Origin of the sequence: Treponema phagedenis (assembly GCF_008153345.1) — a bacterium.
GTDB classification, from domain to species: domain Bacteria; phylum Spirochaetota; class Spirochaetia; order Treponematales; family Treponemataceae; genus Treponema; species Treponema phagedenis.
In genome coordinates, this window is record NZ_CP042818.1 from 2,505,001 (window position 1) to 2,620,343 (window position 115,343).

Sequence of the window (115,343 nt, forward strand, 5' to 3'; positions counted from 1 at the left end):
TTGCCCCAACACCTAGTGTACATCGTTTACTGTGTGGACTACCAGGGTATCTAATCCTGTTTGCTCCCCACACCTTCGCACCTCAGCGTCAATCATCGGCCAGAAACCCGCCTTCGCCACCGGTGTTCTTCCAAATATCTACAGATTCCACCCCTACACTTGGAATTCCGGTTTCCCCTCCGTGATTCAAGACTGGCAGTACCCAATGCAATTCTCAAGTTAAGCTTGAGTATTTCACATCAGGCTTACCAACCCGCCTGCGTGCCCTTTACGCCCAATAATTCCGAACAACGCTCGCCCCTTACGTGTTACCGCGGCTGCTGGCACGTAATTAGCCGGGGCTTATTCGCTCGACTACCGTCATCAAGGACGCATTCCCTCATCCTCTTATTCTTCATCGGCAAAAGAACTTTACAACCTTTCGGCCTTCTTCGTCCACGCGGCGTCGCTCCGTCAGACTTCCGTCCATTGCGGAATATTCTTAGCTGCTGCCTCCCGTAGGAGTTTGGGCCGTATCTCAGTCCCAATGTGTCCGTCCACCCTCTCAGGCCGGATACCCATCGTCGCCTTGGTAAGCCGTTACCTCACCAACAAGCATAATGGGACGCGGGCTCATCCTCAAGCAAGGCCGTAGCCTCCTTTCCTTATACGGCTTTATCCGTATAAGCGTATTCGGTATTACCTCCTATTTCTAGGAGCTATCCCCATCTTAAGGGCAGATCACCCACGCGTTACTCACCAGTCCGCCACTCTAGGGGAGAAGCAAGCTCCTCCCTTGCCGTTCGACTTGCATGCTTAAGACGCGCCGCCAGCGTTCGTTCTGAGCCAGGATCAAACTCTCCATTATTATATTTCAAACTCTCCTATTGCTAAGAGAGCCTGATTTTACCAATAATTAAAGAGTATCCTTAACCTTATTTTAAGGAACCCTGTAGCAAAAGCTTTCACTTTTACTACTCTTTATTTCATTCTTAATCGTAAAACGCTTCTCTTACCAAAGCTTTTGCCTTGGCTTATTCTTTTCTTTCCCTTCCCTCTATCTGTCAAATATCATTACTCGCCATCCGGATGTGTAATCGCAGTCAGCGAGAAGCGAATAAGACTATATCACAGCTCTCATTCTTTTGTCAAGAGTTCTTTCATTCTTTTTTTAAGTTTTTTTAAAAGATTTGAATTCTGTTCTCGTATGCTTTGTTAAGCTTGACAAGCTGTCGTTTGTTGTTGACAGCTTGATGAAGATACCAAAACCGTACACTTTTGTCAACTACCTAAATACACTTTTTTGCAGAAAAATAAAAAAGTTATACCGGCTGCTATACCGTTCTATAATTTACTTGCCAGTATACTAATTAGAGCATCGGCGGACGGCTTGTGGTTCAGTAGCCCTATGGTAAATTGCCCACCGCTCCTCAATTCCAAACGATGTTTTGCCTGAGCGTCTCAGCTAACAGGCAAAACTCGTTGGCGAAGTTACAGTGAATTTTCAAAACTTCGCCCTTGCTCAATTCCAACCGATGTGTTAAAGCATCAACACTGTTTTGTAAAACTGAAGCTTTAAAACTCGTTGGCAAAGCGGAGGCAAATTATTAACGCTTTGCCCTGTGGTAAGTTTACTCACCGTTGCGCCGTGTCGGGCTCTTTTTTATGATTTGTATTAGATACAGTAAAAGACATGTTTGCTGTTTCAAAAGAATACCACGAATTTATAAAAAAGAGTCTTGGTTATTTACGCGGTCCAAGGGCGATTAAGAATACTGCGAGTAAAATAAGGCATGCGCCCGAGATAGAGAGTATATCAAGTTTTTCATGTAATATGGCTACGCCGAGTAAAATACCGGTAATCGGTTCTATGGTGCTTAAGATCGAAGTGTTTTGAGCGCCGATTATTTTTATGCCGTATTGGAATAAATTAACGGCTCCCGCAGATACTAAAATCGAAAGCGTAAGCGCATAGCTCCAAGCGGGTATGCCGAACTCGAGACTGAGCTCTTTACGGATGCCGGAATATCCGAGCATGATGACCGCCGAAATTACACAAAGATAAAAGGTAAGTTTTATTGCATTCATTTTTCGCAAAGGGCTTTTATCAATGTAGATAACATAGACGGCAAAGGTTACCCCCGAAAGAAAGGCTATCAGTAAGCCGAAAAAACTTGCAATTTCTCCGCTTTTTCCGCACAGAAAGACTCCTGTCGTTGCCATAAGTACTGCAGCTATTTTGATAAGGCTTGCTTTTTCTTTAAAAAAAATAATGCATACTAAAACTACCAATGAGGGATAAATAAAGTGTACCGCCGTTGCAAGGCCGACAGAAATATAATCATACGAGATAAATAAAAGGAAAACAGATATGCAGTATCCTAATATTGATGCGGTGATAAGATGAAATAATTCTTTTGCACTAATTGCCAACGGGATTTTTTGTGTCCGCAGAACGATATAGAGAAAGGGTAAGACTAAAAAGAATCGCAAAAATATCAGCGTTGAAGCATTGCCGCCGTGGATATAAAATTTTTTTGCAAGGATCGGCATGCAGCCGAATATAAATGCCGAAAGCAGAATCGCAATAACGCCTTTTGCTTTTTGAGAAAGAAATTGTTTGTTCATAGAAATTATAAAGCCGCAAGAATTTCCGCAGCGTGATTTTTCGGGCTTACCTTCGGAAAGACGTGCGTTATTTTTCCCTCTTCATCGATAATATACGTTGAACGAACAACGCCGAAATATTTTTTGCCGAACATGGACTTTTCGCCCCATGCCTCATATTTTTGGATGACCTCTTTTTCGGGGTCTGCCAAAAGATAAAAAGGCAATGCATGTTTTGCCTTAAACTTTGCATGGGAGCTTTCGCTGTCAGGACTGATGCCGATAACAACCGCACCTTTATCCAAAATATCATCGTACACATCACGGAACGCGCAAGCCTCTGTTGTGCAACCCGAAGTGTTATCCCGCGGATAAAAATAAAGCACTATCTTTTTCCCTTTAAACTGCGAAAGCTTTACGCTTTCCTCATCTTCGTTTTTTAATGTAAAAGCCGGAGCTTTTTTTCCTACAGTGAGCATAGTACGAGCCCTCCCCTACAAGGCTTTTTATTTTTAAACTTTCAAGCCTGTGCCCAGTATAGCAAAAAGAGGAGAAAGCGCAAAGGGGGAGGCAAAAGCAAGACTTTTTAATAATACGAGTTTTAAAGCAAAGGCATTTACAAAGCTTTAAAACTCGCAGGTTTGTCTCTTTTTTTTAAAATTGTTTATGATTCGGACGGCAAAATTATGCCTAGCTGCTGCCGCCTTCATAGGGCAAACCAACCGATGCCGGTGCATAGTTTTTGCCGCTGAAAACCACGAGGGCGATGAGCGTTATCAGGTACGGCATGATATTAAACATATCCGACGGGAGTCGTTTGAGCAGTTCATAATCGTTTGCGATAATCGAAAAAGCAAGGGTTGAGCCGAAAAGAATTGCCGCACCGGTAATGCCGATCGGGCGCCATCTGCCGAATGAAACAACGGCAAGCGCAATAAAGCCGTGCCCGTTTACGGTCGTTGAATTAAACTGCGTATTGGTGGTAAGTACCAGACAGCCGCCTGCAATGCCTGCCAAAAACCCTGAGGTAAGTACCGCCATATACCGTATTCTTTGTACATTGATGCCGACCGAAGCTGCCGCCTGCGGGTTTTCTCCGCAGGAGCGAAGACGTAAGCCGAGCGGACGTTTATAAAGAATAAACCATGCCAAAAGAATAATAATGAGCGCAACATAGGCGGTCGGATATATTCCAGCAAAAGAAGGCATCATTCCGAGCATAAACTCCTTTGTTTGCTCTTGCTTAAAAATAATCTGCGAAATAAAGCGCGTAACACCGACTGCCAAAAGGTTAATGCCGGTGCCGGAAATTGTTTGATCCGCATTCAAAGAAACAGAGGCAAACGCATGAATAAGCGAAAAGATCATACCGAACACGCCTCCACAAAGGATGGCAAACCAGATTGAAAACCCTCCCAAAGGGACTTCGGTAAAAAAATGCACGGTTGCGGTAGCGAAGGCGCCGAATACCATCAAGCCTTCAAGGGCGATATTGACAACCCCCGACCGTTCGCAAATCATACCCGCCGTTGCGGTAATCAGAATGGGGGAGACAAGCATCAGTATTGTAGGAATTTTGTTTAAAAGACTAAGCATGCTGTATCTCCTTTTGAAGTTTCTTTTTTAAAGAATTGCGTACAATAATGCCAAAGCCTGCCCGAAGTGCGATAAAGACAACTACCAAGCCTTGAATAATATAGGTAATTTCTTTTGGAATTGAGTTTGATTCCATCAGCGGTTGCGCGGAAGAAAGCATGCCGAACAAAAGCCCTGCAAGGAGGGTTCCGCCCGCCCGATTGTTTCCTACTAAGGCAACAGCAATACCGGCAAAACCGTACCCGTCCATACTGGCAATTACTCTTCCGTAGCGGAAACTGCCGAGCGCCACAATAGCACCGGCAAGCCCCGCAAAAACTCCGGCAATAAACATCGAAAGCACAATACTTTTTACCACCGAAATACCCGATGCACGGGCTGCTTCTTTGTTAAAACCGGTTGCCCGCAACCCGAAGCCGACACTTGTTTTTTCCATAATAAACCAGTACACCAGTGTGGAAAGAATTACAAAAACTATACCGATGTTAAGCCGAGAGCCGCCGGTGAGTTTTTCAAGAAAGGCGGTTTTTAATAATACGCTGGCCGGAAAATTCGGTGTACGGTAGGTATTGGTGCCGGGAATAAGGCTGACCAATATTCGCGAGCTGTATAATGCAATATAGTTCAGCATAATCGTTGCAACAACCTCGGACACCTCGTATTTTGCTTTAAGCCAGCCGACAATCGCGCCCCAAAGCCCGCCGGCAAAGGCGGCAAACAAGAGGGCGGCAAGCCAGTGTAATACTGAAATTTGCGGAAAATAAAAAGCGATAAATTGCGCAACCGTAAGTCCGACAATGTATTGCCCTTCGCCTCCGATATTAAATAACCCTGCGCGGGCTGCAAAACCCATTGCAAATCCGCAGAGAATAAACGGCATTGACTGGCAAAGCCATTCTCCGATATAGCGTATATAAAATCTGCCGCGGTCAATATTATAGCCGGTAAGCACCTGCAAAATAGCCTTATACATGCCGGCGGGGTTTTTATCGATAATCAGAATCAGCACCGTCCCCACCAAAAAACCTAATGCCACAACAATCAAGGATAAGAGTGTGTCGGAGGCGACAATAATTTCTCCGAGTGATTTATTTTGTTTATTATGTTTCACTTTGTGCCCCTGCCATCATAACTCCTATTTGCTTTTCAGTTAGAGTTCCTTCGTCAAAAATACCTGCAATCTTCCCGTGAGAAATAATTGCAATCCTATCGCAGAGATTCATAATCTCATCCAATTCAAAAGAGATAAGCAAAATAGCCTTGCCGGCATCCCGTTCCGCAAGAATACGCTTTCTGATATATTCGATTGCCCCAACATCTAAACCCCGTGTCGGCTGGGCAATTAACAGAAAATCCGGAGACAAACTTATTTCGCGTGCGATAATAACCTTTTGCTGATTTCCTCCCGACAAACTTTTGCAAAGCGCTGTTCCGCGCTCCGTGCCAGTTCTGATATCATACTCATCAATAAGGTGCTCCGCATTATCCTTTATCTTTTTAAAATTGAGGGTGGAAAGGCGGGACGAATACTCGTTCTCATCGTAATTTTTGATGATCATGTTTTCCGCTACGGTGAAATTAAGTACCAGCCCGTGTTTTTGGCGGTCTTCGGGAATAAAACCCAAGCCTCGATGAACACGCTCAATAATGGAAAGTTTGGTAATATCTTCTCCGCGTAAGAAGATATTCCCCGAATCAACCGGCAATAATCCGGTGATGGCATAAATCAATTCCCGCTGCCCGTTGCCGTCAATACCCGCAAGCCCGACAATTTCGCCGGCGTGCACGGAAATAGAAACATCTTCTATATGATGGTGATTATCGGATCCGTGAACCGATAAATTCCGAGTTTCAAAAATAAGCTGCCGTTTGTTCAAAGGATTTTTATCGATGTGGAATTTTACCACTCGCCCGACCATCATCTCCGCCATTTGCTCTTCGGAAGTTTCGGCCACCTCAATCGTATTGATGTATTTTCCGCGCCGCAAAATAGTACAGCGATCAGCCACCGCTTTAATTTCCTGCAACTTATGCGTAATCAGGATAACAGTCTTTCCTTCCTGCTTCAGCTTTCTGATAATTTCCATAAGTTCATCAATTTCCTGCGGAGTCAGCACGGCGCTTGGCTCATCAAGAATCATGATATCCGCATGGCGATAAAGCGTTTTTAGTATTTCAACCCGTTGCTGCATTCCCACCGAGATATCCGAAATAAGCGCCCGCGGATCAACCTGCAAGCCGTATTGTTTGGAAAGCGCTTCAACCTCGGCCTCGGCCTTTTTGATATCAAGGGTGCCATAACGGGTAGTGGGCTCCATCCCGAGGATAATATTTTCGGTAACGGTATAGTTTGCAACCAGTTTAAAATGCTGGTGCACCATACCGATACCTAAGGCAGTTGCATCATTCGGATTTTTAATCCGCACCTCTTTTCCTTTGATTTTAATTGTTCCGGAATCGGCGGCGTATGCACCGAAAAGAATAGACATAAGAGTTGATTTACCCGCCCCGTTCTCACCTAACAAGGCGTGAATCTCGTTTTCTTTTACAATAAGCGAGACATTGTCATTCGCAACAACACCGGGAAATATTTTAGTAATTCCCAGCATTTCAATGGCATTGATAGCTGTATTCATAATTTACATAAAATATGGAAAAAGGCGGAAAGCAGAGTTTCCGCCTTCCGTTTTTACTGATCGTCTTTTGCAGATAAACCTGCAGGCACAACTTTTGCATCAAGTGCATCGGCATATCGTTTGTATACTTTTATTTTTCCGTCAATAATATCTTTTCTAACGGCATTCACTTTATCGATAATGCTTTTGCTTAATGCGCTGTTTTTGGTGGAATAGTCAACACCGTCTTTTGCCATGTCAAGCACAACAATTTCACCGGTGAAAGTTCCCGCTTCTACCGCACGAAGTGCATACTCGGTGGCGCTTTCAACTCGTTTGATCATGGAGGTCAGTACCGCCGATTGCCCTTCCGCATAAATACCGTCCTCATACTGGTCGGAATCTACACCGATAGCCCAAACATTTTTGCCCTGAATGCGATACTCTTTTGCCTGCGCAATAGTGCCGTTTCCGGTACCGCCCGCTGCGGAAAAGATTGCATACACGCCCGAATCATACCAGTTTTTTGCCTGTGTTTTTGCAAGCTCCGGTTTTCCCCAGTCGTTTGCATAATAGTCAAGAATCTGCGCATCGGGAAGAACCGAAAGCACGCCTTGCACAAACCCGATCTCAAAACGGGTAATAATTGTGCCCGCAATACCGCCGATAAAGCCGAATTTCGGATTTTTAATACCGTCTTCCTGTGCTTTCAGCGCAGCTGCAACACCGACAAGATACGAACCCTGCTCTTCCGCAAAGGTTGCCTGCATAAGATTCGGGCCGCTGAGCCAATCAACGTCAACAATTAAATAGTGCAAATCGGGATACAAAGCCGCAACTTCGGTCATACTGTCGGCAAAGGAAAAACCGGTTGCCGTAATCAAACTGTACCCTTCGTCGGAAACCTGCTTTAATGTCGGCAAATACATATCCTGTGTTTGACAGGTTACGACATCATAATACTTTCCCCGTTTTGACGTATTTTCCCACGTATCTCCGTAGAAATTTAAAATACCTCGCCATGCGGCGGCATTAAAAGATTTATCCGCAATACTGGTAACATCAGTTATCAGCCGGACAGTAACCGGAGTAGATTCCTTTACTTCTGTCGAGCCGGATTCTTTTCCTTCTTCAGTTTTGGTACAAGAACCAAAAAACACCATACAGAGAGCCGCACAAACGGCTACAATTAACAAACGCTTTTTCATACATAAGCCTCCTAAAATTACAAAACAGCGCCAAATTGCATCGTCCGCCAAAACTCTGTTCAAATAGTAAACAAAAACAGAGCCTAACAAACCGGTACTTTACGCTATTTGTGCTATTATAACATCTTTTTTATTGAAAAACAAGGGGAAAGCAAAAAATTACCAGTATTTTTGCAAATCAACGTATTCTACAGTAATAATTTTAGTTAATAATTGTTCTTTTAATAACTCAATGAGTTTTGACATCCGTATCAAAAACCAACCCGTCTGCTTGGAACCACAGGCGTCCGTGCCCGTTCTGATTATTGTTTTTACTCTCTCGATGTGGTTATTTTTTCATGTCTAAGCCTTGGGAGGAACTCGGAATGGTAACTTTTAAGGATTATGCCCCAGAGGCTGTGTCGAATTTTTATTTAGAATTTATCTTTGAAGTATATTCTGCTTGAAACAAATAAAAGGCGTGCTTTTGTTTGAAACAGGTAATACACTTAGGATAGGATTAAACGTTATGAAAAATCATACTGTTTTTAATCAAAAAAATTTACAAGGAGACTTAGTATGAAAAAAGCAAAAATTTTAATCGTATTTGCAATGTTTGCCGTCTTTTTGTTCTGCGTTGGAGGGTGTAAACAAATGTTGATAATAAAATACCGGATGATCAAATAAATAATGATGAGCAGCCAAATAATAGCGGGTATATAGATGATAACCGACCGAATCACAGTGATCCTGATTCCGGTAACAGCGAAATCTCTTCCTATTAATAAATTGCTGGCAAGCTTGGAAACGCTCGCAAATTTCAATGATGTTCCTGCAGAAATTGTGAAAATGCATGTACTGTTAGGTTCCGCAAATTTAAAAGCTGCAAAATCAAAGTTAAAAATTGTGGATAAAAATGAAGGAAAGCCTATTGCAAAAGGTACAACAAAAGATGCATTGGAAAAACGCTTTGTGTTGGAAGAAAGACATGACGAACAGTCAAACCTGTTACCTAATCTACCGAGTGACATGAATAATGAACAGATAGAGTGTTATGACAAGTTTATCACCGATCTTGAAACGGCTGCGGAGCTTACAGACGTACTGCCAATAGCCGTACAAACATCCGTGAAAGTTGTTGCAAAACAAATGGAAGGTATTCAAGGGAAAACAAAATATACAATTGTTGATAAAAAGCCCGGCGATTCAATTACAAAAGGCACAAAGAAAGAAGCATTACAGCAGCGGTTTATGATAGAAAAAGCTAAGAACTCGTCCAACCCCGTATTGCCCGTCCTACCGAATGCCATGAGTAATGAGCAAAAAATTTACTACGATACTTTTATCTTCAGTCTTGCAACAAGAGCCGCAATAACTATACTTCCCGCAGATACAGTGAAAAATATGACAAAAACGGCAGCGGAACACATGGAAAATATTTCCGGAACCGCAAAATATACAATCAAGGATAAAATGCCGAACATGCCTGTTCTACAAGGTACAAAAAAAGAAGCTTTAGAAAAACGTTTTGTCGCGGAGAAAGTAAAATAAACAATTCTTAAAAGAGTTGCGGGGAAACTCTCTCCACTCTTTTAACAGTAATTTTTTATAACAATTCTTTCACAGGACTTTTATTGGCTGATTATCCATTGTATATGAGAAGAGGTTTCTCAGCTCTTGTCGTGGGCAAGCTCTTACAGTCTCTTGACATTTGATGCGCTTTAATGCAAAATAACCGCATTCAATATGAGTGGCATATTTTACCGGGATCTGCTAATTTTCGTCCGGTATACATTAAAACAAGCAAATGGATATATGCCGATATGTATTAAAAATTCTGTTGAGGAGTTGCACTTGTCAGAGGAAATTCTTACCATAGAGGAAGTTGCTCGTTATTTACGGATTTCGGAGCGAACGGTGTATGAATGGGCACAAAAAGGGAAAATACCTTCGGGAAAAATCGGAACGGTTTGGCGGTTTAAAAAAGATGAAATTGAAAATTGGGTAAATGCCCGTTTATCAAATCAGCAAAGAAGAATTTCAACTGCAGATATAAAAATAGAAAACATTTTATCTCCCGATAGAGTGGTGTCGCTTGATTATTCAACCAAAAGAGATGTGCTGATAAAAATGAGCGATGTATTAGGCACCGCCCCGCAGATAAAAAACCGCAGTGAGCTTACCGATGAAATTATTAAGCGGGAAGAGCTTATGTCTACCGCAATCGGCTGCGGTATTGCAATTCCGCATGTACGGTTAACTTCGGTTACCGATTTAGTGATGGCGGTAGGCATTTCTCAAAAAGATATTATTGATTTTGAACCAATAGATTCCGAGCCTGTGCGCCTTATTTTTATGATTGCAGCCGCAACAAATCAGCACGCATATTATTTGCAAACCCTTTCTTTTTTTAGTACTAAACTTAAAAATGCAGAGCTGCGCAATAAACTTTTGGCGGCGGAAAGCCCGGAAATTGCATACAAGGTCTTAACCAAAAAGGCTTTGTAATTACTGTAATTATTACAAGCTTTTCTTTAGCTCTTTCTTGATTTTCCTCTTATCGCTCATAGTATCGCATAACGCGGCAGTGGAGATTATTGTATGACATATTTTTTTGAAACCTACGGTTGCCAAATGAACGTTGCAGAGTCTGCTTCCGTCGAACAGCTTTTATTAAAAAGAGGCTGGGAAAAGGCGGAAAAAGCGGATGTATGTGACCTTTTAATCATAAATACCTGCTCCGTCCGCATTACTGCTGAAACACGTGTGTTCGGCAGACTCGGGCTTTTTTCCGCTCTAAAGAAAAAAAGAGCTTTTTCCATTATTTTAATGGGTTGTATGGCGGAGCGCTTGCACGATAAAATCAAAAAAGATTTTCCACGTTTGGATTATGTGGTCGGTATGTTTGAGCGCAATCAGTTTACCGCTATTTTTAAAGAGATTGAGTCTAAGCTTAACAAAACCGATTATCATTCAGAATTTTCCGGTGAAGATTTTTTAGAAAAGCCGGTCTCAGGGTATCATTTTGCCGAATCTTCATATATAGAAGGAGCTTTTCAAAGTTTTATACCGATTATGAACGGCTGCAATAATTTTTGCACATACTGCATTGTGCCTTATGTGCGCGGCAGAGAGATTTCTCGTAGTCTTGAAGCGATTCTTGCTGAAGTTGAGGAGCTTTCAGAAAAAGGAGTGCGGGAAATTACCTTATTAGGGCAAAATGTGAATTCTTACCGCGGCAAAGATTCCGAAGGAAAGCTTATCACTTTCCCCGAACTTTTGCGGCGAGTTGCTCGAGTTTGCGAAAAAAAAGACAGTATCCGTTGGATTCGCTTTATGTCAAGCCATCCGAAGGACTTTTCCGATGAGTTAATTACCGTTATTGCCGAAGAGCCGCGCGTTTGTAAGTTGATACATTTACCGGTGCAGCATGGGTCAAACGCTGTTTTAAAGCGCATGAACCGAAGTTACACACGGGAGCATTATCTTTCATTGGTGGATAAACTGCGCACGAAAGTTCCCGATTCCGCATTAAGCACCGATATTCTCATCGGTTTTCCCGGCGAAAGTGAAGAAGATTTTGAACTTACCTTGGATTTAATGCGGCAGGTACAATTTGACTCCGCCTTTATGTATCATTATAACCCGCGAGAAGGTACCCGCGCCTATGATTTTCCCGATCGCATACCCGATGCGGTGCGCATCGCCCGTCTGCAACAGGTAATTGATTTGCAAATGAAAACCAGCGCGGAAAAAATGCGGAATCGAGTCAATCACATTCTCCCTGTGTTAGTAGAATCCCGTTCGCGTAATAATCCGGATGAGCTTTTCGGACATACCGAATTCGGCGAGATGGCGGTGCTTACCGGTGCAGATCCTGAAAATTCTATTGGACATTTTGTCAAAGTTCAGATACAATCTGTACAGGGAAAAACATTTAGAACGATACCTATTAAAAGCGAGGACTGATAATGCCCGGAAAATTACTATATTTTATTTTTATTGTATTGGCGGTAACCCTGTTTGCGGGGTTTAACATGGAAAACCGCTGTAATGTTTCTCTTATTTTTCATACCTTTGAAAACATTCCGATATTCATAACCGTCATGTTCTCTTTTTTGCTCGGCAGTATTATGACTCTCCCTTTTTTAATCAGACGCCGACCGAAAACCAAAGACGAAGTTTTACCCGGAGTAGAAACGGTTACTCTTAAAAAAGAGAAAAAGGGATGGTTCGGGCGAAATAAGGAAAAGCAACAGCAAGCGGATGTGTCAAATACATTAAACACACCAAGCGAGACTTGGACGGAAAATGCCGATATTTAAGTTATGAAACCGATCATTTTCTTTCTTTTTGCATTTTTTTTAAACGGTACAGTTTTTGCTCAATCGGGGTACTCGCCTGCGGTAAAAAAACTTATCAACTCGGGATTATCTTTAGCATCGGCGGAAAAAACAATTGCATATTTTTCTCAAGAAATTCCAAAACTTTCTGCAGTGCAAGACAGAAAATCAGGATTTCTTTTTTTTGCAAACTATTTACGTTTATACGGGAAAAATGAGGAAGCGCTTTTGCGATATAAAGAAGCCGCCTTTCTTTCCGAAGGGAAAGAAAGGATTAAGCATCTTCTTGACGCGGCTCAGTCCGCTATGGCATCGGATAAAACCGAAGAAGCGCATGAAATTTTACAGGAACTTTCCGATATTTGCACCGCAGGTTCCGCAGACCATAGCAAAGTTCTGCTGTATCAAGCGCTGTTGGACATTCAAACCGCAGCGAATGCAGAGGAATTTTCCGCCGCTTTGCAAAAGATACAAGCGTATGCATCAAAAAAAAGCTTTGCAGCATATCATAGTATTTTACTTTTTACGCTTTGGTGGATAAATGGGGATGCGGCGGTAAAAGAAAAGCTTGTCAAACAATTTCCGAAAAGTATGGAAGCGGCTGCTGTTTCAGGTTCTGTTGACATAAGTCCTTCCGTTTTTTGGTATTTGATGCCGCGAAATCCTGATATGATAAAAAAATTCCTAAGCGAGACCACAACATATACAGATTCGCAGTATACGCAGGCAAGAGCGATTGCCGAAAAATTCCGCGAAACTCCGGCTACAAAACAAGAAGAAGCCGCAATAAGCATTCCAAAAGGTTATCAGCTGGGCTTTTTTAAAGATAAGGCAAATGCGGAAAAGCTTCTTACGGAATTACAGAAAAAAGGATTTACCGCAAAAATACAAAAAGAGACAAGGGCAAGCGGCACCATCTATTATCAGCTATTTACCCCCGAAGATGCTAAAGGCTCAATCGGATTAAAACTAAAAGCGGCAGGATATGAAACCTTCCCTATTTTTTAAATTCCGAGTTCAGATGTAAAAGCAATTTTTCTGACCGATAAACAGTGTTCAAGACACCCGTTTTTTGACTCAAACTCTTTTAAAAAATGAATTTTTCTACACATAATCCGATTAAAAACAAAAGACTTTGAATCAATGAGATAATAAAAAGATTTTTTACCGCGGCGATGAAGCCTGTTTGTTTATTCGGATGAGCGCGAAAGGCCGCTGCGTTTTTTAAAATAAGCGGTAAAAATAAAACCGATGCCAACATTGTCAGCGGATAAATTTTTATCACCGCTCCCATGACAAAGGCAAAAAAAGAGCCGAGATACAAAAGCTTCAGCAAACCAAGCGCTTTCGGTTTTCCGATATAATACGGCAAGGTGTACCGCAAATTGATGATATCTTCTTGCAAATCGCCGATATTATTTGCAAGCATGAGGGCGGCAATAGCACAGATATTCGGAATGCAGGCAAAAAGAATGCGCGCAAGCTGCGCTGCGGAAAAGATTGCTGTTGTTTTTGTGCACACATAAACGGTTATAAGCGGAATGCAAAAACCCATTGTAAACCCCGAAAACACTTCGCCAAGCGGCGTGGAAGAAATCGGGAGCGGCCCCGCAGAATAGGTAATTCCCACCAAAAACGAAAACATGCCTAAATACAACAGCGGCAGACCCGTTTTTGCCACAAGGCATAAACCAATTCCCGCCGACAGTATAAAAAGCACAACAATCAATAGAAGAATATGCGTTGGCGAAAGATTTTCCCTGCCGATGATATTTGTTTTTGTTTTATAATCGTGTCCTTTTTGCGCCCGATGATAATCCATGTAATTATCAAGCGCATCTACCAGCATATTAAATAAAAACATTGCAAGATACAGTAAAAGCGCCGTCGGAATATCAAGCGCACCAAAATGATAAAAAGCAAAAAAAACTCCCAACAAAAAGGGAAAAAAACTTGCCGTCTTTGCTTTAATCTCAACCAATTCCAAAAAAACCGCTAATCGCATACCGCTGATTATAGCTTTTTTCCGCAGAGAACTCAATAAATCAAAACGGAAAATCTCCGCCTTCTCTTTGCTGGGGCTTTCACCTGTTTTACGCTCCGGTTTTACCGCCACGTGATGATGCTTTCTTTTGGCTCTCGTATTTTTTTGCGCGGTTCAAAATTATCGCCGGCCGCATAGCCGAATACGGTTATAATGCCGACATTCCACTCCTCTGCGGAATAATTCAGAATTGTAAGCACTTCATCATTGATAAAACCTTCAATCGCACAGGATTGTATGCCGCATGCGGTCGCAGCGGTCATCATATTCGCACAGCAAATATAGGTTTGTGCCCGTGACCACTCATCAAGCCTTCCCGCCGAGTGCAGATATCCATGATATCCCCGGTAATCGGCAAGGAAGGCGGCAAGCTCATCGGGAAACCGTTCCGCGCGCTGCCGAACAAAGGCACTTTCGGGGGCATAAGCTTTGGCGGCTTTACAAAGGCTGACAACAATGAGCGAAGAGGTAAAAACATTGTCCTGCGCAAAACAGGCTTCGCCGATTTTTTTACGCAAAAGCTCATCCGAATAAACGGCAACAAACTGCCAGCCCTCAAGCCCAAACGATGAAGGAGAAAGCCGCGCCGCCTCTAAAATAAAGTCAGCCTCATCCTTTGGTATTTTTTTACTCGAATCAAATTTTTTGCATGCATAGCGATTTTGAAAAACCGCAAGCAGAGTTTTTTTATCTATCAAAGCTACCCCCTTATTTTAAATTTAAATCACCCAATTTCCCTTTTGCAATATCGGGATTTCCGTGCCGTCTTTTTTCACCCCGATTACCGAAAGCTCCGGTCCGCCTACCATAAAGTCCACGTGAATAACCGAATTATTCATTCCAACCTCTTTTTTCCGCTCATCGGAAAGATTTGCCCCGTCTGCAATATTTTCACTATACGCATTTCCGATTGCAAAATGGCAGGAAGCATTCTCATCAAAAAGCGTATTCTTAAAAAGAATCTTGGTATTGCTTATCGGAGAGTTATCGCCAACTAAGGCAACCTCGCCCAGCCGGCGCGCCCCTTCGTCGGTATTCAGTAGATCCCGCAAAACATCCTTTCCCTGCGCCGCATCAAAATCAATAACTTTTCCGTCCTTAAACGTAAAATGAAACCCGTCAACAATTTGCCCGCGCACGGCAAGCGGCTTTGTTGACTTCAGTGTTCCGTTTACCTTATACGCATGCGGCATAGAAAACACTTCTTCGGTAGGAATATTCGGCGTAAACTCAACTCCGGAAAGCGTCTGAGCCGAGCCGCCCATCCAGCGATGCCCCTCGGTCAAATATACCTCAAGCTCAGTCCCGGGCGCCCGATACAAAAGTTTTTCAAAATTCATCTCGGTTAAAAATTTTTGATGCCGCTTTAATTGCTCGTTATGCTCTTGCCAAGCCTTTATCGGATCATCACAAGTTACCCGAGTTGCCTCAAATATCTTTTGCCAAAGCTTTTCAATCGCCGCTTCCTCGCCAAGCTCAGGAAAAACCGAAAGCGCCCATGCTGGCGAAGGATGCGCCGCAACAGTCCATTTTACATGATTTTCCATTGTGTACTTCATAACCGGCTTCATAGCGGTTGCATACACCAGCTGCCACTGCGAAACCTTCCGAGGATCAACTGTTTTAAGCAACTCGGGATTTGGGGCAATCAACGCAAGCCGATGATAATTCGCCTTATACGCTTCGCGCAAAAACTCAACCTTAAATTGCGGCAACTGCTTAAACGCCTCATCCGAAGCAAAATTATAACGGGCAAGCGTCATCTCATCATCCGAAAAATCATAGATAACATCCCGTGCCCCCAATTTATACGCCTGCCGCGTAACCTCGCGAACCATCCCAAGCGTATGCTCCGAAACCAACACCAAAAGATTATCACCTTTTTGAATATTGAGCCCTACCTTTAAAATAAGCTCAACATATTTTTCAATATTTGTTTTATCCATACCACAAGTATAGCAAACTTGAAAAGAAGAATAAAGCGGATAAGAAGCTTAACCACGACAAGAGGCAAGTGCCTCGATTTCACTGACTTGACACTATCGAACGCTTTGACTTAATCAGAGGCACCACAACCATTCGATTTTATTAAAAGAGTCCGACACGGCGCAACGGTGGGCAAACTTACCATAGGGCGAAGTTTTGAAAATTTACTCTAACTTCGCCAACGAGTTTTAAAGCTTCAATTTTACAGTTTTGTGTTGATGCTTTAAAACATCGTTTGGAATTGAGCAACGGTGGGTAAACTTACCATAGGGCAAAGCGTTAATAATTTGCCTTCGCTTTGCCAACGAGTTTTGCCTGTTTACAATAAACTATCAGGCAAAACATCGTTTAAATTTGTTCTGAGTTTTAACATCCTTGTCAAAACCAAACCCATCTGCATGGAACTACGGTATAATTTTGCCGTCCGTGGCAAAATTATACCTTGCGAGTTTTAAAGCTTTGTAAATAGTTTTGCTTTAAAACGTCGCTGCTGCGTGGAACCACGGGCGGTCCGTGCCCGTTCTGAGTTTTGCCGTCCGTCGCAAAAAAATAAACACTGGGGATGTTGAATTCTAATACTTCGATTAACATATATAGCGGTTAATTACAAAACGTTATAATAGTATACGCTGCGGTTTGAATTTTTTTGCTATAGTCCGGCTTGTTTTTAAAGAGCCGGCGTTGCATCGCTTTAAAAATGCGCAGAGGGTTTTCAATATTTTTTTGTACGTTGTTACCGTACTGAAACTTATAAGACAATTTTGTAAACCGTATGCAAGATTTTGTGCTGCATTATAAAATTAAAAACCGGAATAAGTTTTCCGATTTCTCTTTCCATAAAAAACATTTCTCCTTAATATATATTTTTATAAATATCACACTTTCATTACTTTTTATTTTTTTAATAAAACCTTCTCATATCACAATTTATATGCTTTGACAAAAGAATTTATTAAGGTACTCTTTTACTGCATAATTAAAAGCATTTTTCAAATGTCAAATTTCTGATACAAATTAATGATAAAAAACTTGCACCCTGAATAAAGCTATGATATATTATTAAAGAATACTTTAAGGAGCTTTCGCATGAATAATCACCAGGTCTTTGAAGGGAAAAAATCTATACGTTTTTCTCTTCGCAATAAACTCATCATCATCTTCGGATTGATGATTGTCATTTCATTGAGTGTGACAATTTACGTGTCCGTATATACCGCACGAAAAGCGGTTATTAAAAAAATTACCGATCATTTTATTGATAAAGCAGAAGATACCGTAAAAATAATTGACAATGGAATATCCACGTACTTAAACTTTTTGGAAGAGCTTGCCGCTATTCCGATTCTTGGTATGTCCGAATATTCTTATGATGAAAAAATGGAAGTCTTAAACAGTAAGGCTATTTTTCAAAGCAATATAAAGCAAGTGAACCTTTATGATTCCACCGGCATTCGCTATACTACTGACGGCAGAAAGGTTGATATTAGAGATCGACCATGGTTTTTATCCGCAATGCAGGGAAAACCGTTTGCGTCCGAACCGCTGCTTTCCCGCTCATATAATAAATATCTGGTGGTGTTCTCAACCCCTATTTATGATCGCAATCGCAAGATTGTCGGTGTTTTGAATACAACAGTTCTTGCAGAGTGGCTTGGAGAATTAATAGATGATGTAAAACTCAGCGACACTGGCGGTTGTTATATTATCGGAAACACCGGTACAAATCTTGCGGATAATAGAGACCCGATGTTAGTTGAAAATCAGGAAAATTCAATCGAGCTTGCAAAAACGGATTCTACACGCGCAAGCATTGCCGTTTTTGAAAAGCATGCACTTGAACAAACCGAGCCGGGGTATGGCTATTACAACTGGCACAACACCGACAAAATTGCAGCCTTTGCAAAACTGGAAACAACCGGTTGGACAGTAATTGTACATGATCATTTAGACAAGGCTATGACTGATGTTTACAGTCTGAGAAAGACATTAATTTTTATCGGTTTTGCTCTTGTATCTGTGTTTTTGATTATTGTATATCTTTTCTCTGTTCAGATAATAAAATCTCTTAGACAAACAGTTGCGGCATTGGAAAATATTGCCGAGCGGAATGGCGATTTAACCGTACGCTTGCCGATTAAAAATAACGATGAGATAACAGAACTTGCCGAAAACTTTAATAAGACAATAGAAAAAATCGGTGCGTCGATACAAAGCATCGGTATGAATACAAACGCAATGCAGGATACCGGTAAAAGGCTTGCAACCAATATGACTGAAACCGCGTCGGCAATAAATCAAATGAGTACAAATATTGGCGACATAAAAGAGCAGGCTTTAACACAGGCGGCAAGCGTAACTGAAACCGCTTCAACTATTGAAGAAATTATTCGAACAATCAAACAGCTTAACGGAAGTATTGAAAATCAGGCAACAAATGTTGCGGAATCTTCATCATCAATTGAACAGATGGTTGCGAATATTCTTTCAATAACAAAATTTATATCAACGGCTAATGAAACAATTGCCGAGTTAAACGGGGCGACTGCGGACGGAAAAGAAATAGTCGGGACGGCAGCAACTATTACACAAAAAATTACCGAAGAATCCGGCAGCCTTTTAGATGCAAGTAATGTTATCCAACATATTGCAAGCCAAACGAATTTACTTGCGATGAACGCCGCTATTGAAGCGGCCCATGCAGGAGATTCCGGAAAAGGATTTGCCGTTGTTGCAGATGAGATTAGAAAACTTGCAGAAGAATCGAGCAGCCAGGGAAGAGCAATTACCACAACATTAAAAACATTGAGCACGGAAATTGAAACGCTTGCAAATGCTGCGCGGACTACCGAAGGCAAGTTCAATATCATATTTGAATTATCCGCACGGGTACAGGATATTAGCAATAATCTTATTTCAAAAATGCAGGAACAGGAAGCAGGCAGCAATGAAATTCTAAAAGCAATACAGGATATCAATTTAATTACTGTTGAAGTAAAAAACGGATCAACGGAAATGCTTACCGGTGGTGAAACAGTTGCTCGAGAAATGCAAAAACTGGATAGCTTAACTCGATCCATCACTGCAAATATAAATGAAATGGCATCAGGAGCTGTACAAATCGATAAAGCCGTACAGGAAGTTAATGATATTACACAAAAAAATACGCAGAATATTGAAAACCTTGTAAATGAATTAAAAAAATTTAAAGTATAAGAATTTTTCTAACAGAATTGTTTAGAGGTTTTTCTTAGATCGTTTTGCGATTTTTTGTACGTTATCACAGTACAAAAATTTACAAAAGAATTATCGAGCATCATGCAAAAACTCACTAAGTTTTTGCACGATGCTCGATAAATTGCAACAAACCGGATACACAGAGCGTACGCATTAGATTTCGGTTTTAAACTCGTCGACTTAGTTTTATCACAAATGCAAAAAACTAAGTTATAGACTTCGCTGCCGCTGTGGCTCTTTTTGCGCTGTTTTAGGCACGCAAAAAAAATCTGGCTTCAAGTTAGTTTTAAAGCTTTATAAACTGCTCTTCACCGTAGATAAAAACAATGAGAAAAACAAACAATATACATGCGGCTACTTTCTTCATCACGTTATGTGTTCTCCCTTGCAGCAAAAGCGGCTTGCGCTTCGGCATGATTTTGTTCGGAGGCCTTCTTCCACCAATATGCGGCCTGAATGCCCCCTATTTTTTTAATCAACTTTTTTGCCCTTAAAGTAGTCAGCTTTGGCAAAAGGTTCAACAAATTTTTTTATCTTTTTCATCAGCTCGCCTTCCACCTCTTTTTCCCCTTCTTCAAAAAAAGGAATCGAAATGCCAAACCCCTTCATCTTGTAACTAGGACTTCCGCCAGTCATAATTTCCCCAAAGCCGTAGGATTTCATCATACGTTTAAATTTTCCGTTATCTTTTTTGTAATACTCCCATATAAGCTCATCGTCATCAAGTTTTTTGCCAAACACAAAATGCTCAATGCCGAACTCATTAGCAAAATTCTGTAAAGCATCAAAATCCGCATTAAAAATAATACAATTATTTGCCTCGCCTCTCAATTTTCCTGAAAAACTATCATGCTGAAATAAATCCAGCTCTGTGTTAAAAGTTTCCCCGCCTTTATTCGGCATAATTGTGATTGTTTGCAAATAATTCAATACATGTACCATAACTTCTCCCATAATAAAACTCCTATTCTAATGGTATTGTGTTATTTTGTTTTTTATTCATTCCTCGCAAGAGCGGCTCGTGCTTCGGCATGATTTTGTTCGGCGGCCTTCTTCCACCAATACACAGACTTTTCTTTATCGGCATTGCAGCCCTCTCCTCGATAATAGAGCTGCCCAAGTTGAAATTGCGCTTCGGCATTATCTTGAACAGCGGCTCTTGTGTACCAATAACACATCTCCTGCTTGTTAACGCTTGTTCCAATACCATCGCGATACATAGTTGCAAGCAGGTATTGCGCTTCTGCATGGCTTTCCTCTGCAGCCTTTGTGCACCAGTAAAACGCTTTTTCCGTATCAACAGCGGGGTACTCACCGCGCATATACATTCCGGCAAGTGCATAGTAAACCGCTCCTAGTTTTTCCCATCCAGTGCTGTCCCAACTTCGTTCAGCCAACGTTGTATACCAATAAAATGCTTTTTCCTTATCGATAGCAATTCCATCGCCGTGCTCGTACATCTGTGCAAGCCTATACTGCGCTACAACATGATCTTGTTCTGCAGCTTTCGTATACCAATAAAGGGCATTTTCTTTATCAACGGTAATAGTGGGAGCCTTGCTCTCATCACTTGTCCATGGCAAATGGGCAACGAGCTTCCCGATATCATATACATACCCAAGCAGCCATTGGTGATGCATGTGCCCTTGTTCAGCATCCTTTGTATACTGCTCCAGCTTCTGTTTTTTATCAACAGGAGGGGCTTCTTCATCAGCATACATACAGCCGAGCCGAGTTTGGGCTTTCACCACGCCCTGTTCAGCAGCCTTTGTGTACCAGTACAGGGCTTTTTCTTTGTCAACTTCCGTGCCTTCGCCATTGTAATACATGAGCCCCAGTTTATATTGAGATTCGGCATCTCCCTGTTCTGCTCTTTCTAAGCATTGAGAAAATATTTCTTCCGTATTAGGTTTTGTTTCATTGTTTTGCATTGGTAGTGCCTCCTGTTATAGTATTTTCCTGACTGTGCCGGATACAGCAGCCCCATTATGGTATGTAAATCTTATATTCACATCATATTAAAAAATTTTGTTTATCACGTGCATACTGTATGCGCAATTCTTCGTAGGTAAAATTCTCAGAGCCATTTTCCGTACGCGTGGTATAAAAAAACCGTAATCGGAAAATCGGAACCAAAAAGAATTTTATCGGTAAAGCCCGCAGAACATATTTTTTTTATGTCCCTACGCGATACAAAGGCGGTATCGCAAAAAACATTTTTGTATTCGCCTAATAGCCGAAGGGTTGTTTCCAAGGGGCGGCAGTGTGCAAGAATTATCTTTGCATTGGGTGCACTAGCAAAAAACTCCTCAAATAAATCAGCCCGGTCATCATCGTATCCGGTATGAATAAGCACAGGCAGTTTTAATTCATCCGCTGTTTTAAAAACTCCATGTGCAAGGTCCCGCGTTTGTGAATTTTGCAGATCCCACTTATTAGCCCGCGGATGCAATTTAAAACCTTCGTAGGGTATTTCCTGCAAAACAGTTTGCACCTCAAGCCCTGTATAATGCAGCTCAGGGATAACCCAATACAAGGGATGAGCCTTTAGACTTAAGCTCTCTGCAACAGCTTGAGCCTCTGTAATTTCCTTTTTAATGTCCTCATAAATTGACATAAGATCAAGCGCGGTATTAAAGGCCATGCCGCTTGTCGTTGAAGAATAGTAAAATTCATCTACGCCCGATTCTTTTAAAACGCCAAACACTGTTTTTGCATCATAATACGTGTTATAAAAAGTTCCTATGTGAATATGGTTATCTGTCATACTGTACGCTTTCTCCTATTGTTTTAATGATAAAACTTTATCCCTACGCTGTATAAAATTTTTTTTCTTATGAATATAGTTACAAAACTCTTTATCAAGTTTAAATAATTCACCATTATTTGCGCAAAGGTGCGGGCTTGGACAAAAATTGCAGTAATTGCTTACATCACATTTTTTGCATTCGGGAAAATCACTTGCATAAATATTCCGTATTTTTTGTAAAAGCGGATGATTTAAGTATAAGGCTTCAATGTTGTTGTCCTTAATATTTCCCAAATACGCATACCACCCAATCATAGGAAAAATAGAACCGTCGCCTGAAAAACAAAGCGACTGTACGGCTCCGCCGTAAAATGGAATAGTTTCCAAAAGGATTTTTTCTTCAGAACCCCAAACATACGAAAGGGCACCGTTATCTTCCAAGCTTGTTTTAAAAAAAACTTCCAAATCTTCATCGCTCAGTCTTTGGCATAAATTCGATTCGGTATAATCCGAGGTTCCGAAAATAAAAATATCAACACAGGATGCTATCCCTTCAGAATCCGCCCAACGCATTACATCCGGAAAATAATTTTTGTTTATTTGCATTGCCGGACATGAGATAAAAATCGGAACATTGTTTTTACGTAAAAGATGAACGGCTTTCATTGTTTTTTCAAATGAACCCTTTAATTGCGTTACCGCATCGTGAACTTGACTGTCAAGCGCATACAAAGAAATTTGCACTTCTTTTAATTGCTCTTGTGAATACTTTGCCAAAAACGCAACATCATCCTCTTTTAACAAAGTGCCGTTTGTAAAAAGACTGGTTCTGCACCCTTTGCTAATAACAAATGCAAGGATTTCTTTCCATTGCGGATTAAGAGTTGTTTCCCCTCCTGTAATAGTAACAGAAGTTTTTTCAGCCAAGATGTTTTTGCATTGCGAAAAAATATTTTTTACATCATCTAACGAAAGAAAACCTTTTTTGGTTGAAGAGCAAGTGCGGTAGCAATGCACACATTTTTCGTTACAGGGGTTTGAAATTTCAAGTTCAATTGTATTAAGCTTTATCATACTGTTTGTAATTTATTTTTTCGCCAGTCGGTTACGATGCGTTTATTAAGGGCAGCAACCTTGCAAAAATGTTTGTTGATTTTAAAGGGATCGCCTTCGGGGTTTTCGTTTGCATTGCGTACCATGCACATAGCGCAAAATGCCCTGTCTTCACAGGAGCCTCATTCGGGAAAATCCTTATTGCGGATGTTTCGTAAAAAATTCATTTTTTTAGAATGGTACCAAATATCTTTTAAAGAAGATTCATTTACATTGCCGCACACATAGTCTTGCCAGCCCGCACAAGGATAGACATTCCCGTTTGCAACCATGCAGGCAGAAGAAATACCTACTCCGCATACAATACCGTCGGAGTCATGAGTTAATGATTTTATCCGTTCAAAAAAATCGGGCTTTAGTATTTCCGCCTGATAGTCAATGTCGTCCTGTAAAATATCTGTGATAACTTTTTCTACTTCGCTTAAATTAAGCCGATTGTCGAGGTTATCCGTACTGTGATCAAAGCGCGCCATCATAATGTAGTCGGTAACCGCACGAACCTTGTGCTCATGCGCCCAGCGTAAAACCTCTTGGTAGTCGCCTTTGTTTTGCTTCATTGTGGGGCAGCTTATTTGCAAGGGGATATCGTTTTCGACTAAACGCAAAATAGCATTCTTTGTTTTTTCAAAGGAGCCTTTTAAGCAAGTGATTGCATCGTGATGCTCGGGGTTCATACTGTACAGCGAAACCTGTACGCTAGAAAGACGGGAGTTTTTCATTAGGCTGATAACCTCATCATCAACGAGGGTGAGGTTTGAAAGCACATTCACCGAAAAATCATAATCCTTTGCCGCTTGTAAAAATTCTTTAAACTTAGGGTGGCACATCGGTTCCCCGCCCGAAAGAGTTAGGCTGAGGGTTTTCATTTCGTGCAATTGCTTTAGCACTCGGTAATACATGTCCTCGCTTATGTTGGTAAGTTTAAATTCGTGCGGAATATAGCAATGCACACAACGCTCATTACACTTACTGGTAAGCTCTATTTGAAAGCTTGAAAGCTGGGGGGCTTATGCTTAAAATGCTTTTCCAAAACATCCTGCGTGCTCTCTTTTGCCCGCGGAATAACGGGTGTAAAATCTTTTTTAATTGTTTTAGGCTCAATGGCGGCATAGGAAAAACGCACGTCGTTTGCGTCCAGCTCCGCAATTGTTTCCCCCCGCGTTAAAAAACCGTCTTCGACAAGCTCATCAAAAAAAACTTTTACATCTTCCAATAGATCTTCCGCTTTTACGCCGATAAAAGCGGCGGCAGCCTTTTGGCAAATCGCTTCGAGACTTTGCCCCTCGCGTGAAACCGCGTTTAAAAAAACAGTTCCGCTGCCGTTTACCACCCTGTCGGAAAAGTTCCCTGTGTTTGTAATATAACCTAAGCCGTCATAGTCGCGGATAAAGGTATCAAATTTTTGCCTATAATACATTGCACGCTCCTTAAAATAATAAAAATTACAATTTGTTATTCGTTATTAGCAACAGCGATAGTATACCCAAGTGCTCGTGCGCAGTTAAGAAATTCAGCAAAATTATTTTTTTCCCATTCTCCGCAAACAGCTATTTTAATATTGCCGACACATAAAATATCTTCTTCATTTAACAAATGTCTTGCTCGGTTTGCCCGTTGGAATATTTTGTTTGCGTTTTCAAGTGTATCAAATACTCCATAGGACCCTCGAATCCTTTTAGGAAAAGCTTCTTCTAATTCGGTGTAGCTAATTTTCTTATGCTTAGCAAGATAATCTTTTACTACAGCATGCACTAGCCGGCGCTTGGAATATGTTTGTCCGTTAAACGTATACGGTTCAGTATTCCGTTGAACCATGTTTTGCGGTTTATACTGTTCAGTCAAAATAAAGACTTCGCCGCGTTCGCTTTTATACCGTTTTAAAGTAATAGCTATAAGCGGAATATTTCCTTGAATCTTTATTTCACCGTTTATTATTCTTTGTTGTAAGTTAACATCAATATCAGGTCCGGCAAGGATACCGATAAAATTTCTACCTTGGGCATTATTTCCATTGGTTTCATATTCATTGATTATATTTTTAATCTCTTCCGTCTTTTCAAAGTATTGGGATAATTGGGCAACATCGTCTTCTTTTAGCATCCTGTTTTTAAGTTCAATTATTGCATACGTGTTCTCCGGGTATGCAGCCATCATATCTATCCGCCCAACGCCTACCTGAACCTCAGCCCCGATCAATCCTATAAAACTTTTATCATCTTCGTTCAAAGCTAATACTTCCGGATTTTCAATAAGGTAGGCTTCCATGAATAACTCTTTATTAAACGGCATTGGTTCCAGTTTAATACCATTTGCAGAAAAATGTGAATACAATTTCATATTTGTTAACTCCTAATTTTTTATTTAAATACCCAAGCGGCTCTGCCGCCCGGGTAAATGCCATTGCGGATTTCCGCAATGGCCCCGATTTTAAAAATCGATAATCCGATTATGTTGTTCTTTCGCAGTTTTTACAGTCACAACTATCATAGGTATCCTTTGTCGGGCAGCCTGCTGCGAATGAACCTGAGTTGCTGTTTTGTGCAACTACTTGCGGTTTTTCGTATTTCATGTGTTTCACCTCCTTTTCCATGTATATATTTTTGGTATGTACCTCTTGCCGTGTAAGGCAAAGGGTCATACAAATACAATGGCAAAATTATTACGTTTTTGCGGTCATACTTGTTGGCAACACAGTGTATTATAAAAAAAGAGATTAAAAAGTGCATCTTTTTTGAGAAAAAAATAGAAATTTGTTGAATAAAAATATGCGTTTTGCGGTTTAAAAGGGTTTTTACTTTACAAGTTAAATTTAAAACTTTTCCCGACTGGGGGGAGGTACAGTATACTATAGAAGAAAAAGGTACCTCCCCCTACTTCAGCATTTTTTTTATTGAGCCGAAGATGCCGCGGGTGATTTCGCGGCCGACTGTCCTTGTCATGCTGTCAACTAAAACTTTTCCGAGCCGGGAAAATTCTGTTTGCTTTTTACGCGCAGCCATTTCTTCCGCCCGCATCTTTGCGTTTTCAGCCCGTATTCTTGCGGCTTCCGCTCTAATAATTGCGGCTTCTTCCCGAGCCTTTGCCGCCGCTTCTTTAGAAAGCTGCTTTTCTTCGGCTTCGCGCACAACAATTTCCGTCTTTTGATTAAACTGCTCGGTTAAAATTTCGTAGGCGGAAACCCTATCAATCATATCCTTGTATTTATACAAAAGCGGAGATTCTTCTACGATGGCTTTAACCTTAGCTTCATCGATTGTGCCCATTTTACTGTGGGGCGGAGCAATTAGAACACGCTCCGTTACGGAAGGACTTCCGTCGGCTTGCAATAACGAAACAAGGGCTTCCCCTGTTTTAAGTTGGGTGATAACTTCCGCTGTGCTAAACTGAGGGTTAACGCGGAAAGTTTCAGCCGCAAGTTGTATTGCCTTTTGGTCTTTCGGTGTAAAGGCTCTCAGTGCATGCTGAATTTTATTTCCGAGCTGCCCTAAAATAGTATCCGGAATATCGGTCGGGTTTTGCGTTACAAAAAATACGGCAACACCTTTTGAGCGGATAAGCCTCATTATTTGTTCAATCTTTTGAATTAAAATTTTCGAACCCTCACTAAAAAGTAAGTGAGCTTCGTCAAAGAAAAAAACAATCTTCGGTTTATCGGCATCGCCAACTTCAGGCAAACTCTCGTAAAGCTCCGATAAAAACCAAAGTAAAAACGTAGAATACAAATTCGGTTTTTGGTAAAGCTTTACGGCATTTAAAACATTTATAAAACCGCGCCCTTCGGAATTTTGTTTAAAAAAATCCTCAAGCTCCAAAGCAGGCTCTCCAAAAAAATGGTCTGCCCCCTCGCCTTCTAAAACAAGCAAGGCTCTTTGAATTGCCCCGATTGAAGCCTCCGAAATATTTCCGTAATGTAACTTTAAACGCTGCTTATTTTCTCCGACGTAAACAAGCATACTTCTTAAATCTTTTAAGTCTAAAAGAAGAAGACCCTCCTCATCTGCAACGCGAAATGCAATATTTAAAACACCCTCCTGAGTTTCGTTTAAATCTAAAAGCCTGGAAAGAAGTAGCGGTCCCATCTCCGAAATTGTAGCACGTATCGGATGTCCGATTGCATCAACTATGCTCCAAATGCGTATAGGATAATTTTTAAATTCAAAATCGCTTATTTTTAAAACATCGAGCCTCTCTTTCAGCTTATCATTTATTTCTCCTTTTTCGGCAAAGCCGCAGAGGTCGCCTTTTACATCGGGCAAAAAAACAGGCACACCTAAGTCGCTAAATGCTTCGGCAAGAACTTTAAGCGTAACGGTTTTGCCCGTACCGGTAGCCCCTGCAATCAAGCCGTGCCTATTTGCCTTACTCGGTAAAAGCTCAACAGGCCTTTCTCCCGCACCTACAAAAATTCCATTATTCATACCATCACCCATCACAACACTCCCAAGGAAAAATAATACTAACCGATACCCAAGCGGTTTTACGTGATTGCGTATCTTTATAAAAATATAAAGGGGAAAAGCGTTTTAATCAAGGCGGGTTTTGACAAAGAAACTACTAATAAAAATAAATCGTAAAAATTTTATGAAAAAGAGTCCAGGTTTAGTTTTTGACATCCGTGTCGGTTCTGAGTTCGACACGGCGCAACGGTGGGCAATTTACCATAGGAAATACTGAACAGCAATCAATCATTGTTGATGACGCTACCGGTATAACACGTAAAGTTAATTACAGAACACTACATTAAAACAAAGCTGATTTACACCTGTTTTAAAAACTCTTTTTTATAGTAGAGTGCCACATGATCATTCGGATAAATCTTTAATGCCTCATCAATATATTTACGTGCAGCCGCAGCCCCTTTATCGGAAAGTGCTTGGATCGCATGCTCTATATATCCTTGTGAATGATATTTTAAATCTCTGATAGTTTTTTCGTCACAATCATATACTTCAAACAAAAAGTTTTCTTTGTTTGATATTGTTTTTATTTTTTCCACCGGACGGATAAAATATTGCGTGGGATCAGTAAGTGACGCAAATATTCTATCGGAAATAATTATTCTTGAAGAGTATTTTTTGGTGGACTCTTGTAATATTTCCGCAATATAGTATGCATTTGAAATAATAATGCTGTCCATTCGTGTTGTATCTCCGATAGTGCCTAAAAGAATATTTCCCATATCTATCCCTACTCCTATCCGAAGGGGCTGGGTGTTTGGCAGCATTATGTTTTTTGATTGCAAAGCTTTTTGTATTTTTATACCGGCAGCAAGAGCGGCATCAACTCCGTCGGGAAATAAAGCAAAAAAACCGTCTCCTAAATATTTTGTTATAATACCGTTATACTCGCTAACAATCGGAGAGACAAAGGTAAAATATCTGTTTAAAAGATCAAAAACTTGATTCGGCGATAGTTTTTCCGATGTATGTGTAAAGGATCGTATATCGATTGACAGAATAGGCATAGTCAGCTCAACATTATCACCAAGTTTAACATCTCTAATCGATTTTTTTTGCAAAAGAGTAATAATTTGCTCGGGAACAAATCTGACAAGCGACTTATTTATCAGCTGCATTTCTTCGGTAAGATCTTGTATTTTTTTAATTGATCCGGCGTAATCATTTAATACCATTACCGAAAGCAGTAAAACGGGAAAAATCGATGCTACATGAATAAGAAACCTGCCGGGAATTATTTTCAGCGCAACTAATAAATCATAGATTCCAAAAAGAAATAAAATTATTATAGCGCTAAAAATCCACCCAGAAAACTCTTTCTTTTTTATCAACCCGATAACCGTAATATAAATAGTATAAAGAACACCGAAAATCATAAAAATTTGATAATAAATAAGTATTTGTGATGAAATTTCGGGCGGTAATACCAGGGTTGAAACCGCATATACGATAGATACCGATAAAATTAAAACATACGGAATTTTATAACAGAGTTTGAGTGCTTTGCGTATAAATACCGTGAAAAGAATAACAGGTAACGGCACCGTAACATATCGTAAGATAAAGTTAGCGTACCAAGATAAATTCGGAAAAAAAGTAGGCACAATATGCGGATAAAAAAAGATTCCGCGAAGAGCCAGCGACATGGATGCAAGCGCAAACCAAATAATAAACGAGGATTGCTTATAAAAAAAGAAAGTAAAAAGAAAAAAATTGCAACGCTAAAAGTAACGGCAAAAATACACCCGGCAAAAATAAAATCTCCTCTAATCCTTTCCGCCAGCTTTGATGATTCTCCTAAAATAATCGCTCCGGTAATTCCACCCTTAGTATTCCTAAAATTGGAAACATTAAAAATCATAGTAGCGGTGCCGTCCGGTAGGGGTCGAAAGACGGTTTCTGAAAATTTTGTTCCCGGTAATTCCGTTGCCTTATCGATACCGGGCTTTCCCTGGCTGTCCGCCTCTTTTCCGTTTATAATAATACTGCAACTGCTTAGGGCATGTGCCACCTGCATTGCATAAATTACATCAGGATCCAAACCGGAAATTTCTAAGCCGTAGGAGCCGTAACCGAATTTTGAATTCATTTCCGTATGCAAAAAAGTGCCGGGGATTTTTCCATAGGTTTCCCGATCAGGATTTTTTAATACAGAAAAACGGTTTGGCGTAAAAGTGAATTCTCCGCGTAATGAAAAAAGAGCCGCTCTGTCGCCGGGAATGAATGCAGTACCTTTTTCAACCGTTACATCTACTATATTTCGTTTGCTTATCGGTGTTCCCAAATAGATGATATATAGCGCTATGAGCAAAAGATAGAATGGAATGGCTCCTAAAATGATTTTTTTTATATCGGAATTCATACTGCATTAACCTCATAAATACGAATAGGCGTGTCTTTTCCCCTAAATCTGACCTGTCCTCCATATAAAAATTCCGCGATATCGGCAGATGAGGGAGAAAACCGGCTTTTTACAATTTCGCTGACATAAATATGCACGCCTTTTTTCAATGCGTAAAAATGAAGCCGCGACGCAACGTTCACTGCATCTGAAATAACCGTACAATCCATTCTGTCCTTTTCTCCGATTGTGCCAAGCATGAGCTTACCGTAATGAACTCCGATTCCAAGCTTTATGTCGGGAAGATTATCGGCTTGACGGTTTATATTTTCCTTATTGATAAATGTCCTGATTTCAAGCATGCACCGTATTACATCTTCAGTGCTGCCGTAAAAAAGCACCATCAATCCTTCGGTTAAATACTTATCGATAAAGCCCCGGTGTTTTTCTATAATAGGGTTAATATGCGCCAAAGTTTGATTATAAATTTTTAAAAGTGTTAGCCGTTCTTTCTCTGTTTCCAATCCAGTATAAAGCCCCAAGTGAATAAAGGCTATGTACATATCTTTTAAAACATTATCTCCAAGCTGCACATCGATATGTTTTTTATTTAGGAAATTCATAAACTCGTTCGGAACGAATTTTGCCAATGATTCATTGGTCGCTTCAATCTGATTTGCCAGATTTGCCAGATTTTCAAAAGTGGTTTGAAAATTCTTTAATACGATAATAGCCATCGGAATCAATATTGCAAAAATACCGATGTGTGATAAAAAAACACCCTCAATTATCCTGTTTGAAATTAAAATATCCCGAATCATTAAAACAAAAAAGAAAATAACCCCACACAACATCAGATACGCCAATTTATTGCGTTTTAACACCGCAGCGATAATTATGGTTATATTATAGATTGCCGGTAATAATGTATAAATCTGAATTATAAAAAGCAAATTAGCGGAAACGTATATGGGTGTAAAAAAAATAACCATGATGTATGCAAATGCCGGCAGTAAAAAACCCCACATATATATTTTTTTTATTTTTCCGAATAAAGTATTCAAAAATAATGATGCAAAAATAACACCTGCGGGAAAAGTTATATAACCGAGTTTAAAAAGCGTATTCGCATTCATTTGCGGAATAATGATCGTAAGCAAAAACTCATCATAACAACATATTCGTATGCTGAAAATTGCGGACAAAACTCCGAAATACAGTGCATATTTTTCTTTCGGATAAAATAAAAAGAGAGAGAGAAAAAAAGCCGCCGTGATGAGCAACACTCCTGCCAGAATAGTATGTACTAAAAGCATTCTGGTTTTTGCATTTGAAAGCTTAGGATAAAAACCTATTTCGATAGGCTTTAAAAACCCCGGTTTATTAGTGTTGAAATTTGAAACATGAAAAACCAAGGTCGCCTCGGTTGCGCCTTGTGTAGGTAAAATAACAAAAGGAGCATTCCAACTAAAAACCTCTGCATCGCGGGAAGTGCTTACCGTACCGGATCGAAAAAATTCTTTCCCGTTAAGATATGCGGTAAAAGCTGAACAAACGGTAGAAGTTTTAATCGCATATATGCGCTCGGGACGCAAGTTTTTTATTTTTACTGCATAGGTTGCATAACTCCATGTCGGTAACGGTTTTGCATAATGATTCCATGATGTATTAATATGTTCAAAGCGAGTATATTTTGAAAAATCGAGGCTTGGATCGGTAAATTCCTGCGGAATAAAAACCCACCCGCCTTCCATTATGTGAATATCCGATGTTCCTAAATTTTTTGCATCATACACGCCCTGAACAATAGAATACACCGGATTTTTTCCGGAATGCTTTGCACATGAATTACAAAGCAGGATGAGCGCGTATATAAAGATGAGCGATAACTTTTTCACAATTTTCTCCGCAACTCTCATGTTTTTCCGAAATCGTTTATAGGTTGTTTTGCAATCAGCTTGCAGCTGCCTTTATAAGGTGTTCGTACACATAAAGGAGTTTCGTAAAATATATTTTAAGTATTATACGAATAATTCAGATTGTCAAGAGAGAAAAATATAGAAAAATGCTCCTGCCAGCTTGCGCACGCTGTTCTTTGAAGGCCGCTCTCTGCATTCATAAAAGCCGCGGCTTTGTATTGCTACGGGATTTTGGCAAGCGGAGTTCAGGTGGGGAACATTGTGTATGCGAAAGGGATGGTAATGGAAATTGTGCCGCCGATTGCGGTTGTACAAGAAGCAACTTATGGACGTGAGGGAATAACGTTGCTTGTTTTTCGCAGAAGAGGCGGTACAATTGGAATGGACAGCCCGGTTTTTTCATTGAAGCTTTAATGTAAAAATGAAAAAATTCGCCCGTAATATAATTATGTTTTTCTCGAACATGCACACAGTAACGGCGAGCTGTATGGTGTGAAAAGAAATTTTAGCTACTTGCAAAAAATGCAAAATCAGTATACTGTTTAAGATAGCTGTTTATCTTTTAAAAAATAATGCCGGATAAACAAAAGCTCATATTAAGGAACATTGTACAATGGAGGTCAATGAGATGAAATTAAAAACTTTGGTTTTTAGCTTATCCGCCCTTTTCCTTGTATTAGGATTTACCGGTTGTAAATCTAAAGCACAGGCAAAAGCGGAACAAGAAGCTCAAGAACGAAAAGCATTGATGGCGGAAAATGCTAAAATCGAAAAAAGATTGATGCAAGCCAAAAATGCTGCAACTGAAGCGGAAGCAAATGTATATTATCCCGAAAAGTTTGCACAAATTGAAGATTTGGAAAAACAATCATCGGAAGCAAAAGAACAGGATGATTTAAAAAAAGCGAATAGCTTGGGATCTGCTGCCGCCGACAAATACGAGACGTTGGCGAATAAAATGAAGATAGCGAATCAACGCTCAAAAATTGAAGCAAATAAACTTGCAAAATATGACGAAGAAAGCTATCGACTCGGGGAAGAGGCGGAGAAAAAGATTGACGGACTTTATGAAAGCGATTCCGTTGCCGCCTTGCAGACATCAAATGAAAGCCTTATGTACTATAATAAGGTGATAGATGCGGGATATAAGTCTCTTTCGCAAGATGCAAAAAAAACAGCCGATGATGCAAAAGCGGCATTAACGGCGGTAAAGGTTGCCGCGAGTTTGAAACCCCAGCAAGAGGAAGCGGATGGAATATATGCTAAAGCTGAAGAAGCGGAGAATTCCGCTCAATATGAGCAATCATATGGAGGGTACACTTCTGCTGCTCAAGCATATAACGATTTAACACAAATAATTAAGGCAAAACGATTGGAAGCTCAAAAGGCAATGCAGGCGGCAAAGACAAAACAAGAACTTTCCGCAAAGCTTGCAAATGAAGCGGATAAAGAGAGCCCTCTACCTGAAAATGCCGAAGGTTTTTCAAAAGAACCGATAGAAGTTGAACCTCTCCCGACAGATGTGTTAAATGCACCTCAAGATGAAAAAGCTGAGGAAACAGTTCCCGTTGAGGAAATGAATGAAAATTCTTCGGAAGAAGTAAACGGGAATGCGGAAAAAATTGAATCGACTGAAGAGCCGATAGAGGGAGGTGTACAATGAAAAAGATTTTTTTATTCCTTTCACTCGTATCCGTTTTAGGAATTACCTCTTTATTTGCAATTTCCTATGATGATAATGAGTATTCAAGAAAAAGCCGCGCGTATACGCAATTAGCGGAAAAAGCATATGATGCCGGAGAGTATGATACCGCAATAGAATATTCTCAACTTGCGGAGAATTTTGCGCAAGAATCCGCAGAATATATCAAAAGAATGATGGCGAGAAATGAAGCGGAAGACGCGATGAATAAGGCAAGAACCCGCTATGCATGGGCAAAGCAGCAAAAAGCCGATAAAAACTATCCGACCGAATACCTTATTGCCGGAGAAGCAATTAAAGCGGGCGGAATAGCTTTTGACAATAAAAACTATGATGTTGCGGTTACCTGTGCGGAAAAAGCTTTGGAGTCACTGAAAACAGTAGAACCAGAAGATAAAGTTATAGCCAAAGCAGCTGCTGACAAAGCGGCAGCGGAAAAAGCCGCTAAAGAAAAGGCAGCAAGAGAAAAGGCAGCCAAAGACAAAGCCGCTAAGGAAAAGGCAGCCAAAGACAAAGCCGCTAAGGAAAAGGCAGCCAAAGACAAAGCCGCTAAGGAAAAGGCAGCCAAAGACAAAGCCGCTAAGGAAAAGGCAGCCAAAGAAAAAGCGGCACGCGAAATGGCGGCAAAGGAAAAAGCCGCTAAAGATAAGGCAGCTAAAGAAGAAGCGGCACGAAAAGCTGCTGAAGAAGCAGCCGCAAGAAAAGCTGCTGAAGAGGAAGCTGCAAGAATTGCCGCTGAAGAGGAAGCCGCTCGTAAGGCTGCCGAAGAGGAAGCTGCACGAAAAGCCGCCGAAGAAGCTTTGTACAACGAAAAGGGCGAAAAAGTTCTTCCCTCGGAATACAAAGTGCTTACTTGGAAATTGGATAGAGAGTGTTTCTGGAATATTGCAAAGAATCCTGCCGTATACAATGATCCCTTTATGTGGAGAAAACTGTATGAAGCAAATAAGGACAAGATCCCTGAATCAAATAATCCCGACTGGGTTGAGCCGGAAACCATCTTGGTAATTCCGAGCATCCGCGGTGAAAGACGTGAAGGTCTCTATGACCCCGATGTAAAATATCAGGCACTTCCCAAACGATAAGGAAAGCCGATAAAAACAAAAACACCCTTAAGCAGCTCTTTTAAAAGGCGTTTAAGGGTGTTTTTTTATTTTCATTGATTGATTGTGTATGTTATCAGATTACCAATGATTGTATTGATGAAGGCACAAGGGCGAACCCTTAGAAATTCTACCTTTTGTTCGCCCTTGTGCAATTTACCACAGGCATGCTGAATTGTAATCATTATTATTGAACATCTCAATCAGCATGCCAGTAAGTTAATTACAGAACACTCCCCTACCGTTTCTTCCCGCCTTTTTTTGAAAACTCTCTTCGTTTGAAGGAGGTTTGAGCGGATGCCGGTGCCTTGTTTCGGTGTTTGCTTGCGGAGCGGCAGTCGGTGCGCTGTTGTTGCTGTTCTTTTTTGGTGCGCTCCCCGAGTTTTTTGAGTTCTTCAACTTTTTGCGGATCATAAAAGCCTTCTTTCCAGTTAAAACGGGAAACATCCGGAAGCGCATTTCCCGCTCTGCAGCTTTGCATAATCGTGCGATAATTTGCCCGCTCTATTGAAGTATGAGAAAAATCAATTAAAAAGCGGCTGAAACCTTTTTTCCGCAAGCCGGCAATTCTGTCGGTGATTGCGAATGGCTTTTCCGGCAGCACAAAGGAAGCGGACGGGGTTGAAAAGGCTCTGAATGTTTGCTCCTGCTTGTCGGAAAAATACAGAAAATTATAGCTTTTCGGTAAGGTAAACCGCATTCTGAAAAGCGCCGGATACGAGAAAACCGTCTGCAATACCTGATGGCGAACGGCAGGCGCAAAACAGGACTCAAGATTTTCCTGCGCATTTTCAATCGGGGGAATAAACGCATAGATTCCGTTCTCTTGCAGCCATGCCGCCGCATAGCGATTGAACACGTACAAATAAGGGCCTGCGATAAGCTGCACATTCTTATTTTTCAGCAAGGTTATATGCCCCGGATTATTCACCACAAAGTTCCGATATCCGTTTTCGATAAAATACTCAAGCTGCGCCTGTAATTCCGCTTCCTGCGCTTGGGGCAAAAACGGGTCAAGCGCAATGAATATCTCTGATTTTACAAAGGGCAAAGGCTTTCCCGTTTCCGCCTCCTTAAAGCCTTGCCACGTATCTTCATTTAAATTGATGATAATGCGTACCGGCTTATCCGCCAAAATCGCATGCACATCCCGCATGGAAGAAACTTGCACATAAAAGCCTTCGGGAAAAACATCGGTGCTTTTTTTTGCAAGGCTTCTTTTTTTTCGCGCGCCGGCGTCCTTTTCGGTTTGCCGCAGCGACTTTCCCGTCTCGGGTTTTGACTCTTGTTGAAAAGCAGGATTTTCCGCGGCAAGCGAAAAGGCGGGGAGTTTTTCATCAGCGGGCTGTCTGCGGTAATCGCCCAAGTTTTTTGGCAATACCTGCGGATACCTTTTTGTCATTGCCTTGGTTTGCAATAAATACACCGAATCGCCTTTTCCGAACTGCGCCGGAATTTGAATCCATGTTTTACCGCCCTCTTCTTTGATCTCCTGTATTTTAAAACTTTCCCGTCCGGTATCGTCTTTTTTGTGTAAACGGATTGAGTCCCCAACAAGCGGCGTATAAGAGGCGCCTTTCAGCGCTGCCGAGTGCATCGGTATGGATGTGCCGTCAGCGGCGGTCAAGGGCAGCGCATCCTGACGCAGCTCGGCAATACGCCCAAGATAAATACCCGTTCCTCCCGCCTGATGCGGATTGAGCACCTCATCCGCCTTTGCGCCGTCAATCCAAAAGGTAGTCTTTGACCGCGCAAAATCATTTGCCAAAATACGTTTTGCGGTTTCTACCGCCGCCCGTTCATCTTTTTGCCAGTTATCAAGCACATAACGGTACGCGGAAACCACTGCGCCCACATATTCGGCACTCTTCATTCGCCCCTCAATTTTAAATGAGGCTACTCCCGCTTGCACCAGCTGCGGAATATGCTCAATAAGCTGTAAATCAGATGGCGAGAAAAAATAGCCCTGCTCATCTCCTTCGGGAGTGTGTGCCGAATACAATCGGCGGCAGGCTTGCGTACACATGCCCCGATTTGCGGACTTCCCGCCCAAATAACTTGAAAACATGCAAAGCCCCGACTCACTTACGCAAAGCGCGCCGTGGACAAAAACCTCAAGCTCGCAGGACGTATGCAGATGGACATCCGCAATCTCCCGTGCGGTTAGTTCCCGCGCCAAGACAACCCGCGAAACGCCCCATTTACTGAGCGCATTCGCCGACTTTGCACTTGCGATATTCATTTGCGTGGAAGCATGTATTTTAAGCTGTGGAAAATAAGTGTGCACCATTTGCATTAGGCCCAAATCCTGCACAATCAAACCGTCCGGCCTGACCGTATTCAAATATTTTAAAAATCGATACAAACGCTCGGTTTCGGACTCGGTTACTACCGTGTTCACGGTAACATAGATTTTCTTATTACGCTTATGCAGCGCCTCAATCGCCGCCTCAAACTGCGACCAGGCAAAATTGGAAGAACGCATCCGCGCATTAAAACTCTTCAAACCCAAATAAACCGCATCCGCTCCTTCCGCTATCGCCGCATCAAGTGCCTCCGGATTTCCTGCCGGAGCCAATAACTCTGCCATACTTATACCCTTTCTATTTTATAAAAACCGAATCCTCTTACCGCATACACGGAATCCGCCACGTGTTAAAAAAGTAAGCGCCTTTCCGCCATACCGGCAAGCGCCCGCACCTAAAGAGGCTTAGTGTACCAAATCCCGCCGACTGTGGCAAGGCGGATATTTTGCCTGCCTTGTCTAATTCATCTGATACGAATCATAAAAAAAGGAGTCAAACTCCGAGTACGCTGTGGTAGTTTTCAAACTCAATTCTGCGTGGAACCACCGCCACGCCCTGATTTTTAGTATTCTTGATTAAATCAGTGCTGCGAGTTTTAGAGCTTCAATTTTATAGTTTGTGTTGATGCTTTAAACCATCGTTTGGAATTGAGCAACGGTGGGCAATTTACTATAGGGAGGTTGAATCCGCAGAGCACCTCCTTGCAGGCAAGGTGTTCACACTTATAGGTGTGAGGTGTGCACTCTTTAGAACCACGGGCGTCCGTGCCCGTTCTGAGTTTTTGACGTCCATGTCAAAATTAAGTCTGCGAGTTTTGAATTTGTTCTGATTTTGTCATTTCGACAATTTGCCGTGATAATGCTGAAGCTGCAAGCCATTAGTGTTGATATTCCGATAGGTATAACAGCAACTTAATTAGAAACCGTTATAGTAGTACTGAAATCTCTTTTAAGGCTCCCTTGGCTTCTTTTACAATGCGTTTTTAAGATAGTAGCAAAAGCACGTGGTTCAAGGAGCGGTTGACACTTGTTTATGCCTAAGCTCTGCGTGTTTCGTATTTTCAGTTGACAATTCTCATCGTATTTTTTACTATATATGTTATGAAAATGCAAATTACAGCAGATGAGCTGCGCAGAAAGTATATTGATTTTTTTAAGAGCAAAGGACATGTCGAAATATCCGGCAAGTCTTTAATTCCCGATAATGATCCGACCGTTTTGTTTACTACGGCGGGTATGCATCCGCTGGTGCCATACCTGATGGGCGAGCCGCATCCTTCGGGAACTCGTCTAACCAATTATCAAAAATGTATCCGCACCGGCGATATCGATGAGGTTGGAGATGCCGCCCATTTAACCTTTTTTGAAATGCTCGGCAACTGGTCCCTCGGCGATTATTTTAAGAAAGAAGCAATTGAATATAGTTTTGAATTTCTAACCGATAAAAAATATCTGGGCATTCCGATTGACCTGCTTTCCGTTACGGTTTTTGCCGGTGATGAACAGGTGCCGAAAGACACCGAATCCGCGGAAACCTGGCAGCGGCTCGGTATCTCTAAAGAACGAATTTACTTTTTGCCGCGTAAGGATAACTGGTGGGGGCCTGCAGGCGAAACGGGACCTTGCGGACCGGACACCGAAATGTTTATTGATACGGGAAAAGATGCTTGCGGTGCCGATTGTAAGCCCGGCTGCCATTGCGGCAAATACATAGAAATATGGAATGATGTTTTTATGCAGTATCATAAAAACAAAGACGGCAGTTATTCAGAGCTTACCCGCCATTGCGTGGATACCGGCATGGGCATAGAGCGTACGGTTGCAATGTTGCAAGGAAAAAAATCCGTATACGAAACCGAGATATTCACGCCGCTTATACAAACAGTTGAGCGCTTATCCGGAAAGACCTACGGACAGAATGAGGCGGATGCTATTTCCATCAGAATTATTTGCGATCATGTGCGAGCCGCAACCTTTATTTTAAGTGATCCCAAAAGCGTTGCCCCTTCCAATGTCGGCGCAGGCTACGTACTGCGAAGAATTATCCGCCGCGCGGTCAGACACGGTAAAAAGCTCGGTATTGAAGGCTGCTTTTTGTCGACTCCCGCTAAGGTAGTTATCGGACAATATACGGGTGCGTATCCCGAGCTGCAAGAAAAAGAAACCGAGATTTATGCAAGTCTTGAAGCCGAAGAAAAGAAATTCCTCGAAACCTTAAAAAAAGGCGAGGCGGAGTATGAAAAAATGCTGCCAAACCTTTTGAAAAACCCGAAAAAGATTATTCCCGGACGGCTTGCCTTTAAGCTGTACGATACCTACGGCTTTCCGATAGAGCTTACCGAAGAACTTGCACGGGAATCCGGGTTACAGGTGAACAGGGAAGAGTTTGACGAAGCGTTCAAAAAACATCAGGAGCTTTCCCGCGCGGGAAGCGAGCAGATTTTTAAGAGCGGGCTTGCAGATCATTCCGAACAGACAACCGCCTACCACACGGCAACGCATCTTTTGCACAAAGCGCTTCGCATGGTGCTGGGTGATCATGTTGAACAGAAAGGTTCCAATATTACGGCGGAGCGTTTGCGCTTTGACTTTTCACACCCGAAGCCGATGACCCCCGAAGAAAAGGCGGAGGTGGAACGCATTGTCAATGAGCAAATACAGGCGGATTTGCCGGTGAGCTTTGAAGTAATGTCTTTGGATGAGGCGAAAAAAAGCGGAGCCATGGCTCTTTTCGGTGAAAAATACGAAGATTCAGTGAAGGTTTACTCTATCGGCAGCTTTTCAAAAGAAGTTTGCGGAGGTCCGCACGTGGAGCATACCGGACAACTCGGACACTTTGTTATTAAAAAAGAGCAGTCCTCATCAGCTGGAGTGCGCCGAATTCGGGCTGAATTGGAAAAATAATGCATGAAAATCATCGAGAGCGTAACTTAAAAAACTCTTAACTGTTTATAAATATATAATTATGCAATAGTATATTATTGACAACAAAACATCGCTTAAAGTACGCGACTATTTTACGGAGACTGTCTAATGAAAAAAATTATTACTGCGGTTCTTTTCTTTGCCGTTTTTCTCGGCTTTCTTACCGCGCAGTCGGCTTTGCAGCCGATTGCTCAAATTTCAATACAAACTCGTGAGCCGATTACTCTCGGTCAAATAAAAAGCAGAGTAACTGCCATCGAAAAAGAGCTTGGCAAAAAACTGAGTACAGCGGATCGGCGTCGATTTATGGATAGCTTTATTGAAGAAAGGCTTTTTGCTCAAGCTGCTATAAAAGAAGGAATCCGAATTACCGATTCCGAAGTTAATCAGTATTTCAATAATATTCTTTCACAACAAATGGGCAAACTGACAACCGAAGCGGAATTCGCCGACTATATTAAAGAAACGGAAAAGATTTCTTTAGATCAGTTAATGAAGAAGCAAAATGGTATGACGCTTGCGGAATATAAGGCTTTTTTAAAAACTCAACTCAGCACACAACGCTATGTTATGCAAAAAAAATCAGCTGAATTTCAAAAACTCAAAGGACCGACAGATAGCCAAATTCGATCATATTACGAGTTGAACAAACAAATTTTCTTTCGTCCCGATACGGTAAAACTCTTTTTGGTTTCTATTCCGAAAGGAACCGATCCGAATGCTGCAAAAATAAAAGCAAAGGGTTTTAATGATCAGCTTAAAAAATCAGGTAAAAAAGCTATGGCGGATATCAAATCTAAAGGAAATACCCCAAAAGCAGGGTATTCTGCCGGAGAAATTTATCTTGCAAAAACATCGGAAACCGCCAAGCAGCTTGGACTCTCTATGGACGCATTGCTTGAGATCTTTAAAATGGATATAAACACTGTTTCAGAAGTAAATGAAACTCCGCTGGATTATCAAAACTTTATGGTATTGGCAAAAGATTCCGCAAAAATCCTTACATTAAGTGATGTTGTTGAGCCTGACAATACGGTTACCTTATATGAAACAATAAAGAACATGTTGATGATGCAAATCCAACAAAAAGCGCTTGAAACGGCAATTACCGATCTTGCTGCAGAGCTTAAAAAGCCGGAAAATTATAAAATGCTTGTAAGCGATGCAGAGTTGAAAAAACTTCTAGCTTGGTAAAAAATGCAAATCGGCAGACGAAGAGGGCGAATTCTTGCATTTCAGGCATTATTTGCTTGGGATTTCGGACAAAGTTCTCCCGAAGAACTTGTTCAATTTGAATGGTTTGAAACAAAAGAGCCTGTTTCGGAAGAAGCGTTTCTTTTTCCGAAAATGCTCTTTCTCGGGACACTTGAACATTTAGAAGAAATCGACACCCATATAAAGAACAATTTACATAACTGGGATTTTGATCGCCTCAATAAAGCGGATAAAGCTATCATACGGTTAGGTGTATACTCTTTATTATTTCAAAAAGATACCCCCTCCGCTATTGTAATTGACGAAGCCGTTAATCTCGCACGATCTTTCGGGACAGACGATTCCTTTAAATTTGTAAATGCCATACTTGACAGTATTGCAAAGACTGCGTAATATTTTGCTATGGCAAAAAAAGCTCAATGTTTTTTAGCAGTACTGGCAGTTTTTTCACTTTCCTTTTATTTTTCTTGCAAAAAAACAAATCCCGAAGAATTTCATCAAAAACTTGAATATATTGACAGTCTCATTCCAAAAAAAGAAAATACCAGAATTTTAAAAGATCTTATTAAGCTTAGTAAAAAAGCAAAGACGCCATCCGAACATCTAAGTATTGTAAAACGTCAACTTTCTTTTAAAGCTATTCCCGACGCGTTACAAACTCTGCAATCGGGAATGCGAAAAAACCCCGAAGATGATAGCCTGCCGGCAGTAATTATTTCCATTCTTCTAAGGGAAGAAAGATTTGCCGATGCTGCCCGCTATGTGGACTATGTTAAATACGGTAAGTATGAAGCTTTGGGGGCGGAAGCATCCATCCTTGCGGATGTAGAAGCAAAAACGCAAAACACGAGCCCGGAATTTTGGAAAACTGCGTTTAAAAAAACGGGCTTTCAAGTGTTTTTACAAAATGCGGCAATTATGAAAGCGGTTCAAGGCAAAATGAAGGAAGCCTTTATTTTAAAAGATGCCGTTTCACCGCAGGGAAATCTGAAAAACCCTTATCTGTGGACATTGCTTGCCTTTGATCAAGGGTACTTTTCAACTGTATTTGAAAACCTCCCCCTTACTCTTGCACTCGCCGATTCAAGTACCGCAAGTAAGCAACAAATAAAAAATGCAAAAGCTCATATTCTGCTTGCCGCAGATGCAGCCTACGGTCTAAACGACAAAGAGCGCGCTCAAGCCTTTTGGCAACAATATATTGATTATTTCCCCACACAACCGATGGATGCGCTTTATAATTTAGCGCTCACCGCTCCGACAGAAAAAGAGTCCGTTGATGCATTAATCCATTGTATAAAAATTAATAAAACCTATTACCCTGCAACGGCTCAATACATACGTGCTTTTGCAAAACTTCGAAACAACGCAAAACAATCGGATTCAATAACAAGTTTTTTGGAAAATAAAGGATTTTATTCCTTAGAGATGGAAAAAGAATACTTTCTTTCTCCTCGTTTTACTATTCTTCCCGAAGATTTATTTAAAGAGATCCTTGCAGATAAAAATGCGGACATCCGCTTTCATTTAGAAGCTTTTCATTATAAGTATATTGCAAAAAAGAACCTTAACGGAAGCAGCGCCGCTATGTGGAAACTCCTTGAACAATTCCCCCAAAATCAAACAATCAGAAACTATGCTCGATGGTTTTTTATGTACACGGAGGATTACGGCGCTGCATTCAGTATCGAAAAAACCGACTTCCTGCCTGAAGACAACTTTTATGCGGCAGTGGCCAAAGCATCCCGGTCGGAAAACGCCGAAATCCTTTTGCGGGAATTCGCTGCGGCGATGGAAGGGGCAAACACTAAAAAAGCTGCAATCATTAATACCGCAATTGTTTTTGATGCAATGGGAGAATCGGATTCCGCTGTTGAAAACTTTATCCGCGCAGCAGAAATTGCGCAAAGTTCCGAAGAAAAAAGCAGATTACAATATCGAGCAGCGGAAATATTAGCAAAAAAACGATTAATAAATCGTGCCATAGAAATGCTGCATCATTCGCTTGAGCTTGATCCAAAAAATTATTCCGCTTCTGTTTTGTTGGAAAAATTAAAAGCGGCACAGTAGGTTTCCGTAATAACCCACTTCGCCATGTTTGAAAACAAAACGCCAAAAGCGGAAAACCCCAGATTTTTAACCGAACAAATTATTACCTACATCGGGAACAAGCGGAAACTATTGCCTTATATCGATAAAGAAATAGAAAATGTTTATCACTACTGTGGAAATAAAAAGCTTGTTTCCGCCGATATTTTTTCAGGTTCCGGCATTGTCAGCCGCCTGCTAAAACAGCGGAGCAAAGAACTCTATGTAAATAATTTGGAGCTGTATTCCGCTATCATAAATCGATGCTATCTAAGTAACTATTCTGATTTTAACCGCACCGCATATGAAAAAGCATTTCTATTTCTGCAAGATAAATTGAACACCGAAATGGTACATGGAATTATTACCGAAAATTATGCGCCGCAAAACAATCAGATGATACAATCGGGAGAACGTGTTTTTTACACTGTTGAAAATGCAGGTATTATCGATACTCTTCGCATAAATATAGAAAAGATTAATCCCGCATTAAAAGACTATTTTTTAGCCCCCCTTTTATATCAAGCATCGGTGCAGGTAAACACGGGAGGTATTTTTAAAGGGTTTTATAAGAATCCGCAAACCGGCATCGTCTGTTTCGGCGGTGCGGGGCAACATGCCCTCAAGCGAATTACCAAACCGATCTGCATCCTTAAGCCCGTGTTCAGTAATTACGCATGCGAAACAAAAATCTCTCAGCAAGATGCAAACACACTCATACATTCACTGCCGGAGCTGGATTTCCTGTACATCGACCCGCCGTATAATCAGCATCCCTATGGCTCAAATTATTTTATGCTGAACATTATTGCCGAAAACAAAATTACCGCTCCGCTCAGCCGAGTTTCGGGCATTCCAAACAACTGGAACCGCTCGGGCTACAATAAACGTCAAAGCGCTCCGCAACATCTTGCCTCCCTTATCGCTGCCGCACAGGCAAAATTTATTCTGGTAAGCTATAACTCCGAAGGCTTTATCGCTTTTGACGATATGAAACAATTATTGGAAACTTACGGCAAGGTGAATATTATCCGAATACCATATACCGCCTATCGCGCATCCCGCAATTTAAAAAACAGAAACATTCACCTCCACGAGTATCTTTTCAAATTGGAAAAGACATAACAGTTGCGTGAGCTCTGTGTCCGATTCCCTGAGACTTGTAATAAAAGAAAGATAATGATAAGGTTGGTTCATTATGAATAAAAATTCTTCTCTTTCATTTTTTATTTTAGCGGTTTTTTATCTAATTTTAGGTATTCTTTGTGTATCAAAACCGGAAACAATAAATATTATTATTGTAACCTGTATCGGAATCGCCATAATTCTATTTGGTGTTTACCAGTTGATACGCTGGTTGTACTACAAAGGAAATATAAGCGGCGGAAGGATCAATCTGGTAAGTGCCGGTATTTTAATTGCCGCCGGGATATTTTTTTTATTACAACCGAAATTTATTCTTGCAATAGTTGGTATTATTTTCGGACTTTTTCTTTTTACGCAAGGCATACTTAATTTGAGTCAAGCAATTAAAGCAAAACAAAATCAATTTGCCTATTGGTGGATTTTTTTATGCTTTGCAATACTGGCCATTTCGTTTGGAGTATATTCAATTTTAAACCCAACCGAAATTTCATCTTTTTCCGCTGTTATCATCGGAATCGGGTTCATTATAAGCGGAATCAGCGATATCTTTTTATTACTTGCATATAAATAAATACTGAAAGATACAAAGAGCGAGCAGTGCACCATTCTCTCATTAACGTGCCGGTATGCTAATCGGAGCATCAATAGGCGGTTTGCGGATTCGGTATTTCCACGGGAATTGCCACGAACGCAAAAACGGATTCAACATTCCTATGGTACCACTACGGACACCAGAATTACGGCTTTTATTCTTCATGCTCTTGTCGTGAATACACCGCAGGCGCTCTTGAACTTTTTTCCGCAAGTTGTTATATTTTTATAGAATATGATTCAGTTTTAGTATGATACGGAGGTTTATATGATTAAAACGGTAAAAGATATTGAGCTTAAAAATAAGCGTATTATTATGCGTGTTGATTTTAATGTGCCGATGAAAGACGGAGTGGTTCAGGATGATACCAGAATTGTTGCGGCATTGCCGACCATTAAATATATTCTTGAGCAGAAGCCGCGCTCACTGGTGTTGATGAGTCATCTTGGCGATCCCGAAAAGGATGCAAAGAAGGCTGCTGAAAAAGCGGCAAAAGACGGGAAGCCTTTTGATAAAGAGGCTTTTATTAACGGCAAAAACCGCATGAAGCCCGTTGCCGAGTATCTTGCAAAAAAGCTTGGCTCTTCCGTTGAGTTTGCAGATTCCTGTATGGGACAAAAGTCCCGCATAGATGCGCTGCCCGAAAGTGGCGTTTTGATGCTGGAAAATACCCGTTTCCATAAGGAGGAGACGGCGAAAGAACTTGATGCACAGCGTGTACTTGCAAAAGAGCTTGCAAGCTACGGCGATGTGTATGTAAACGATGCTTTTGGAACCGCGCACCGTGCCCATGCCTCAACCGCTACGATTGCGGAATTTATGAAGGTGAAGGTTGGCGGCTTTTTGATGGAGAAGGAAGTAAAATATATTGAACCAATGGTAAAAAATCCGCCCAAACCGATGATTGCCATTATCGGCGGCGCAAAGGTTTCTTCCAAAATCGGCGTGCTTGACAGTCTGTTAAAAAATGCCTCCGCTTTGATTATCGGCGGCGGTATGGCGTATACTTTTTTGAAAGTGCAGGGTCATGCAATCGGTAAATCGCTCGTAGAAGATGATTATTTGGATACGGCAAAAACGCTGCTGGAAAATGCAAAAAAGCAGAATGTTCGTATTATTTTGCCGGTTGACCATGTATGCGCGGAAACTTTTGCAGCCGATGCAAAACCCGTTATGGTTGACGGCGTGGATATTCCCGATAATCTGATGGGAATGGATGTCGGGGCAAAAACGCTTGCCTTATATCAAAAGGAAATTGCCGCGGCAAAATCCATTGTGTGGAACGGACCTGTTGGTGTGTTTGAGTTTGAAGCTTTTTCAAAAGGGACGTCCGAGGTTGCGCACTATGTTGCCGATGCAACCGATAAGGGCGCTGTCAGTGTGGTCGGCGGCGGAGATTCCGTTGCGGCGGTGAATAAGTTTAATCTTGCAAACCGTATGAGCCATGTATCAACCGGAGGAGGCGCCTCGCTTGAATTCCTTGAAGGGAAAACATTGCCGGGTATTGCCTGCCTCGAAACAAAATAAGGCTTGAGTACAGAGACTGAAAAACAGCCTGGTTTGCATGTTCGGCGGGTTTTGTTTTACCGCAAAACGGCGCCGAACGCTGTTTTGCAAAAATCGTGCGGTATGTGTTCCGGTGTGGCGTTTTGTGATTAACTTGCTGTTGTACTAATTGGAGTGTTACCCATACCGGCTTGCAGATTCAGCATTACTATGGTAAGCTACTCACCGTTGCGCCGTGTCGGACTCCTTTTTATAACAGGGAGTTTTCAAACTCGTGGTTTAGTTTTTGACATGGACGGCAAAATCAGAACTGCCACGGACGGCAAAAATCAGAACAGGCACGGACGCCCGTGGTTCCACGCAGAAATGAGTTAAAAGCGGATCGAGTTATCAAAAAAACATTATACCAGCAGAACTCGTTGAAACAAAATGAGAGAAAAACTTTTTATACAATTTATTTATTAGGAGAAATTATGCGTAAATATTTTATTGCAGGAAACTGGAAGATGCACAAAACAAAGGCCGAGGCTGTTGCTTTGGCAAAAGATGTTGTGGAAGCGGTAAAGGGCGGGCCGCATAAGTACATGATTGCGCCAAGCTTTACTGCCTTGGATGCGGTTTCACAGGTTGTAAAAAACACGAACGTCCTACTTGGTGCACAGAATATGAGCACTGATGAGCAGGGTGCTCACACCGGTGAGGTTTCCGTGCTGCAATTAAAAGACCTCGGCGTGCAGGTTGTGATTTTAGGGCATTCGGAGCGGCGTCATATTTACAAAGAAACCGATGAAATGGTTAATAAGAAGGTGAAGCTTGCCCTTGCACACGGACTTGAAGTTATCCTTTGTATCGGTGAATTGTTGGAAGAGCGGGAAGCCGGTAAGGCTGAGCAGGTGTGTGAAGCACAAACCAGAAAAGGGCTTGACGGCGTTTCAAAAGAGGATTTAAAACGAGTAACCATCGCATACGAGCCGGTATGGGCAATCGGCACGGGGAAAACAGCCACTCCCGAAGATGCGGATGCAATTCATGCTTATGTACGGAAAATAATTGCCGATATATATGATAAGGACGCAGCGGATTCGATTATTATTCAGTACGGCGGCTCTATGAAAGCGGAAAACGCTCAGGCTCTTTTGGCGAAAGAAAATATTGACGGCGGTCTTATCGGCGGCGCCGCCTTAAAAGCGGAAACTTTTGCGCCAATTGCGCTTTGTAAGTAGCTGAAAACAGAGCTTCATACATAGTTTTGAATTCATCTTTATACACATCATTCTATTGAATTCGTTCCTCTCCGCTTTGTTTTACAACAAAACGGAGGGGCGCATACCATACGAAAAAGCGGTCTTATAACAACTGTTTAATCCAAGCGCTCGTCCTTATGCGTAATAGATTTCATACCGTCTCTTACGTAAACCAATTATATGAGGAAGACTTATGTCTGAAAACGTCGAACGGCTGCTTCATCGGGTTAAATCGGCACTGCTTTCAAGAGATTTTGATTTCGGTGAAAAAATATTAAAGGGATTTTTAGAAAGCAATAAAAATTTAGAGAAACAAGACGAGTATGAAATATATTCGGCTTTGGGACAGTTGTATCTTCGATCGGAACAATTTCAAAAAGCATTATCCGTCTATAAAAAATTACAAATGCAAAATGCTCAAGATGCTGATGTACTGAACAATCTTGGTACCGTTTATCGCCGTTTGGGAAAACTACCTGAATCCGTTGCCATATTAAAAACAGCGCTCAAACTGGGCAAAAATAAAGAAACTGTTTTATACAACCTCGGGAATACATACAAAGAAGGAGAAGTGTACGATAGAGCGGCAGACTGCTTTAAACAAGTTCTTGAATTAAACCCTAACGATGTGCTTGCCTATAATCATCTCGGAACTATTCAAGCATTAGAAAAAAAAACTGAACTTGCAATTGAAACCTATTATAAAGGCTTGTTGCTTGACCCTAATCATCCTTTCTTACACTTTAATCTTGCAAACATATTTTATAAGCAAGGAAAACTCACCGCAGCGCTTGAGTCCTACCTTGAAGCGGTAAAGACAATGCCGGGCTTTATTGAAGCACAAAAAAACATTGCAGACATTTATTTAAAAATCGGGAAAACAGATCTTGCCCTTCATTCATATAAAACGCTGATACAAATTGAAGGAGAATCCGACAAAAACCTTACAGCACTCGGTACCTTATATGCACAAAAGGGATTTAAAAAAGAAAGCAAAATTTATTATACTCAAGCTTTAAAAATCAATAATAAATTTGCACCCGCCGCGGTAGGCATAGCGGAAATTCTTATTGCTGAAAAAAAATATCTTGAAGCTTTACATGCCCTTGAAGTTGCAGGCGGAACTGCGAGTAAAGTAAAAGAACTGTTAGTTACTATGACAGAAGTTTGCTTAAAGCTTAGAGATTACGCAAAAGCAAAAGAAGTTGTTCTTCATTTTGACCCTGAATGGGATAACGACATTGCAGCGTTAAAAGTAAAAGGCACGCTTTTTTCTCTTTTAGGAGATTCGGAAAAAGCAAGCGAAGCTTTTAAAAAAATCCTTGAAATTGCACCGTCCCAAATTGATTTTAGACTTGAGTTGGCTGAACAATACTTCCTCTCTCATCAATATGAGGAAGCAAAAGAAGAGCTTGTACAATATTTAAAAAACAAACCCGGAGATATTCCCATACGAATGCGTCTTGCAGAGATTCTTGAAACTATGGAAAAACCAAAAGCTGCTTATGATGAATATAAAAAAATACTGCAAGAAGATGCCAATCATATAGAAGCCAATAGGGCCATAGCCGCCTTAATGAAAAAATACGGAGAACTTGAAAGCGCCATTCATCTTGCCGGAGAAATCGCAAATATCCAAAGTAGCGGCGATATTGAAAATTCCGTAGCCTCCTTTTCTCAAACTCTTGATTTATACGAAAAAGCTGCGCAAGCATTTGAAAAAGATGTAGGACTGAATGCCAATATTGATTTTTCAAATGATGACGATGAACAATTTTTTGATGCAGATAATATTGAAATACAAAACCTCCCTACATATAAGAATGAAGATATCATTTCTCTTTTTGATGAAGAAGATGAGGACACATCTTCGTTTCCCTATGAAGCATTAATAGAAGATGAAGACGGAGAAAATTATGAACTTGATCTTTCAATTGACTCCCCGCTTTATGATATTTCCGATTCCTCTGATAACTCTGAAGACAGTGAACTCAGCGATATCCCGGAAGAAGAAATGGGAAATCCTTTCGAGTACGATCAAAAAGAAAATATCTTTTCGGGTTCTGATACCGACAATAACGACACAGTATCCGACTTTGAGGAAGAAAACGGTTCCCACCACTTTGAAACAGACCGTGACAGTGAAGCTCCCCTACTCTCCCCCGACAATCTTATAGACAATAGTGAAAATCTTGGAGAAGCTGAGTTTGAACCTTTTTATGAACAGTCACCGGAAAAAAATCAGCAAAAAAATAAAGAAGATTTTTTAACCGATAATAATTTTCTTGGAGAAGCCGACGCTGATCTTATACCGTTTGATGATAAGGATATTTTTAATCAAGACCTTTCCAATCAAGAACTAAAAGGCAAAGAAAAATCAACTTCATCAAAACACTCCGATGCAGATGATACAATATCTGAAAGCCAAAAAAATGCAGCAGACCCTGCTTCTAAAAAAACCCCGGCACTTCCTCCGCACACAAATCACCAAGAGAACCCCTTACAAGATTTCCCATTTAGTCCGTACTTTGATCCGGTGCAAAAAGCAAATACAGCTTTTGCAAAGGCTGCGGAAACACTTGAAAAACTTGCTAACAAATTAAATGATAAAATCGATTCATTGCAGTTCTCCAATGATAAAAAAAACGCTTTCGATTTTCCCAAAACCGAAAATCGTCCAAAACCGCCACAGCCTGATTTTGCCGATACCGATTCAAATCTCATCAGCAATTATGATTTTGCAAATACAAACGAAGATGAAATCGATTTATCAGAGCCGGAAAAGCCTATTGAAGAATCCCCTTCGGAAGATATAACGGAAAGCACCGAGTACAACGATGAGTTTGACCCGCAGGATATAACCGATGAAATCGATTTATCAGAGCCGGAAAAGCCTATTGAGGAATCCCTTTCGGAAGATATAACGGAAAGCACCGAGTACAACGATGAGTTTGATCCGCAGGATACAACCGAAGAAATCGATTTATCAGAGCCGGAAAAGCCTATTGAGGAAGCCCTTTCGGAAGATATAACGGAAAGCACCGAGTACAACGATGAGTTTGACCCGCAGGATATAACCGATGAAATCGATTTATCAGAGCCGGAAAAGCCTATTGAGGAATCCCTTTCGGAAGATATAACGGAAAGCACCGAGTACAACGATGAGTTTGATCCGCAGGATACAACCGAAGAAATCGATTTATCAGAGCCGGAAAAGCCTATTGAGGAAGCCCTTTCGGAAGATATAACGGAAAGCACCGAGTACAACGATGAGTTTGATCCGCAGGATATAACCGAAGAAATCGATTTATCAGAACCGGAAGAGCCTATTGAGGAAGCCCTTTCGGAAAACATAACGGAAAGCACCGAGTACAACGATGAGTTTGATCCGCAGGATACAACCGAAGAAATCGATTTATCAGAACCGGAAGAGCTCCTCGAAGAATCCCCTTCGGAAAACATAACAAAAAGCACCGAGTACAGCAATGAGTTTGACCCGCAGGATACAACCGAAGAAATCGATTTATCAGAACCGGAAGAGCTTCTCGAAGAATCACCTTCGGAAGATATAACGGAAAACACCGAGTACAGCAATGAGTTTGACCCGCAGGATACAACCGAAGAAATCGATTTATCAGAACCGCAAGAGCTTCTCGAAGAATCACCTTCGGAAAACATAACAAAAAGCACCGAGTACAGCAATGAGTTTGACCCGCAGGATACAACCGAAGAAATCGATTTATCAGAACCGCAAGAGCTTCTCGAAGAATCACCTTCGGAAAACATAACAAAAAAAACCGAGTACAGCGATGAGTTTGACCCGCAGGATACAACCGAAGAAATCGATTTATCAGAACCGCAAGAGCTTCTCGAAGAATCACCTTCGGAAGATATAACGGAAAACACCGAGTACAGCAATGAGTTTGACCCGCAGGATACAACCGATGAAATCGATTTATCAGAACCGGAAGAGCTTCTCGAAGAATCACCTTCGGAAGATATAACGGAAAACACCGAGTACAGCAATGAGTTTGACCCGCAGGATATAACCGAAGAAATCGATTTATCAGAGCCGGAAAAGCCTATTGAGGAATCCCTTTCGGAAGATATAACGGAAAACACCGAGTACAGCAATGAGTTTGACCCGCAGGATATAACCAAAGAAATCGATTTATCAGAGCCGGAAAAGCCTATTGAGGAATCCCTTTCGGAAGATAGACCGATTGAAGATGAAGAAAGCGAAGATGAATTTGCTACAGTTGAAAATAAAGAAAACATAGAAGAGTTTGATACAATTGAAATAACCGATGACAAACCTGAGTCTTCCGATTTATCAACCCATTTTGATACGCAGCGTTTTGCACAAGTTTCTCATCTAATTGATGCAAAGGATTTGCTGAATTTACTTTCCTATTTAAACGCATCTATTCTTTCGTCAACAGAGGTAGAGCCAATGTCGTTTTTAGAAGGTAATGATCAAGCGCAATTAGATTATATTATGAACAAGCTAAAACGCATTGGAGGATTAAAAAACAGAGCACTTTTAAGTAAGATACATCAGAACTTTAAAACTATTTACGGAAATGAAATGGAATCATTTAATGATATGTTTAAATACTTTTATAGACTCACAGTAGAATTTTCAGATAGAATTCTTGCAGCCGAATGTATTCGCTCATTAGATATCCTTATGAAAAAATTTCAAATGTTAAAGGAAATAGAATAAACAGGCAGCCTATTTTTACGTTGCCCTTCATCGACGGCAACTATATTTTCCGTCCTCTTTTAGAGACACGGAAAAACTTATACGTAAGGAGAATAATTATGGAAATGAATAAGTATATTGATCACACCTTATTAAAACCGAATGCAGTTGAAGATGACATCATTCGTATTTGTGATGAAGCAAAAAAATATGAGTTTGCTTCCGTTTGTGTAAATCCTTGTAATGTGGCAATCGTAAAAAAAGCACTTGCCGATACAACGGTAAAAACATGCAGCGTTATCGGTTTCCCGTTCGGAACACAAGTTTCTGCAATCAAACTTGCGGAAGCAGAACAGGCAATTGCCGACGGAGCGGAAGAAATCGATATGGTAATAAACATTGGGAAATTGCTTGAAGGAAATACCGAGTTTGTTACAAAAGAAATTAAAACCATTGCAGATGCTTGCCATAAGAAAAACGCACTGCTGAAAGTTATTGTAGAAACCTGTTACCTTGAAGAAAAAAATATTGCCGACGTCTGCGCTTGTGTTGAAAACGCAAATGCCGACTTTATTAAAACCTCAACCGGCTATGGCTCCCGTGGTGCAAGTACGGATGACATAAAACTTTTTAAAAAGTATCTTAAAAAAGATACCAAAATAAAAGCTTCGGGCGGAATTCGTACAAAAGCCGATGCTGAAATGTATATTGAACTCGGCTGTTCAAGAATAGGAACCAGTAACGGCGTCGGCATTATCGAAGGCTAAACAATCGCAGTAGAACAAGTATCACATTCTGTAATTAACTTGCTGCTATACTCATCGGTGATGTGTGCGGATTTAAGCATTCCTATGCTATCGCACCGCCAAAAAGATAATCGGCACTTTAACCGCCTTGCTTTTTTTCAATAAAAAAGTATAATAAGCAGAAGTAAAACACGAGATTTAATTTTAGGAGATGTTATGAAATTAGTTTTAGTACGACATGGCGAAAGTGAATGGAATAAGCTTAATCTATTTACCGGCTGGACAGATGTTGAGCTTTCGGAAAAAGGTATGGAAGAGGCTAAAGAAGGCGGCAAAGCGCTGCGAGAAGAGGGGTTTGATTTCGATATTTGTTATACCTCGTATTTAAAACGAGCGATTCACACCTTGAATTTTATTCTTGATGAAATGGACAGGAACTGGCTTCCTGTTGTTAAAACCTGGAAATTAAACGAGCGGCATTACGGTGCTTTGCAAGGATTAAATAAGGCTGAGACTGCGGAAAAATACGGCGAAGATCAAGTAAAAAATTGGCGACGCTCTTTTGATATTGCTCCGCCTGATTTAAAAGAGGGAGATGAGCGCTGCCCCTATTTACAAACACCGTATCGAAATGAGAATAAAAATGAGTTACCGTTTACCGAAAGTTTAAAGGACACAATTGCTCGCGCGGTTCCGTATTTTGAAGAGTATATCAAAAAAGACATGCTTGCCGGCAAGCGAGTGCTTATTGCCGCACACGGAAATTCTTTGCGTGCGTTGATTAAATACTTTGAACATTTAAGCGATGAAGAAATTATCGGTGTGAACCTTCCAACCGGTGTACCGCTTGTGTACGAATTTGATAAGGATTTTAAAGTCATTGATAAGCGTTATCTTGGCGATCAGGAAAAAATTGCGGCAAAAATAAATGCCGTTGCAAATCAGGGAAAAAAGAAATAAACTCGAAAAATCAACCGTCAAGCATTTTTGCTTGGCGGTTTTTTTGTAATTAATAGAACTAATAATGGTTTAATGTTTACGATGACTAATAATTTAAAGGAAAATTCAATGCATGCTGAAAAAACTATACGACAGATCTCACTGGTATTTGTTTTATTATTGTTCCTTTCCGGTTGTGTGCATATAGAAAAAAATAATGTTCAAGCATCATCTAATGCAGTGCAGCAAAAAATCGAAAAAGAAGAAATCTATGATTATCTAATCTTTACAGATTCCGAAACCGAAGATAGCGGATTTATAGTAAAAGCAAATCCGCAGAAAATACAGCGAATCAGTAAATTGTTTATTCCTAAAACTTATCGCACCAAACCTATTACCGCCATTGCCGGTAACGGTTTTATGAATTGCACCTCGCTGACGGAGATTTCGATTCCTGACAGCATACGAGAAATACCCGACTCTGCGTTTAAAAATTGCTCAATGGTACGAAAATTGACCATAGCTCCTACCATAGCCGAAATCGGAGTGGCGGCTTTTATGAATTGTGGAAATTTACAAGAAATACACATCACTGCCGGCATACAAAAAATACGAAACTCCGCATTTGCTAATTGTGTTTCGCTAAAAGAAATAACTTTTGAAAAAGGAGAAGAACTCACTATTTATGAACGTGCTTTTACAAATTGCGGTTTTTCAAAACTGATTTTTCCCGATCGGATTGTTTCGATAAAAAATGCAGCTTTTTATAACTGCAAAGAGCTTACACAAATTGCTTTAACTTCTCCTGTTCCTCCGGAGCTTGGGCAACAAGTTTTTATGGATACATCGCTCGAGAGTGTTTTAATTCCGTCCAATGCATATGAAACTGCTGAAAATTGGGAAAGTTATGCCAGACTTATGCAGACCCCGTAGTGTACTGTTCTGCGGTTAACTTGAATGTATATAAATCATTTTATATAAACCAAGACAATTTTATAAAAAGAGTCAGACACAACGTCATAATTTTGCCGTCCATGGCAAAATTATGCCTGCGAGTTTTAAAGCTTTGCAAATAGTCTTGCTTTAAAACATCGCTTCTGTTTGGAACCACTGCCACGCCCTGATTTTTAGTATTCCTGTTTACAGTAGCTGCGAGTTTTAAAGCTTCAATTTTACAGTTTTGTGTTGATTCTTTTAAACATCGTTTGGAATTTTGCAAGGGTGAGTAAACTTACCATAGGAATGCAAAATACGGTAAGCTATTACCGCTAATGCACTTCTCTAAGTTAATGAGAGAATGGTATATTAGAATAAGATACAAAACTGTACTGTTAAAAATAAAGGATACAACTAAAATGGCAAGAGCACAAAGCAAAACTGATTTACTAAAAGATTCGGAAAGTAATTTTTCCATACTGATGGAAATAATTAAGAACATGAACGAAAAAGAATTGAATGCAGAATTTAATCTTGATGTTTCCGTAAATAAAAAAGAAGCTCATTGGCAACGAGATAAAAATATACGGGATGTTCTTATTCATCTGTATGAATGGCAGGAGTTGTTGCTTCATTGGATTCATTCAAACATGACCGGTGAAGAAAAACCGTTTTTACCCGAGCCTTATAACTGGAAAACCTACGGCGAGATGAATATTTCTTTTTGGAAAAAGCACCAACAAACTTCCTGCAATGATGCTATTAAGCTTTTAGAACAAAGGCACAAAAAGGTTATAACCGAAATAGAAAAGTTTTCCAACGAGGAGTTATTCCAAAAGGGAAAGTTTAAATGGACGGGCACAACCACGCTTGGAAGTTATTGTGTTTCTTCCGCCTCAAGCCACTATGATTGGGCAATAAAAAAGATCAAGTTTTTTAGAAAAGCAAAGACGCACTAAAAAGTATTAGCTGCATGAGTGCTAACTCTAACATTTATGCAGCCGTAGATTAATTTTTATTCCAAACTCTTCCCATCGCTAAAAGCCTTACCGACTTTTTTTCCGAGCACAAGATAATCATGATGAACCGGATCGTAGCAAATTGCTTGAAGCTTTTCTGCGTCAATTAAATCGTCTTCTCCAATTATTTTTTCATCGGCACTGATATTAACAATTTCGCCGATAAAGTTTCCTTCTTCGGTTGTTTTTATGAGTCTGCATTCCAAAGCCATTGGCAATTCGCGGATAATAGGCGCATCGACAAACACGCTTTTTTCCGTAGTAAAGCCCGCCTTCTCCATTTTATCGGGCACCTTATTCCCGGAAGCAATACCGACATAATCCGCCGCAACTACATGATCAGCATCCGCAAAGCTTATAGTAAAAGCTTTTTTCGCATGAATGTTTTTTGCGGTTTTATGTCCGGGACTCAAGCAAATAATTACTTGATTGGTATCGTAAATACCGCCCCAAGCCGCATTCATTGCGTTTGCCTTTCCGTTTTCATCATAAGTGCCCACAATCAAAACCGGCAATGGATAAAACCAAGTCTTTACACCAAAATCTTTTCTCATACTCTTCTCCTATTTAAATTTTTAAAGTGTGTAAATTCGGAAAAATATTTTCTTCGATGATTATCACTATAGCTTAAATCAATTTTTTATTTTGTCAATCCGTTCTATTTTAAATACCTGCCGATAGCATTCACGTCGGACGGTCTTACAAAAAGTCCGTCATAAACATTTGCCACCATATCGGATAACCGATAATGATGCGATATGTTTTTCAATAGACCGGAGCGAGTTTGCAATTGCAGGACGCGCGTTAGCATCTCGTTCCGCTATGGCAACTTCGGTGCATTCCTTGTATTTTTCAGGATACGGGTTTGCCGGAATAATTCTGTAAAGCGCTCCCTTCTTCTAAAATATAATAGTTAGAGTCAACTCTAAGTCAATACTGTTTAAAATTTTTATACAAATTTTATAAAGAAAGAAATCGACACGGCGCAACGGCGAGTAAACTTACCATAGGCAAAATGCAGTTTCCGAATTTTGCCACCTTTTTTTTTGATACGGCAGGCAACAGTACTTCTGCGTAGAGCATCGAGCGTCTATGTCCGCTCTGATTTTCTTATTTGCGGCAGTTTACTATCGGTACACAGAATTCGATAAGCCGGCATTGTTGACATGCAGCTGAGTATAACATCAAGTTAATCACAAAACATTACACTAAACCCTTGACTTGGAGTAAGCTCTAAGTTGTATAGTAAAAGTATTGAAAAAAGAGTTACAATTTTTCAAAAATATTTTTACAAGGATACAAAAATGACAGTTAACGAAAGTTGCAAAACTCTTCGGCATTACTGCGAACACACTTCGCTACTATGAAAAAGAAGGTGTAATCCCTGAAGTTGCAAGAACACGCGGAGGAATTCGTAATTATACGGAAGAAGATTTAAATTGGATTCAAACCGCAATCTGTTTTAAAAGTGCGGGGCTATCTGTAGAAATGTTGGCTCAGTATGTGCGATTATTTCAAAAAGGCGATACAACATTGAAACAGCGATGCGATTTATTAAAGAAAGCGCGGGTTGAAGTTTTAGAAAAGAAAAAAAAGTATGATGATGCTTTGGAAAAATTGGAATACAAAATTGCAAAGTACGAAGAAGCGGTAAAAACAGGTAAACTTGTTTGGGATAGCGAAAATACGGAATTATGCAAAGTTAAGACAAGGAGAAAATCAAAATGAAAAAAACATATATTATTATTCACACACATACTTCCATCGATGGAAATATTAATTCAATGGATTTGCCGGAGTTTGACATAGCCTCTCAACATTATCAACAGCTGTGTTTGTCAAAAGATAGTAAGATAAAAATAGATGCATATCTAAACGGTAAAACCTCAACAGAAGACAATGTGACATTTTATAAGAAACCAAAATTAGATGAAAATGCACCAAAGGTTCCGGGTGGCGACTATGTAGCTGTAGAAAAAATGCCGATGTATTATATCTCCATTGATCCAAAAGGAGAGCTTGCCTTCGAAACAAATACTTTTTACTATGGAGGAGTTCCTACACATTTTATAGAAGTTCTAACAGAAAAGGCATCCAATGCTTACAAAGCCTTTTTAAGGAGTAAAGAAATTTCATACATTGTAGCTGGACAAAATAATATAGATTTTGAAATAATGTTTGAAAAACTACAGGAATTGTTTGGAATAAGAAGACTTATGGTAGGTGGTGGAGGTACTATAAACTGGACTTTTTTAGATAGAGGATTTGTGGATGAAGTCAGCATGGTTATTGCACCGATTGCAAATGGAGATCCCAATGCCTCGAGATTCTTTACTGCAAAAGAACCTTATACAAAAATAAAAGATAAGGCTTTTGAATTAAAGAATGTAGAAGTTTTAGACGGCGGAGTTATTTGGGCATTATATAAAACAAAAAAATAAATTACGCATGAGGAGGTAAAACGATGGGTATAAAAAACAGCCGGCTTTCTAATATAAAGAAAGTATTTATGAAACTGTTTATCGTTTGCATCATGGGGATGTTTTCCGTTTGTGCAATCGCAAATGAAAAAGATGAAAATATAAAGGAAGAAATAATGAATACAAACATAATGTATATTAAAGTGGGAGATAGGATTTTAACGGCAAGCTTGGTTGACAACTCTTCCACTCGCGCATTAAAAAAATGCTTGCCGAAAAGCCGCTTGTAATTACCATGAGCGACTACGGCAATTTTGAAAAAGTAGGAAGCTTGGGAAAAACACTGCCGCGGAACGATGAATCCATTATAACAAAGCCGGGTGATTTAATTTTGTATCAGGGTAATTCCTTTGTTATTTATTACGATACTAATTCTTGGAATTTTACACGCCTTGGGAAAATTGAAAATATAAGCCAAGGCGAATTGAAAAAAATCTTAGGGGTAGGTAGTATTACCGTTACACTTTCTTTAGAAAAATAAAATCTTAAAAAAACAATAGGAGCAGATAAATGTTAGGAAATTTTAAATACGCAAATCCGACACGGATTTATTTTGGAGAAGATTCACTTGAAAATTTACATGGTGAATTGAAAAATTACGGCAAAAATATTTTGCTTGTATACGGCGGGGGGGCCATAAAAAAGAACGGAATTTATGATGACATTATTTCTATTTTGAAAAAAGAAAATAAGAATGTGATTGAAGATGCAGGCGTGATGCCGAACCCCACTTTAAAAAAATTATATGAAGGAATAAAAATCGCAAAAGAAAATAAAATTGATTTTATTCTTGCGGTAGGCGGTGGCTCCGTATGCGATTATGCAAAAGCGGTTTCAGTTTCCGTGCATTGCACTGAAGATCCTTGGGAAAAGTTTTTTGTGAAAGCGGAAGAGCCGATACAAAAATTATTCCGGTCGGCTGTATTCTTACAATGGTGGGAACCGGCTCGGAAATGAACGGCGGTTCCGGTATCACTAATACAGAAAAAAAATTAAAAATCGGAAAAGTATTCGGTGAAGCGGTTATGCCTAAGTTTTCTATTTTAAATCCGCGGTATACTTTTACGGTACCGAAGTACCAAATGATATCAGGCATCTTTGATATCATGTCGCATATTTTAGAACAATATTTTTCGGGCAGCGATGACAATACTTCCGATTATATCGCTGAAGGTTTACTGCGCTCTCTTATTCACAGCTCAAAAATTGCCGTTAGAAACCCCGAAGATTATGAGGCACGAAGCAATATTATGTGGACGGCAACGATTGCTTTAAATGGCCTCATCGCAATGGGAAAGACAACCGATTGGATGGTTCACATGATTGGACAAAGCATCGGTGCATATACCGATGCTGCTCACGGCATGACCTTGTCGGCGGTATCCATTCCGTATTACAAACATATTTTGCCCTATGGTCTAGCGAAATTTAAGCGCTATGCCATCAACGTATGAAATGTATCCCCAAGCGGAAAAAGCGATGAACAAATTGCGTTGGAAGGTTTGGAAAAAATGACTGCGTGGATGAACGAAATCGGTGTTGTGATGAACGCAAGAGAACTTGGCGTTACCGAAGACATGCTTGAAGGCATAGCCGAAGGACATTTATTTTAACAGGTGGATACAAAATTTTAACAAAAGATGATGTGATGGGAATAGTAAAAGAATCGATGGGGATTTTCGGATGATTGCGTATGTTCGGAAACAACTTGAAAAAGCAATCGGCTTTTTGTAGTGAAAAACAAAAAACATAAAATACTTTTCAAAACCGCATCATCATATGGTGCGTTTTTTTTAATTTCAACCTTGCTGATATTTTTTTTGTAATTCTTCTTGTGCGCGGAAAACTACACCCTGCGGTTCTGCGCGTTTCCAACTGCCGTCACTTTGCATATAATGTGCTTTGCAATTGTCTTGAAAATAGGTTTCAAGTATGTCGGATATTTCTTTTTTGTTATCCTCGTCAAAAACAGGAAACATAAGTTCGACACGACGCTCAAGATTACGCGGCATCCAGTCCGCACTTGCAAGATACGTTTCAGTGTTTCTGTTGTTGCAAAATTGAAATATTCTACTATGCTCAAGATAGCGGTCAATAATGCTGACAACTTGAATATTCTCACTTAAGCCGGCAACCTGCGGCACAAGCATACAAATACCGCGTACGTTTAAGCGAATACAAACGCCCGCAATGCTTGCTTTGTATAAGGCATCAATTAACTCGGTGTGCGATAAGCTATTCATCTTTGCAGTAATGTATGCAGGTTTACCGGCGAGCGCATTTTGTCGTTCACGCTCAATAAGATCAAGTAATTTTTGTTTCATAAAAAGCGGTGCGATAATAAGCGTGCTATTTTTAAAAGTTTTTTCTTGCGGGCTGCGGGCAAGCAATTCAAAGATTTGTTTTGCATCTTCGGTCATTTGTTTGTTAACGGTAAAAAGCGAAATATCCGAATAAAGTTTTGCAGTACTGCTATTATAATTACCGGTAGAAAGATGCAGGTAATCGCGCTCTCCGTCTTTGTCTTGGCGCGTAATCAATAACATTTTTGCATGTACCTTGTAGTGTGGTAAATCATACATAACGGTAACACCCGAACGTGTTAATTTTCGCACCCACTCAATATTCTGTTCTTCATCAAAGCGTGCCTTTAACTCAATAAAAACCCGAACTCGTTTTCCTTTTTTTGCTGCACGCTGAAGCATTTTTATTCCCGGTGAATGTCGGCTTGTTCTATATAAAGTCATCTGGATAGAACGAACCTGTTTATCCGTTGCGGCATTTGATATAAGTTTCAGCACCGGATCAAAAGAATGGTAGGGGACATGCAGTAAAATATCTTTTTTTCGTATTTGCTTCCAAAGGCTTTTTTGTAAATCAAGTGAGGAAGAAATACTATGCGCCCATGGTGAATTTTTAAGTTTTGGAAAATCGCAGATATCTGCAAGACTTGCAAATTCCGCAAGTCCGACAGGACCGGCACTTGCATATATTTCTTTCGGGAGTAAATTAAATTCTTTTTGCAAGCTCTCTAAAAGTTCCGGACTATTATTCGTGCAATTCATTCGAACCAAAAAAGAATTTTTTCTCCGACGCAACACATCTTCCATTGCTTGGATAAAATCTTCGTCCCGAGTTTCATCAACAGTCATACTTGCCGCACGATTTACTTTAAAAATCATATGTGCCAAAATATTATATTGAGGAAAAATGCTTTCTCCTAAAAATTGGATAAGCTCATCAAGCAATACAAACTCGGTTACATCTTTTGTCGGCAAAAAAATAAATCGTGAAAGATGAGAAGGTTTTTGCACCAGCATTATTTCACTTGTCTTTTTATTTGACTCTAGGCCTTGTTGTTTTTTTTCAACAAGAAATGCAATATGCAGTTGTATATTGGTAACTGCCCGTAAAATTGTATTTAAGTCTGCCTTTCTGATGATTAATGAAGGCAGAATAGTTGTTTGAAAATATTCCGTAAAAAATTCTTGCTGCGCTTCGGTGCAGTCTTGCGGCTTTTTGTAACACAAACCATTGAGAGCCAACTGCGGTAAAATTTCTGAATGCAAAATATGCTCTTGTTTATCGAAAAGGAGCCGCACTTTTTTTTCTATTTTTTCAAGCTCTTGGATATATGAAAGCTCTGATTGATTATCAGTTTTTGCGGTTTCGAATATCATCTCTTTTAAGCCCGCAACTCGTACCATAAAAAATTCATCAAAATTCGATGATACAATTCCGATGAAACGTAATCGTTCTAAAAGCGGAACTGTTTGCTGAGCGGCTTCATCCAAAACGCGAGCATTAAAATCTATCCACGACAGCTCTCTGTCTAAATACATAAAAAAAGTATACTCAAAGAAATAAAAAAATCAAGATTTTAAAAAACTTTGACTAAATCAGGATGCAGTTATTCCGAAGAAGCTGTACTGCTAAAAGGATTTTACCTTTTCCGTTTTGCTTATCAAAGCTCACGCACTTAACATAAAGTTCTGTAATAATCGCCGATTATATTAACCTGAACATCAAAACTGATGGCTTACAAATTTAGCATTCCTATGGTAAATTACCCACCCTTGCAAAATTCCAAACGATGTTTTAAAGCATCAACACAAAACTACTATAGCGTTTTGTAATTAACTTCCTGTTATAAAAATCGAAGTATCAACAATAAGGGGCTGCGAATTTAAGCATTCCTATGGTAAATTGCTTACCGTTGCGCCGTGTCGAACTCTCTTTGATAAAATTTTTCACCTATGAAAAATCTAAAATCTAATTATAAAAATAATTTGATAAGAAAAGTTTTATCAAAACCCGCAAACCTGTTTTGTAATTATGCATGCGGGTTTTGATTATGTTTTATTTTATGGCTTGAACAAAATAACCGATGAATGCAATGGTTTGAGGCTGATAAATGATGTCAACCAAAAACGCTCCGACAATCGGTACAATCATCATTGCCTTTTTTGACATGCCGTATCGTTCATTGACCGCTGTCATATTTACGATTGCAGAAGGCGTTGCTCCCAGTCCGTGTCCGCAAAGTCCTGCGCACATTACCGCCGCATCATAACTGCTTCCAAGCAATTTAAATACTACAAAGTATGCGGCTAAAATCATAAAAACTACTTGAGCCAATCCGATAAGCAATACGCCGCCTAAGAGTCCTGCTAACTCCCAAAGCTTTAGCGTCATCATAGCAAGCGCAAGATATAAACTCAGCATAACATTTCCGATTTCATCAACCAGCGGATAGCTGAACTTGTAAAATTTAAATTTATCATTCACATTCCGAACAATAACCGCAGCGAACATAGCGCCTACATAGGTAGGAAATTCAAGTTTTTGAATCGCAATAAGGCTGCTTATAAATTTAGCAATAAGAGAGCCGGCTGCCATACATACAATAATTACCACAACATTTTTTATTATATCAAGACTGGTAAGCTCAACCGATTGGGTGTTGATTGCTTGAGCAGATAACGCATCAAAGTTTTCATCTTCGGACGGTTTTAAATGATTCTTTTCGATAAGCATTCTTCCAAGAGGACCGCCGACAAGTACCGCAGTGATAAGACCGAAGGTTGCGGCTGCAGCTCCCACTAACGGGCACTGTTCATATCCCATTTCCGCAAAAGTGTTTCCGTAGGAAAGTGCTGCGCCGTGTCCGCCGATCATGGAAATAGCCGAAGAAAGCAGTGCGTAAGGAGCAGGAATGTTCATTGTTTTAACAAAAATAATTCCGATTGTATTCTGGAAAATTGATATCACGCCGGCAATGAGCCAATAAATAATCAAAAGCTTACCACCCTGTTTGAGTAATTTAAAACTCGCCCCAAGTCCAACTGTTGTAAAAAACGCAAGCATAAACGGAGATTGAAACGTATTTACAAAATTAAAAGAAAAAGTTCCGCTTACATGCCCCGCATAGGTAATAAACATAAACAAGAACCCGCCGACAACCGGAGCAGGTATACAGTATTTTTCGATTACCTTAACCTTATTCTTTACCCAATACCCAAGCAGTAAAAGAATAGACGCAAGTGCAAGTGTAAATATCGCATCTAATTTAATCGTAAATACACTTCCCACCATTTCAAATGACATAATATCCTCCTAAAAAAAACAGATTAGCAGTATCAATAAAATACCGCGTTCTTTTTTCTATTTCATGGTGCCGCGCATAACTTTCGTCTCGTTCAAAGGTGTCGGGTACTTCCGTAATCGGATAGCGTAAATATTTTTCCAATATTTCAGGTTTCGGCATATTCGAAGGCACTTTACGGAACACATCGTAATCGTCCCAAGAATAAATAAAACGCACCTTTTTACCCAGGTCCTGCAAGGCCCGAACAACCAATTCCACCGAAATAATTTCGCGGAAATTTCCAATATGCACGGTTCCCGAAGGCGTAATCCCTGACGCACATGTGTATTCGTCCAGCTCGCCACGCTCTCTCAGAATTTTTTCAGCGGCAAAATCCGCCCAATGTAATTTATTCATACGTCACTCTTATCCACAATAAATATTAAAAACGATATGTTTCTCAAGTATAATAACCTGTGTTTTCTATATAATACTTAAGAAACCGAATAAAAGAAGTATAGCATAATTTTACAACAAATGCTAGAGTCCAATAAAACCTTCCTTAAAATTGAACAATTGAGGAAATATCAATTTTCGAAAATTGTTCAATTCCGCCGTTTCGCAACATAGTGAGAAACGGCATACAAACTGCAAGTTTTGCAAATCAGTTTACCAAGCAAAACTTGGCGTTTAACGAGCCGCGCCATTTCAGCGGCGAAGTTAAACCTTCGATAAAAGCCGCTTATCGATTTTGTTATCTTGATATTTTCATTGTACTATGATAGAGTAACTATCATTGATTAAACGGATTGATGTATGCAGCGTATGGTATATTTAAATGCAGTTGAATATTTCTCATTCCAAATGTTTTATAGCTTTCTGACTTGTGCTTTTAATTTTGGCACGGTTTTTGCTCAATCAATCAATAGAACCTTTCTTTACTTTTTATCCGTGTTTAAGAATGAGCACGGTCAACAAAAGACGTGAGGCGGCAAGTATGGGAACTGCGAACTGTCCGCCGAAAAATACGGACATTTTTTGTGTTAGGGATTGTAGGGGAAATTTCGGCATTTTTCAAAATGCCGAAATTTGTACACGAACGCACGGCAATTTTCGTGCGTTCGTACCGGAGCCCCGAAAAGCCCGACGGCGCTGCCGACACGGATTTAAAGCAGCGGCGGAACACCCAAATAGAAATAGCAATTTATTTTTTTACTCCGACAGTATTTGTCGTATCGCGTGTGCTAGAATGAGGTATGACAATGAATGAGCGGAGAGTGCAGTTTTGGCGACTGTTGCGGATTGACGAAGAAATTCGAGCGGGGCGGTATCCGACGGCGGAAAAACTTGCGGCGCTGTTTGAGGTGAGCCGGCGAACGATTGAGCGGGACATTGAGTTTTTGCGAGATATGTACGACGCTCCGATTGACTACGATGCGAAGCGGCGCGGTTATTTTTATGCGAGCGAAACTTTTTTCCTGAAAAGCCTTTTTTTGAGCGACGAGGAACTTTTTGCGGTGGCGGTTTTTGAAAAGACATTGCGGCAGTATCGGAATACGCCGATTGAGGCGAGGCTTCAGGCGGTGTTTTCAAAACTGGCGGCATTGCTTCCCGAAGATTTGGTTTCGGTGAGTACGCTGTGGTTGGATGACGGGGTTTCGTTTATCAGCGAACCGGCACCTCCGATAGAGCCTGAAGTTTTTGAAGCGGTTTTCAGCGCGGTAAAGCGGAAACGAGCTTTGAAGTTTTTTTACCGCAGTTTGGAACAAAATGAGCCGAGTTTGCGCGTGTGCGAGCCGTATCATATTGTGTGTCAGCGGGGTGCGTGGTATGTAATCGGACGCTGCCGTGAAAAAAACGATGTGCGGATTTTTGCGTTCAGCCGGATGAGCGGAATTTCGCTACTGGAGCGGGACGCGTTTGAAGTGCCGGAGGATTTTAAGCTTGCCGATTATATCGACACCAATGTGGGCGTGTGGCTCGGAAAGCGGACGCCTTTTACCGTGCGGCTTTTGTTTTCGCCTGCGGTCGGCGTTTTTGCCGAAGAGCATCTTTGGAGCGATGAGCAAAAGGTAAAGGTGCTGCCCGATAAAAGTGTCGAGGTGAGTTTTTCTACAACGCAGTTTGAAGAAATCATGCGCTTTTGCTTGGGGCAAGGTGCGACGGTAAAAGTGCTTGAGCCGCCGGAGCTCGTGCAAGCGGTACGGAAAGAAGCGGCAAAAGTGGCGAGGATGTATTCTTAATGAGGAATTATGAATTTATTCTAATGAGGAATTGGGAATGATGAATGAGGAGTTAGAAATTTATTCTAATGGGGAATTAGGAATGATGAATTATGAAAACCGACAATGTTATTGTAGAGAAGTCAAAGAGTTTTGCACTTAAGATTATACGGATATACAAAATCTTGTGTGATGATAAGCGGGAGTTTATTTTGTCAAAACAAATGCTGCGCAGCGGTACAAGTATCGGTGCAAATGTGAAGGAAGCAATCAGAGGGCAAAGTAAAGCTGATTTTTATGCAAAACTTTTTATTGCATTAAAAGAAGCCAGTGAGACGGAGTATTGGTTGGAGTTATTGCATGAAAGCGGGTATTTGAGCGAAGAAAACTTTTCTTCCATTTATCCGGATTGTCAAGAAATTATAAAAATTTTAGTTGCAATCACAAAAACAAAAAATAGCAAGGATTAATTCTGAGATTAATTCTTAGTTATGAATTTATACTTAAGAATTAAATACAGCCTTTTTGCTTTTTGAAGGCTTAAATCAAAAGGCGAATAAAATATTTTTAGTTCACAAGAATAAAGGGCTTGTGAACGGAGGAGAAAAATTATGAGTGAAATAATCGTAAGAACAAAGAATGATTTTGAACGTGTGAAAAAAGAGCTTCCGGATAAAATAATATTTGAAGGTGAAATGGCAAAAGGAATTAAAAAGGCTCTCAAAGCTAAAAAAATTCGAAAGGGCGTTGCTATTGGTGGTGGTGTTCTCGGTATCGGTGGACTTATTGCAGGAGTGATATTAGCACCGGTAACCGGCGGTTTATCATTAGTTGGTGCTGCACCGGCTAGTCTTACCGCTGCGATTGCTTTTGGCGGAACAACAATAGTTCTTACAACAGCTGAAGTAGCAATTATTGCTGGAGTAGTTGCTTTTGCTATTGGGATAGCAGCTTCGGTCATAAAAGATGTGCTAAAAAACTACGAAGAATGTGAAGTGAAAAATGGAAGAGTAGTACTGAGAAGAAAACAAACAACTGAGAAATAATTATTTCCAAAGGAGTAAAAATATGGAATTAGAAAACAGAAAACTTTTTTCTGATGTATTGGATGAAGTGCTTCAGATCGAAAAGGATGCAGAACTTGAAACGACAAGTACGCAAACGTTAATTGAGGCGGTGAACACCGGAAAATTATTGGTTCCGGTTGTGGGGGGTTTAGTGCGGGGAAAAGTTCACTGCTGAATAAGTTCATGGGAAAAAATGTACTGTCGGTCGGCATCAATCCTGAAACGGCAATTCCTTCCGAACTTTATTTTTCGGAAAGCGAATATTGTGAAGGCGTTACAAGTGACGGCATGGTAACACGATTGAACGATGATAGCGACATCACAAATTATGTTTGTCTTCGCCGGTACATCAAGAGCGAGGCGTTAAAAAAATTAGAGCCGATTGTCTTAGTGGATATGCCGGGATTTGATTCATCGTTGGATGCACATAACAAAGCAATTTTTAATTATTTAGATAAAGGTTCTCACTATGTTGTGCTTACTCCGGTCGACGCCGGAACAATTTCAGCTTCAATGAAAAAGCAAATTCAAAACATACTTACCTTCGGGCGTGAATGCAGTTTCTTTATTTCTAAAACCGATTTACGAAGTTCTGACGAAGTAGCTGCCGTTAAAAATGAGGTGCAAAATGAAGTAAGTATGTTAACCGGAAAAGCTGAAACCGTATTTGAAATTAACAAAGATGATGTTTCGCTTTTTAATAATTTTGCCGAATTACTTAATGCAAACGAGCTTTTTAAAAAAGTTTTTCTTGAAACGATTAAAAATGAATGCTTTGATGTAAAGTACTCAATTAACATAAAAATTTCAGCATTAAAAAAAGATAAAAAAACGAATGAGCAGTTTATTGCCGACTTGGAAAATGCACTTCATAAAATAGAAGAAAAGAAAATGAAAATTATCGAGCAGGAAAAAAAATAATAATTTTGCAAGCGAGGCAAGTGCTATTGCTGATATGGTCGGTAATGAAATAAATGTGAACTTAGACTTTCTTGTTAATCGTGGTATAAATTCAGGCGGTACCGCCGTACAAGATGCAATAAATGAAATTGTGCAAAGTGTAGTTACTTCAAAAATTAATGATGTTATGCTTACTACCAGTACGCGGTTTTCTGCTGAATTTGCAGATGAGCTTTCACATGTCGATGCTGTTTTTTCAAACTATGATATTCCTGAATTTATTGAAGCATTACAAACCTCTGCTCGTAATTTATTTGACTTAACCGGAAGCTCTATTTCAAATTTTTTAGCAAGTCAAAAGCAAAATGCAAAAACAAAGCACGGTAGAGATAGAGCAACAACAGCGGCAACAGTTTTCGGTATTACAACAGAGATTCTCGCGCCATGGATGGAATTGATAATTATAGCCTTGCCGACAATTATTGACGCGGTGTTTGGAAAAATGCAGGAAATCAAACAGGAACAGAAAATTCGTTCAAATATCATTGCACAAATTCCTCCAATAAAACGGGAACTATCGAAAAATATTGTTTCGCTATTGAAGGAAAGCAGTTCAAAAATGATTGAATCTATTTCCGAAAAGTACGATGCGGAATTGGCAAAGAAAAAAGAAGAAATTGAGCAAGCACAAAGAGAACTCGAAATAAATACTGAGGTAACAAGTAAAATTAAAATGCTTGAAAATTGTTCCGTGAGAATTGATACTGCACTGGAAAGAATAATTTCATAATGAGCAATCTATTCGTGGGGATAGCGCATGGATAAATCGGATATTGCTGTTTTATACTGCAAATGTAAAGCAGCAATAAAACAATACGCGGAATGAAAAATCCGAAAACATTTAACACGGCATTGAAGCTCATGTTAAAATTAAGTTTCGGTAAAATTAAATATTACAGTAAGGTGCGATAACTATGACGAAAATGAATGATAACGATAATTTGTTGCAGGAAGTTTTAGCAATAAAAGAAAAATTTGATACATTAAAAACTAAACATGCAAGCGATGCTGAATTTTCAAAAAAGATTTCTACGTTGCTTGTGAACAACGGATTAGATGATGAAGAAAAAATAAAAGCCGAATATAAAGAAGCTGCAGAAATAAGTCGTGATTTAAAAATAGGAATTGTAGGAGCAGTAAAAGCCGGAAAATCATCGCTTTTAAATGCATTGTTTTTTGACGGCATTGATATTTTGCCGAAAGCTGCAACTCCAATGACGGCCGCCTTAACGGAACTTACTTATGGCGAAACATGCAAAGTTACCGTTGATTTTTTTACCGACGCGGATATAAAAAAATTAAAGGCCAATTCTGAAGCATACGAACAGAGACTCAAGGAGCTGGAACAAAATAATATAACTGAAGCCATGACAAACTGGTCGAAAATGAAGCAAAGACAAGAACCAGGTACTAGAACTAAACCTGATGCAAAAGAAAAAAAGGCATTGGAAGAAAGAGCTCGGAATAAAGCAAAACAAGAATTAAGCGATCAAATAGAACTTGTAGGTGCACATGAGCAGTATCAAATGATTAAAAACTCAATAAAAAAGATAAAATTGGGGAGTGAAACATTTACCGTTTCAACGGTAACGGATATTGCCGGACGCTTGGAAGACTATGTCGGTTCAAACGGAAAGTACATGCCTTTTACCAGCAAAGTGAGACTACAAATGCCCATTAAAGCGTTAGAAGGTATTTCCATCATTGATACTCCGGGCTTTAATGATCCTATTCCGTCACGAGATGAACGAGCGCGACAGGCATTGCGCGAATGTGATGTGGTTTTAATTTTATCGCCTGCACGGCAATTTATTTCGAAAACTGATATGTCGGTCATGCAAAAGATTCAAAAGAAAAACGGTATACGGGAATTGTATTTGATTGCAAGTCAAATTGATAGTCAACTTTATAATCCTGAATATAAAGAACTAAACGGTGATTTAGATAATGTGATCAATACAATAAAGGAAATTCTTGTACGTACTGCGACAAGAAATTTAGAACAGATAAATTATGATGGAGTTTTTAATACGCTACTTAATGATCCGGATACTCGTTTGTTTCTTTCAAGCGGTATGTGCGAATCAATGTATAGAACATTTGAGAAAAAAGATTCGTGGGATGAAGGCAGAAAACATACTTGGAAAAGCTTAACGAGTGATTATCATGATTACTTTTCAGACGGCGATGTGAATACCAGTAAAGAATGGCTCAAACGCTTGGGCAATATCGAGCCGATTACTGAGTGTATTCAAAAAGTGAAAGAACGCAAAGTAGAAATACTTAATCGTAAACTGACTACATTCGCAAGTACACGAAAAGAAGCAGCCGTTACTATAAAAGATGAACTACTTGACCTGTTGGATAGCAAGGTGCGTGCGATAGGAGAAAAGAATATTTCCGATGTAGAAGCAGAAATTAAAGCGGCAGAAAGAAAATATTCTATATTCAAAAAAGAACTCAGCGATAAATTAAACGACTGTACAGAAGAATGGTACAGAACAGTGAAAAAGGATGCATTGAGTAGTTTAAAATATTCAAAAAAAACCGCAAGCGACGGTATCGCTAAAGCCAAAGATTCAAAAACACAGTATCGCACAAGTGGTTTTTGGTGGTGGAAAAAAGAATATCCATACGATGTAATCGTTGCAAACGAGGGAAAAATCAGAAGTGCAATTGATGACTATATTGCAGAATATAATAATGATGTTTTGGACTTCATGCGAGAAGTCACAGGAGACTTAAGTCAAAAAATTGCAGAGCTAGCCCAAAACACTTGGCAAGAATTTTCAATTTTTACTTATGATGAAAATGATGATCTTGCATTAAAAGAAATTGCAAGCAACGCACGGGCAATCATCGGAGAAATAAAGTTTGATTATAACACGCTTAAATACACCGGGGCTGATTTTTCATCATCACTCAGTTCGTCACATTATCAGGCGGAAAAAATACTCTCACTTGCAGATGAATTCGTGAGTAAATTAAATCGGGAGTTTACATCGCTGATAAGTGATACACTCCGGCGTATAGTCGATGATTGCAAAAGTTGTAACTTTTCTTCAAGGCTTTTGGACAGTTATATTACAAAACTGGAACAACGAAAGCGAGAATTGGAAAAGCCGAAACTTGCACTTGAAACTATTAAACGAATGCGCTCAGATGTGGAGAAATTAAATGTTTAATGTAAAACACGATGATGACCTTGAAACTGAAAAGATAAAATCAAGCAGTAGGCATAAAACAGAATCTGCAGAAGTTTCAAAAGAAATCAGTCTGCAAATTAAAAATTTACAAAAAGAGCTTGATGAAAGAAAATATAAAATGGATTTTGTTGCGAATGTTATCAATGCAAAACCGGAAGTGAATGATGCTTTTCAAAAATACCAAAGGCTTTTGTATAATGACTATATGAAGTATGCGAACCGGAATGACAGTCTCGCTGAAGAAGCGCAATGTCTTCTTGCACTGCAAAAAGTTGAAAATGATTTAAAATTTATACCATATGATGAAGCCTTACTGAATAAAACCATTGTTGCGGTTGTCGGTTCTTTTTCCAGCGGAAAATCATCGTTTATTAACAGTTTTTTTGCTTCAAAAAAAATAGTACTTCCAATCGCAATGGATCAAGCAACGGCAATTTCTTCCTATGTTATGAATGGCTCCGAATTGGATATTACGGGGTTTTCATATAGCGGCGGACGCGTGCAAGTGCCCGAAAATATTTTTAAACTATTTCGTTACGGGAAGATTGAAGCATTTAATTTGAATATAAAGAAAATTATTCATCATATCGTTGTTAAAAACAGCTTTGTGAGCAATTTTAATAATCTCTGTTTTATTGATACACCGGGTTTTGAAGCCGCACATGAAACGGAAAGTGATTATGCGGCAGCCGCAAGTGCAGTCACAAATGCAAATGCAGTACTTTGGTGTTTTAATTGCGATGCGGGAACATTTACGGATGATGAACTTCATGAACTCGCAACAATACAGGAACAAAACCCTGACTTAAAAATTTATATTGTTGCAAATAAAGCAGACTTAAAACCAAGTGATGAATGTGAACAAATTTTAGATACTAGTTACAAACTTTTAATCGATAAAGGAATTAAGTTTGAAGGATTTGGACTTTACAGTGCAAAAAATAAATTTACAGAACAAGATGAGTCGCTCTCGTATCACAAAGGAATTCCGTTACATGAATTTTTGGAATCGTGCAATGTTCCGAATACAAACAAGGTAGAAAAAATAGTAGATAAGATTCAAAAAGTATTTGATGCGTATATAGCTGCTGATAAAAAACGAATTGAACATAATAAAAGTTTTATACGAACATTGGCAATTATTGAAAATAATTTTCGTAAAATTAAAGGTAATATCGAAAATACCCGCGATTATTACAAAGCTCGTTTTGATAAAAAGCGCTATGAAGCTTTTGATAGTCAATACGATGATGAGAAAAATGAAAGTGAGTTAGCCGATATTTCAAGTGAGATAAGTAAACTGAAACAAGAACTCAATGTCATGATTAAAAATGACTTTTCAGATATTGATCAAGCAAGCGACTTATGTGAAAAAATGCAAAAGGTAGTCACAGAAGTTTTTAATGTATCACTTTCGCATATTGCTCGCAGAAGTAATTCTCTTTCGTTAAATTCTGAAAAAATAAGTGAGCCTCATTTTTGTATTAACTGTGGTAATCACTTAAAAGCAAATCAAAAGTTTTGTCAAAAATGCGGTAAGGGGGTTTTATAATGAAATGTCAAAAATGCGGAACTTTGCTGCCGAGTGATGCAAAGTTTTGTGATATGTGCGGTGCAGCACAATTTGAACTACTGCAATGTGAGAATTGCAATGCTGAAGTAAATGAACAATGGCAATTTTGTCCTTTTTGCGGCTATGATTTAAAACATCATAAAAACACAAAAGAGCTCTCTTTGCTTGAAGTACATAAAAGTAAAATAAAAGAAATTGTTTCAAACTATTTACCAAAGATTTATAACGAATGCAATACATTTAAAATTTTTCTTCCTTCCTTACTGTTATTGAAGGGAAAAAGCGGTAAAACAGATAAGGAAAATCGAAAGTATTATCATAGCTTTGGTGAAATTCAAGATAACTCTGAACTCTTTTATGCAATTGAAACATATATTATTTCGAACATAAAGAGACGCAATATTTACGGATTTATTGAGATTTTTAATTTCAACGCAACGAAACCTATAAATTATCGTGATTGTCAGTTTAGCTGTTTCGGATTAGTTTTTACCCATGATGTGCTCTATATAAAAACAGATGTAAATAATAAAACTGTTATTCCGTATCTTGAAATATCCGAAAAATTACACACCGGCATAGCAAGTGAATTCTATCATGCAGACCAACTTGCATATTGCCTTGAAGAAATAAGATCAGTTTTGCGTGATTAATTCACTGGTTAATTTCTGCACGAGTTACCGTGCCTCATTAGCCGGTCAAGTTTTGCTTGGCAAACCGAATTGCAAAACTCGCTTATTTATCTGTGTGCTTATCGCACACTGAATTCAGCTTATTCGTGTGCTGAAGCACACTCACCGCTGAATTTATAGGAACTTTATAATTATCTCTAAAGGAGCTTTACAATGATACCTAACAATCCCCTTACTTCTCCGTCCTCCGGACAACAACAGTACTACAAATGCTTAGACTGTGGACACCGCTTTTCGAAACGCGTCGGAAGTTTTTCTCCGTTCAATGTCGTAACAAAAGCCTTGTTTCCCATCCGTTGTCCGAAGTGCAAAAGCACAAAGTGCATTCCGCTACCTGACGAGTGGAAGACTTAAGGAGAAATCAAACAATAGGTGGGAGGCAGTAGAAATCTCTCACTTATTTAGCTCTAAAAGTAATATACAGTTAATAAGCTCGTACTATAGCCGCTCACAAGCCGGCAATACTGCCAGCCACATGCCGATAATGCTGCTACTCATAAAGCTGTCCAATTTATGTACCTGCAAGGTAAAAAAATTAAAAAAAACTATTTACTTTTTGATTAATTATCCCTACATTATAGTATGTAAATTACTACAAAGGAGTTTTAAAAATGGTAGATTCACATCACATTGTACCCAATCCGGAAGGTGGCTGGGATGTTAAACGAGCAGGAAGCAACAGAGCCTCTATCCATGTAGATACAAAACAAGAAGCGATTGATAAAGGTCGGGAGTTGAGCCGTAAACATGGCACTGAATTATTTATTCATGCTAAAGACGGTAGTATTCAAGAAAGAGACTCTCATGGGAATGATCCTCGTAATGTAAAAGGATAAGATATATAGTGGACTCTGTTTTAACTATTGACAGCAAAAAAAACACAAAAAGCTTTCAACATACTTTCTATCGATGGCGGTGGTATATTGGGGCTTTATTCCGCAAAGATACTTACCCTTATTGAGAAAGAGTTTTTTACAAAAGAAGAAACTTATGCATCAAAATTTGATTTAATCGCAGGAACATCTACCGGCGGCATTATTGCTTTGGGCTTGGCATTAGGTAGAAAAGCCTGTGAAATTGTTTCGTTTTATGAAAAATACGGGAATCAAATATTTAATAAAAAGTGGTATACAAAATTATGTTGGCTAATTACATACAGATACTCGGCTTTGCCATTATGCGAAGCGCTCACAAAATTTTTTGATAATAAAAAGGTCAAAGACTGCCAAACAAAAATCTTGATCCCTGCGATTGATGTATCAAATTGTCAACCGCTTATTTTTAAAACAGATCACAATGGAAGTTTAACACGCGACCTTAATACAAAATTAGTAGATATTGCACTTGCGACCTCGGCTGCTCCTACTTATTTTCCGCTACATCGTTTTGGTAATTATCGGGGACTTGTAGACGGCGGCTTATGGCAAAACAATCCGGCTCTTTTTGCTGTGATCGAAGCTTGTACCTATTTTGTAGGTGCAGATAAGGAATACGAAAGAATAAATGTTTTATCGATAGGAAATCCGTTATCAGCAATTAAAGAAACCGTTTCGGTTGAAGACAGAAAATCCGGCTTAATAAAGTGGATGAATAAAATAGTTTCCGTTCCTATGAAAATATCCTCGTTTGGAACGGATGATATTTTAAGCTTTATTTCCAGAAATAAAGCTCTTTTTGTAGAAAAATATTTAAGAATTGAAAGCAAAAATTTAGCTAATAAAAAAGAATATAAAAAATTATCATTGGATTATGTCAGTCCGAGGGCGTATTCTATGTTATCCGAATTAAGTAATCATGATTTTAATAAGAACAAATCGGATATAATAAAATTTTTTAAGGAGTAAAATTATGACAAATTTACATCAAGCTTTTATTGATTTTGATAGTAAAATTAAACTGACTAAAAAGAAAAAAGAAGAGCTTCTTCATCGACGAGATGTTGTTCGCGATAAAATACGAAAATATTTTAAAGATGAATTAAAATTAAATCAGCCCAAATTTATGTCGCAAGGTTCTTTTACAATTAACACGGCATTAAATCCGATTGGTGATAATGAAGTGGATATTGATGATGGAATCTATTTGCAACATTTATTAGAAAATGAAACTACCTGGCCCACACCGAAAGAAGCTCATAAACTTATTACCGATGCTTTAGAAGCTCATACAAAAGACGGATGTAAAGATAAAACTTCTTGTGTGCGTCTCATTTATGCAGGAGATTTTCATATTGATTTTCCTATTTATGTTATGAAAAAGAACCATGCAAAACTGGCGGATATAGAATTAAATAAATGGATTGCAAGTGATTCAAAAGAGTTTAAAGACTGGTTTTTATAAATACAGAGAAAATGAACAAACTAATCGTGTTATACGATATTTAAAAGCATGGCGCGATTATAGACGATTTGATTTTTCAAGCATTGAATTAACCATTTTAGCCGTAAATAATTTTTGCAAAGATGAGCTGGATGATGTTGCATTACATAACACCTTAAGCAAATGCTTGCTATCACTTAATAAAAACAGTAAAATATTGAAGCCTGTTTCTCCGTATGAAGATTTATGGAAAAATTATTCAAAGGAGGAAAAACAATTACTAATCACAAATTTAAGTGATTTATACGATGATATTACAGCTGCAATAAAAAATGCTTCCAACAACCGAGCTTCCCTTATCTTGCAAGAACAATTTGGTGATAGGTTTCCTAAGTTGGAAGATAAAAAAACCGCTCCCATTAAAGAATTTAATAGAGGAGCAAAACCTTGGGAAATATAGAATCAAGTATTGATTGTATTAGAAGAGAATTCCCGGAAGTTTCGATACAAAGAAAAGGTGCTCAGGTAATTTTTGAAGGGCGTTTTATTTTACGCGGTAAATATAAAGGTTTTGTTATGGAAGCCGCCCCAAGATTAAAAATAATTATGAACAATAATTATCCTGACATTCCACCGGAAGTATTTGATGTTGATAATGCTATTGATTATGATCATAAATTTAAAGACGGTGCACTATGCGTTGCAACGCCAATTGATATTTCGTTAGGTTTGCTAAATTCTAAATCCATATCCGACTATATTAACCTCTTTCTTATTCCATATTTTATTTCTTTTAAATACTGGAAACAATCCGGTAAAAAAAAAGATATTTACGGAGATCGCAGCCATGGTTACGAAGGGTATATTGAAACTTTGACTGATTTTTTTGATCTATCCTATAGTGATAAAAATAAAGTTATTTTACCGCTAGCTTGGGCAGCTAAAATTAAAAAATTTAAAAAACTGTTTTCTAAAGAACAACAACCTCTCCTTATAAAAAAATATATTACCAAAATTGAACGATTAAGAAGAATAGGATTTGATAATTTAAAAAAATATTACAAAGATATTATAAAAACCGTCAATTTTATAGAATAATAATCTATACAAATGCTTAGACTGTGGATACGGCTTTTCGAAACGAGTCGGAAGTTTTTCTCCGTTCAATGTCATAGCAAAAGCCTTGTTTCCCATCCGCTGCCCGAAGTGCAAAAGCACAGAGTGCATTCCGCTACCGGAGGAGTGGAAGACTTAAGGAGAATGATAAAATGAAAAAGAATCTAGCTATTCAGCCCGCTCAGGCGATATCCTTGTCGGAGGAACTTCAAAGGGGCGACATTATTTTTGTGAATAAGGGTTTATACAAGCATTACGGAATTTATATCGGCAATAACACAGTTGTTCACTACTCCGATAAAAGCAGCAATTTTGGGGTGGATATAAAAGTACAAGAAGCGAGTCTTGCCGATTTTGCAGACGGTTTTGAAGTAAAAGTGTGCCGGCTTGACCCGAAAAAGTATACACTGTACTCTGCGGATGAAACGGTTAAAAGAGCATATTTACGACTCGGAGAAAAAAAGTACAACCTCATTTTTAACAACTGCGAGCATTTTGCCGTGTGGTGTAAAACCGGTATTTCCGATTCGGCACAAGTGCATCAAGCCGTGACCGCTGCCGTCGTCATATCGATTGGAGCGATTGTAGCCGGTGTGTTGAAAATGCTTAACCGAGATGAGGAGTAATGGTTGAGAATGAAGAAACCGCTTGCTTTTTGAAGGCTTAAATCAAAAAGCGAACAAAATATTTTTGAGTTCACAAGAGAAGGAACTTGTGAGAGAAGGAGAGAAATTATGAGTGAAATAATCGTAAGAACAAAGAATGATTTTGAACGTGTGAAAAAAGAGCTTCCGGATAAAATAATATTTGAAGGTGAAATGGCAAAAGGAATTAAAAAGGCTCTCAAAGCTAAAAAAATTCGAAAGGGCGTTGCTATTGGTGGTGGTGTTCTCGGTATCGGTGGACTTATTGCAGGAGTGATATTAGCACCGGTAACCGGCGGTTTATCATTAGTTGGTGCTGCACCGGCTAGTCTTGCCGCTGCGATTGCTTTTGGCGGAACAACAATAGTTCTTACAACAGCTGAAGTAGCAATTATTGCTGGAGTAGTTGCTTTCGCTATTGGGATAGCAGCTTCGGTCATAAAAGATGTACTAAAAAACTACGAAGAATGTGAAGTGAAAAATGGAAGAGTAGTACTGAGAAGAAAACAAACAACTGAGAAATAATTATTTCCAAAGGAGTAAAAATATGGAAAGAACTGATTTTGATAAAAATTTTGAAGCCATTTTTGAAAATAAAATGATGTTTTCTATTATAGAAAAAAAAATAAAGTCAAGTGTTTTTTTTATTTTGTCCCATGTACTTGTCAAGACACAATAGAAATCTCCCCTATTCTATCTCTCGCCGTCCCCTTTTGAGTTATAGTATAATGACGGGCTAGCCTCCTTTCCTTGCTTTTGTTTCGTTCCGTAAAATCCAACTCCGCGTTATTAAAGATTAATTTAATTGTGCCATACTGCTTCTCAACGCTTTTATTAAAAAAGCCGTTACTTTAAGTCAGCTGCAAGATAAATAAAATGCTTGCCTCTTGCCTCCGCTCACGTACTTCAATTCTCCCCTGCCGAATCCGCCATGCGTTTAATTTCGCTTTTCCACTCGACAACAAAAAAAACAGGACTAATCGGCCGTGCATTTGAGCCTTGCGACAACACCCATTCAAGAACGCGATAAGTTTGTGCAGACGAAAAAGTAATTTCCGTAATGCCTTCATCATCGTAATCGATTATTTTCTGATCATCAGCCCAAAGATAATCTTTGACATATTGGCGGGCGGGACCGTAAAATTGAATAGTGTATTTTTGCACCGTCGTTTCAATAAACGAGCCGAACTTTCCGCCACCGCATCGGGAAGAAAAGTCAAAATCTTTCGGCAGGCGAAACTTGTTTTTAGTTACGATGAGATTCCGCATTCGCGAAAGACAAAAGAGGCGTTCCGCATTCCGCAACTCACAAAAGCCGAATACAAAACATAAACCTTCGTCAATTAAAATCTGGTACGGGTGCACACGTCGGTGCGTCGTTTCGGTGCGGTGCCTTCCGTTGTAATCAAATTCAATGATCGCACTATTGCGCATTGCCGTATAGACTTTATTCCAAACCTTCTCGCCAATCCGTATCGGCGGGACGGGCGGAACAGTAATCCGCTGCATACATTCGGTATCGTATGCTACATTCTGAGGCAATAGCATATCGAGAACATCACGCACCTCTTTATAAAGCGGCGTGCCTTTGTAGTGAGCCAGTAAAATTTTCACTTGAGAAAGAATACTTGCATCTTTCGGCGAAAGTGCGGTAAACGGCAGCGTATAGTCCCTTGAGTAGCAATAGCCTCTTTTTGTATAGTCATATATAATCGGGGCATAAAACCTATCGCGTAAAAATTCGATGTCGCGGTTTATGGTCGATACACTGCATTCAAGTTTTTTGGCAAGCTGCGTACAATTCGGGTAAGATACCGCACTCAGTTCTTGGTGAATATACACAAGCCGTTCCAACATCAAATGATTTACTTCAAGCCGTTTTGTTTTTGACATAGTTGCGTTAGTATTATGCGTTTATAAAAAAAGTAATTATCCCTACTGCTTTTTTTGCGCTTCATCAATATAAATTATTCTATCGCTTGGTTCAATGCGGACATCACTCTGAGGTGCCAAATATGCATTGTTCCGTGAATCAATATAACCGATAATCACAATATCCGATTCAACTTGATGCTGTTTTAGCGATTTAAATGTTGTAGGCTCGTTGAATCCGAAATAGCTTAGTTTTTCCTCATTTAAAATTCTCCCATCCAAGTTCAAAAAATTATAAAGCATCGAAGAAATAAAGGGGTGCCTGATACAGTTTACAATTAAGTGTGCATCGATTGTATCTTTAAAAACAATTTCATCGCCTTTAATTTTTTCTTGTATAATTTCGGCATTCTTTTCATTAATGATTTCGGCAATGGTGTGTACGGCTGAATTTTCCTGTTCAATATTGTACACGGTTAAAACGGTACGCATATCGACATTTTTAATGGTTTCATTTTTTTTGCTTTCGGAAAAAACGACGGCAAGAGTTGCATCTTTTATATTTACTTTACGCAACATCTCAATATCGGAATAGTCTCCGTTTACATAAATAATACCGCCGATATCAGGATTTTCTTTTTCCGTAATCAACACAATTTTTTTAGAACAATATTTTTTGTTGTTCACTAATTCTTCGATCACTTTTTTTGAGGAGCTGGTATATCCGCATAAAACAATATGATCTTTAATATTTAAATTTCCCGTTTTACCTTTTTTTACATTATCCATAATTTCTCCCATTTTTGATGATATGATTGAAATAAAAAATCCAATAAAAGCGATATTGGCAAAAAGCGTCAATGACGCAAACACCTTTCCGAGAATCGTTGTCGGACGATCATCTGTAAAACCAATCAGTTTTAACATATACACAAAAGACGGAAAAAACGAAGTCGTTCCACCTGCTTTGCTTTCAGCTAAAAATAAACCGATTGAATTTAAGACTACAACGAGTAATGTTGCGATAAATAAAATTAAAAATGAAAAAGACGATTCTCGTAAGCTCCGCACAAATAACGAAATATGGATAAAAAGACTGCGAAGCTTTACTATGCGTACGAGCCGAAGTAATTTAATAAAGCGCAAAAATTGAAACGCACGCAACACACGTAAAAAGCGAATGAGCGGGAAGAGCGCAATTAAATCCAATAACGCAGACAGTGAAAAAATCCATGCCGCTTTATGCTTTACGGCTGAAGCAAATCCCTTTGTTTTTGTATCATAGATAAAATCAGTCGAAATATAAAAACGCATCGCATATTCAATAATGAAAAATATACTTAATGCATAATCAAGCTGAAATATCCATAAAGGTAAATCTTTATTTTGATGAACCAATTCAAAAATAGTTAAGCTTACAGAAAGTAATACAGCCAGAAAAATGATAATATCAGTGAAAATTGTTTTGGAATTATTTTCACTTTCAAGATACCACCATAAAAATCCTTTGATACCTTTTTGGCGTGTCAGTTTACTTCTGTCTATCATACCGCTTGATCCTTGAATGCAGTTTTTGGAACATAATTCTCACGTTTATACACCATTCCGGAGTACAACATCATAATCGGCACAAATACCATGCAGGTAGTAAGCGTAACTGGCATTGCATATTGTTGTATTGCTGCTTTAAACGAAAGATGATACTGATAGTGCCCTATTGCTATCCCGCCTGCCAGTGTAAGTACAAAAATACAAAGCGGTGCCATAACATTGATCTTGAAAACTTTTATTAGACACTGAGACTCATCAATAAATTTATGTTCGATTCGCGTATTCTTTATTGTTCTATCCTTCTCTTCTTCAGTAATTTTATTAGTACGAAATTGTTCTTGGATACATTGCTCATCACATGGCTGAGGAATAGCAGTAAAAAGAATCCTTGCGATAGACATTTCCATTCTACAAAATTTTATACGTATAAGCAATAGCACAAAAAATAAGAGAAGCAAAGAAACTGAAGAACCTACGATATAATTGAGTTGATGATTAGCGAAGTAGCGGAGAAACGGTATTTTATTTTCCGCTGTGCCGAACATTAAAATCATCCGCAGGGAAGCGAATTCCACTGCAAATGAAAAGAAGCAATACCAAAACAAACATGAAGATATTGTTTTATTTTTGTAGTTCCACACCGCTTCAAGTGAAAGAGCTTTCGCCCATAAAAAGCTGCACGCGATAAGAATTTCAATTGCCCGTATCGGCAGCGGCATTGCGATCACGATGAGCGGAAAAGACAAACACGCAATCGCAACAAACACAAGCGGTATTTCAAAAGCGACGGAACATATCTTTTTTAGTTTGTACATAATTTTCCGTTTGATAATACACAGGTTCACTTTTAATCAGGCGTTAAATATCGTCCAAATTTTGAATGCCGACATTGAGTAACATCTCAACAAAGTCATCCCCGTTAATTAACACACAATTATGTTCTATTGCCATTTTGTAGCTTTCTTCAGAAAAGCTGTCAGCCATCGATATAACCCAATACTGATTTACATAGCCGTCAGAATTATTGCCTTTTATTTTTGCGAACTCAGTTATTTGTTGAATTGCCCAGTCGGAAGTTTCACCGTCGTGAAATTTTACCTGAACATTTATCGCAGTTTTAATGTTTTCAAAATATGCAATCACATCGACATCTTCCGAACCTTCCTTCCCCGAAGGATTTTTCGGCGGAATGATAACGCTATTTGCTCTTGCCGCTTCAAAATATTTTTGCACAAGTTTTTCGAACTTTTCAGGCTGCAAACATTTTTTAATAAGAGCTTTCCAACTCTTGATTGATTTATTCATAAGTTCGGATTTTAAATTAATCGGTTTTTTCGCTTTGAAATTTTTAATTGCGTCTTCAATGCTTTCCTTTAAATCAGAAATATCGGCATTGGTTCTTTGTATTTTCATACGTGCCGTTAATTTACTGTCGGCATACTCTGCACGCGGAATATCCAAACAAATGGGTTTTACTTTTCTCACAAACCCTAAATCTAAATATTCTGCTTCACCCTGCAATTTTAATAAACCGGTCTTGCTATCATACTCAATACTTGTACCGTTCCAGTCAGCCTTCGGCAAGGTAAGTGTTTTATCCGAAGCTAACAATGCACAAGATTCGGTTATTTCATAAACCGAAAAACTTTTCCATGAAGGCACGATAACCCAATCCCCTTTATCCATTTCAGCAATAAACCGCCAAAGGTTCTTCCTATTTCTTGATTTGTGACCCCAGTTTTTTTGAAACGCATTATCAAAAAAATCCTCATCGGCATTTGATACTTTGTTTAAAAATGTTTCATTACAAAAGTCTGAAAACCCAATCGACAATAATCCGTTTTCAAGCAACGGATAACTCACCGGTTCCAAATGAGCAATTCTGTGCAACCAATAGTTCATAATTTTATCTCCCATCAAATCTGTTTTTTGTTTATGCTCAGTAATTTGCGGCAGGTTTCCCCGCCGCAAATCTTTTAGTTCCTTCTCATCCAACTTCTGCCGTCATTGGTGGAATAGAACAAGCCCTTTTCTGTCGTTGCAAGGATTTCTTTTCCGTTGTCGGTTAAATCCTGAAACGCACCTTGACTGGAACTGCTGGAATAACGAGTCATTCATGAACGCCCATCATTCGTTGAGTACTCAAGTTTCTTTGAATCCTTGGGGCTGATCCGTATCAGCTCTTTTCCTCTGTTTAGCATCTGTGACATAAGACGCCTCCTAAAAACATATTTGTATTCACTTCCGCCATTGCACACCGCGTCGAATCGGCTTTGTATATAGACCGCGGAAATGGAGATACCAAAATTTTATATACAAGAATACTATACACCATTGAGTCTATCAGGAGATGATAGAGCTTATTATTTTTATTGATTATTTTGAAAAAGTTTTTTGGGATATTGATTAAAAGCAAACAAAAAATAAATATAAGAAAATTGTCCAGATCGGACGGTAGGGATTTGATAAAAAAAATTAAATTTTCATAATCTTGTTGCTTGTTGCTTGTTGCTTGTTGCTTGTTGCTTGTTGCTTGTTGCTTGTTGCTTGTTGCTTGTTGCTTGTTGCTTGTTGCTTGTTGCTGCAAATATTCCAGTCATTGCAATATTGTGCCATTGATCGGGAAAAGTGTCAAGACCATTGCCCGTGCTTGTTCAATGACCAGTGAAAATTTCGCCCCACCGTTTTGCCGTTTCTTCCAAAAGTATCTTTTTTGTTCTCATATCCAATCCCATAGTTTAGCCTCGCAAGGCTTATTATATTTGGGTTAGATTTTTATGTGATGAACCGTTTTTATTTCGGTTAGATTTAACGTGAGGCAATGCGAGGGCTGACAAATAAGAAAAAGCATGGTACAATTTTACCGTAGGATAATTTAATATCCGCAAGTTTATTCATATGAGGAGGATAAGTTTATGAAAAAAAATTTAGCATTACTTTTTGGGGCTTTGATTTGTTTTAGTATATTTTCGTGTGCTGGCGGGATAGTGAATGTACCTTTCGTTATAAGTGTTTACATCGAAAAAGAGGATGGTACTAGATTTACAGAAAATGAAGTTAGTTTACTCAAATTGAATTCAAATGGCCGTATATATACCGATAAGTGTGATGAAAATGGTATGCCGATATACAAAGATGGTGGTTTTCGAATACAATATGAGTTAGGCTATGCTCGTTCTATGCGGAAGATAAAGGAAATAGAAAATTCCTGGAAAAAAAAGATGAATGAGTTTTGGTTTATGATTGATGGTACATCGATTGGTTATGAAGTGTTTACGATGAAACCTTTAGGGGAAAACTATGTCATATCATCAGAACCGAAAGAATCAAAAATAACGTATATCATAAAGCTAAAAAAGAAGTTGTAGTGTAGGTTTGAAGTTACCAAGTCTAACTAAATGTTAGGCTTGGTAATGGTTTTATGTATGAAAAGATAAAATGTAAAAATAGTGGTTATGTAAAAATATTAAATTAGACGCTAAAAATAGGACGTTTTTTGTCCCTAATCTGAGGGACAAAAAACTCCGCGTTATCTCTAAAAACTTTTAAAATTTTTAGTTTTTAGAGATAACCTAATATATTCACCTGAAGTACTTGTTCCACAATGTGCTCTCAGTGTCAAGCTCCAAAAATCCTGGTTTTCGTTCATCCCAGTCGAAAAAAGTGCGTATCGGGATAAGCTGATTGAGGTTTTTTGCCGGTCGTGTCGTCGAGATGCCTTTAACAGAGCATTTTGCAATTTTTTAAAGGCTACCTCAATGCTACTACTATGACAGGAGAACAGAGCATAGGTCATATTTCGCAAATCAATTCCATAAAATACGCTAATGGTATTCTCACAATTAACTTTTAAGACACATATATAAATAACACTTAAAACAATTGAGCTTACAAATAAGCGAAGCGAAGTATAAGTACGCTAATGCATTTTCTTAAAAAGTGATAAGCCTCAAGTCTGTATTTTCAAATACGAAGTACGTATTTTCAATGTGAGCTTCGGTTTGACACAACTAGGCGCACGAATGTGCGACCGAAAACTATGGTTTATTTTTTTGGGTAATAAACTTCAAAAAACTAATTATACTTTTTTTTAATCAACACTTGACTAAAATAAAAAAAATGTATATAATAGTCGGCAAAATATCATAAAAAAAGGACTTGACGAAGATGGAAAAAATTAGTATTATCCCCCCCCCCCCCCCCCCCCCCCGAAAAAGTGAGGTTACAATGATGAGGCGAAAAAAGAAAATTTCGTCCATTCGCGTCCGCATCTTTCTTTTTATTGGGGCTTTGATACTTTTGAGCATTATGTTTCTAGCTACAATCGTAGATCGAACAACCAAAAGAATGATAACTGATGACCTCAAAAGAAGTCTCACTGATGCGACCGCCAATGCTGCAAAGCTTTTTGATTCCCATATGCGTGAATGGTGGGAATATGCTAGTGGGCTTGCACTTTCGGATACATTGCAAGACCCTGATATAAGTTACTTGAAAAAAGCTCAGAGACTTGAAGGTTTCACAAAGGCACAAGGTGAAAATATCAAACATTGGATAGTTGACGCACAAGGTCGTCTGTACCTTGCAAATGGCGATGTAGTTGATGTGTCAAAACAAGATTGGTTTATTGAATCTAAAGGTGGAAGGAACACATATTTTTCCACTCCATTCATTTCCAAAGTCAATAATGAATTGATTTCCGTTATCTGTGTTCCTGTTTTTGATATTAATGGTAATTTTTTTGGAGCGTTTCAGCTAGAAATAGATGGTCGGTTTTTGAGTATGGATAGTTTGCCCGACTTTAACCTTGAAGGAAAAACAAGCGAAATCTTTATTTTAGACAAAAATGGTACGCATATTGCAAATAACGATTTGACTTTTGTAACAAAACGAGTTAACAGAATCGAGGAAGCAAAAAGCGATCCAAGCTTGAAAAGCCTTGCTACCGCTATGAGTAAAGCTATTTCAGAAGAATCGGGTTTGATAAACTTTAAGTACAATGGAATTGACCGAGTTGGTGGATTTGCAAAAATGAAGCAAACAGGTTGGACGGTTGTTATTACGCAAGATGTAAAGGAACTTCAAGCACCTTTGTATAGTTTGCGAATAAAACTATTATTTATTGATATTGCGGTTCTGATTGCTGCTTTTTGTGTAATCTTTTTTATTGCACAGTCAATTACAAAACCGCTTAACCGAACAGTCGACGCTTTGAAGAATATTGCCGAAGGCGAAGGTGATTTGACGGTTCGTTTACCTGTGCAAGGAAATGACGAGCTGACACAAATGGCGGCTTATTTTAATAAGACAATGGAAAAAATCAGAGCTATGACCAAAAAGGTTGGTGTCAATGCCGTTGCGATGCATGAGCTTGGCACAAATCTTTCGAGTAATATGACCGAAACCGCAAGTGCCGTCAACCAAATCAGTAGCAATATCGAAGGCGTAAAGCAACAAGTGATAAATCAGTCTGCGAGCGTTACCGAAACGTCTGCAACGATGGAAGAAATTATCCGTACGATTGAACAGCTAAACGCAAGCATCGAAAGCCAAGCAACGAGCGTAACGCAGTCGTCCGCTTCTATTGAAGAAATGGTCGCGAACATTGCTTCGATTACAGAGTCGCTAAATGAAAACAACCAAGCGATGGGCGATTTGGCGGAGCAGATTATGGCAGGTCGAAACGGAGCCGTTGACGCAAATAATTTTGTAAAACAAATGTCGGAACGTTCTGATGCTTTAGGTGAAGCTGCAAACGTCATTCAAAACATCGCAAGCCAAACCAACTTGCTCGCAATGAATGCTGCGATTGAGGCGGCTCACGCGGGCGACAGTGGAAAGGGTTTTGCGGTCGTTGCGGATGAAATCCGAAAGCTCGCCGAAGAGTCGAACAATCAAGGAAAGCAAATTGGTGCGATGATTAAGGAAACTATTGCGATTATTGTAGAAATGACAAAGGCTGGAAAAGCGACGGAGGAAATTTTTAATCGCGTTTATCAGGTTTCTAGCAAGATTGCAGAGCGTGAAGAAGTTGTGGCAGCCGCAATGCAGGAACAAGATCGCGGTAACAAAGAAGTGTTGCAAACTATAAAAACTATCAGCGAAGTTACGAGCGAGGTAAAAGGTGGTTCGACGGAAATGCTTTCTGGCGGACGCACGATTGCAAAAGAAATGCAAAAACTTGACGAACTCACCAGAATGATAACCGACAGTATGAACGAAATGGCAAGTGGTGTCGTGCAGATAAACAACGCCGTGCAGGAAGTTCAGGAAATGGCACACCAAAACAAAAACGCCATCGACTCGCTCAACAACGAAGTCGGCAAGTTTAAGGTTTAAACAAATTAAGCAAACGAACAAACATCAGTTTGTGAGGCTTGATGAATTCCGCCGTTTCGCAAGTGTAACGAGAAACGGCACTTTAATAATGCGATGTTTTGAAAAACGAACAAGCTCCAAAGTTTTTTAAAACTCGACCGGTTAATGAGGCAAGATATCTACTTGCCGAAATTAACCGTTCTTTTTTTTCGAGGCTTATTGATTATTTTAACTGAAACCTTTTTTACATTGTTGAAAGCACTCGTATGCAACACGGCTTTATTTTTAAGCACATGAATTGCGTATTTTCTGTTGTAGCCGGTCGTTGCAGTGAACTCATCAATAATTTTTGTCTTTTCTTTTTTTGATGCCCAACAATAGCGTTTTGCCGTTTCTTCCAAAAGTATCTTTTTTGTTCTCATATCCAATCCCATAGTTTAGCCTCGCAAGGCTTATTATATTTGGGTTAGATTTTTATGTGATGAACCGTTTTTATTTCGGTTAGATTTAACGTGAGGCAATGCGAACGCTTGACATAAATCGTTTTTTTTTTAGAATATTGCAACTTTATTAGAAATCGCGAGGAGGATTTTTTATGAAAAAGTTTTTTGGAGTTGCTCTGATTGTAGCAACAGTTTTGATGGCTGTATTTACATTGGTTGGATGTGCAACTACACCTAAAGGACCTATTTCCAATGAATATGTCGGTTTTTATTCCGGAAGCATCATACATCCAATTACAAATATGGAAGTGTTCACATGGACAGCTGAAGCAAAACAAAACGGAGAATTTATCTTTACCGTTAATAAAGCTACTGCAACCGGTACTATTGATTCAAATGGTAAATTTTATGTTAAACCAAAAGGTATACTTCAACCAAAGTACAAAGGGACAATCGATAAAAATACTAAGAAAGTCGAAGGTAAAATGATAGGTGGTTTTGGCGTAACAGCAGGAAAAATTCAGGGAAAAAAGATTCGCTAACATTGTTTATCTTTATTATTCTGATGCTTTTTTCTAGTGAAATAGCATCAGAGTGATAAAATTTAAGGAGAAAATCAAATGCGTTTTTATATCTTTTTAAATAAGATACCATAATTTACCCATCCGATAGATTGAATTGTAAACTAACGCTTATAAATTTGCAATAAGACGTTAAGTCTTTATTAGCTTTGGGTAAGTACTCGATAAGAACGTCAAACGACGCTTTAGGCAAAAGTTTCGCATTGAACGAGCATCGGCTAATCTCTGTATATCCCCGGATATTACGAGCGTGAGCGAAGCAATCCACATGTATCCGTCCATACGGAAATGGTTGTTGCGAAATTTTTACTAGCATAAACATGCAAAATATGTATAATAAATCGCATGAGCAAAAAAAAATCGGCACTGAAAAGCGGTTGGAGGCTTTCGTTTGTGAAAGGTCGGCAATATCGTAGCGAGAAAAATACGAAAGGGGCAAATCTTTTAAAATATTTGCAATATCCACACGCAAGTTTTTTGATTCTCGATACGTTTCAGTGTACTGAGAAACATAAGCAGTATTTATAATTATATACATTATTACACCAATAATCGCAAGCGCTATAATGTATACATACGCTGCGTGCCAAGTATTATTTACCAAAACTTGCTGCAAAAAATAAAAGACGAGCATCACCGGCAATACGTTCGCGACATTTTTAAAAAAGGTGCCAATACTCGATTTTATTAAACCTTTTCGTCCACGTTCTGTTAAAGCATGTACTTTTTTCATTCTTTAATCCTCCAATCATTAGCCTTTGCGTAAAGGTCTTGAAAATGGCGGTATTTTGTTTCGCCCGCCATAAGTTCGGCGTGGCTTCCGCGTTCAATAATTTGACCATCTTCTACAACTAAAATCTCATCAACATTTACAATGCTACTCAATCGATGAGCAATCATAATTACCGTTTTGCCTTTCATAAGATTTGAAAAAGCTTTTTGAATTTCGTATTCATTTTCCGGGTCGGCGGCGGCACTTGCTTCATCTAAAATAATTATTTCAGGATTTTTTAACATTACCCGCGCAATCGCAATTCGCTGAATTTCACCACCTGATAAGTGCACGCCCGTAGTTCCGATAATCGTATTTTCTTTTTCGGGAAACTTTTCTAAAATATCATTGCATTGTGCTTTTTCAAAAGCGTCCATTACCTCCGCACGGCTGGCAGAAGGTTTTGCAAGATGCACATTTTCATAAAGGCTCATTTTATTAAAAAGTTTTGCATTTTGAAACACAAAACCGATTTTCGCAGTTAAAGCTTTTTCGGAATAGTGGCTTAAAGGTTTTTCGCCAATTAAAATTTCACCACCGTCAAGTGAATAAAAGCCCGAAATTAATTTTGCAATTGTCGACTTGCCGCCACCCGACGAACCAACAAAAGCGTAAGTTTTTCCGGCATCAAGGGTAAAACTTAAATCTTTTAATACAAAATCTTTTTCGTATTTGAAACTTACATTTTTAAACTCGATATTATAATGAGCAAAATTTTCTTCAGTTCCAAAACTTACCTTTTTTGCCTCCATTTTTGTAAATAAATCTTCAAGTTTATCTACAGCCATTTTTGCCAAACCGTGATTCATGCCTACATACATCAGTTTATACAACGTAATTAAAAGTATTCCTTCAAAACACACAAAGAAAATCACACGCACCTTCTGCAAGCGATGAGGATTTACGGGAAATTTTCTGTTATGAAAAAGAGCGGAGCATTAGTAATGATTATGTCGTTCAGTACGAGAGGCGAAAATTTCAGATTTTACGAGAGACTGGTTTGCCACGCCCGCGAACAAAGGTCATAGTGCGAACGCTCCTAGACGGAACGATAAAAATAATTTGGAACAACAAGGAACTTTCGCTATGTAGAAATCAGTAAAAATAAGAAGGAGAAAGCATCCGACGTAAAACTGAATGCCTAGAAAATAGGACATTTTTACATTGCAGAAATATAGGACATTTTTAAATTGCGTTGACAATTTTCACCAAAAACCACTTGACATATATATATATATATATAATAGATAGTAACTTTTTATTACAGGAGGATTTTTTATGAAAAAGTTACGTTTTCTTGGCTTTGCCATAGTGGCAATAGCATTGATTGTATCTTGCCCTGGGACAAGTGGCACCCCAAAAGCATCTGAAAACACTGGTGGTAAGGTTCAACCAACACCAACACCAGCTCCACAACCAGCTCCAGCTCCAGGTGAAAGCGGTAACACATCCCCTGATGGAAATACACCACTAGGCGGAACGAAAGACCTCTCCACTGAGGATGTGAAAACGGTAGTTGATAAAATCAATCAAATGTTCGAAGGCTTAGGCGTAAAAGTTACAGACAGCAGCTCTGACACCCCAGTCACTAAGGAGATTACTCCAAATCAACTTAAAGAACGATTTAAATTTACCAATAACCCTAAGTTAGCCGATTCTTTTTTGACAAAGTTCATTAAAGCTGCTCTAGAAGCGCTAAAATTTGACGATATTCCTGCCGTTCCAGATGGTGCGAAGGCCATCGAAAAGCTGGGCTTAGATCTTAAACTTGTAGACAGTACGCCTGGTCAACCAATCAAGAAGGACACTACTAGAGAGCAACTTAAAGCACGATTTACAGTTGAAGGCGATGCTACTGCTTTCGATTATTTCGTTGCATATGTTAAAGAGTATCTGAACGGAAATAACAGTAAAAACATTCCGTCTCTTTAAAACCAGGATTCTTTTAAGCTCTTAAAAAAATGTTGTAACATTTAATAATAAGTCTGCCAAACCTGTTTTTCCAATCTACCAAATTTTGAGCTTATCAGCTCAAAATTTGCGGGATTATTTATGGCTTGACAAAACTTATTTTTCTATACAATTATATTTAAGGGTTTAGGCGAATAATATGGTTGTAAATGTATTTTATTTTTGCATTGCAAGAAAAGCATTTTTTACAAAAAGGCAGAGGACATGCCCAATATTTTCTGCTCAAATAAATAGCCTAATTCCCCCCCCCCACACACACACACGATAAAAGTTTATCGATACAATTTCGATTTAACATATATTTTACAAAAGAGCGAGAAATCAGCATTTTTGAATTGGTGCTCATTTTTTGCTGTTTTTATTTTGGTTTTAAAGCTCAAAGTTGTTTTTGTAAAAAGACGTCTTTGGGCTTTTTGCGTTTTAAAAACGCAAGAATATTTTTATAAAGGAGCTTTATTATGAAAAAAGCATTTTTGAAAACAAGCAGAATAATGCTTGTTCTTGGTTTAGCGTTGCTGGCGACGCTATTTGGATGTATGCAAACCACGGAGGTTCAAAATCAGCAAAAACCTATACCAGAACCGGAAAAATTTGCTGTGAGCTTTAGCGTAGATGTACCTGAAGGCGTCGAAAAGGCTGATTTTAAGCTTACCGCAAAAGTGGAAGGTGCTCATCAAAACAAGCTCGAAACAGCGAAAGCATTTAAGGACATGGGCTTACCACTGGAACAAATTGCACAAGGTACCGGCTTAAGCATCGAAGAAATCGAAGCTTTATAAAACAAAAAAACGAAAAACTAATGAACGGTTAAACCTTGGTTTTTTGCAAATCTTAAAACAAAAAAAATAAAAAAAAAGTCCGACTTTTTTTTAAAAACCACTTGACATAAATATATATATATATATAATAGATAGTAACTTTTTATTACAGGAGGATTTCGTATGAAAAAGTTACGTTTTATTAGCTTTGCCATATTGGCAACAGCATTGATTGTTGTATCTTGCCAAGGTCCAGCTAACCCCACAAAAGAACCTGGCAATGTTCAGAAAGCTGAGGAGAAAAAACCAGAGGTGAAAGATCCAAAAGCTGAGGAGAAAAAACCAGAGGTGAAAGATCCAAAAGCTGAGGAGAAAAAACCAGAGGTGAAAGATCCAAAAGCTGAGGAGAAAAAACCAGAGGTGAAAGATCCAAAAGCTGAGGAGAAAAAACCAGAGGTGAAAGATCCAAAAGCTGAGGAGAAAAAACCAGAGGAGAAAGATCCAAAAGCTGAGGAGAAAAAACCAGAGGTGAAAGATCCAAAAGCTGAGGAGAAAAAACCAGAGGAGAAAGATCCAAAAGAAGAAGAGCTTCATGAGTTTATTGGCGAGCTTTGTGAAACAGCGGAAGAGGAAGAAATGCCTGCTGATGAAGTTAGTCGTTGGGTTGAACTAGCGCAGGAGGATTTTGAACAATTCGGCGTCAAAATTGTGGACAAAGAAGCTGATAAGCCAATTAAAAAGGGTGCCAGTGAAGAAGATCTTAAAAAACGCTTTGTGCTAGAGAAATATTCAAAAGAAGATGTGCTTCATGTGTTTATTGGCGAGCTTTGTGAAATAGCGGAAGAGGAAGAAATGCCTGCTGACGAAGTTAGTCGTTGGGTTGAACTAGCGCAGGAGGATTTTGAACAATTCGGCGTCAAAATTGTGGACAAAGAAGCTGATAAGCCAATTAAAAAGGGTGCCAGTGAAGAAGATCTTAAAAAACGCTTTGTGCTAGAATAGCTCTAAAACCTTTTAGCACCAAAAAAACCGTCTATGCTTTATGTGTAGACGGTTTTTTATTTTACTGGGAATATGGGATTTTAAATTTTTATGGATAACTGATCAAGAGTAAGAAAAGAAAAGTCGCTTTATTTAAATTCAAGGAGGAAACCGCCTATGAAAAAACTAACCCCAAGCCCAAAGAGAGCCTACAAGGACAATGTGTTTACTCATTTATTTGGAAAAGGCGTACAAGGAAAAAAGCATTTTTTAGAATTGTACAATGCCCTTTTTAATGAAAATTTAACCGACACGAAGGCTCTGGAAAACGTTAGGCTTGGCACACCTTTTTATTCGACCGTCATCAATGACCTTGCATACTTGGTCGAAGGAAAGCTCTTCGTTTTTATTGAACACCAGTCGACTATTTCAGAATTAATTATTCTACGAGTTTTGGTTTACCTTATACTCACGATTCAAAAAGTTCTAAAAGCTCCGAATTGGTTTGCAAGAAAAATGAAAAAATTTCCAAAGCCTGTATTTTTTGTTTTTTATAACGGCAAAGAAAATTTTCCTTTGGAAAGCAAGCTTCAGCTTTCAGATTTTTTTATCGAGGGTAGCGACGAGTTTTCGATAGACCTTGTTGTTAAGGTTATAAATATTAATTACGACAAAGGGCATAAAATTTTAGAAAAGTCGCCAATCTTGAAAGATTATGCTTTTTTAGTTAAAATGGTAAATGAAAAAGGTTTTGATAAAGCAATTGATGAGTGCCTTGAATTAGGTGTACTCAAGGGCTATTTAGAGGAAAATATAATGGAGGTGAAAAATATGCTAAAATGGGAATATGATTATGATATGGATATTGCTGTACAAAGAGCCGAAGCAGAAGCAATTGGCTTAGAAAAAGGTGAAGCAATCGGTTTAGAAAAAGGGTCTTATCAAAAAGCAATAGAAACAGCGAAAAACGCTCTAAAGATGGGGCTTTCGGTAGATCAAATATCTATACTTACCGGCTTAAGCACAGACGAAATCGAAGCTTTATAAAACAAAAAAACGAAAAACTAATGAACGGTTAAACCTTGGTTTTTTGCAAATCTTAAAACAAAAAAAATAAAAAAAAAGTCCGACTTTTTTTTAAAAACCACTTGATATATATATATATATATAATAGATAGTAACTTTTTATTACAGGAGGATTTCGTATGAAAAAGTTACGTTTTATTAGCTTTGCCATATTGGCAACAGCATTGATTGTTGTATCTTGTCCAAGGCCAACTGACACCCCAGAAGTACCTGGCAATGTTCAGAAAGCTGAGGAGAAAAAAGATTCTCCCAGTGGAATTCAAATTAAGATATCCGGTGATGAAAGAATAGATAATACAAGCCTTCCAGCTCAAACGGCAATAAAGGGACAAAAATGGAAAGATGTAAAAACCTCTATTGAAGAAAAAGTAAAATTGAGTTACGGTTGGAATAATGGCGACTACCACATTTACCAATGGCGTCTCGGAAATGAAAATGGCACGCTTTTAAGCGACGACTATAAGTTTACCACGAATACTACTATTTACGCCGTTACCAATTATGCAAAGTTTAATCTTGTGGAAAATGGTACTGCAATTGATGAGTATAAAGGCTATCTCGGTGAAAAACCTCGTGGCAAAATAATTATACCCGAAGGTGTTACGAAGATTAATGGTGGAGACAGGAGTGGTGCTTTCTCTGGTTGTAGCGGGCTTACAAGCCTCACCTTGCCTGACGGGCTTACATCGATTGGAATTGGTGCTTTCGTTGATTGTAGCGGGCTTACGAGCATCGACCTTTCTGCATGCACAAAGCTTACCTCGATTGAGTGGGGTGCTTTCTATGATTGTAGCGGGCTTACAAGCATCGACCTTTCTGCATGCACAAAGCTTACCTCGATTGAGTACAATACTTTCGCTGGTTGTAGCGGGCTTACGAGCATCACCTTGCCTGACGGGCTTACCTCGATTGAGTACAATACTTTCGCTGGTTGTAGCGGGCTTACGAGCATCACCTTGCCTGACGGGCTTACCTCGATTGAGTACGATACTTTCTCTGGTTGTAGCGGGCTTACAAGCATCGACCTTTCTGCATGTACAAAACTTACCTCGATTGGAAACGGTGCTTTCTATGATTGTAGCGGGCTTACGAGCATCACCTTGCCTGATGGGCTTACTTCGATTGGGCACTATGCTTTCGAAGGTTGTAGCAAGCTTACTTCTGTTACCTTTACTAATAGAAATGGCTGGGCGGTGTATGATGACCAGAACTATAAAAACAAGCATGCAGATATATCGTCAAGCGGCTTAGATGATACAGCAAAAGCCGCTGATTTGTTAACAACCACATATAAAGATAAATACTGGAAAAGGAATTAGGAGGTAAATAAAACTTAAACTTACCCCGATTGACGTTTTAGCAATCGGGGTATTGGAACTTTTCCGTATCAAGCAAAGCTTGGTACGGAAAAGTCGCTTTATTTTTGCGGGGAATGTCCTCTAAAAGCCCAAAAGGAAAGGCTTTTTTGAAGTGTTTGGTTTTTTTACTCTTCTCTTGAGTACGAAGGAACGCAAGCCACATTTGTGCATAAAAACAATTTTTGGAATTTTAAGTTTTTCAAGATGCCTATTGTGTTTTATTCAATATGCAAAATTTTCTCAACACTAAGTATTTTCTTTAAGCGGAGCGTTTTTCCCAACACAAAACGACAACTGAATTTTACTCTTGTCTTAAGTGCGCAAGAAAGCAAGTCGTTTTTGTGCATAAAAATTTTAGATTTTTATTTTTTTAAGCTCACCTTATCTAATCCGTTTGAGCGTCAATAATTTAGCTTCTATTTGCACAGCAAAAGTTTTGCCTTTTCATTTTATGCTTAACACTCCATTCCGTATTTTATTCAGCTTTCGCAAAAGGCGGTAAAAACACTGTTTGATGTTGATGTAAACATAGAACTCTTTGATGAATCAATTCCTTCACTAGGAAAACAAGGGAAAAACACGCCCGCTTTTTTATGTCCTGCAGGAATAGAGCGAATGGCAAAGGAGTTTAAAAAATTTCCCGAGCAGTATAAAACAAACTTGGAAGCCTTAAAAAAACAAATTATACGGCACACGGCACGACATCGTATACTTAAAAACACAGTCCTTGTAATCGGAAATTGCATTATAAAAAGATTTATACGAAGCAACCGACGCATTAAAAATTTTTATTACTTGCATTCCACGCACATATTCGACCGCTTCCGAATTCATTTTTTCGAGGGCTTTTGCGTACTTTTCCATAAAAGTCATATCGCCGTACATTCCAAACATACACGCAATCGAGATAATCGTAAGAATAACCAAAAGTATGCCAAGACGCCAATCTACAAAAAACATCACCGCAAACATCATTATCGGCGTTACAATAGCAACTGCAAAAAAATTAGGCAGAGCCAAAGTAGCATTCTGCCAACATTGTCTACAGTAGATACAATCTACTGGTATTGTTAGGCTTCTAATCCTTTCAAATTTTAATTTCTAAAATTGCAGTATTTTTTATTTATTACCTTGCTTGGAAAATTACCTTGTACTCATCGAGGATAATCGCGCTTATAAAACTTTTAAAGTGAGGCTAATATATTTATTTATATTTTTCTAAAAGTTTATGCACCATATCTTTAACTTGTGATCCACTTAAGCCGAGCGTATTTTTTTCTAAATTATTTTCATTCATATTTACCACAAAAGTATATGCAAACAATCAAACCGGCACGCCGGTAAAAACATATAAAATAGAAAACAACACAAAAAATTTTTTGCAACTTCCGATTGAATGCAAAAACGCAACACACCTTGAGCTACACATAACAAAAGCGACGCCGAATAAACGCATTTGGGTTGTTTCGTTTTTTGCAGGCTTTGAATACGCGCTCGACGAAAGTCAAATCGTTAAAATAAAATATCAACAGAAAAAAAGCGAAAACAAAGAAGGCTCAATAGGACGGCTTTATTTTAACACCATTGATTTAACGCTTTCAAATATCGACCGTATCTTTGACAAGGAAAATCCCAAATCTAAAATCGTAAACTATCTTACAACGACCGCGACATTTTCAGTTGTGCTTTCAATGCAACAAGATAAAATGCAAAATCGTTTTGTGCTTGATTTAGGCGTTTTTAGCGTAACCGATTTTTCAAGTAAATTAAGCGAAGCAAAGGCGACAATTAAAGGTACGGATTTTATCGGAAGTCAAAAAGACAAAGAAATCAGTTTAGGCATTATTGAAAACAAAAGCGCGTATGAAGTATTTAAAACAGTTGCGCTGAAGTTAGGGCTTGAGCCGCTCGGTATTGACCCGACATTAAAAAATATAACGTATTCATTATTGCCGCTGAACGGTACGGTCGCAAAAGTTCTCAACCAATTGTGCAGCAACACGAATGTCTTTTGTACAACGCGCGGAAATATTTTTGTCGCAACGCTTTTGAAAAATAAACACGCAACACTTCGCTACCCGCAGCGCTATTTTGCATTGAATGAGTTCAAAGAAACAAACGCAACAAAAACACAAAGCCTTATTCCGAACGTTATCAATTTAAGTTACTCAACATACGAATATGAAAACGGTATTTTTATAAAAGATAAAAAAGTATTGTTTTATAATAAGGATATAATACAGCAACCGAAAAACTGGGAGACAATGCCACTCACCGAATACATAAACGACGTTTTTATTCCTGAAAAAAATAAACCCGTATCGTATCAAAAAACTTTTTATGCAGGAGAACTGCCGAAAAACTTTCACCACATAGAAATAAGCGATGACTTTTTATATCGGAGTTTTGAGTATAAAGTTGAAACAAAGAAAAACGACAAAGGCGCACTCGAAAGCGTAACGGTTAAACTATGGAACTATGAAAAGCGCGATGATACCGACCAGTGCACGATTTTTATTTGTGTAAAAGAAAAACCGGCAAGTACAATTATTGACAGCCAAGACTTTCCCGTTTACTCGCACGCGGACGAATATATACGAGGCGCAGAGCTTGAGTTCCAGCCGGAAAACCAAAACGACGCGGCGGAAATAGAGCGGCGCAACATACCGAATAAGCCGGAAATATTTTCCGTTGAAACAACGGGCGATATACAAGTAGACCGCATTGAAGTAGGCAATTATTTTGTACGCGGCTTTTTCGAATTTTATATGACGCGCACCGAAAAAGGCGTTACCGTCAAAGCGTGGAACTATTCCGCCGTTCCACAGACGCTCACGGTAAACGTATACGGCGTGCGGCTCAAAAAGAGCGAACAGAAAATAACGATACAAGCGCGCAACGAAGAGAACATAAAAATAAACGGCGAAATTGTAAAGAACATTTCGGTCGACGGCGTCAGTGATAAAAAAAGCGCGGAAGAGATTTTGAAAACTGCAATGAAGTATTACAAAGAATTAAACGGCGCGCTTTCTGATGAAACGTGGAGCGACCCGCGCATACAGCTTTATGACTTTTTAGGTTTTAAGAAGTTGCGCTACCCGAACTACAGTCAAGGCATCGTTGACGAAATAGGTTTGGAGTACGCAGGATATTTAACGCAAAAAATAACGTTACGAGAAACGTAAAAACACAATAGGGACTGCCGCGTGTTCGGCGGGTTTGTTTTAGCCGACCGTCCGGTGCAGGACGGTACACAAACAACATTTATATAATTTTTTTTGCAAGGAGAATTTATGAGTTACACAAGATTAATGAACAAAGATGAAACAGGACGTGCGCCTGAAAATAAAGTTACCGGAGAAGTGGTCAACGTGATACAAGGCGTTCCGCAAAAGCTGGCACATAGTATTTTTTTTGAAGAAGATTTTTTTATTTACGCCGATGCAGAAAAAAGACAAAAATTACGGCGCGGTATTGATTTTGATTTTGAAAACGAAGACACCATCGCAACGGAAATAACAAATAAGAATTGCTGGACGCGAATTACTGTGTACAAAAGCATTTCACAAGTTTATATTGATTATAAAGTTTGCGGAGATTTTGTAACGGCGGAAATTATCAATGAAATATATGACGCCGCCGACGCAATCTCTAATGACGTGAACGCATTAAACGATAAGCTGGAAGCGAACAAAAAAGAGCTCGCGAACCACAAAGTAGACACCGAGCCGCACGGCGCTAGTAAATATGTTAACCCGAACTCGCTTGCATTGCGAACAAGCGCCGGTACTTTGCAGGCGGCGAATGCAACGGAAGGAAACGACCTTGTAAACTTGAATGTGCTCAATGAAAAACAGCGGGAGCAAGACAACGCGACGCAAAACAAAATAACGGAAAGCGCCCGAACGATTTATCATGTTTTGCAGGCGAACGAAGCCGTCTTGACAAAAGACGACTTTTCCGAAGGGCTTGACCCCAACGCCTCCGACTATGAGGAGCAACTGGCAACACGGCTTGAAACCCATGTCAACGACCTAAAGCCGCACCATAACGCTATCAGAAATAAAGACGGCAACTTGACGACGGGCGAAGCAACGCTTGAAACGGAAGCCGTAAACAAAAAAACAGCTGGATAAAGCGTTTAGCGACCTCGTAGGCGCCGCCCCCGAAACACTCGACACAATCTACGAAATAGCCGAAGCCCTCCACGGCAACGCAAATATCGTAAACACAATAACCGACACGATAACGGCAGGAGACGCTACAACGCTTACAAGTGCGAAAGGCTACACCGATACAAAGGTTACCGACTACTACACAAAGGCGGAAGTCGACGCAAGTCAAGCGGCGCAAGACAACAGAATAAAAACATTGGAACAAGCGGGCGGTTTTCAAAACAGCATAAGCCCCGACGCGACGCCTCAGTCGATTGCTTTGCGAACTGATACCGGCACACTCAAGGCTGCTAACGCAACGGAAAATGACGACTTAGTTAATTTGCATACATTAAAAAAAGAAATCGATTCAAAAGTAAGCGTGATACCGAGCGCAGAAAATCTTTTTATTTTATTTTTTCAAAATACCCCCTACGTACAATTCCCGGGAAAACCTGAGCCCGGAACACTTTTTTCTTTCGATGGATACCATTGGGAAAAAGCGAACTATGGCGGCGCGTTCTTTCGAGCAGAAGGCGGAAATGCAAACGGATTTAATGGAGGAGTGCAGGCAGGCGGCATACCTGATGCACAAGGTTGGCTAGGATTTCACGGGAACCGCGGCGGTTTTGCGGGTGTAAAAGGGAGAGAAGGAAACGCAGGAAACAGCGGCGTTTTTCAAGAGAGAAAGAGGGTTGAGGATCCTGATAACGGCATTGTCACTCCTGTCAATGAAACATTAATAAATAATTATAAAGAACTTTATTTGATAGAGGCTACAGAATTCAGGCTCTCTTATGGCGGCATGCCAATAGCGAATGAAGTTCGTCCGGTTAACTATACCGTTCGTTTATGGTACTTAATTAAGGATTAGCACAACAACAAAAAGTTTTTAACTTTTTTCACAAAAGTACTTGACAAAATATAACGCTTATGATATAATATAATCATCTTAAGGGAAGGATATTTTATGCATAAGCGTAAAAAGAAAAAGCCGTCGGAAAAGACGGCTCTGGTTCTAGCAATTTATCGCTGGTATTTTGGCAGTCATCGATAAATTGCTAGAAATAATCATTAAACTACTTGCTCGATAAACAAGTAGATTGCAGGCTCTTATTTTAGAGCCTGCTCCATTATATCACATTTTAGGAGTTTTGTCAAATGAAAAAAAAGATTTATAGGATTTTAATAATTACACTGATAATTTTAATAGCACTTATTCTATGCAGCATTGGAATAAATATTTTTAAGATATGTACGAGGTAAAATGACAACGGAAGAAGTAGCAAAAAAAGCAGGTTGCAAGCAAATTACTGCGAGAAAATGGGCTTTAGCAAATGGAGTAAAATTTATAGGCTCCAGCAACCGAAAAATGTATATATGGACTGACGCCGACCTCGCACGTTTCAAAGCACGGAAAAAGCCCGGCAGACCGAAAGAAAGTACATAAGCTAAACGCCGCCCCGTTTTTCGTTATGAGAGCGGGGATTATGATAATTTATCATTATTTATCACAATGACAAAATACGTCGGCTGCTTCACAAAATTTTAATCATAGAGCCAGTATTTTGTATAATTTTATAGTCACACACAGTTATAAATTATAACCCTCTACTACTGCAGGGTTAATCGTACAGCGAATAGGTCTGTTTATACCGATTCGGTTACCGGCACAACCGATATTACATGAAATACATTTTCTGATTTCGGGAATATTATCAAACTCAACTTTGTTTACCCATTCCGGATCGGCTATAAGACCTCGCCCCATACCGATTATGTCCGCATCGCCTCTTGCAAGAATCTCATTTGCAATTTTCGGATCTCGAATATTACCGGTTGTAACACAGGGCTTTTTAAACTTTTCTCTTACCGCCCTCGCCATATATGACCGCCACCCGTCTGCCAAATAATTTGTACTGCCCCCCGTTTTTTGGACACGAAAGTTATTTTTTTAAGCAGCCCGTGTCCAACTTTTAGGGGGAGGTACAGGGCTACCCAAGGCCTTAATCTTTCATATCCCTGATTCTTGAATTATTTTCCTTGAAAAAAATACTATTTGGATCTATACTATATAAGATGTTAGTAGAGGATCATATAATTTCAGAGCTTATTATGTCTATCAGTAAACATTATGCGGACACAGTTGCTACTCGGTTTTTGCGTCCTTTGTTTGCAGCAATATTATCCGATATAGATATTGCGCGGCATATAAGCGATCTTACCGAACATGCCGATGATTTTATCATACAAGGATTTCATCTCGATGAGCTTTACGAAGATATTATCGCTCTTTCGCGGTTTATATTTTTAGTGCGCAGAGATATATTGCCGCATTTACGAACGCTTGCGGAAGAAAATATTCGTATGGATTCAATTGACCGAGTATACAGGAATATGGCGTTTCATGCATTACCGACAAATATAACAATTTTAGCAGAGTTATTATATAGTTTATATGAACGCGCGATTGCTTATGATAAAAAACAATCCCGAAAGAAAGGCAAAAAGCCGATTGCTCACCGTTTTTCTGAATTAGAAAATGTAAAGAAATTAATCGAAAAATACTGACTTTTTCATTTGCTTGAAAAGAGGCTTGTGTTAACAATACTATGACTAAAACAATAACCAATCAAATTCATATTTTAATTGCGGAATCCGATACAATTATAGCGCTTGACTTACAAAGCATGCTGCAACGATTAGGATATACTGTTGCAGCCTCTGTAGAAACGGCAGAAGATGCTATCTCATTTGCAAAACAATTGAATCCTGATTTAATCCTTCTTGATATTGGTATACAAGGCAAAATCAACGGCATTGAAGCGGCAATAAAAATACAAGACTCGGTAAAAACTCCGATGATATTTTTGCTGTCCGCCGCAGATACTCCGCTGCTGACTAAAGCCGATGATATTAATTATGACGGCTATTTATTAAAACCTATTCATCCCGACAGTTTGGCGGGTACCATTGACACCGCCATGTATAAATACCGCAGTATGCAGCGGATTGCACAGGCTCAGGAAGAGATAAAAAGATACAGGAAAAATTATGCATCATTAGAAACCTTAGCTAAAGTCGACCGAGTGTTATTTTGGCAAAAGGAGGAAAACTGCGAAGTTCAGTTTTCCTCAAATGAGGCGGGGAGCCGATACCGAGCAATAATTGAAGCGGCAATTCAACAATATGAAACCGATTTTGCCGTCTTTCACCGTTTTGATACTATAGAAACAGTGTTAATTACCGGCACCAAAACCGCCACTGAAGCGTCGGGAGTAATTATTAGAATCGATGAAGATAAGGAAGTACATCAATGACCGATATTGAAAGTGAAATGCTAAAGCGCGGGCTGATAAAGGTTCCCTCTGCCGATCAAAAAACCGAAAGCTCATATCGTAAGGTTGCAAAATTTTTGTATTTAATCGGTGTGGAGCAAGCGGCACAAGTACTTAAACAGCTCAAACCGGAGCAAATTGATAAAGTTGTGACGGAGCTTGTTACTATCCGCCATATCGATAAGGACGAAGCAACATATATTTTAAGTGAGTTTTCCGCGCTGTACGAAAGTTCAAAGAATTCTCTTGGAGGGATACAAACAGCAGAAAGTATGCTTACCAAAGCTTTTGGTGCGGAAAAAGCTTCCGAAATTTTAAAGGCAGCGGTTCCCGAAAAGCAGACAAAACCTTTTGAGTTTTTGGACTCTGCCGATGTTGAAAAAATTGCGCAACTTTTGGATAAAGAACTGCCTGCGACAAAAACACTGGTAATTTCTCAATTACGACCGAAATTAGCGGCTGAGTATATAAAAACGCTTCCTGCTGAAGAAAAAAAAGATATTATTCTTCGACTTGCAAAACTGAAAACTATTCTTCCGGAAGTGTTCAGGCAGGTAAGTAATTCAATGCAGGAAAAGTATCAGCGCTTGCAAACCGGAAAAACGGATTTAATAGACGGCAGAGCGGTACTTGCAGAGATTTTACGTAAGATAGATCCTGCCACCGAACACGATATTTTACAAAACCTTTCGGATTCTAATCCCGAATTGGAGCAAAATATCAGAGAACGATTATTCACGTTGGAGGATATCCTTGGCATCAATAACAGCTATTTACAGAAAAAACTTTCAACGCTTACCGACGACACCGTTGCAAAACTTATTACGGGAAAACATGAAGCCTTTATTGAAAAAATACTGTCGAATGTTTCAAAAAATCGTGCATACTATATTCAAGATGAAAAGAAAACAAATCCGTCAACCCTCAAAGAGGTAAACGAAGTAACCAATCAGTTTTTAACTGAATTGCGGCGCGCATGGGAGCGGGGAGAATTTATTATTGAAGGAAGAGATGAAGAATGGGTGCCTTAATACACGGTTTTGAGATTATATGGAAGCATGATTTGCCTGAAATGCAGGCAGTCGGTGTTTATGCAAAGCATAAAAAAACAGGGCTTGAGCTCTACCATATTTTGAATGATGATGAAGAAAATTTATTTGCGTACTCTTTTATGACCGCATCGGCAAACAGCACAGGTGTTGCGCATATTCTTGAACACTCGGTACTTTGCGGTTCAAAAAATTACCCGCTTAAAGACCCTTTTGTGTTGCTTTCCAGACAAAGCGTAAAAACATTTTTAAATGCGCTCACCTTTCCCGACAAAACGGTGTACCCTGCCTCCTCTGTTGTAGAAGCGGATTATTTTAACCTCTTGCAAGTATACGGCGATGCGGTGTTTTTTCCGTTAATTGAAGAGTGGACTTTTAAGCAGGAAGGCTGGCGGTTTGAATTTGATGCAAACAATAAGCTTTGTCTGCAAGGAGTTGTGCTTAATGAAATGCGCGGAAATTATGCGGATTTTGACTCATTAATGTATGATTATGCAAGGGCATCGGTTACGCAAAATTCTATTTATATGTATGACTCCGGCGGAGAACCGTCGACAATTCCAAGTTTAAGCTATGAACAATTCCGCGGCTTTCATAAAAAATATTATCATCCGTGTAATTGTAAACTTTTTTTATACGGCAATATTCCTACGGAAAAACAAATGCAGGTTCTGCATGAACGATTTCTTTCCTGCTTTGAACCGGCCGAACCGCCGGAGTCTATTCCGCTAATTCCGCATATGGGTGAGCCTGTGTTTTTGTCTCGCTATGCGCCTGCTTCGGAAGGAATGGATATGGATCGTTGCGGACTTGTAGAAACCTGGCTTCTTCCGGAATCCGATACAGCGGAAAATCTTATGGATGCTTTTCTGCTTGAAGAAGTTTTATTAGGGCATGACGGTTCCCCTCTTTCAAAAGCTCTTTTGCATTCTGATTTCGGTACCGATCTCTATGTGTATAACGGGTGTCAGGCGGACTTAAAAAATATTTTATTTTTTATCGGCATAACCGGCGCAGAAAAAGGAAGGGAACGCGAATTTAAAAACTTTCTGCATAAAACATTGCAAGGATTTATCGAAAAAGGAATAGATAAAAAAGATATTGACAGCGCATTAAACAGTATTGAATTTGCAAATAGAGAAATACGGCGAGGTTCAGGCCCCTTTTCCTTAACATTGATGCAGCGTTCTTTGCGCGGTTGGATACACGGAAAAGGACCTGAAAGCTCCTTGCGATATATTCCCGCTTTTGAAAAGCTGAAGGCAGCGATCAAGACAAACCCTCAGTATGTGGAACGCTTAATCGATAAATTCCTCTTACAAAACAAGCATTCTGCAATGCTTTCGGTTTTTCCCGATGAAGATTTTTCAGCCACACTTGATGCAAAATTGCAAAAAATAGCGGAAGCATATGAAAAAACATTAACAAAAGAAATGCGGATAAAATTGCAAAAAGAACAGGAGATTCTTCTTGAAAGACAAAAAGAGGTAGACTCAGAAGAAAAACTTGCGCTTATTCCGCATTTAAAAAAATCCGATCTTCCCGTTCCTCGCCCCGCAATAGAAGAAACAATGCAATTTTTTGGTGAGGTTCCGGCTATTATTCATGAATTACCCACAAATGATATTGCTTATTTACAACTTGCAATACCGGTGGATAATTTCAGTATGGAAGAAGCGTTGTACCTTCCGTTGTATGCAAATGCACTTACCGGTATAGACACGCATACATTGAGCTGGCATGAAGTATCATCGGAGCTTGCATATTTAACCGGAAATTTTTCGGTAAGTTGTGTCAATGCGGGAGATCTTAATGTGCAGGAACTTCCGCTGCTACAAAACCAAACAAAGCTTTTGCGGGAAGAAGTTGTGGGGCGAAGTTGGCTTCTTATTCGGGCAAAAATGTTGCCTGAATTAATAAAACCTGCCGTTGATTTTATTTTTCAGTATTTAAAAACTGCCGCCTTCTCGGATAGAAAAAGATTAAAAGATCTTTTAGTGCAACAAAAGAATGATATGGACAGCGCTCCCGCTCATTCAGGGCATCTTTTAATGTTGTTTAAAACAACATCGCTTCTTTCTCCGGTAAAAGCAATTGACGAACTTTTTTCGGGCGCCGCGCAAATACGCTTTTTACGTAAATTGCATGCAAGTTGTGCCGAGCAAGACTTTCCTGAATCGGAAGCGGAGAAACTGAAGAGTATTCATGCGAAGATTTTAAATTCCGGTATGCTTGTGCTCCTTTGCGGAACAGCGGAAAATCTTAAGGTTTTTGCAGAAGCGTTGCCGCCTCATTTAAGCGGTTTGAAAAAGCCTGCGCCCGGTAAAAATCTACATGTTGAAGTAAAAACAAATTTCTTTGCAAAGCAACAGTTAACTTTATTTCCCTCAGCTTTACAAGTAGGGTTTACCGCAGTTTCTTTTCCTCACTTTTCTTTATCCGATAAGCAGGGAGTGGAAGCTGTTTTTGCGAGCTGGTTAAGTGCGGGGCCGCTATGGGAGCGGATTAGAATAATCGGCGGGGCGTATGGCGCCTTTACCGCACCGGAGCCGATTGAATCTATTTTCAGCTGTGCAACTTATCGAGCCCCCGATCCTCTCCATTCTGTTTCGCAAATAATAGAATCGATTGAAAGTTGTGCAACGGAAAAATTTGATGCGCCCACTATGGAGCGGCTTATTACCGGTGCGTACAGTACAACGGTTACGCCTCAGTCGCCGACACAAAAAAGCCAAACTGCTTTTGTGCGTTTTTTAAACGGCATGAGCGAAGCTGTTCGGTTGCGCAATATTCAAAATTTACTGAATACGCAAGGATCGGATATGAACCGTTGTGCAGAACTTTTGCTTGCTCAAAAATCCTGTATTGAAGGAGCCGCTCTCGGTTCCGACACTCAATTACGGCATACGGAAGAGGCTGCGCGTTTCTTTGCAAAAATGCAATGTGAACAACCGATTTAATTTTACTGCTCATAATTAACAGTACCCCTGCATTGGCAGAGAAAAGACTAAAAAACTTTGAGGGATTAAAAAGAAAAGCTATAAACTGCTAATCTTACGGTGTAACGTTTTGTAAGTACGTTGCTGGTATCTTAATCGGAGTACCAATAATAAGGATTTGCAGATTCAGCATCACTATGGTAAATTGCCCACCGTTGTGTTGTGTCGGACTCTTTCTATATATAGAAGCTTTTAAAACTAACCTGGACTCTTTTTTATAAAATTTTTTATGATTTGTACAAAATGTATTAAAAACGGATGAGTAAACAAAAGAAGTAAAGCGGATGGGGGGAGTCGAACCCCTGTCACAAGCTTGGGAAGCTTGGGTAATAGCCGTTATACGACATCCGCAAAAACTGTCCGTAGCATACGTTTTTTTTCTCCTTTAGTCAAGAAGGTAAATAATAATGATACAGGATTTTTTAATTGACAGTAGAAATAACTTACAGTAGAATTACGGCAACAAGATGTAAGGGATGAGCGATGATTGAAAAAAAAGAAGTTGATAATTGGAATGCGAATATCGATATCTGCGCGCTTTTAGAAAGGTGTAAACATTTTGTGCTGGACATGGACGGTACTTTTTATTTAAGCGATACAATTATTCCGGGGAGCCTGCATTTTATAGAGCAAGCTAAAAAAACAGGAAGGGATTTTATATTTTTTACAAATAATTCATCAAAGAATCCTGAAAACTATATTGATAAACTTGCAAAGATGGATTGCAAGATTGGCCGTGAGCAGATTATGACAAGCGGTGATGTTACAATAGAATATTTGCAAACAAACTATCCGGAAAAAAAAGTATATCTAGTGGGAACGGAGCCGCTTGTACAAAGTTTTGCAATTGCCGGCATTGCGCTGGTTGAAGAAAACCCGGATATTGTTGTGCTTGGATTTGATCAAACGCTTACCTATGAAAAAATCAAAAACATTTGTAATTTTATCCGCGCGGGTGCAATGTATTTTGCAACGCATCCCGATATTAACTGCCCTGTAGAAGGAGGGTATATTCCCGATGTAGGCTCTTTTATGGCAATGATTGAGCTTTCGACAGGTTCCAAACCGAATAAGATTTTAGGTAAACCGTATAAAACCACTGTTGATATGATTGTGCATCGAACCGGCTGGAAAAAAGAAGCAATTGCTTTTGTCGGCGATCGCTTATATACGGATGTTGCTACCGGTGTAAATAACGGCGCGCATGGCTTACTTGTGCTTTCCGGTGAATCCGATATGCATACGGTGCAAGAATCAAATGTAAAACCCGATGCTATATTTTTAGACTTGAAAGAGATTGCTGCATATCTTCGGTGATTTTCTGCAAAAGAGGCAAAAAAAAGCTGCTCTGATTTTTAGAGCAGCTTTTGTAAGTTTATGCGTACCGGTTACATTGGGGCATGAATTGGCACATATCCGAAAAATTTAGGAATTGCAAGTGCAATCGATTCGGAGTATGTAACAAGAAGCAGCACAATAAGCAGGGCAACAATAAACGGCCAAACCTCTTTAATAAAATCTTGAAGCGTGCAGTTTACTATTGAACACACGGTAAACATCATTGAACCAAACGGCGGGGTGAGGCCTCCAATCATGATATTAACAATGATAACAACGCCGAAATGCAGGGGATCAACTCCGCGTGCAAGTACTACCGGAACAAGAAGCGGCCCTAAAATAACAAGCGCCGCTCCGCCCTCTATAAACATACCGACAATCAGTAACAATATGTTGATGACCATAAGTAAAACGAATTTATCCTCTGTCATGTACAATAGCATTTGAGTAACCATTTGAGGAATACGTTCGCTGGTCATGTAAAATCCGAATACCTTTGCAGAGGCAATTATCAGCATAACCGATCCCGTACTTTGCACGGTTTCTTTTAGAATAAGCGGAATATGTTTCCAGCTCAATTTTCGGTATGCCGTGATTCCGACAACAAGAGCAAACAACACCGCAACAGCACCGGCCTCCGTCGGAGTGGTAACGCCCATTCTCATTCCGAGTATGATAACAAAGGGAATAACAAGAGCAAAGCTTGATTTTAATATCTGCTTTCCGATTTCGACGATGCTTGCCATTCTGTCTCTTGTCGGTGCATAATTCCTTCTTGACGAAATAATGTATACCGTAATCATAAGCGAGATTGTCATTAAAATACCGGGTGTATATCCGGCAAGAAACATATCGCCTACCGCTACGTTTGCAATCATCGCATAGATGATCAGATTATTTCCGGGAGGAATAACGGGGCTTACCGCTGAAGATGCCGCCGTAACAGCGGAAGCAAAACCAATCGGAAAACCTTTTCGACGCATTGCGGGAATGAGTATTTTTGATTCCATTGCGGCATCAGCATTTGCAGAGCCGGTAATACCGCCCATTAAAGCGCTGAGCAAACAGTTAACTTGTGCAAGCCCGCCTTTTAAATGTCCTGCAAGCACTTCAGCCATATCCATCAGTTTATCACTTATCCCTGAATAGTTCATAACGGAACCGAGCATGATAAAAAAGGGAACCGCAAGATAGGGGAAGGATTCAACTGTCGTGATAAACTGTTGAACAACCATTGACATCGGAATTCCGGTATTGATAAATGCAAAATAATATAATGATGCACCGATTAAAGAAAGTGCAATCGGGACATTCAAAAAGAATAAAATAAACAAAATAAGTATAGGAAACATCGGTTGGAGAAAAAACATCAATCACGCTCCTGCGGTACAGTTTTATCGGCGGATTTTCCGGCAAGTCTTAAAATATTATGAACTAAATTAATAATCGCATAAAGAGAAATCATCATAAATGAAAGCGGAATGGCAACATTAAGCCACTTATATGAAATCTGCAAAGCTGCCGTAATTTTTTTTGAATTTATTACATAAATAAACGACATTGAGCACATCGCAATTGCAACAACAAAAACAAATAAATTGCTTATTAATTCTACAAGCGCGCGCATTTTACCTTTTGTTATTTGCAGCAAAAAATCAACACCCATAAGCATTTTATGTTTAAACGCTCCTGCCGCACCCAAAAAAATTGTCCAGACAAAGCCGATAACTGCAATTTCTTCCGCCCATATAAATGTGAATTTAAGTACATAACGGGTAAAAACATTGATTATAACCGTTATGACCGTAATCGCTATAAATACCCCTCCAAGATATAATTCAAAATTATCCCATAAATCTTTCTTATTCAGCTTCAACATAATCCCCCTTGAAATCTTGTGTATTTAGGCAGCGGGTTTTAAATCGAGACTGCCTAAATACGGTAATAAAACTATTTTTTCAGTGTTGCTCTGATTTTTGTAAGCTCTGCCTGAATCTGATCATAAATACCGGCAGTCCATTTTGGGAATTTGGTATATACGACTGCAGCTTTAGCGGCAAATGCCGGAGCATCAATTTCGTAAAAGTGTACGCCTTGCTCCTTTAAGTTTTCAGCGTAATCATCCTCAAGCGCAATAGTTTCTTTCAGATTATCATCGGTGCCTTTCTGAAACTCTTCGGTAAGAATCTGCTGCTGTTCGGCAGTAAGACTTTGCCAGCATTTTTCTGAAATAGTCACTGCTGAAACACCGAGTAAGTGACGGGTAAGAGAATACTCTTTTACGTTTTCGTATTGTTTTGTTCCCCAATACGTAAGAATTGAACCTTCGACCCCGTCAATAACGCCTTGCTGAATTGCGGAATAGGTATCAGGGTAGGGCATGGCAATAGGATTTGCGCCCATTGCTTCAAGCGTATACGTGTACAAGGGACTGGTAGGAACACGGATTTTCAGCCCGCGCATATCATCCGGCGTTTTAACCGGTTTTTTGAGCATCATACTGCGAAAACCGAATACCCAGTCAAGCGAAAGAATGCGAATACCGTGTTTTTCCACTGCTTCCTGCTTAAGCGCAGCTACCAAATCCGATTTTGTCATTGCAAGATATTCATCAAACGACGTATACAGAAAAGGTCCCGTTACCGCATCAAAATCCGGAACATAGTCCGCAATGAAGTTAATACCGTCAACTTGGATAACATCTCCGCCGTTTACAATAAGCTCCATGCCGTCCTTTCCATACGGATACGTACCGGATGTAAAAAGTTGTAATTCAAGAGTCCCGTTTGAACGGCTGTTTACACCCTCAACAACTTTTACAAGAGACTTTGCGGTTTGTTCATTATCAACAAACTTTGTAGTTACTCGGATAACTTTTTTTGTACCCGTAGTCGCGCCGTCATTTTTTGTACATGCGGTAATTGAAATCGCAACCGCAACAATCAACATCATTGCATAAAAAACAATCTTCTTCATCAAAACCTCCTAAAACCTATCGGTTTCTGTTTAATATACGGTTATTATAACACAGGTTTTTTGAATACGATAGAAAAAAATAGATAATTAATCGAAAAGACCTAAAAAATTTTTAACCAAACTATTATATACCGAGCTTTATTTTAAAAATTGAGAGAAAAATAAAAAGCTGTATTCCGCAGGAATTTTATTTTAATAACACAAACCCCTTAGTTTTTACGTAATAGATCGATTCCAAGGGTATCAAGGATACGTTGAGTTCTCTTTTGTATAGCTGACAGCTTGAAGCCCTGATTATCGCCGCTGTCAACAAGGTAGATATTCTTTGTAAGCTTCAAAACATCCGATGCCGAATACTGTTCATCAAGCTTTGAGTTCCGCAGTGCGTTTAACAATCCATAGTAGTACAAAAGACTGATGTGATTAACAAATGCCCAACCGCGAAAGTACTCATCCGTATGTGCATGTGATGCCGACTGAGATACACTGTTTTTCAGGTAGTCAAAACATTGCTCAATATCCCAGCGTTCTTTATAATTCATGTAGATATCCCTCGCGGATACATCAAGATTACTGCAAAAAGAAAAATAGCCCATTCTGATTTTCTTTAAAACATCTTTCGGCTCATGCGTGCGCTCACCATAAAACTTTTCAACTTTCTCTACATACTGACCGACCAATTCTGCCTTACGAGAATCGTCTCGATAGGTGTAGATAAAATTTCCTTTCGTACCGCTTGGTTTTTTACGAAACCAGATAGGCCGTTTGTTATATGTGAATACACCATCCCATTTGCTATCATCAGTATTCTCATAAAAAGCAGGCTCAACATTGACGGTATCTTTTCTAAGCGGCAAGATGAACTGAAGACCTGCATTCATAAGGGCCGCCAAATTTTCTTTGGAATAAAAGCCCTTATCCGCAATAATAATGCAATCTTTACAGCCGGCAGCATGTACTGTTTCCATGAAAGCGACTTTATCCACAATTGAACCCTGTAACACGCGGTAAAATACCGGTTTATGTGAATTTTTCTCAAAGACATACAGGATTCTCGCCTGTGTGCGGCGGCTGTGCTGAGGATTGTATCCTTTTGCCGCAAGGGAATCGGCAGAACGGGTGAAGATTGATGTGCTATCAAATAAAAGCGCGTTTGCGGGCATTACCTGATCCCTCATAAAGGCATCCGCTTGCTCCTGCAGCGAACCAAGGCGCGCAATGAACTTTCGTACGGAAGCTTCGGAAACAGCAATATCAGTGCATAGGGTACTCATATAGGAATCAAGGAACAGCGGTTGAATCATCTTAGCTGAGCAGATACTACCCACCAAGCGCAGCAGTGCTATCGTGCGGATTTCTCTGAAGATATCGGGAAAATGTTGTTTGAGTTTATCATTAAGTTCCGGTGTCAATTGCTGAAGTAACTCATACGCACCATAATTTTTTACCGTAGGTGCGACATCAGCAGTGCTGCGCATTTGCTGCATCAAACGAAGTCCGTTTGCGTTTGGAATGAACCCATCTGCTTCCGTGATTTTACCAATACTCTTGCCCGTGACTTTCTGCGCTCTGCCCTTTGCGCCATCCCACTTGGATGAGACTTGATACACATAGTAATAATTACCGATAAACCGAATTTCGACCGCCCCAAACTGAGTTGGACGAAATTGTTTAATTGATTGCGGAATACTCATAAAACGCCCTTTGTATTAACGTAAGTTAAATAGCAAAACTGCGCCCGTGCCGTATTTTTTTATTAAAAAAAGAGCCCGACACAACGGGTTAGTTTTTGCCGTCCGTGGCAAAAACTAACCCACGAGTTTTAAAGCTTTGCAAACTACTTTGCTTTAAAACATCGTTTCTGTTTGGAACCACCGCCGTCCGTGGCGGTTCTGAGTTTTTGCCGTCCGTGGCAAAAACTAAACCTGCGAGTTTTAAAGCTTTGCAAATAGTTTTGCTTTAAAACATCGCTGCTGCGTGGAACCACTGCCGTCCGTGGCGGTTCTGAGTTTTTGCCGTCCGTGGCAAAAACTAAACCTGCGAGTTTTAAAGCTTTGCAAACTACTTTGCTTTAAAACATCGTTTCTGTTTGGAACCACCGCCGTCCGTGGCGGTTCTGAGTTTTTGCCGTCCGTGGCAAAAACTAAACCTGCGAGTTTTAAAGCTTTGTAAACTACTTTGCTTTAAAACATCGTTTCTGTTTGGAACCACCGCCACGCCCTGATTTTTAGAATTCTTGAGGGTACCTCTAAAAACTCTTGAAAGAATGTGTAAAAATTTATTATAATTAGGGTATGAACCAAAGAGGCCTTTTTGACGAAGAAGATCGATTGCGAGTATTGAGTAATCTTGGCGATTGCTTAGAACGGTTAAACGAAAAAATTAATTGGGAACTATTTTTGCCCATCTTAAATAAAGCGCTTAAGAAATACCCGAAAGGACCGGGCGGTCGACCGCCATTTAATTTTTTGATGATGTTCAAAATTGTCATCCTACAGCGCATGTATAACATAAGCGATGATCAAACTGAATATCAGATAAATGATCGATTATCCTTTATGCGTTTTTTGGGAATAGGGTTAAAAGACAAAGTGCCTGACGCAAAAACAATTTGGTTGTTTAAAGAAAAACTAATAGAAGCAAAAGTATCAAGGAAATTATTTGACAAGTTCTCGAGGGAATTACAACGAAATAACTTAATCGGCAAAGAAGGAACAATCATTGATGCGAGGATCGTTGAGGTACCAATACAACATAATACGAGAGAGGAAAATGAACAGAGCGCTCGGGAAATACCGCAAGAGTGGAAAACAAAGAAAAATGGGGCAAAACTGGCGCAAAAAGACTGCGATGCACGGTGGACGCAGAAGAATAAGCAGTCTTTTTTCGGATATAAAAACCATGCAAAAGTAGATGCAAAAAGTAAACTCATTGTAAAAGCAACCGTAACCTCTACCAATGTTCATGATAGCCAAGAATTAAAAAACCTGATCACAAAAGAAGATACCATTATTTATGCTGACAGTGCCTACATCGGAGAAAAGATAGAGAAAGTTTTAAAACAGAAGAATATAGAAAATCAAATTTGCGAACGCGGAGCGCGTGGAAGAGAACTCACACAAGAATAGAAAATAAGCAATAGGAAAAAATCAAAAACAAGAGCACGTATAGAACACGTAATGCGCTGACAAATTCAATGCACGGTATTTACATCAGAACGATAGGGCTAACGCGGGCAACATTTACAATCACTATGATGAACTTAACCTATAACCTTTGCCGGTATTGTTATCTTAGAAAAGGACAATGAGGTTTTAGGGGGGGGGGGAGAATGCGACGAATGAGTTGCGTTGAAAAAAACCACCAAATAATTACGTCATTATAAAAGCAAATACTACGAAAACACCCGCTTGGCAACTTTTACACACTTAAAAACAGGGTTTTTAGAGGGAACCTTGATTAAATCAGTGCTGCGAGTTTAAAAGCTTCAATTTTATAATTTTGTATTGATGCTTTTAAACATCGTTTTGCATTATTCCGATTTTGCCGTCCGTGGAAATTACCATAGAGATGCTGACTCTACAAGCTGTT

98 protein-coding genes, 1 tRNA gene, 1 rRNA gene and 3 pseudogenes (1 of these 103 running past the window's edge) are annotated in these 115,343 nt (G+C 39.3%); 63 read left to right on the forward strand and 40 right to left on the reverse strand.

The window, feature by feature from the left end; all coding sequences use genetic code 11:
- The 7 genes from FUT79_RS11015 to FUT79_RS11045 form a co-directional block, all read right to left on the reverse strand.
- Positions 1 to 847: ribosomal RNA gene (locus tag FUT79_RS11015) — 16S ribosomal RNA — on the reverse strand (it extends 702 nt beyond the left edge of the window).
- An 875-nt stretch (positions 848 to 1,722) separates the two neighbouring features.
- Complete coding sequence (locus FUT79_RS11020; RefSeq protein WP_024753292.1) at positions 1,723 to 2,607, reverse strand: DMT family transporter; 885 nt, start codon at positions 2,605 to 2,607, stop codon at positions 1,723 to 1,725.
- 5 nt (positions 2,608 to 2,612) lie between these two features.
- Positions 2,613 to 3,065, reverse strand: coding sequence for a thioredoxin-dependent thiol peroxidase (gene bcp / locus FUT79_RS11025; RefSeq protein WP_148889666.1), 453 nt, complete (start codon positions 3,063 to 3,065; stop codon positions 2,613 to 2,615).
- A gap of 211 nt (positions 3,066 to 3,276) precedes the next feature.
- On the reverse strand, positions 3,277 to 4,182 hold the full coding sequence (locus FUT79_RS11030) for an ABC transporter permease (RefSeq protein WP_148889668.1): 906 nt from the start codon (positions 4,180 to 4,182) through the stop codon (positions 3,277 to 3,279).
- Positions 4,175 to 5,293: an ABC transporter permease gene (locus FUT79_RS11035; protein WP_024753290.1), complete on the reverse strand. Its 1,119-nt coding sequence runs from the start codon at positions 5,291 to 5,293 to the stop codon at positions 4,175 to 4,177. The genes FUT79_RS11030 and FUT79_RS11035 overlap by 8 nt, the downstream gene beginning before the upstream one ends.
- On the reverse strand, positions 5,283 to 6,818 hold the full coding sequence (locus FUT79_RS11040; protein WP_024753289.1) for an ABC transporter ATP-binding protein: 1,536 nt from the start codon (positions 6,816 to 6,818) through the stop codon (positions 5,283 to 5,285). Before FUT79_RS11040 ends, FUT79_RS11035 begins: the two co-directional genes overlap by 11 nt.
- Before the next feature lie 53 nt (positions 6,819 to 6,871).
- On the reverse strand, positions 6,872 to 8,005 hold the full coding sequence (locus FUT79_RS11045; RefSeq protein ID WP_024753288.1) for a BMP family lipoprotein: 1,134 nt from the start codon (positions 8,003 to 8,005) through the stop codon (positions 6,872 to 6,874).
- 702 nt (positions 8,006 to 8,707) lie between these two features.
- On the opposite strand from FUT79_RS11045, the gene FUT79_RS11050 reads away from it, so the two are divergent.
- From FUT79_RS11050 to FUT79_RS11070, 5 genes are all read left to right on the forward strand, one after another.
- Complete coding sequence (locus FUT79_RS11050) at positions 8,708 to 9,535, forward strand: hypothetical protein (protein WP_148884504.1); 828 nt, start codon at positions 8,708 to 8,710, stop codon at positions 9,533 to 9,535.
- A gap of 303 nt (positions 9,536 to 9,838) precedes the next feature.
- A complete protein-coding gene (locus tag FUT79_RS11055) occupies positions 9,839 to 10,492 on the forward strand; it encodes a PTS sugar transporter subunit IIA (protein ID WP_024753285.1) in 654 nt (217 codons plus the stop codon).
- 93 nt (positions 10,493 to 10,585) lie between these two features.
- Positions 10,586 to 11,953 (forward strand): tRNA (N6-isopentenyl adenosine(37)-C2)-methylthiotransferase MiaB, encoded by a 1,368-nt coding sequence (gene miaB / locus FUT79_RS11060; protein WP_024753284.1) that lies wholly within the window; start codon positions 10,586 to 10,588, stop codon positions 11,951 to 11,953.
- A 2-nt stretch (positions 11,954 to 11,955) separates the two neighbouring features.
- Positions 11,956 to 12,309: a hypothetical protein gene (locus FUT79_RS11065; protein WP_002697751.1), complete on the forward strand. Its 354-nt coding sequence runs from the start codon at positions 11,956 to 11,958 to the stop codon at positions 12,307 to 12,309.
- A 3-nt stretch (positions 12,310 to 12,312) separates the two neighbouring features.
- The gene (locus FUT79_RS11070) at positions 12,313 to 13,335 is read left to right on the forward strand and encodes an SPOR domain-containing protein (RefSeq protein WP_024753283.1); all 1,023 of its coding nucleotides are present in this window, start codon (positions 12,313 to 12,315) and stop codon (positions 13,333 to 13,335) included.
- Positions 13,336 to 13,414: 79 nt separating this feature from the next.
- Here FUT79_RS11070 and FUT79_RS11075 read toward each other — a convergent pair whose 3' ends face one another.
- From FUT79_RS11075 to FUT79_RS11085, 3 genes are read right to left on the reverse strand one after another with little or no spacing between them, the layout of a single operon-like run.
- Positions 13,415 to 14,443: a 1,4-dihydroxy-2-naphthoate polyprenyltransferase gene (locus FUT79_RS11075; protein WP_081718812.1), complete on the reverse strand. Its 1,029-nt coding sequence runs from the start codon at positions 14,441 to 14,443 to the stop codon at positions 13,415 to 13,417.
- A complete protein-coding gene (locus FUT79_RS11080; protein WP_002697758.1) occupies positions 14,434 to 15,069 on the reverse strand; it encodes an NAD(P)H-dependent oxidoreductase in 636 nt (211 codons plus the stop codon). Before FUT79_RS11080 ends, FUT79_RS11075 begins: the two co-directional genes overlap by 10 nt.
- Before the next feature lie 21 nt (positions 15,070 to 15,090).
- The gene (locus FUT79_RS11085) at positions 15,091 to 16,317 is read right to left on the reverse strand and encodes an aminopeptidase (protein WP_002697760.1); all 1,227 of its coding nucleotides are present in this window, start codon (positions 16,315 to 16,317) and stop codon (positions 15,091 to 15,093) included.
- A gap of 1,126 nt (positions 16,318 to 17,443) precedes the next feature.
- On the opposite strand from FUT79_RS11085, the gene FUT79_RS11090 reads away from it, so the two are divergent.
- Positions 17,444 to 19,570, forward strand: a complete 2,127-nt coding sequence (locus tag FUT79_RS11090) for a methyl-accepting chemotaxis protein (protein WP_148889670.1) — start codon at positions 17,444 to 17,446, stop codon at positions 19,568 to 19,570.
- Between the two features lie 492 nt (positions 19,571 to 20,062).
- On the opposite strand, the gene FUT79_RS11095 is transcribed toward FUT79_RS11090, so the two are convergent.
- The 11 genes from FUT79_RS11095 to FUT79_RS11135 form a co-directional block, all read right to left on the reverse strand.
- Entirely contained in the window at positions 20,063 to 20,545 is a 483-nt protein-coding gene (locus tag FUT79_RS11095; protein WP_024753280.1) for a hypothetical protein, read from the reverse strand.
- 41 nt (positions 20,546 to 20,586) lie between these two features.
- The gene (locus FUT79_RS11100; RefSeq protein ID WP_052812616.1) at positions 20,587 to 21,522 is read right to left on the reverse strand and encodes a tetratricopeptide repeat protein; all 936 of its coding nucleotides are present in this window, start codon (positions 21,520 to 21,522) and stop codon (positions 20,587 to 20,589) included.
- 146 nt (positions 21,523 to 21,668) lie between these two features.
- Entirely contained in the window at positions 21,669 to 22,358 is a 690-nt protein-coding gene (locus FUT79_RS11105) for an amidohydrolase family protein (RefSeq protein ID WP_044634801.1), read from the reverse strand.
- Between the two features lie 15 nt (positions 22,359 to 22,373).
- Positions 22,374 to 23,414, reverse strand: a complete 1,041-nt coding sequence (locus tag FUT79_RS11110; RefSeq protein ID WP_148889672.1) for a radical SAM/SPASM domain-containing protein — start codon at positions 23,412 to 23,414, stop codon at positions 22,374 to 22,376.
- Positions 23,415 to 23,575: 161 nt separating this feature from the next.
- Positions 23,576 to 24,403, reverse strand: a complete 828-nt coding sequence (locus tag FUT79_RS15375; RefSeq protein ID WP_215905229.1) for a radical SAM protein — start codon at positions 24,401 to 24,403, stop codon at positions 23,576 to 23,578.
- A gap of 29 nt (positions 24,404 to 24,432) precedes the next feature.
- Positions 24,433 to 24,870, reverse strand: coding sequence for a PqqD family protein (locus tag FUT79_RS15380; RefSeq protein WP_052335781.1), 438 nt, complete (start codon positions 24,868 to 24,870; stop codon positions 24,433 to 24,435).
- A gap of 35 nt (positions 24,871 to 24,905) precedes the next feature.
- Positions 24,906 to 25,790 (reverse strand): PDDEXK family nuclease, encoded by an 885-nt coding sequence (locus FUT79_RS11120; protein ID WP_024753276.1) that lies wholly within the window; start codon positions 25,788 to 25,790, stop codon positions 24,906 to 24,908.
- 109 nt (positions 25,791 to 25,899) lie between these two features.
- The gene (locus tag FUT79_RS15770) at positions 25,900 to 26,022 is read right to left on the reverse strand and encodes a hypothetical protein (protein WP_256254702.1); all 123 of its coding nucleotides are present in this window, start codon (positions 26,020 to 26,022) and stop codon (positions 25,900 to 25,902) included.
- Between the two features lie 301 nt (positions 26,023 to 26,323).
- The gene (locus FUT79_RS11125; protein ID WP_044634690.1) at positions 26,324 to 27,871 is read right to left on the reverse strand and encodes a helicase HerA-like domain-containing protein; all 1,548 of its coding nucleotides are present in this window, start codon (positions 27,869 to 27,871) and stop codon (positions 26,324 to 26,326) included.
- Positions 27,872 to 28,209: 338 nt separating this feature from the next.
- The gene (locus FUT79_RS11130; protein ID WP_342036103.1) at positions 28,210 to 29,580 is read right to left on the reverse strand and encodes an adenylate/guanylate cyclase domain-containing protein; all 1,371 of its coding nucleotides are present in this window, start codon (positions 29,578 to 29,580) and stop codon (positions 28,210 to 28,212) included.
- A gap of 688 nt (positions 29,581 to 30,268) precedes the next feature.
- Entirely contained in the window at positions 30,269 to 32,149 is a 1,881-nt protein-coding gene (locus FUT79_RS11135) for an adenylate/guanylate cyclase domain-containing protein (RefSeq protein ID WP_044634689.1), read from the reverse strand.
- 270 nt (positions 32,150 to 32,419) lie between these two features.
- On the opposite strand from FUT79_RS11135, the gene FUT79_RS15150 reads away from it, so the two are divergent.
- From FUT79_RS15150 to FUT79_RS15155, 3 genes are all read left to right on the forward strand, one after another.
- Entirely contained in the window at positions 32,420 to 32,584 is a 165-nt protein-coding gene (locus FUT79_RS15150; protein ID WP_156009301.1) for a hypothetical protein, read from the forward strand.
- 214 nt (positions 32,585 to 32,798) lie between these two features.
- Complete coding sequence (gene tmpA / locus FUT79_RS11140) at positions 32,799 to 33,833, forward strand: membrane protein TmpA (protein ID WP_024753274.1); 1,035 nt, start codon at positions 32,799 to 32,801, stop codon at positions 33,831 to 33,833.
- Positions 33,830 to 34,957, forward strand: a complete 1,128-nt coding sequence (locus FUT79_RS15155) for a LysM peptidoglycan-binding domain-containing protein (protein ID WP_187426843.1) — start codon at positions 33,830 to 33,832, stop codon at positions 34,955 to 34,957. The genes tmpA and FUT79_RS15155 overlap by 4 nt, the downstream gene beginning before the upstream one ends.
- Before the next feature lie 256 nt (positions 34,958 to 35,213).
- Here the strand turns inward: FUT79_RS15155 and FUT79_RS11150 are convergent, their stop codons facing one another.
- Positions 35,214 to 37,565, reverse strand: a complete 2,352-nt coding sequence (locus tag FUT79_RS11150; RefSeq protein WP_148879141.1) for a peptidase U32 family protein — start codon at positions 37,563 to 37,565, stop codon at positions 35,214 to 35,216.
- A gap of 816 nt (positions 37,566 to 38,381) precedes the next feature.
- Here FUT79_RS11150 and FUT79_RS11155 point away from each other — a divergent pair.
- The 13 genes from FUT79_RS11155 to FUT79_RS11220 all read left to right on the forward strand — a co-directional run bounded on the left by FUT79_RS11155 (position 38,382) and on the right by FUT79_RS11220 (position 56,281).
- Entirely contained in the window at positions 38,382 to 40,184 is a 1,803-nt protein-coding gene (locus FUT79_RS11155; protein ID WP_148889676.1) for an alanine--tRNA ligase, read from the forward strand.
- 129 nt (positions 40,185 to 40,313) lie between these two features.
- Positions 40,314 to 41,399 carry an MOSP complex formation periplasmic protein, TDE1658 family gene (locus FUT79_RS11160; protein ID WP_024753270.1) on the forward strand — a complete coding sequence of 362 codons (1,086 nt, stop codon included), beginning with the start codon at positions 40,314 to 40,316 and terminating at the stop codon, positions 41,397 to 41,399.
- 3 nt (positions 41,400 to 41,402) lie between these two features.
- Positions 41,403 to 41,813 (forward strand): transcription antitermination factor NusB, encoded by a 411-nt coding sequence (gene nusB / locus FUT79_RS11165; RefSeq protein WP_002697407.1) that lies wholly within the window; start codon positions 41,403 to 41,405, stop codon positions 41,811 to 41,813.
- A gap of 9 nt (positions 41,814 to 41,822) precedes the next feature.
- Positions 41,823 to 43,490 (forward strand): tetratricopeptide repeat protein, encoded by a 1,668-nt coding sequence (locus tag FUT79_RS11170; RefSeq protein WP_024753269.1) that lies wholly within the window; start codon positions 41,823 to 41,825, stop codon positions 43,488 to 43,490.
- A gap of 24 nt (positions 43,491 to 43,514) precedes the next feature.
- Complete coding sequence (locus FUT79_RS11175) at positions 43,515 to 44,633, forward strand: DNA adenine methylase (protein ID WP_044634686.1); 1,119 nt, start codon at positions 43,515 to 43,517, stop codon at positions 44,631 to 44,633.
- Between the two features lie 73 nt (positions 44,634 to 44,706).
- Positions 44,707 to 45,225 (forward strand): DUF308 domain-containing protein, encoded by a 519-nt coding sequence (locus FUT79_RS11180; RefSeq protein WP_024753267.1) that lies wholly within the window; start codon positions 44,707 to 44,709, stop codon positions 45,223 to 45,225.
- Between the two features lie 288 nt (positions 45,226 to 45,513).
- A complete protein-coding gene (locus tag FUT79_RS11185) occupies positions 45,514 to 46,773 on the forward strand; it encodes a phosphoglycerate kinase (protein WP_024753266.1) in 1,260 nt (419 codons plus the stop codon).
- A 452-nt stretch (positions 46,774 to 47,225) separates the two neighbouring features.
- Entirely contained in the window at positions 47,226 to 47,975 is a 750-nt protein-coding gene (gene tpiA / locus FUT79_RS11190; protein WP_024753265.1) for a triose-phosphate isomerase, read from the forward strand.
- 214 nt (positions 47,976 to 48,189) lie between these two features.
- On the forward strand, positions 48,190 to 52,722 hold the full coding sequence (locus FUT79_RS11195; RefSeq protein ID WP_148889678.1) for a tetratricopeptide repeat protein: 4,533 nt from the start codon (positions 48,190 to 48,192) through the stop codon (positions 52,720 to 52,722).
- A gap of 98 nt (positions 52,723 to 52,820) precedes the next feature.
- Positions 52,821 to 53,468, forward strand: coding sequence for a deoxyribose-phosphate aldolase (deoC, locus tag FUT79_RS11200; protein WP_002698642.1), 648 nt, complete (start codon positions 52,821 to 52,823; stop codon positions 53,466 to 53,468).
- Between the two features lie 195 nt (positions 53,469 to 53,663).
- Positions 53,664 to 54,407 carry a 2,3-diphosphoglycerate-dependent phosphoglycerate mutase gene (gene gpmA / locus FUT79_RS11205; RefSeq protein ID WP_002698640.1) on the forward strand — a complete coding sequence of 248 codons (744 nt, stop codon included), beginning with the start codon at positions 53,664 to 53,666 and terminating at the stop codon, positions 54,405 to 54,407.
- Between the two features lie 108 nt (positions 54,408 to 54,515).
- Entirely contained in the window at positions 54,516 to 55,319 is an 804-nt protein-coding gene (locus FUT79_RS11210) for a leucine-rich repeat domain-containing protein (protein WP_024753263.1), read from the forward strand.
- Positions 55,320 to 55,741: 422 nt separating this feature from the next.
- Entirely contained in the window at positions 55,742 to 56,281 is a 540-nt protein-coding gene (locus FUT79_RS11220) for a ClbS/DfsB family four-helix bundle protein (protein ID WP_024753262.1), read from the forward strand.
- 56 nt (positions 56,282 to 56,337) lie between these two features.
- Here FUT79_RS11220 and FUT79_RS11225 read toward each other — a convergent pair whose 3' ends face one another.
- Positions 56,338 to 56,895 (reverse strand): flavin reductase family protein, encoded by a 558-nt coding sequence (locus FUT79_RS11225; RefSeq protein ID WP_002698635.1) that lies wholly within the window; start codon positions 56,893 to 56,895, stop codon positions 56,338 to 56,340.
- A gap of 784 nt (positions 56,896 to 57,679) precedes the next feature.
- Between FUT79_RS11225 and FUT79_RS15900 the strand changes: the two are divergent.
- From FUT79_RS15900 to FUT79_RS15780, 7 genes and pseudogenes are all read left to right on the forward strand, one after another.
- Positions 57,680 to 57,787, forward strand: a pseudogene (locus tag FUT79_RS15900) (MerR family DNA-binding transcriptional regulator); the annotation flags it as partial.
- Between the two features lie 87 nt (positions 57,788 to 57,874).
- A complete protein-coding gene (locus FUT79_RS15595) occupies positions 57,875 to 58,069 on the forward strand; it encodes a hypothetical protein (RefSeq protein WP_231577597.1) in 195 nt (64 codons plus the stop codon).
- Positions 58,066 to 58,782 carry a dihydrofolate reductase family protein gene (locus tag FUT79_RS11235; RefSeq protein ID WP_044634682.1) on the forward strand — a complete coding sequence of 239 codons (717 nt, stop codon included), beginning with the start codon at positions 58,066 to 58,068 and terminating at the stop codon, positions 58,780 to 58,782. The genes FUT79_RS15595 and FUT79_RS11235 overlap by 4 nt, the downstream gene beginning before the upstream one ends.
- 23 nt (positions 58,783 to 58,805) lie before the next feature.
- Positions 58,806 to 59,051: a hypothetical protein gene (locus FUT79_RS15600; protein ID WP_148879144.1), complete on the forward strand. Its 246-nt coding sequence runs from the start codon at positions 58,806 to 58,808 to the stop codon at positions 59,049 to 59,051.
- Complete coding sequence (locus FUT79_RS11245; RefSeq protein ID WP_244951087.1) at positions 59,027 to 59,302, forward strand: cyclophilin-like fold protein; 276 nt, start codon at positions 59,027 to 59,029, stop codon at positions 59,300 to 59,302. Before FUT79_RS15600 ends, FUT79_RS11245 begins: the two co-directional genes overlap by 25 nt.
- A gap of 29 nt (positions 59,303 to 59,331) precedes the next feature.
- Complete coding sequence (locus FUT79_RS15775) at positions 59,332 to 59,778, forward strand: iron-containing alcohol dehydrogenase (RefSeq protein ID WP_148879145.1); 447 nt, start codon at positions 59,332 to 59,334, stop codon at positions 59,776 to 59,778.
- Positions 59,685 to 60,275, forward strand: coding sequence for an iron-containing alcohol dehydrogenase (locus FUT79_RS15780; RefSeq protein WP_252714366.1), 591 nt, complete (start codon positions 59,685 to 59,687; stop codon positions 60,273 to 60,275). The genes FUT79_RS15775 and FUT79_RS15780 overlap by 94 nt, the downstream gene beginning before the upstream one ends.
- A 345-nt stretch (positions 60,276 to 60,620) precedes the next feature.
- Here FUT79_RS15780 and ppk1 read toward each other — a convergent pair whose 3' ends face one another.
- From ppk1 to lysS, 3 genes and pseudogenes are all read right to left on the reverse strand, one after another.
- Positions 60,621 to 62,663, reverse strand: a complete 2,043-nt coding sequence (gene ppk1, locus FUT79_RS11260; RefSeq protein ID WP_148889679.1) for a polyphosphate kinase 1 — start codon at positions 62,661 to 62,663, stop codon at positions 60,621 to 60,623.
- Positions 62,664 to 63,180: 517 nt separating this feature from the next.
- A complete protein-coding gene (gene gltS, locus FUT79_RS11265; RefSeq protein WP_148889680.1) occupies positions 63,181 to 64,428 on the reverse strand; it encodes a sodium/glutamate symporter in 1,248 nt (415 codons plus the stop codon).
- A 61-nt stretch (positions 64,429 to 64,489) separates the two neighbouring features.
- Positions 64,490 to 64,825: pseudogene (lysS, locus tag FUT79_RS11270) on the reverse strand (lysine--tRNA ligase); the annotation flags it as partial.
- Positions 64,826 to 65,670: 845 nt separating this feature from the next.
- Here lysS and FUT79_RS11275 point away from each other — a divergent pair.
- The 17 genes from FUT79_RS11275 (at position 65,671) to FUT79_RS15785 (ending at position 78,886) form a co-directional block, all read left to right on the forward strand.
- On the forward strand, positions 65,671 to 66,651 hold the full coding sequence (locus FUT79_RS11275; RefSeq protein ID WP_244951088.1) for a helix-turn-helix transcriptional regulator: 981 nt from the start codon (positions 65,671 to 65,673) through the stop codon (positions 66,649 to 66,651).
- A 92-nt stretch (positions 66,652 to 66,743) separates the two neighbouring features.
- Positions 66,744 to 67,100, forward strand: coding sequence for a four helix bundle protein (locus FUT79_RS11280; RefSeq protein WP_148889682.1), 357 nt, complete (start codon positions 66,744 to 66,746; stop codon positions 67,098 to 67,100).
- A gap of 141 nt (positions 67,101 to 67,241) precedes the next feature.
- The gene (locus tag FUT79_RS11285; protein ID WP_044634822.1) at positions 67,242 to 67,676 is read left to right on the forward strand and encodes a hypothetical protein; all 435 of its coding nucleotides are present in this window, start codon (positions 67,242 to 67,244) and stop codon (positions 67,674 to 67,676) included.
- 22 nt (positions 67,677 to 67,698) lie between these two features.
- The gene (locus FUT79_RS15160; RefSeq protein ID WP_156144689.1) at positions 67,699 to 67,872 is read left to right on the forward strand and encodes a hypothetical protein; all 174 of its coding nucleotides are present in this window, start codon (positions 67,699 to 67,701) and stop codon (positions 67,870 to 67,872) included.
- Positions 67,873 to 67,880: 8 nt separating this feature from the next.
- Positions 67,881 to 68,618, forward strand: a complete 738-nt coding sequence (locus tag FUT79_RS11290) for a P-loop NTPase family protein (RefSeq protein ID WP_044634823.1) — start codon at positions 67,881 to 67,883, stop codon at positions 68,616 to 68,618.
- Positions 68,619 to 68,673: 55 nt separating this feature from the next.
- Positions 68,674 to 69,387 (forward strand): hypothetical protein, encoded by a 714-nt coding sequence (locus FUT79_RS11295; RefSeq protein WP_148889683.1) that lies wholly within the window; start codon positions 68,674 to 68,676, stop codon positions 69,385 to 69,387.
- Positions 69,388 to 69,571: 184 nt separating this feature from the next.
- Entirely contained in the window at positions 69,572 to 71,842 is a 2,271-nt protein-coding gene (locus FUT79_RS11300) for a dynamin family protein (RefSeq protein ID WP_044634376.1), read from the forward strand.
- Positions 71,835 to 73,415 (forward strand): dynamin family protein, encoded by a 1,581-nt coding sequence (locus FUT79_RS11305; RefSeq protein WP_044634377.1) that lies wholly within the window; start codon positions 71,835 to 71,837, stop codon positions 73,413 to 73,415. Before FUT79_RS11300 ends, FUT79_RS11305 begins: the two co-directional genes overlap by 8 nt.
- Positions 73,415 to 74,089: a zinc ribbon domain-containing protein gene (locus tag FUT79_RS11310; protein WP_044634378.1), complete on the forward strand. Its 675-nt coding sequence runs from the start codon at positions 73,415 to 73,417 to the stop codon at positions 74,087 to 74,089. The genes FUT79_RS11305 and FUT79_RS11310 overlap by 1 nt, the downstream gene beginning before the upstream one ends.
- Positions 74,090 to 74,739: 650 nt before the next feature.
- Complete coding sequence (locus tag FUT79_RS11315; RefSeq protein WP_044634379.1) at positions 74,740 to 74,964, forward strand: DUF2188 domain-containing protein; 225 nt, start codon at positions 74,740 to 74,742, stop codon at positions 74,962 to 74,964.
- Positions 74,965 to 74,991: 27 nt separating this feature from the next.
- Positions 74,992 to 75,972 (forward strand): CBASS cGAMP-activated phospholipase, encoded by a 981-nt coding sequence (locus FUT79_RS11320; protein WP_052812457.1) that lies wholly within the window; start codon positions 74,992 to 74,994, stop codon positions 75,970 to 75,972.
- A 4-nt stretch (positions 75,973 to 75,976) separates the two neighbouring features.
- Positions 75,977 to 76,468, forward strand: coding sequence for a cyclic GMP-AMP synthase DncV-like nucleotidyltransferase (locus FUT79_RS11325; RefSeq protein WP_044634380.1), 492 nt, complete (start codon positions 75,977 to 75,979; stop codon positions 76,466 to 76,468).
- Positions 76,434 to 76,907 (forward strand): hypothetical protein, encoded by a 474-nt coding sequence (locus FUT79_RS11330; RefSeq protein WP_044634381.1) that lies wholly within the window; start codon positions 76,434 to 76,436, stop codon positions 76,905 to 76,907. The genes FUT79_RS11325 and FUT79_RS11330 overlap by 35 nt, the downstream gene beginning before the upstream one ends.
- Entirely contained in the window at positions 76,895 to 77,545 is a 651-nt protein-coding gene (locus FUT79_RS11335; protein ID WP_044634382.1) for a hypothetical protein, read from the forward strand. Before FUT79_RS11330 ends, FUT79_RS11335 begins: the two co-directional genes overlap by 13 nt.
- A 170-nt stretch (positions 77,546 to 77,715) precedes the next feature.
- Complete coding sequence (locus FUT79_RS11340; RefSeq protein ID WP_148884005.1) at positions 77,716 to 78,189, forward strand: lecithin retinol acyltransferase family protein; 474 nt, start codon at positions 77,716 to 77,718, stop codon at positions 78,187 to 78,189.
- Positions 78,190 to 78,297: 108 nt separating this feature from the next.
- Positions 78,298 to 78,732 (forward strand): hypothetical protein, encoded by a 435-nt coding sequence (locus FUT79_RS11345; RefSeq protein WP_024753249.1) that lies wholly within the window; start codon positions 78,298 to 78,300, stop codon positions 78,730 to 78,732.
- Between the two features lie 22 nt (positions 78,733 to 78,754).
- Positions 78,755 to 78,886, forward strand: a complete 132-nt coding sequence (locus FUT79_RS15785) for a hypothetical protein (RefSeq protein ID WP_269410008.1) — start codon at positions 78,755 to 78,757, stop codon at positions 78,884 to 78,886.
- Positions 78,887 to 79,113: 227 nt separating this feature from the next.
- On the opposite strand, the gene FUT79_RS11350 is transcribed toward FUT79_RS15785, so the two are convergent.
- The 5 genes from FUT79_RS11350 to FUT79_RS15610 form a co-directional block, all read right to left on the reverse strand.
- Complete coding sequence (locus FUT79_RS11350; RefSeq protein ID WP_024753248.1) at positions 79,114 to 80,100, reverse strand: helix-turn-helix transcriptional regulator; 987 nt, start codon at positions 80,098 to 80,100, stop codon at positions 79,114 to 79,116.
- A 42-nt stretch (positions 80,101 to 80,142) separates the two neighbouring features.
- Positions 80,143 to 81,627, reverse strand: coding sequence for a TrkA-related ion transporter (locus FUT79_RS11355; protein ID WP_148889684.1), 1,485 nt, complete (start codon positions 81,625 to 81,627; stop codon positions 80,143 to 80,145).
- Positions 81,624 to 82,445, reverse strand: coding sequence for an FHIPEP family type III secretion protein (locus FUT79_RS11360; RefSeq protein WP_024753246.1), 822 nt, complete (start codon positions 82,443 to 82,445; stop codon positions 81,624 to 81,626). Before FUT79_RS11360 ends, FUT79_RS11355 begins: the two co-directional genes overlap by 4 nt.
- Positions 82,446 to 82,488: 43 nt before the next feature.
- On the reverse strand, positions 82,489 to 83,532 hold the full coding sequence (locus FUT79_RS11365; RefSeq protein WP_162147463.1) for a restriction endonuclease: 1,044 nt from the start codon (positions 83,530 to 83,532) through the stop codon (positions 82,489 to 82,491).
- A gap of 74 nt (positions 83,533 to 83,606) precedes the next feature.
- A complete protein-coding gene (locus tag FUT79_RS15610) occupies positions 83,607 to 83,744 on the reverse strand; it encodes a hypothetical protein (RefSeq protein ID WP_244951089.1) in 138 nt (45 codons plus the stop codon).
- Positions 83,745 to 84,545: 801 nt separating this feature from the next.
- Here FUT79_RS15610 and FUT79_RS11375 point away from each other — a divergent pair.
- The gene (locus FUT79_RS11375) at positions 84,546 to 84,998 is read left to right on the forward strand and encodes a hypothetical protein (protein WP_044634388.1); all 453 of its coding nucleotides are present in this window, start codon (positions 84,546 to 84,548) and stop codon (positions 84,996 to 84,998) included.
- A 799-nt stretch (positions 84,999 to 85,797) separates the two neighbouring features.
- Positions 85,798 to 87,969 (forward strand): methyl-accepting chemotaxis protein, encoded by a 2,172-nt coding sequence (locus FUT79_RS11380; protein ID WP_148889685.1) that lies wholly within the window; start codon positions 85,798 to 85,800, stop codon positions 87,967 to 87,969.
- Between the two features lie 158 nt (positions 87,970 to 88,127).
- Here the strand turns inward: FUT79_RS11380 and FUT79_RS11385 are convergent, their stop codons facing one another.
- Positions 88,128 to 88,382, reverse strand: coding sequence for a hypothetical protein (locus FUT79_RS11385; RefSeq protein WP_044634389.1), 255 nt, complete (start codon positions 88,380 to 88,382; stop codon positions 88,128 to 88,130).
- 161 nt (positions 88,383 to 88,543) lie between these two features.
- Between FUT79_RS11385 and FUT79_RS11390 the strand changes: the two genes are divergently transcribed.
- A complete protein-coding gene (locus tag FUT79_RS11390) occupies positions 88,544 to 88,933 on the forward strand; it encodes a pilus assembly PilX N-terminal domain-containing protein (protein ID WP_044634390.1) in 390 nt (129 codons plus the stop codon).
- Positions 88,934 to 89,701: 768 nt separating this feature from the next.
- Here the strand turns inward: FUT79_RS11390 and FUT79_RS11395 are convergent.
- Positions 89,702 to 90,622 (reverse strand): annotated as a pseudogene (locus tag FUT79_RS11395) (ABC transporter ATP-binding protein); the annotation flags it as partial.
- Positions 90,623 to 91,022: 400 nt separating this feature from the next.
- Here FUT79_RS11395 and FUT79_RS11400 point away from each other — a divergent pair.
- The 5 genes from FUT79_RS11400 to FUT79_RS11420 all read left to right on the forward strand — a co-directional run bounded on the left by FUT79_RS11400 (position 91,023) and on the right by FUT79_RS11420 (position 95,859).
- The gene (locus FUT79_RS11400; protein WP_148879094.1) at positions 91,023 to 91,676 is read left to right on the forward strand and encodes a hypothetical protein; all 654 of its coding nucleotides are present in this window, start codon (positions 91,023 to 91,025) and stop codon (positions 91,674 to 91,676) included.
- 497 nt (positions 91,677 to 92,173) lie between these two features.
- On the forward strand, positions 92,174 to 92,494 hold the full coding sequence (locus FUT79_RS11405; RefSeq protein WP_148889686.1) for a hypothetical protein: 321 nt from the start codon (positions 92,174 to 92,176) through the stop codon (positions 92,492 to 92,494).
- A gap of 162 nt (positions 92,495 to 92,656) precedes the next feature.
- Positions 92,657 to 93,475: a hypothetical protein gene (locus FUT79_RS15165; RefSeq protein WP_187426844.1), complete on the forward strand. Its 819-nt coding sequence runs from the start codon at positions 92,657 to 92,659 to the stop codon at positions 93,473 to 93,475.
- A gap of 156 nt (positions 93,476 to 93,631) precedes the next feature.
- On the forward strand, positions 93,632 to 94,501 hold the full coding sequence (locus tag FUT79_RS11415; RefSeq protein ID WP_148889687.1) for an Rpn family recombination-promoting nuclease/putative transposase: 870 nt from the start codon (positions 93,632 to 93,634) through the stop codon (positions 94,499 to 94,501).
- Between the two features lie 158 nt (positions 94,502 to 94,659).
- Complete coding sequence (locus FUT79_RS11420) at positions 94,660 to 95,859, forward strand: leucine-rich repeat domain-containing protein (RefSeq protein ID WP_148889688.1); 1,200 nt, start codon at positions 94,660 to 94,662, stop codon at positions 95,857 to 95,859.
- A gap of 708 nt (positions 95,860 to 96,567) precedes the next feature.
- Here the strand turns inward: FUT79_RS11420 and FUT79_RS11430 are convergent.
- Entirely contained in the window at positions 96,568 to 96,918 is a 351-nt protein-coding gene (locus tag FUT79_RS11430; protein ID WP_024753236.1) for an ABC transporter transmembrane domain-containing protein, read from the reverse strand.
- 359 nt (positions 96,919 to 97,277) lie between these two features.
- On the opposite strand from FUT79_RS11430, the gene FUT79_RS11435 reads away from it, so the two are divergent.
- From FUT79_RS11435 to FUT79_RS11445, 3 genes are all read left to right on the forward strand, one after another.
- Positions 97,278 to 99,083: a hypothetical protein gene (locus FUT79_RS11435; RefSeq protein ID WP_052335779.1), complete on the forward strand. Its 1,806-nt coding sequence runs from the start codon at positions 97,278 to 97,280 to the stop codon at positions 99,081 to 99,083.
- 108 nt (positions 99,084 to 99,191) lie between these two features.
- Positions 99,192 to 100,034 carry a hypothetical protein gene (locus FUT79_RS11440; protein ID WP_024753235.1) on the forward strand — a complete coding sequence of 281 codons (843 nt, stop codon included), beginning with the start codon at positions 99,192 to 99,194 and terminating at the stop codon, positions 100,032 to 100,034.
- A gap of 235 nt (positions 100,035 to 100,269) precedes the next feature.
- Positions 100,270 to 100,926, forward strand: a complete 657-nt coding sequence (locus FUT79_RS11445) for a hypothetical protein (protein ID WP_024753234.1) — start codon at positions 100,270 to 100,272, stop codon at positions 100,924 to 100,926.
- A 720-nt stretch (positions 100,927 to 101,646) separates the two neighbouring features.
- Here the strand turns inward: FUT79_RS11445 and FUT79_RS11455 are convergent.
- Positions 101,647 to 101,937: an oxidoreductase gene (locus tag FUT79_RS11455; RefSeq protein ID WP_024753232.1), complete on the reverse strand. Its 291-nt coding sequence runs from the start codon at positions 101,935 to 101,937 to the stop codon at positions 101,647 to 101,649.
- Positions 101,938 to 102,167: 230 nt separating this feature from the next.
- On the opposite strand from FUT79_RS11455, the gene FUT79_RS11460 reads away from it, so the two are divergent.
- From FUT79_RS11460 to FUT79_RS11475, 4 genes are read left to right on the forward strand one after another with little or no spacing between them, the layout of a single operon-like run.
- Positions 102,168 to 102,623: a hypothetical protein gene (locus tag FUT79_RS11460; protein ID WP_231577548.1), complete on the forward strand. Its 456-nt coding sequence runs from the start codon at positions 102,168 to 102,170 to the stop codon at positions 102,621 to 102,623.
- 41 nt (positions 102,624 to 102,664) lie between these two features.
- Positions 102,665 to 103,372 (forward strand): response regulator, encoded by a 708-nt coding sequence (locus tag FUT79_RS11465; protein ID WP_002698596.1) that lies wholly within the window; start codon positions 102,665 to 102,667, stop codon positions 103,370 to 103,372.
- On the forward strand, positions 103,369 to 104,421 hold the full coding sequence (locus FUT79_RS11470) for a flagellar motor switch protein FliG (RefSeq protein ID WP_024753231.1): 1,053 nt from the start codon (positions 103,369 to 103,371) through the stop codon (positions 104,419 to 104,421). The genes FUT79_RS11465 and FUT79_RS11470 overlap by 4 nt, the downstream gene beginning before the upstream one ends.
- Positions 104,409 to 107,399, forward strand: a complete 2,991-nt coding sequence (locus tag FUT79_RS11475; RefSeq protein WP_148889689.1) for an insulinase family protein — start codon at positions 104,409 to 104,411, stop codon at positions 107,397 to 107,399. The genes FUT79_RS11470 and FUT79_RS11475 overlap by 13 nt, the downstream gene beginning before the upstream one ends.
- Before the next feature lie 318 nt (positions 107,400 to 107,717).
- Here the strand turns inward: FUT79_RS11475 and FUT79_RS11480 are convergent.
- Positions 107,718 to 107,789: transfer RNA gene (locus FUT79_RS11480), tRNA-Gly, on the reverse strand.
- A gap of 132 nt (positions 107,790 to 107,921) precedes the next feature.
- Here FUT79_RS11480 and FUT79_RS11485 point away from each other — a divergent pair.
- Positions 107,922 to 108,755 (forward strand): HAD-IIA family hydrolase, encoded by an 834-nt coding sequence (locus FUT79_RS11485; RefSeq protein WP_044634395.1) that lies wholly within the window; start codon positions 107,922 to 107,924, stop codon positions 108,753 to 108,755.
- 71 nt (positions 108,756 to 108,826) lie between these two features.
- On the opposite strand, the gene FUT79_RS11490 is transcribed toward FUT79_RS11485, so the two are convergent.
- From FUT79_RS11490 to FUT79_RS11505, 4 genes are all read right to left on the reverse strand, one after another.
- Positions 108,827 to 110,146 carry a TRAP transporter large permease gene (locus tag FUT79_RS11490; RefSeq protein WP_024753228.1) on the reverse strand — a complete coding sequence of 440 codons (1,320 nt, stop codon included), beginning with the start codon at positions 110,144 to 110,146 and terminating at the stop codon, positions 108,827 to 108,829.
- Positions 110,146 to 110,655 carry a TRAP transporter small permease gene (locus FUT79_RS11495; protein WP_002698583.1) on the reverse strand — a complete coding sequence of 170 codons (510 nt, stop codon included), beginning with the start codon at positions 110,653 to 110,655 and terminating at the stop codon, positions 110,146 to 110,148. The genes FUT79_RS11490 and FUT79_RS11495 overlap by 1 nt, the downstream gene beginning before the upstream one ends.
- Positions 110,656 to 110,726: 71 nt before the next feature.
- On the reverse strand, positions 110,727 to 111,752 hold the full coding sequence (locus FUT79_RS11500; protein WP_024753226.1) for a C4-dicarboxylate TRAP transporter substrate-binding protein: 1,026 nt from the start codon (positions 111,750 to 111,752) through the stop codon (positions 110,727 to 110,729).
- 209 nt (positions 111,753 to 111,961) lie between these two features.
- On the reverse strand, positions 111,962 to 113,446 hold the full coding sequence (locus FUT79_RS11505) for a transposase (protein ID WP_148889690.1): 1,485 nt from the start codon (positions 113,444 to 113,446) through the stop codon (positions 111,962 to 111,964).
- Positions 113,447 to 114,046: 600 nt separating this feature from the next.
- On the opposite strand from FUT79_RS11505, the gene FUT79_RS11510 reads away from it, so the two are divergent.
- Positions 114,047 to 114,880: an IS5 family transposase gene (locus tag FUT79_RS11510; RefSeq protein ID WP_231577656.1), complete on the forward strand. Its 834-nt coding sequence runs from the start codon at positions 114,047 to 114,049 to the stop codon at positions 114,878 to 114,880.
- The last annotated feature ends 463 nt before the right edge of the window (positions 114,881 to 115,343 follow it).

Bases quoted from the DNA above. Each gene is read 5' to 3' on its own strand.
- nusB (WP_002697407.1), top strand. From the start codon at position 41,403: ATGCAAATCGGCAGACGAAGAGGGCGAATTCTTGCATTTCAGGCATTA.
- FUT79_RS11275 (WP_244951088.1), top strand. From the start codon at position 65,671: ATGAATGAGCGGAGAGTGCAGTTTTGGCGACTGTTGCGGATTGACGAA.
- FUT79_RS11470 (WP_024753231.1), top strand. From the start codon at position 103,369: ATGACCGATATTGAAAGTGAAATGCTAAAGCGCGGGCTGATAAAGGTT.
- tmpA (WP_024753274.1), top strand. From the start codon at position 32,799: ATGAAATTAAAAACTTTGGTTTTTAGCTTATCCGCCCTTTTCCTTGTA.
- FUT79_RS11415 (WP_148889687.1), top strand. From the start codon at position 93,632: ATGAAAAAACTAACCCCAAGCCCAAAGAGAGCCTACAAGGACAATGTG.
- FUT79_RS11340 (WP_148884005.1), top strand. From the start codon at position 77,716: ATGAAAAAGAATCTAGCTATTCAGCCCGCTCAGGCGATATCCTTGTCG.
- miaB (WP_024753284.1), top strand. From the start codon at position 10,586: ATGACATATTTTTTTGAAACCTACGGTTGCCAAATGAACGTTGCAGAG.
- FUT79_RS15165 (WP_187426844.1), top strand. From the start codon at position 92,657: ATGAAAAAGTTACGTTTTATTAGCTTTGCCATATTGGCAACAGCATTG.
- FUT79_RS11465 (WP_002698596.1), top strand. From the start codon at position 102,665: ATGACTAAAACAATAACCAATCAAATTCATATTTTAATTGCGGAATCC.
- ppk1 (WP_148889679.1), bottom strand. From the start codon at position 62,663: ATGTATTTAGACAGAGAGCTGTCGTGGATAGATTTTAATGCTCGCGTT.
- FUT79_RS11285 (WP_044634822.1), top strand. From the start codon at position 67,242: ATGAGTGAAATAATCGTAAGAACAAAGAATGATTTTGAACGTGTGAAA.
- FUT79_RS11440 (WP_024753235.1), top strand. From the start codon at position 99,192: ATGAGTTACACAAGATTAATGAACAAAGATGAAACAGGACGTGCGCCT.
- FUT79_RS11290 (WP_044634823.1), top strand. From the start codon at position 67,881: ATGGGAAAAAATGTACTGTCGGTCGGCATCAATCCTGAAACGGCAATT.
- FUT79_RS11040 (WP_024753289.1), bottom strand. From the start codon at position 6,818: ATGAATACAGCTATCAATGCCATTGAAATGCTGGGAATTACTAAAATA.
- FUT79_RS11400 (WP_148879094.1), top strand. From the start codon at position 91,023: ATGAAAAAGTTACGTTTTCTTGGCTTTGCCATAGTGGCAATAGCATTG.
- FUT79_RS11180 (WP_024753267.1), top strand. From the start codon at position 44,707: ATGAATAAAAATTCTTCTCTTTCATTTTTTATTTTAGCGGTTTTTTAT.
- FUT79_RS11310 (WP_044634378.1), top strand. From the start codon at position 73,415: ATGAAATGTCAAAAATGCGGAACTTTGCTGCCGAGTGATGCAAAGTTT.
- FUT79_RS11100 (WP_052812616.1), bottom strand. From the start codon at position 21,522: ATGCAAAACAATGAAACAAAACCTAATACGGAAGAAATATTTTCTCAA.
- FUT79_RS11380 (WP_148889685.1), top strand. From the start codon at position 85,798: ATGGAAAAAATTAGTATTATCCCCCCCCCCCCCCCCCCCCCCCGAAAA.
- FUT79_RS11345 (WP_024753249.1), top strand. From the start codon at position 78,298: ATGAGTGAAATAATCGTAAGAACAAAGAATGATTTTGAACGTGTGAAA.
- gpmA (WP_002698640.1), top strand. From the start codon at position 53,664: ATGAAATTAGTTTTAGTACGACATGGCGAAAGTGAATGGAATAAGCTT.
- FUT79_RS11355 (WP_148889684.1), bottom strand. From the start codon at position 81,627: ATGATAGACAGAAGTAAACTGACACGCCAAAAAGGTATCAAAGGATTT.
- FUT79_RS11505 (WP_148889690.1), bottom strand. From the start codon at position 113,446: ATGAGTATTCCGCAATCAATTAAACAATTTCGTCCAACTCAGTTTGGG.
- FUT79_RS11030 (WP_148889668.1), bottom strand. From the start codon at position 4,182: ATGCTTAGTCTTTTAAACAAAATTCCTACAATACTGATGCTTGTCTCC.
- deoC (WP_002698642.1), top strand. From the start codon at position 52,821: ATGGAAATGAATAAGTATATTGATCACACCTTATTAAAACCGAATGCA.
- FUT79_RS15785 (WP_269410008.1), top strand. From the start codon at position 78,755: ATGGAAAGAACTGATTTTGATAAAAATTTTGAAGCCATTTTTGAAAAT.
- bcp (WP_148889666.1), bottom strand. From the start codon at position 3,065: ATGCTCACTGTAGGAAAAAAAGCTCCGGCTTTTACATTAAAAAACGAA.
- FUT79_RS11300 (WP_044634376.1), top strand. From the start codon at position 69,572: ATGACGAAAATGAATGATAACGATAATTTGTTGCAGGAAGTTTTAGCA.
- FUT79_RS11510 (WP_231577656.1), top strand. From the start codon at position 114,047: ATGAACCAAAGAGGCCTTTTTGACGAAGAAGATCGATTGCGAGTATTG.
- FUT79_RS11235 (WP_044634682.1), top strand. From the start codon at position 58,066: ATGAAAAAAACATATATTATTATTCACACACATACTTCCATCGATGGA.
- FUT79_RS11155 (WP_148889676.1), top strand. From the start codon at position 38,382: ATGAAAATGCAAATTACAGCAGATGAGCTGCGCAGAAAGTATATTGAT.
- FUT79_RS11070 (WP_024753283.1), top strand. From the start codon at position 12,313: ATGAAACCGATCATTTTCTTTCTTTTTGCATTTTTTTTAAACGGTACA.
- FUT79_RS11485 (WP_044634395.1), top strand. From the start codon at position 107,922: ATGATTGAAAAAAAAGAAGTTGATAATTGGAATGCGAATATCGATATC.
- FUT79_RS11495 (WP_002698583.1), bottom strand. From the start codon at position 110,655: ATGTTGAAGCTGAATAAGAAAGATTTATGGGATAATTTTGAATTATAT.
- FUT79_RS15160 (WP_156144689.1), top strand. From the start codon at position 67,699: ATGGAATTAGAAAACAGAAAACTTTTTTCTGATGTATTGGATGAAGTG.
- tpiA (WP_024753265.1), top strand. From the start codon at position 47,226: ATGCGTAAATATTTTATTGCAGGAAACTGGAAGATGCACAAAACAAAG.
- FUT79_RS11085 (WP_002697760.1), bottom strand. From the start codon at position 16,317: ATGGATAAAACAAATATTGAAAAATATGTTGAGCTTATTTTAAAGGTA.
- FUT79_RS11175 (WP_044634686.1), top strand. From the start codon at position 43,515: ATGTTTGAAAACAAAACGCCAAAAGCGGAAAACCCCAGATTTTTAACC.
- FUT79_RS11315 (WP_044634379.1), top strand. From the start codon at position 74,740: ATGGTAGATTCACATCACATTGTACCCAATCCGGAAGGTGGCTGGGAT.
- FUT79_RS11045 (WP_024753288.1), bottom strand. From the start codon at position 8,005: ATGAAAAAGCGTTTGTTAATTGTAGCCGTTTGTGCGGCTCTCTGTATG.
- FUT79_RS11500 (WP_024753226.1), bottom strand. From the start codon at position 111,752: ATGAAGAAGATTGTTTTTTATGCAATGATGTTGATTGTTGCGGTTGCG.
- FUT79_RS11375 (WP_044634388.1), top strand. From the start codon at position 84,546: ATGAAAAAAAATTTAGCATTACTTTTTGGGGCTTTGATTTGTTTTAGT.
- FUT79_RS11325 (WP_044634380.1), top strand. From the start codon at position 75,977: ATGACAAATTTACATCAAGCTTTTATTGATTTTGATAGTAAAATTAAA.
- FUT79_RS11405 (WP_148889686.1), top strand. From the start codon at position 92,174: ATGAAAAAAGCATTTTTGAAAACAAGCAGAATAATGCTTGTTCTTGGT.
- FUT79_RS11170 (WP_024753269.1), top strand. From the start codon at position 41,823: ATGGCAAAAAAAGCTCAATGTTTTTTAGCAGTACTGGCAGTTTTTTCA.
- FUT79_RS11365 (WP_162147463.1), bottom strand. From the start codon at position 83,532: ATGAACTATTGGTTGCACAGAATTGCTCATTTGGAACCGGTGAGTTAT.
- FUT79_RS15775 (WP_148879145.1), top strand. From the start codon at position 59,332: ATGTTAGGAAATTTTAAATACGCAAATCCGACACGGATTTATTTTGGA.
- FUT79_RS15600 (WP_148879144.1), top strand. From the start codon at position 58,806: ATGGGTATAAAAAACAGCCGGCTTTCTAATATAAAGAAAGTATTTATG.
- FUT79_RS11455 (WP_024753232.1), bottom strand. From the start codon at position 101,937: ATGGCGAGGGCGGTAAGAGAAAAGTTTAAAAAGCCCTGTGTTACAACC.
- FUT79_RS11095 (WP_024753280.1), bottom strand. From the start codon at position 20,545: ATGGGAGAAGTTATGGTACATGTATTGAATTATTTGCAAACAATCACA.
- FUT79_RS11220 (WP_024753262.1), top strand. From the start codon at position 55,742: ATGGCAAGAGCACAAAGCAAAACTGATTTACTAAAAGATTCGGAAAGT.
- FUT79_RS11475 (WP_148889689.1), top strand. From the start codon at position 104,409: ATGGGTGCCTTAATACACGGTTTTGAGATTATATGGAAGCATGATTTG.
- FUT79_RS11105 (WP_044634801.1), bottom strand. From the start codon at position 22,358: ATGACAGATAACCATATTCACATAGGAACTTTTTATAACACGTATTAT.
- FUT79_RS11050 (WP_148884504.1), top strand. From the start codon at position 8,708: ATGATAACCGACCGAATCACAGTGATCCTGATTCCGGTAACAGCGAAA.
- FUT79_RS11160 (WP_024753270.1), top strand. From the start codon at position 40,314: ATGAAAAAAATTATTACTGCGGTTCTTTTCTTTGCCGTTTTTCTCGGC.
- FUT79_RS11280 (WP_148889682.1), top strand. From the start codon at position 66,744: ATGAAAACCGACAATGTTATTGTAGAGAAGTCAAAGAGTTTTGCACTT.
- FUT79_RS11150 (WP_148879141.1), bottom strand. From the start codon at position 37,565: ATGGCAGAGTTATTGGCTCCGGCAGGAAATCCGGAGGCACTTGATGCG.
- FUT79_RS11110 (WP_148889672.1), bottom strand. From the start codon at position 23,414: ATGATAAAGCTTAATACAATTGAACTTGAAATTTCAAACCCCTGTAAC.
- FUT79_RS11420 (WP_148889688.1), top strand. From the start codon at position 94,660: ATGAAAAAGTTACGTTTTATTAGCTTTGCCATATTGGCAACAGCATTG.
- FUT79_RS11460 (WP_231577548.1), top strand. From the start codon at position 102,168: ATGTCTATCAGTAAACATTATGCGGACACAGTTGCTACTCGGTTTTTG.
- FUT79_RS11245 (WP_244951087.1), top strand. From the start codon at position 59,027: ATGCTTGCCGAAAAGCCGCTTGTAATTACCATGAGCGACTACGGCAAT.
- FUT79_RS15155 (WP_187426843.1), top strand. From the start codon at position 33,830: ATGAAAAAGATTTTTTTATTCCTTTCACTCGTATCCGTTTTAGGAATT.
- FUT79_RS11305 (WP_044634377.1), top strand. From the start codon at position 71,835: ATGTTTAATGTAAAACACGATGATGACCTTGAAACTGAAAAGATAAAA.
- FUT79_RS11195 (WP_148889678.1), top strand. From the start codon at position 48,190: ATGTCTGAAAACGTCGAACGGCTGCTTCATCGGGTTAAATCGGCACTG.
- FUT79_RS11120 (WP_024753276.1), bottom strand. From the start codon at position 25,790: ATGAAATTGTATTCACATTTTTCTGCAAATGGTATTAAACTGGAACCA.
- FUT79_RS11350 (WP_024753248.1), bottom strand. From the start codon at position 80,100: ATGTCAAAAACAAAACGGCTTGAAGTAAATCATTTGATGTTGGAACGG.
- FUT79_RS11490 (WP_024753228.1), bottom strand. From the start codon at position 110,146: ATGTTTTTTCTCCAACCGATGTTTCCTATACTTATTTTGTTTATTTTA.
- FUT79_RS11125 (WP_044634690.1), bottom strand. From the start codon at position 27,871: ATGAATAATGGAATTTTTGTAGGTGCGGGAGAAAGGCCTGTTGAGCTT.
- FUT79_RS15380 (WP_052335781.1), bottom strand. From the start codon at position 24,870: ATGTATTATAGGCAAAAATTTGATACCTTTATCCGCGACTATGACGGC.
- FUT79_RS11020 (WP_024753292.1), bottom strand. From the start codon at position 2,607: ATGAACAAACAATTTCTTTCTCAAAAAGCAAAAGGCGTTATTGCGATT.
- FUT79_RS11090 (WP_148889670.1), top strand. From the start codon at position 17,444: ATGAATAATCACCAGGTCTTTGAAGGGAAAAAATCTATACGTTTTTCT.
- FUT79_RS15770 (WP_256254702.1), bottom strand. From the start codon at position 26,022: ATGAAATACGAAAAACCGCAAGTAGTTGCACAAAACAGCAACTCAGGT.
- FUT79_RS11390 (WP_044634390.1), top strand. From the start codon at position 88,544: ATGAAAAAGTTTTTTGGAGTTGCTCTGATTGTAGCAACAGTTTTGATG.
- FUT79_RS11225 (WP_002698635.1), bottom strand. From the start codon at position 56,895: ATGAGAAAAGATTTTGGTGTAAAGACTTGGTTTTATCCATTGCCGGTT.
- FUT79_RS15610 (WP_244951089.1), bottom strand. From the start codon at position 83,744: ATGACTCGTTATTCCAGCAGTTCCAGTCAAGGTGCGTTTCAGGATTTA.
- FUT79_RS11185 (WP_024753266.1), top strand. From the start codon at position 45,514: ATGATTAAAACGGTAAAAGATATTGAGCTTAAAAATAAGCGTATTATT.
- FUT79_RS11065 (WP_002697751.1), top strand. From the start codon at position 11,956: ATGCCCGGAAAATTACTATATTTTATTTTTATTGTATTGGCGGTAACC.
- FUT79_RS11360 (WP_024753246.1), bottom strand. From the start codon at position 82,445: ATGTACAAACTAAAAAAGATATGTTCCGTCGCTTTTGAAATACCGCTT.
- FUT79_RS11385 (WP_044634389.1), bottom strand. From the start codon at position 88,382: ATGGGATTGGATATGAGAACAAAAAAGATACTTTTGGAAGAAACGGCA.
- gltS (WP_148889680.1), bottom strand. From the start codon at position 64,428: ATGTCATTTGAAATGGTGGGAAGTGTATTTACGATTAAATTAGATGCG.
- FUT79_RS11210 (WP_024753263.1), top strand. From the start codon at position 54,516: ATGCATGCTGAAAAAACTATACGACAGATCTCACTGGTATTTGTTTTA.